This is a genomic window from Enterococcus sp. C76 (assembly GCF_040886985.1).
Taxonomy (GTDB): domain Bacteria; phylum Bacillota; class Bacilli; order Lactobacillales; family Enterococcaceae; genus Enterococcus_B; species Enterococcus_B lactis.
Map to the genome: position 1 here is coordinate 1 of NZ_JBFOEY010000001.1, position 115,343 is coordinate 115,343.

Here is a 115,343-nt window from a genome sequence, read left to right on the forward strand (position 1 = left end):
GAAAATACCTATGGAAAATACCTATGGAAAATACCTATGGAAAATACCTATGAAAAAATTATTCTTGTTAAAACTTGAATATATTGATTAAAATAATATTACGGGGAAAGGAAAATAAATGATGAATCACTTTGAAGCTATTCAACAAAAAGTTGTTACGAAAAAGCAAGAAACAGCCAAAAACATTGTTCAACCGTCTAATGTTATAAAAAAAATGGCGTACCAAGAAAAAGAACGAAAAGAAGATTTTATGTTTTCTTTGTATCCTTCTGATCGTGAGAAATTAAATGAACTAGCAATACAAGCTGGTTACGTCACTCAACAAGGTCGTCCAAACGCTTCCGCATTTTTAACAGCGTTGATTCGGCAGTTATGACAGATAAGAGAAGTTTTTTGTATCTGTGTATGGAACAGATGGTAGTATACCAAGGAATCGAGGTAGAAAGTAAACAAGCGTGTGACAAATGAAATATTTTTAAAACATATAAACGAAGTTTTGACACAGTCTGAGTTGTCTCAAATCGAGCGCAAACAATTAGAATACCTATTGAAAACACTACTTATGAACTATACACCAGAAGAATTCGCGCAATTATTACTTAGAATCATTGAAACAATGCACAAAAAATAATGCCAGATTTATTTTACCTGGCACGTACATAATCAACGAAAATAGAAAGGATAAGAACGACAACATGTTTGCTGCTTTTTTGCCAGACTTACAAAATATATTTTTTTCAGAAACAGATTTTATTGTAAAGGAGAAGCAATTATTGCAACTTAGTACAAGGTTAATGAATTATCTATTTAATCGATATATCAAAATGTATGAATCTGAACTGCTTCGAAAATATCAAGCAAAAGGATATGAACTTGGAAAATGTTCTGAACGCAGTGTTTACTTTTTATTTGGAGAACTTACTTACACACGTACACCAGTTGAGAGAAATGGCCATATTGTTTATCCTATCGACGAGTTATTAGGAATTGAACGCTATACAAGATACTCAGTGGGAACAAAATATTCACTTATAGAGTTAAGTATGGCAACTTCTTACCGAAAATCTTCAGAATTGATTGAAACTTTAACGAATATAACTGCCTCAAAAGATACTGTAATGAAAGTAGTTCATGAATACGGGAAGAAATACAAAGAGCATGAAAGCTATCTTGAAGAATATGGGACAGAAGGTACTCATAAAGTTGACTACCTCTATATTGAAGGAGATGGTGTATTTGTTGGTGGCAAAGATGGAAAAAACAAAGAACTGGCGCATTTCATTGTTCATGAAGGAATAGAAACAAATGGACAACGAAAAAAAACTAAGAATTTGAAACAATTTGTTGGCTTAGGACATAAGAAAACAATGGATAATTTAGAAAACTATTTGTATCGTACTTATAATTTGAAAAACACCGTCATTGTGACTAATTCAGATGGCGGAAAAGGTTATAGCCAAAAGACGTTTAAAAGTCTTTTGCCCGTGGTGAAAAGGCATGAACACTTTTTGGATCGTTACCATATTTCGTTAAAGCTGGAACAACGTGTCTTTGTTCCAGAACTAATTCCTGTATTTCAAAAAGCAATTAATAATTATTCTACTAAAGACTTGCAATGTGCATTAGATACATTAGAATCACATGCAGAGACAGAAGAACAAGAAACTCATGTCAAAAAGTTAAGAGCGTATTTACGAAGGAATTGGAAAATTATTAAGCCATATCATATTCGAGAGCTATCTGGAGAAAAACAAGGAATTGGAATTATGGAGAGTCTTCATCGGATCTTAACTTTCCGGATGAAACGAAATAGTAAATACTGGGGAAGAGGGCTAGAAGCAATGGCATGGTTATTGACCACGAAGCGAAATGGAACATTGAAAGAAATCTTTTTGGAAAAGTGGAAAGAAGCATTTGCCTTAGATGATCAATTAGTAGCAGAGCTAGGAAATCGTCCTAATCACTTTTTTGATGATGAAGGGGAAAAAGTAGACAGTGTAAAAAACTATACAATTAATTATTCAAAACCGTCCAATCTCACTAAACAGCGATTGGACTGGTGTAAAGGCAAATAAAAAAAGCCCCTTTGTAAAGAACACAAAGAGCTAGATAGACTAATTGTGTACTGGGATTAGTCTAAAACTTATTTTAATTTTATCAAAATAAGTTTACCCTGTTTTTTTATTTTTTACAAGAATTAATGGAGAGTATTTTCATATTAAAATAAACAATTTACGAAAAATTTTTTGTGACTTAATTCTTGAAAAAATAGCTAGATGTGTTAAAGTAAGGGGGAAGAAAACAACAAAAACGATACAAAAAATAAATAAAATAACACTTAACACAAAGCGCATGCGCGGAGGTGTTTTAATCTTATTTTAATTTTATCAAGAGAAAAGAGCTTCTCGGAAAATTACAGACACATACAATATAAAAGAAAAGTTTGATTTTTTGTGTCTGATTTTGTATGATAAGGAGTAGACTGTGAAAGGACGTGTCCTGATTGGAAATTAGTGTATTTGAAGGTGCAAACAAAAGCGAATTATCAATGATCGAAGTAGCACACGCGATCTTAGAACAACGTGGCGATGTCATGGATTTTTCTGATTTAGCCAACCAAATCCAAAACTATCTTGGCAAATCAGATAGTGAAATTCGTGATTCACTCGCACAATTTTATACTGACTTGAATATTGACGGCAGCTTTATCTCATTAGGGGATAATCGTTGGGGTTTGCGTTCATGGTATGCTATCGATTCGATCGATGAAGAAGTAAACCATGGAATGGACGAAGAGGATGAAGATACTCCGCGTCGCCGTAAACGCAAGAAAGTCAACGCCTTTATCAATGATGATGAAGACGCGATCGATTACAATGACGATGACCCAGAAGATACAGATCTGACAGAAGAAGACGACGATGATCTGTTTGATGACGATGATGATGAAGATGAAGAAATCGCTGCTTATAATTCTGACTTGCAAGAAATTGGAGCAGATGACCCAACAGATGATGAAGAAGACTTGCCTGGGAATATCGAAGAAGATTTAAGTATCATAGACGAAGACGATGATGATGAAGACTATGAAGAGGAAGAATTTTCTGACTCTGAAAAAGAATAAACATCATTTACTGTAGAGGCTGTGACGGAAGTGGCCAACTTCAAGAAATTTCCACTTATTTCCGAAGAAGCTACTTCTAGAACACCGTGTATCAGAGGTTGCAACAGAGACGTTGAAGCTATCAGAATAAGAAGGTGTGACATGATTTTTGTCACACCTTCTTTTTTGTATATAAAAATTCAAAGTAAATACATAAAAAATAAAATAATTGAAACTTTTAGCGTACCTTGTACGTCATATTAAGTGAGGCGGAAAGGAGTGGAGAATGATTTTTACTGGATATAAGAAAAAACGGCAGATTGAAAAATACCGTCACCTGCTGAATGGACTCATCGAAACTGATTATCAAAAAATGTTCCGTATCACGATGAATTACGTACATGATAAAGAAGAGGCCTTAGATGTGATGCAAGATAGTTTCCATAAAGCACTGAAGTATTTTGAAAAAGAAAAAGAAATCGAGCATTTTAATGCATGGTTTTACCGGATATTGATCCGCACGGCATTAGATAGTTGGCGCAAACAAAAAAGGACACCTGTTGACTTATTTGAAATTCAAGATATCCCGCAGCAATTACCTTTAGAAACTTCCGTTGCAGAACTCCATATGATTTTAGATAAAATAGACAGTCCGGAAAAAGAGATTCTGATCCTTTACTTTTTTGAAGGATTTCGTTTGAAAGAAATTGCGACTATCTTAGATATGAACGAAAACACAGTTAAAACAAAAATGTATCGTTCACTGAATGTTTTACGTCAAATCCTAGAATGAAGGAGAGAAGACCGCTATGTATTCCCAAAAAGAAAAGTTAAAAAAACTAAAGAAAACTTATAAAGAACAAGAAATTCCAAAAGGGCTTCAAGAGGAGATCCGTCAGCGTTTTCTTATCGAAGAGCAATCATTCATAAAAGCAAGACGGAGAAAGAGACGCCTCCAAGGGTTTGGAGTATCTTTGGCTATCGTGATGATTACAACAAGTAGTCTCCTTTTTAATAGTCAAGTTCGAAGCTTTGCAGAAGACTTGCCCATTTTAGGATCAGTCATTGAATTGATCTTAGGCGAACGTTTTACTGATCAATCTGAAAAAATCGATATTCAAGTACCGAAGATCCATACTCAAAATGAGAAAGAAAACAAAACGATTCATGGATTAAACCAAAAATACTTTCACGAAGGACAAGCAGATTTCAAAAAAGCTGAAAAAGAATATGGAAATCTTGAAACGGATCATTACCAAGTTCTGGGTGATTATCAGAAAATCGTAGACGATGACCGGTTTCTTGTGATCGAAAGACAGATTACCCAAACAGCAGCGGATAGCCACGTTGAAAAAAGATACGACACAATCGACAAGAAAAACAGTGTCCAGCTCTCACTTCCGCTGTTATTCAAAGATGACACCTATCTATCTGTTTTGACAAAAGAAGTCAAGCGGCAAATGGCCGAACAAGTCAAGGAAGATCCGTCTAAGTACTATTGGACTGAACAAGATATTCAAGAAGGAACGATAGAAAAACCAACACTTGTTACACCAACACGAAGTTTTTATTTGAATAAAGAACATCAATTAGTTCTGACTTTTTCTCAATATGAAATTGCTCCTGGTTATATGGGAACACCAGAATTTGTCATTCCGAAGTCCGTGACAAAAACGATTTTGGCATCGGAAGATTATTTGGATCATTAGGCGAGAAGTAGTTGCGACTAGCAGTTTCAATTTTTACAGTTATTTTCAAGTAAGTAATTAAGAAGAGAAAAAGAGAAAGAAGAGATATAGTGAAAAGAAATTATTTAGTTATCAGTATCATTGCTTTATCCGTGCTTTTATTTTTCGAAGTCACTTCGGTCGCCTCCTTGATCAGCGAAGAGAAAGGACAAGTAACTTCATCGGAGCACTCATCACAATCTTTCAATCAATCAGAACAATCAACGAATAAAAACAAGTCGACTGAAACAGCTAGCGTCAATGAATCCACTCAAGAATCAGTGAAATCAACACAAAGTCAATCAACTGAACCAGAACCAACACAAGAAAGTACAGAAACTGTCCAAGAGCCGACTGTCAAAAGTATTGCCATCAGTTTTGATGATGGACCAGGAGCGACCACAACACCACAGCTGTTGCAAATACTTAAAGAAAAAAACGTGCATGCTACTTTTTTTGTTTTAGGAGAAAATACGGCGCAACATCCTGAAATTGTGAAGCAGACAGCAGAAGCAGGACACGAGATTGGCAATCACACATATGATCATCAGGATCTGGCGACGCTTTCTGCCCAGTCGATTACGGAGGAAGTGACAAAAACAGACACTGAGATCAAAAAAGCCACTGGTAAAACCCCCACTTTCGTTCGTCCGCCCTATGGTTCGATCACAAGTGTAGGAGCAAGTGTTATCCAGCGGCCAATCATCGAATGGTCGGTTGATTCAGAAGATTGGAAGACAAGAAATCCTGATTTGATTTTACAGAAGATCCAAGCAACAGTATACGATGGTGCAATTATTTTATTCCATGATATTTATCCTGAAACGATTCGTGCCGTTCCTCAAGTGATCGATTATCTGCAAGAGCAAGGGTATCGCATCACGACAGTGGGGGATTTATTAGGGCATCCAACGACTGTCGAGAACTATTATGGCAGAAACGATCATCGGCCAGTCCAGTAAGTGAAAACAAGTATACTTATAATAAAAAACTGTCCGCCAATTTTTTTGGTGGACAGTTTTCACTTGAAAAATAAAGAAGCAAACATTCGGAAGTTATGCTAAAATGGCAATAGAACGCGTCCTGAGGGAATCGAACCCCCGTCTCAAGAACCGTAGTGTTATTTTATAAATTTTTAAGATGTTTTATTATTGGTTAATTAGCCTTTTGTCTAATAGTTACTATTTTAAATTGTAATGTATTTGAATAGATTTTAGACTGAATGTATCTATAAATGTACCTATTAAGCGGAGTTCAAAATTCTATTTTTTATGTTGTTTAGTCTACCAATATAAATTGTTACTTCTCTTATCTTAGCGATTTATATTCGGGGTTACATAAGAAGAAATTCTTTTTGAATAGACAAAGTTAAATGAGAGGTAGTGTGGTAATGAGAGAAATGGAAACGGCAAGATTATATCTTAGAAGTTGGAAATTAACTGATAGCTCAAGTCTTTTCAAATATGCCTCTGATCCTGAGGTTGGTCCAAGGGTCGGATGGAGTCCTCATACTAGTATCGATGAAAGTGAGAAAATTATCCAATCAGTATTATTAAATAAAAATAATTATGCAATTTGTAAAAAAGAAGAAAATAGTATTATCGGTAGTATCGGTTTTGATGAATGTGAAACGGTGAAAGGAAAATCAGAGGCAACCATAGGCTATTGGATAGCACGACCATTTTGGGGATTGGGATTTGGTTCAGAAGCTCTTGAACAGATCGTCTGGTATTGTTTTGAAGAAAAAAAATTTGAAAGTCTATGGTGTGAAATATTTGAAGATAACTATCGATCAATAAAAGTTGTTGAAAGGCTTGAGTTTGAGCTCATCTATACAAAACCCTCTGTTTATGTTGAAGCTATAGATCTTTCTAAAAACTTGCTATGTTATAGATTAAAAAAATCGCAAAAAGAGGGCATGGATTAATTCAATGCCCTCTTTTTTGAGATTACTTCATTGCACTTGCACAAGACTGAACAGATTTTTTCTCAAACTTAGGCTTTTCATTCTTCATAGTTGCTACCTCCTCTCAAATTTCCACTGTTGTTGTGAAAATTTTTTTATTATCATCTGCTAATTAATTATGATGTGTAATAAGGCTTCTTCCTCAGCATTGATGTAGGAATCATCTATTACACCCATTGGACAGCAGTGTATCCCTTCATTTAACAGTAATAACTGTAGTATTTGTAAAAAGCAGCCGGATTCAATTAATGCATATCTAGTACCCATATTTCCATATTTTTCTCTATACAAATCTTCTATGGCGAAAATAGAGAGCAAGACTGTCTGACTGTCAACGTCATCATTCTGAAAAAAAATTGGTCAATTTGTTGTAAATAGAGTGTTCGTTTTTTAGATAAATGTGTATATCGTGAAATAGTGAATACATTATTTACTATGGATCGTTGGATAAAACGGGGGTTGCCAAGAACGGTGATTCAAGGAGTCATTCGATTCAATGAAGTGTGTTTAAATCACTAGATGATGAAGCATTTAATCCAGTAATAAAATATGTTAAACTCTAAATATAGAATTTTGAATACTCCGCTTGCTGTTGAGAAAGGAGAAGACTATGGCAATAAATAAACAAGCGAGTGGCAGCTATAAGGTGAATCTTCCATATCCCAAGGAGTTTAGAGAGATAACCGGGATTCAACAAACAAGATATCAAAAAACTTGGAAGAACCTTGAACTGGCTCAAAAAGAAGAGAAGGACGTTAAAGAAAATATAAATAAGGTAATTGTAGAAAAGAATTCACGCTTTTTACAACAAAAGGGAAATATCAAATTTTCTAAATTTTATGAAGATGTGTGGATTGAAAGATATGAAATGGATATGACAGGTAGAACTGATAAAATACCAAGTACTGCAACCTTAGAAAATACTAAGTTTTACTTTCGAGAACACTTGATACCAATTTTTTGTGAGTACAGTTTAAACTATCTTAACAATGAAAAAGAATTAGTATCTCGGCTAATGATGAAAAAAGCTAAAGAATATGCTAGCATTAAAGCTCTGAAAGGCTATTTTCTTCAAATATTTGATACTGCTGAGCAACTCGATTACATTGAGTACAATCGATTAGGAAAACTTTTGAAAAATTTAAGCTCTCCTAAAAAAGAGAGTTAAAGATGAAAAGAGGATTGGACGGTGAGTTTCTTACAGCGGAGGAATTGATTGAATGGATTGAAGCAGCTCAGAATGATCTAAATAATGACAAGATTATATTACAAGATTATGTCTTGTTTATGCTTACAAATGCATTTGGAAGATAGAAAAAGCGAATCTTATGCTTTACAGTGGCAACATATTGATTTCAATAATCGTCGAATTATTTTGACTCAAAGTCAAGATCGATATGGAGTTATTAAAATCTATGTAAATGCTCCAGATTTTGTCGATTCAAGTGTGTATGATAGTTTTGCTTCGGTCCTGGAACATGCAAAGGCAAAGGTATAAGGTAATGTATCTTTTTATGTATCTCGAAAACATAAAAAGACACCTTACATTTTGTAAGGTGTCTGAATCGGTTTTTTATACCAACGATTCTAAACTAACGCGTCCTGAGGGAATCGAACCCCCGTCTCAAGAACCGGAATCTTACGTGATATCCACTACACTAAGGACGCAAGCACTGGGATAATTGTAACTAAACAGATAAAAAATTACAAGGGGATTGGACAAAAAAATGAAATTTGAGCAAAATTTTTCACAAAAACAGCAGCAGACACAGAAACTAGCCATGACGCAACAGTTGCAGCAGTCCATCCAAGTTTTACAATATAACAGTGAAGAGCTGTTGGCATTCGTTGAGAACCAAGCAATGGAAAATCCATTGGTGGAAGTTGTTGAGCCGGAATGGCAGCCAGATTACATAAAAGCTTCTTCACCTTCTTATGAAGGAGAAGAGACAAATTACCTAAATCAGATTCCTGATACAAAAGGGTCTTTATTTGATTCATTGATCGAACAAGTCCATTTGAATTATCGAGATACTTTTTTGAGGAAAATCGTTCTTTATCTTGTAGAATACATCGATTTGAACGGATTTTTGACGATTAGTTTAGAGGAAGCTGGAAAAGAGATCGGAGCGACGCCTATTCAAATGCTCGATGCGTTGACACTGATCCAGCAATTAGAACCAGCTGGAGTAGGTGCACGTAGTTTGCAAGAATGTCTCATGCTTCAAACGGAACGGGATGATTATGCGCCGGAACTAGCTTATATCGTGCTAGAAGAATGTTTTGAGCAATTGGTGGAGCGAAAATGGAAAGAGATTGCGCAGCGTTTTTCTGTTGATTTACACGCTGTTCAGCAAATATTCGACTATTTGCAAACATTGAGCCCAAGTCCTGGACGAATTTTCGACCGTAGTAGCGAATTGTACATTATTCCTGATGTCCGGGTATTAGTGGACGATGAAAATGTACAAGTCATCTCAAACCGAAAAAACCAGCCGAATATCCGATTCCAAGAGACCTACTTCAAGCAAATGTCACAACAAGCAGATAAAGAAACTGAAAATTATTTAAAAGAACGGAAACAGGAATTCGAATGGTTGAAGAAAACGATCCTCCAACGCGGGGATACAATTTTGCGGGTTGCTCAAGTCATTGTTTCTCGACAAAAAGCTTTCTTTATCGACAAGGGGCGGCCAATCAAACCTCTTACGTTAAAGGAAGTTGCGGCTGAGATAGATGTGCATGAATCTACGGTCAGTCGAGCTGTCAACGGGAAATATTTGGAAACAGATTTCGGTGTATTTGAGTTAAAGAAATTTTTCACTGCAAGAATCCCTACTAACGGTGCAGAACAGACAGAAGACCTTTCGGCAGATACTGCGAAGAAAAAGTTGCAGGAATTAGTTGATCAAGAAGACAAAAGCAAGCCGTTGTCGGACCAGAAATTGGTTGAATTGCTGAAAAAAGATGAGATAGCGATCTCAAGGCGAACGGTAGCAAAATACCGTGATTTATTAGGAATCCCAAGTTCATCAAAAAGAAAACGTTATGATAACTGATCATCCAAAAGATCAGAAAAAGTATTTTGCTTTTTCTGATCTTTTTAGTTGAAAAACGAAAGAAAAACTGTTAGACTAACAGTCGTGAGGTTGAGATTTCCCTTTATTGATGTGAAATTTGAAAAGTTAATTTCTTTTTTTTATCGTATATGGGTCGTTTTAAGTCTACATTGGACGTAAAGTGTCCAACTAAGGAGATCGCTATGCTAGATGAAATAAAAATGATTGAATCTGTTGCACCAGATATTATCGAAGTGTTGCAAGAACGCTATAAAATTTTACGAAATATCTATTGGATGCAGCCGATTGGACGTCGAAGTTTATCGGAAAGTATGGGGATAACAGAACGAGTATTGCGAACAGAAACAGACCTTTTGAAAAATCTGAATTTGATCGATACCTCAAAAAGCGGTATGACGCTGACAACTAAGGGCGAAGAAGTTTATCAAAGTCTTGAAAACTTCATGGATCAGCTTTTAGGTACGCATCAAACCGAACAACAGTTGGCAGAATATTTTGGTAATCAGCGCTGTATCGTTGTTTCAGGAAACAGCGAAGAGCAAACCAAAGTGGCTGATGCATTCGGCGAAGCGCTGAGTGAAGCCTTAGACCGACTGCTTCCGGAAGGCGAGAATATCATCGCTGTGATGGGAGGAACCACCATGGCAGTTGTAGCAGAACAATTGTCTAATCTGGAAAATAAAAAACGGCATAACTTGTTTGTCCCTGCAAGAGGCGGGATTGGTGAAGCGATAACTGTACAGGCAAATTCTGTCAGTGCAAGAATGGCTGCTAAAGCAAATGGAAACCACCGTGCACTTTATGTTCCGGAACAATTAAGTCTGGCAACTTACAATTCTTTACTCAATGAGCCATCTATCCAAGAAGTCTTAAACTTGATTAGTGAGGCGAATTGTGTTATTCATAGTATTGGGCGTGCATTACACATGGCAGCACGTCGAAAGATGACTGAAAAAGAATTAGTCATGCTGAAACAAGCAAATGCTGTAGCGGAATCCTTTGGCTACTTTTTCAATGAAAAAGGCGAAGTTGTTTATAAGGTCCCTAGAATCGGTATAGAATTGCAAGATTTGGCGAAAGTCCCGATCATCATGGCGATAGCGGGCGGAAAATCAAAAGCCAAAGCAATTCGAGCTTATATGAAAAATGCACCAAAACAAACGTGGCTCATCACTGATGAAGCTGCTGCAAACGAGATTTTAAAAGGGGTAACCCTTTAAAATAAATATTTTTTTGATTTTCATAAGGAGGAAATCTTAAATGACAGTTAAAGTAGGTATTAATGGTTTTGGACGTATTGGACGTCTAGCATTCCGTCGTATCCAAGATGTAGATGGAATCGAAGTAGTAGCAATCAACGACTTGACAGATGCTAAAATGTTGGCACACTTGTTAAAATACGACACAACTCAAGGACGTTTCAACGGAACAGTTGAAGTTCATGAAGGTTCATTCAACGTAAACGGAAAAGAAGTTAAAGTATTAGCTAACCGCAACCCAGAAGAATTACCATGGGGCGAACTAGGCGTAGATATCGTTCTAGAATGTACTGGTTTCTTCACTTCTAAATCAGCAGCTGAAAAACATTTAACAGCTGGTGCTAAACGCGTTGTTATCTCTGCTCCTGGCGGAAACGATGTTCCAACAATCGTTTATAACACAAACCACGAAACATTAACTGGTAAAGAAACAGTTATCTCAGGTGCTTCATGTACAACTAACTGTTTAGCTCCTATGGCTAAAACATTGAACGACAAATTTGGTGTTGTTGAAGGATTAATGACAACTATCCACGCTTACACAGGTGACCAAATGACTCTAGACGGACCTCATCCTAAAGGTGACTTCCGCCGTGCACGCGCTGCTGCTGCAAACATCGTTCCTAACTCAACAGGTGCTGCTAAAGCTATCGGTTTAGTAATCCCTGAATTGAACGGTAAATTAGACGGAGCTGCTCAACGTGTTCCTGTACCAACAGGTTCATTAACAGAATTAGTAACAGTTCTTGAAAAAGAAGTAACTGTTGACGAAATCAACGCAGCAATGAAAGAAGCTTCAAACGAATCTTACGGATACAACACAGACGAAATCGTTTCTTCAGATATCGTTGGTATGACTTACGGTTCATTATTTGATGCTACACAAACTAAAGTAATGACAGTTGGCGACAAACAATTAGTTAAAACTGTTGCTTGGTACGACAACGAAATGTCATACACTGCACAATTAGTACGTACTTTAGAATACTTCGCTAACTTATAAGATAGACAAACGTACAAGTGTAAATGATAGACATGTACATTTAAAAGCGGGGAAGCAATCGCGCTTCTTCCGCTTTTTTTGATAATAAGTTTATTCAGGAGGAAATAAAATGGCTAAGAAAACAGTGAAAGATATCGATTTAAAAGACAAAAAAGTTCTTGTCCGTGTTGACTTCAATGTTCCTTTGAAAGACGGCGTGATCACTGACGACACTCGTATCAAAGCAGCATTGCCAACAATCAACTACGTTTTAGAACAAGGCGGAAAAGCAATCCTTTTCTCTCACCTTGGACGTGTAAAAACAGAAGAAGATAAAGAAGGAAAATCTTTAGCTCCAGTTGCAAAACGTCTAGGCGAATTATTAGGTAAAGAAGTAACATTCGTACCTGAAACTCGCGGAGAACAATTAGAAGAAGCAATCCGCAACATGAAAGATGGCGACGTTGTCGTATTTGAAAACACACGTTTTGAAGACGTTGACGGTAAAAAAGAAAGCAAAAACGATACAGAGCTAGGTAAATACTGGGCTTCATTAGGTGATGTATTTGTTAACGATGCTTTCGGTACAGCTCACCGTGCGCATGCTTCTAACGTAGGTATCGCTTCAACTGGTATCCCAACAGTTGCTGGATTCTTGATGGAAAAAGAAATCAAGTTCATCGGTGAAGCAGTAGAAGAACCAAAACGCCCAATGATCGCAATCCTTGGTGGCGCAAAAGTTTCTGATAAAATCGGCGTAATCGAAAACTTGATTCCTAAAGCAGACAAAATCTTGATTGGTGGCGGAATGACTTACACATTCTACGAAGCAAAAGGAATCAAGATCGGTAACTCTCTAGTAGAAGCTGACAAAGTAGAACTAGCAAAAGAATTGATCGAAAAAGCAGGCGACAAACTTGTCTTGCCAATCGACAATGTCTGTGCACCAGAATTTTCAAATGATGTAGAAACACAAGTAATCGAAGGAGACATTCCTGACGGTTTGATGGCTTTAGACATCGGCCCAGCATCAGTAAAATTATTTGCTGATACATTACAAGGTGCAAAAACAGTTGTTTGGAACGGACCTATGGGTGTATTTGAAATGAGTAACTTTGCTAAAGGTACAATCGGTGTTTGTGAAGCAATCGCTAACTTAGAAGGCGCAACAACAATCATCGGTGGCGGAGACTCAGCTGCAGCAGCAGAACAATTAGGTTTTGCTGACAAATTCACACACATCTCAACAGGTGGCGGCGCAAGCTTGGAATTGCTTGAAGGTAAAGAATTACCAGGACTAGCAGCAATCAACGATAAATAAACAGCCAAGTTTGCTCTATTCTGACGAGTGATCGATCAAAAGGTGAAGGGAGTTTTCATGACTCCCTAGCCATTTTTCAATAAATTAAGGAGTGTGTTCCTCAATGCGTAAACCTATTATCGCAGGTAACTGGAAAATGAACAAAACTGCATCAGAAGCAAAAGAATTTGCTGAAGCAGTAAAAAACAAAATCCCTTCAAATGACAAGGTTGATTCAGTCATCGGATCTCCTGCATTATTCTTACAAGAATTAATGACATCAGCTGAAGGTACAGAACTAAAAATCTCAGCACAAAACTGCTACTGGGAAAACTCAGGCGCGTTCACTGGTGAAACTTCACCAGCAGCTCTTGCTGATCTAGGTGTTCACTATGTGATCATCGGACATTCAGAACGTCGTGAATATTTCCATGAAACAGACGAAGACATCAATAAAAAAGCAAAAGCTATCTTTGCAAACGGTATGACACCAATCTTATGCTGTGGCGAATCTTTAGAAACATATGAAGCAGGCAAAACTGCTGAATGGATCGAAGGACAAATTACAGCTGGTTTAGCTGACCTTTCAGCTGAACAAGTGTCAAACATGGTGATTGCTTATGAACCAATCTGGGCAATCGGTACTGGTAAATCAGCTGACGCACAAATCGCTGACGAAATTTGTGGTGTTGTACGTCAAACAGTTGAAAAACTTTATGGAAAAGAAGTATCAGAAGCTGTTCGTATCCAATACGGCGGTTCTGTAAAACCAGAAAATATTGCTGAATACATGGCAAAAGAAAATGTTGACGGTGCTTTAGTCGGCGGCGCAAGCTTGCAAGCAGATTCATTCTTGTCATTGTTAGACGCTGTAAAATAATTGGTGAAAATTTGCGAAAAATGCAAGAAATGTTTGCACTAATGAGCAAAATTAACTAAAATCGTATATGAGGGAAATCCCTTAGGAAAAAACAAACTCAAAGGAGAGACAAAACATGTCAATTATTACTGATGTTTACGCTCGCGAGATCTTAGACTCACGTGGTAACCCAACAATCGAAGTAGAAGTATACACAGAAAGCGGAGCTTTTGGCCGCGGAATGGTTCCTTCAGGTGCTTCAACTGGTGAATACGAAGCAGTTGAATTACGTGACGGAGACAAAGCTCGTTATGGCGGTAAAGGTGTAACTAAAGCTGTCGACAACGTAAACAACATCATTGCTGAAGCAATCATTGGCTACGATGTTCGTGACCAAATGGCTATCGACAAAGCTATGATCGCTTTAGACGGAACTCCTAACAAAGGTAAATTAGGTGCGAACGCTATTTTAGGTGTTTCTATCGCTGTTGCACGTGCAGCTGCTGACTACCTAGAAGTACCTTTATACCACTACCTAGGCGGATTCAACACGAAAGTATTGCCAACACCAATGATGAACATCATCAACGGCGGATCACATGCTGATAACTCAATCGACTTCCAAGAATTCATGATTATGCCTGTTGGCGCTCCAACATTCAAAGAAGCTCTACGTATGGGTGCTGAAGTATTCCACGCATTAGCTTCAATCTTGAAAGCTCGCGGATTAGCAACTTCTGTTGGTGACGAAGGTGGATTTGCTCCAAACCTTGGTTCAAACGAAGAAGGTTTCGAAGTAATCATCGAAGCAATCGAAAAAGCTGGCTATGTACCTGGTAAAGACGTTGTTCTTGCTATGGATGCTGCTTCTTCAGAATTCTACGACAAAGAAAAAGGCGTTTACGTACTAGCTGACTCAGGCGAAGGCGAAAAAACAACTGACGAAATGATCAAATTCTACGAAGAATTAGTTTCTAAATATCCAATCATCTCAATCGAAGACGGATTAGACGAAAACGACTGGGACGGATTCAAGAAATTAACTGACGTATTAGGCGACAAAGTTCAATTAGTTGGTGACGACTTGTTCGTAACAAACACTCAAAAATTATCTGAAGGTATCGAAAAAGGAATTGCTAACTCAATCCTTATCAAAGTGAACCAAATCGGTACATTAACAGAAACTTTCGAAGCTATCGAAATGGCTAAAGAAGCTGGCTACACAGCAGTTGTATCTCACCGTTCTGGTGAAACAGAAGATTCAACAATCTCTGATATCGCTGTTGCAACAAACGCTGGTCAAATCAAAACAGGTTCTCTATCACGTACTGACCGTATTGCTAAATACAATCAATTACTACGTATCGAAGACCAACTTGGTGAAGTTGCAGAATACAAAGGTTTGAAATCTTTCTACAACTTGAAAAACAAATAATTCTTTTCTAATGAAGATACATGATCGACCGATTGAAAGATAGACGAGCATGATCACTTAGTTAAGTAATCAGACTCTCTACCTGCTGATTTCAGCAAGTAGAGAGTTTTTTTGTTGTGAAAATCATTTGATGAATAAATCTCTTTTTTAAGAACAGAAAAATCGGGAGAGTACATAAATTATTATAATAACAACTGTTTATTTATATATATCATATAAACCCTATTATATAAATATCCGTATTTATTAAAAATAACTCATAATTTTATTTTTGTAACTGGCTTCTGTATATAATATTTACAAATATCGATACGAGATAATCGTATCGAAAAAAATCAGTTATCAAGAGATAACATCGTTTAGGACCTTTTAAGGATAGAACAATAAGAGAGGAGGAAGCAGTCTTCGTTTCATTCATATCCTTTTACGCTCGGATAGGATGATTCTCTTCAAAAAGGGGATGGCAATCTTCCTCTTTCGATAAAAATCATTTGAACAGGGAGACAGAAAAATGAAAAAATTTTTGAAGATACTGGGTCTTATCGGGTTCATAGGACTTGTTATCGTAGTAACACCCAAAGCGCACGCAGATGAAGTAGAAGAATATTTGACGAGAAATGCCTTACTTGGAGAAGAACTTGATAGATTTGAAGAAAACGAGCAACAGCAAGCCAAATTGAAACGCCTCTCTAAAAACCGTATGGACGAAATCGAGTTAAGAACGAAGTATGAGGAATATAAAGCGTTAGGGGTCTTAGAAGAAGATGTGACCTTTGAGCTTTTTACGCAGTTAGCCACCTCAGAACCTCCAACGGATCCAGTCGCTCCAGAATTTAGAAATGCAAGGACAAAAATGTATTATGGAGATATTTTGATTACGAACGACACTAGTTTTTGGGGAGTCACTGGACATGCTGGGATTTATTTAGGAAGTGTGGGGAAAAATCAGATCCTTTCAATTGAAGGATCAGGAAAACCACCAAAAACAATGAGCGTTCTAGAATGGGAATCAGCTTATGGAAAAAAAGGTACTTGGACGAAAATCTATCGGGTCACAGAACAATATCAACCAAGATTAGCTGCTCGATGGGCATTAGATAATTACGATGGTAAAAATTATAAATATGGGATAACTACAAATATTTTTGGGATGGATCCGACTTACTGTTCTAAAATCGTCTGGCAAGCTTATTGGTATGCTTCGGCTGCTGTGCAGGTAGGAGGAATGTATCAGCCGCTTATTGCTTTGCCATACGATCTTCCTGATTATTTTGATGAAAGAGCGATCCATATCTTAACATGGGAGAATTGATGATGAGAAGGAGGATTTCTAAAAAAAGAAATTACTGTTCTAAGATTTTTATTTCGATATGTTTACTGTTAGGGGGTACATGGCTCTATCAATTTCCAATCAAGAAACATATAGCTACACGAGCACTGTATCAATTATTAGAGGAGGAATACCAATTAACCGATTATGATATTTTTATTTCAAGAGTGGTGAAAGATACGAAAAGTGGTAGAGGCGGTGTCAGTATTTTTTTCATGGTAAGGAATAGTTTGTATGAATATGAGTATGACTACTCTCTTGAAGAAAATAATTGGCTACGTGGTTATTACGTAAGGAGGGGTAATTATAGATCATGTGATACTCTTATTTTCAATGATGAGGAATAAAATGATTTGACTACAGAAGAACAGTTCAACAAAGTAGCTTCTCTTGTTTTTTTACTTGGTTGGATTTACTAGCGTAGAGGCAAGATTTTGAACGCCATTTACTTGGAAAAGGGGAATGTGACGCTGCTTTTGTCACGCCCTTTTTTTCTGTGGCCTCTCTTATTTGAAAATCTAGGCGTACTCCAATACAATAAAAAGAAACGGCAAAGGAGAAGATTAGATGAAAAAAGAAGAAAAAATTGCGATTTTACAAGAGATTATCCGAATAAAATCAGTGAATGGAAACGAAGGCGAAGTAGCAGCTTATTTGAATAAGCTTTTGGAAAAACATGGCATAATAGGAGAACTCGTTTCTTACAGTAATGGTAGAGATAATCTGATTGCTCAATTCCAAAAAGGGCAATCAGGAAAAGTGTTAGGCCTATCTGGTCATATGGATGTCGTGGCGGCGGGGAATGAATCGTCTTGGACCTATGCGCCCTTTGCAGCAGAAATCCATGGGAATCGTTTGTACGGACGTGGGGCTACAGATATGAAGAGTGGCTTGGCGGCAATGGTGATTGCCATGATCGAACTCAAAGAGTCAGGAAAACCATTTAACGGAACAGTCAAATTATTAGCCACTGTCGGAGAAGAAGTGGGTGAATTAGGTGGGGAACAGCTCACGAAAGCTGGTTATGTGGATGACTTAGATGCCTTGATCATCGGAGAGCCAACTAATTACAGTTTGATGTATACACACATGGGATCAATCAACTATACGGTCATCTCGCACGGAAAAGAAGCGCATAGCTCTATGCCAGACCAAGGCTATAATGCGATCAATCATCTAAATGAATTTATTACGAAAGCAGATGCTGAAATGAATCACCTCGCTGAAACAATCGAGAATCCCGTCTTAGGAAAAACAATCCATAATGTCACGTTGATCAGCGGCGGAAATCAAGTAAACAGCATTCCGAGTCACGCGCAGCTTCAAGGGAATATCCGATCGATTCCTGAATATCCAAATGATAAAATCATTGCATTACTGCAATCAATCGTCAAGGAATTGAATCAAGAGACAGACTACCATTTGGAATTGACGATCGATTACAACAAAATACCTGTCAAAGCAGATCCAGATTCTCCTTTGATTCATTGCATTCAGCAACAATTCAGTCAGCCATTACCTTTAGTTGGAGCGGCAGCAACCACAGATGCAGCCGAATTTACAAAAGCTGACCACTCCTTCGATTTTGTCGTCTTTGGGCCTGGTGTCGTTACTTTGCCTCATCAAGTAGATGAGTATGTCGAGCTCGATAATTATTTAGATATGATCGAAAAATATCAAGCCATTATTTTATCCTACTTAGCGTAAGTTTTTTTAATCGATGAAAAACAGAGCCAGATGAGCAACTTTTTGCTCATTTGGCTCTGTTTGTTCATCCTATTTTTCTCTTGGAATATATCAAGCGCTGCGGCAACATAGTGATGACTAATGAAACAACGACGACAGATAGCAGACGGTCAAGGTAGTCTGTGCCTGCCTGTACCAAGATCACACTGATGGTTTGATCGAAACCTAACCCATGTAATAATTGGACGATCATGCTAGACCCTGAGGAAGTGATTCCGCCAAATAACTGAACGGTAATGATCGAAGAGACGATCGTTCCAGGTACAGACAAAATCAAAGCGAGTAATAAGAGTTTCAAACGTTTTTTATCTTTGTCGAGATACCTTGGTAAAATCAATCCAGCCAACAAACCTGTGAGGATTTGGATCGGTGAATAATACAGTGAAAAAATATCTGTAGTCACCCCGCTTAATACACCGCTGGATAGTCCTGTCAACATTCCTGGTATGGGACCAAGTAACGCGCCAGCAAAAATCGTTCCAATAGAGTCTAGATAGATTGGTAAACGAAGCCATAAAGCAATCGTTCCTCCAACATAATTGATCCCAATACACAAAGCCATCATTGTAAGTACGCGAGTTGCCATCTTGTTTTTATTCATTTTGTTAGCCCATCTTTAACCTTTCCAAATCTTTCATAATCGTTTCTTCTTGTGCATTTAAAAGAACGGTTAAAAACTTTTGGAAAAAAAGACAAGTATCTACTTTTATCATAATTTTACTGTTAGTAGGTTTCTGCCAAAATTCATAACGATCAACCAATGTTTGCCCGCGACTTATTCCTTCAGTTTCTACAGCAGTGAAGCTTTTAAAGCCTTCACAGATGGACTCATCGATAAAATAAGCAACAGCTAATGGATCATTGATGACACACCCCAAGATTCTTTCTTGTTTCCAGTGAAAGTCAAAATAAAAACGAGTGATCGCTTTTAGATACTCTCCCTCTTCAGGATTCATTTGACAGCAATATTCAAGGATAGTCGGTGTCAAAACGATTTCTCTTGTCACATCTAACCCAACCATTTCTATCGGTTGTTTGAGCTTCTCGAATACATAAGAAGCTGCTTCAGGATCACACCAGTAATTGTATTCAGCAACTGGTGAACAGTTACCATGGCTTTTGTAAGTTCCGCCCATTGAGACAAAACGATCCATATGTTTCCCAACAGTTGGGTTGATTTTCAAAGCAGAAGCGATATTGGTCAAAGGACCCAAAGCAATGACTGATGTATCTGTTTTTTCTTTGAAATAATCAGCCAGAAAATCAACTGCATGGAGCGGTTCTGCCTGTTTGGCTAAGACCATCGGGAAATTTGTTTCCCCTAATCCATCCATCCCATGAGTGTCTTGCGCACTAATGAAAGGTTGCTTCAAAGGTTTTTCCATTCCTTGATAAACAGGGATATCTAAACGATCACAGCGTTCCAAACATTTCAGCACATTCTGCGTACCGATATCTACAGGGACATTCCCGCAAACGACGGTAATAGCAACTACTTCGATATCAGGGGATTTGACAGCTAGTGATAAAGCTAAAGTGTCGTCGATCCCTGGATCGCAATCAATAATTACTTTTCGCATTATTTCCAATCTCCTTTCTTTAGAGATACTTAGTTTTTTATTCTGGGAAGTTTCCGAACCAGTCCAAGACGAGCGTCTTGTTTATAATGCACGAAATTAGTATACTGGCTTTTATTGTGAATGTAAATGCTCTCTTACAAGTAAATCTATTGAGAAGAACTTTAAGTAAATGATACAATGAAAAAGAAATGGAATTTACGTGTGCCGAAGAAAAAGAATCCTATTGATCGGTATATTGTATAATAAATAGATTATAGTTTGGCAGAAAGCGGCGGGTGTACGATGGTTATTTTTTATTTCATTCTTATTCTGATAATTATAGGAATCAGTTACCATTTTCTTTCTTATTTTTATGCAAAGAAATTAGTAAGAGCGGGGGTACAGAGAGGCTATGACTGGTATGAAGACACTGGGCACCGCTTGATGGATCCTGCTGCAGTCACCTCAGTAGAAAAAAAGCGACAAAAATTAGAAGAAGAATGTGAAAGCTTCTGGGAACAAGGAATACCGAAAACGATCAAAAGTTATGACGGGTTGAAACTAGCTGGACAGATGTTCCTCCAACCAACTCAGCAGAATAAATGGGTCATTTGTGTACATGACTATCGAAGTACAGGGAAAAGAGATATGTCTCATATAGGTAAAAGATATGCAGAGAAAGGATTCAACGTTCTTATACCCGATTTACGTGCGCATGGAGAAAGTGAAGGAGAAATCATCGGAATGGGATGGCTAGACCGACTAGATTTAATTGCATGGATCCAACTCATCTTAGATGAACAACCAGATGCCTCCATTATTTTGCACGGCGGTTCGATGGGCGCTTCTACGATTATGATGGCAAGTGGTGAAAAGCTTCCATCTGCAGTCAAAGGATTTATCTTAGACAGCGGATATGTTTCTGTTTATGCGGAATTTCGGTACATGTTAAGTAAAATCACGGTCTTTCCTAAAAAAATGATCATGAGATATGCGAATCACTATGCTCAGAAATACGCAGGTTATTCTTTAAAGCAAGCATCAGCTACAAGACAGCTTGGTAGTAACCATTTGCCTTTGTTAGTCATCCATAGTGAAAGAGATCATTTTGTTCCTACAGAAGCAGCATACACGATTCAAAACGCTACGGCAGGGGATAAAGCATTACTGCTTGTTCCAGAAGCAGAACATTTGGAAGCATCGATGAAAGATCCGAAAACCTATTGGACAGTGATTTTTTCATTTATTGAACAAAGAATAACGATGGATTGATTTTCTCTTCCTTTTTGTAATCAATACGAGGATAAATAATTGTTTATAGACCATGAGACTGTTAAAATAAGGTAGGAATAAAAAAATATCAGTTATTTGAGGAGTGCGGCATATGGAAATCAAAGAGGAAAAAAATCGTCTTGCTTTATTCAATGATGAGCAACAAGAAATCGGAGAAATGACATGGTCGGATGCGGGGCCAGACATCATGATCATTGACCATACATTTGTCGATCCAGCATATCGTGGTCAAAAATTAGCTGAAAAGCTAGTGTATACTGGAGTAGAACTAGCAAGACGAGAGGGGAAAAAGATTATCCCTTTATGCCCTTACGCAAAAAAAGAGTTTGAGAAGAAACCAGAGTATCATGACGTCTTACGCCAATCATAATAATAACAGCTGAAAGTTTTGCACTTTCAGCTGTTTTTCCATTTATATAGAGTTGTCACGGAGTTTTATCTATGATAAAGTTAAAGAGACGATATCTTTTGGGAAGGAGGCTGCTATATGTATAATTTAATTTTGGGAATCGTGATCGTTTTATCGATTGTTATGGTCATTGCGATTATGATGCAGCCAAGCAAGCAAAATAGTGCAGCGAGTGCATTTACCGGCGGTGCAGATCAACTATTCGGCAAACAAAAAGCTCGCGGCTTTGAAGCTGTCATGCAGCGATCAACTGCAGTCATGGGAGCTGTCTGGATGATCTTATTATTTGTCCTAGCATTTTTATCTTCGAAGTAGTCGAATAAGCCTCTCGCACAACGGCGGGCGGCTTTTTTTATTGCAAAGAGAACGCTTAAGAAGAAGTTATGAAAGAAACTATGGTAAAATGAGGCGAAAGAGGTGAAACGAGTGAAACAATTACCAAAACCCCTTTATGCAAAACATGGAAAACGAGCAGTTTTGCTGCTTCATGCGTACTCAGGAAGTCCAAATGATGTCCGGATGCTCGCACGGTTTTTAGAAAAAGCAGATTATACAGTCTATGCGCCGCTATTTAAAGGACATGGAACGATGGAGCCATATGATATCTTGCAAGAAAAAGCAGAAAGCTGGTGGGCAGATACTAAAAAAGCCATCCATTTTTTACAGTCTGAACAGTTTTCTGATATTGCCGTATTGGGATTATCGATGGGTGGCATCTTTGCTGTACGGGCACTAGAAGAAGAATCAGTAATTGGCGGCGGTTTTTTCTGTTCGCCCCTGTCTCCTGTAGAAACAAACGTGCCTGAAAATTTTGAAAAATATGTACGTCAAGTGCTGAAGATAGCAGGCAAATCAGAAAAAGAAATCAATGAAAAAGCTGTGTCTTACCGCTCGTTAGCTGAACATCAATTAATGGATATACAAGACCAAGCAGCAATCGCAGAAAGTAGACTATCAGATATCCAACAGCCAATATTTTTAGCTCAAGCTGGGAAAGATGAAATGATCGACCCAAATGGTGTATTTGAAACGGCACGCAAATTGAGCCGCCAACGGGTGACACTTCAATGGTATCCTGAAAGCGGTCATGTGATTACAGTTGGCACAGCAAGACGCGAATTAGAAAAAGACGTGTTGGAATTTTTAGAAAAATTACCTTGGAATGAGGAATAAATATGACAAAAGAAACAATAAAAGAGAAAATTCTCTTTTTCATGGAAAGCAGTCGCAAACGTAGTTTTTCTATGGAAGAAATCGCTGAAGCTCTAGGCTTTCAAAAAAGCGATGATTTTAAATTACTAGTACAAACGATTGCTCAAATGGAAAGAGAACAGAGTATCGTTTTCAATAAAAAAGGAAAAGTCAAACTTCCTTTAAAACCGATCTTGGTCGAAGGGACATTTCGGGCAAATGAACGAGGATTTGGATTTGTAACGATTGATCCCGAAGAAGATGATATCTATATCCCGAAAGAAGCGACTGGCTTTGCAATGGATGGGGATACCGTAGCAATTGATATCATGAAGCGAGCGAATACAGATATGGATCGCGGAGCAGAGGGAAAAGTAGTGGAGATTCGAGACCGAGCGACTACTCAGTTAGCCGGAGAATTTGTTGCTTATTCAGACGAAGAGATACAGGAAACGGATCTTTATGGTGTGGTCATCCCGAAAGATAGAAAGCTTAACCAATTCAAAGTGTATGCAGCGGCAGAGGGAGTTCGTCCAGTTGACGGAAGTATTGTACTGGTCGAACTGACCCATTACCCTGAAAAAGGGTATGCGACTAGTTTAGAAGGGATAATCAAGCAAGTGATTGGTCATAAGAATGACCCTGGCATGGATATCCTCTCGATTGTCGTGGCTAACGATATCCCTACAAAATTTCCTGATGATGTGTTGTCTGAGGCAGATGAAGTTCCAGACCAGATCAGCGAAAAGGATATTGTTGGACGCAGAGATTTAAGAGATCAGCTCATTGTTACGATTGATGGAGAAGATGCAAAAGATCTAGATGATGCAGTGACGGTCAAAAAATTAGAAAATGGTAATTATTTTCTTGGAGTACACATTGCAGATGTATCTTACTATGTGACGCAAGGCAGTCAACTGGACAGAGAAGCATACGAAAGAGGAACAAGTGTCTATTTGACCGATCGAGTGATTCCGATGATCCCACAACGTTTATCCAATGGTATCTGTTCATTGAATCCCCATGTTCCACGACTCACCATGAGTTGTGAAATGGAGATCGATCCAAATGGACAAGTTGTCTCTCATGAGATTTTTCCAAGTGTGATCCAAACAACAGAACGGATGACCTACACAGCTGTCAATCAAATCTTAGAAGATCAAGATGAAGAAACGATGCAACGTTATGCTCAGCTCGTGCCTATGTTCCAAGAAATGGGTGAATTGCATCGAATCCTTGAAACGATGCGAATCAAACGTGGAGCGATTTCTTTTGAGGATCGTGAAGCGAAGATCCTTGTTGATGCTGAAGGACACCCAAATGATATCCAGCTAAGAAGCAGAGGGATAGGTGAACGCTTGATCGAATCCTTTATGCTTGCTGCCAACGAAACGGTAGCTGAACATTATAATAAATTAAATCTTCCGTTTATTTATCGAATCCATGAACAGCCAAAAGAAGAAAAAATGCAGCGCTTCTTTGATTTTGCTTCAGCTTTGGGCATTCTGGTACGAGGAACGAAAGGAACGATCACACCGAAAGATTTACAGCATGTGATCGAAGGAGTAGAAGATAAACCAGAAGCTGCAGTTATCAATACTATGTTGCTAAGAAGTATGCAACAAGCACGCTATTCAGAAGACAATTTTGGGCATTATGGCTTAGCAGCAGATTACTACACACATTTTACATCTCCTATTCGACGCTATCCCGATCTGATCGTCCATCGGCTGATCCGCTCCTATAGCCAAGATAAAAGTGAAAGCAATCAAAGTTTATGGGCTGAGGAACTTCCTGAAATCGCGGATCATAGTTCTAAGATGGAGCGTCGCGCAGTAGAAACAGAACGTGAAGTAGATGCGATGAAGAAAGCAGAATTCATGATGGACAAAGTGGGAGAAGAATTCGACGGGATCATCAGCTCTGTTGTGAAATTCGGACTGTTTATCGAACTACCGAATACAGTAGAAGGATTGATCCATATCAATGAATTGAAACAAGACTACTTCCATTTTATTGAAAATCATTTAGCGCTTGTAGGTGAAAGAACTGGTCTGACTTTTAAAATCGGACAAAAAGTGCGCGTAAAAGTAGTCAAAGCTGATCCAGATGAACGAGCAGTGGATTTTGAACTCGTTTCCGCAGAAGAGGTCACTGCGTTGGAACGTCCAAAAGCACGCAATGGAAAATCTGGAAAACGAGAAGGAAAACAAGCAGGCAAACGCTCAGAAAAAAATGGCAAGAAGAACAAACGATATAGTGATAGTAAGCAAACGTTCGGTAAGAAAAAAGGGAAAAAGCCATTTTACAAAGGTGTCAAAAAGAAGAAAAAGAAAAAAATAAAATGAGTTGGAGGAAACAGCTATGCCAAAAGGCGAGGGAAAACTAATTGCACAAAACAAGAAAGCTCGCCATGATTATTCGATCATCGACACGATGGAAGCAGGGATGGTCTTGCAAGGAACGGAGATCAAGTCGATACGAAACAGCCGGATTAATCTGAAAGATGGATTTATTCGCGTCCGCAACGGGGAAGCTTTCTTGCATAATGTTCATATCAGTCCTTATGAACAAGGAAATATTTTTAATCATGATCCGTTGCGCACGAGAAAACTATTATTGCACAAGAAACAAATCGTTCGTCTTGAAAACGAATTGAAAAACACGGGAATCACTGTTGTTCCTTTAAAAGTCTATATTCGTAACGGCTATGCCAAGGTATTGATTGGTCTGGCAAAAGGGAAAAAATCGTATGATAAACGGGAAGATTTGAAACGAAAAGATATCGATCGGCAAATTGATCGAACATTAAAAAATTTCTCTAGATAATTTCATTATCCTTTTTCGCATATTCGGTGCTTTTGCTTTTACTTAATGATAAAATTTGTTAGCATTTAATCTGATAAAATATGATATCACAGGTTTTTTCTTAGATCAGGAGCACCGTGCATGGGGAAAAATTCGCTTCGTTTTTGACTGAAATAAAAAAGTGTCTAATTTTCATGAAAATGTTTTGAATTTTCTGTTTCATGGTGGTATGATACCGTGTGGTTAGAAACCGATTGGAAAAAACCAGATACGCACATGAATTGATTTTATGTGAATTTCGGGGAAAAGAGGTGAAATGGATTGGATGAACGCTCGCTAACGTTCCACATTGGACCAATTTGGTTTGATGGTACAGTTTGTATAATGGTGTTACTGACCTGTTTGATTGTTTTCTTCTTAGCTTACTTTTTTACAAGAAATCTTAAGTTGAAACCAACAGGCAAACAAAATGCGATAGAATGGGTCATTGATTTTAGTCGAGGAATCGTAACAGATAATCTGCCTAGAAAAGAATTGAGCAATTTCCATTTGTTGGCATTTACATTGTTTTTATTTGTTTTTGTTGCAAACAACATCGGTTTAGTAACAAAAATCGTCTTACCTAACGAAACAACACTTTGGAAAAGCCCGACAGCAGACCCGTTTGTTACTTTAACTTTGGCATTTATAATGATCTTACTTACTCACTTATTCGGGGTGAAAAAGTTAGGCTTCAAAGGATATTTCGTAAATTCGTTCTTGAAACCCTATAGTTTTATGTTTCCGATGAAACTGATTGAAGAATTTACAAACTTATTAACACTTGCTTTACGTCTTTATGGGAATATTTATGCGGGGGAAGTTTTGCTAACCTTGATTGCAAAAATGATGACAAGCTTAGGCTGGTTCTCATTACCATTAGCAATTCCATTAGAGATGGTCTGGATCGCGTTCTCCTTGTTTATTGGGAGCATCCAAGCATTTGTCTTTGTTACTTTGTCAATGGTTTATATGAGCCATAAGATTGAAGTAGAAGAATAATACTCGGTTAAAAAACAAACTACTATTTATCTATTTTAGGAGGAAAACAATTATGAATTATATCGCAGCAGCAATCGCAATCATGGGAGCAGCAATCGGAGCCGGTTATGGTAACGGTCAAGTTATCTCTAAAACAATCGAATCAATGGCTCGCCAACCTGAAATGTCTGGTCAATTCCGTACAACAATGTTTATCGGGGTAGCTCTAGTTGAAGCTGTTCCTATCTTAGGGGTAGTTATCGCCTTGATTCTAGTTTTTGCCGTTTAATTGAATCAGTATTAAGGCAGAAACAACATCGTTTGTTACTGCTTTTTTACATGGAAACTAGAAATACTCCAAAGAAAGGAAGGCTCGCCTATGCTGAATCAATTGGCAATTGCAGAAGTTGGCAATGCGATGTTAGGTAATATCATCGTTGTCAGCGGCTCATTTTTGATACTACTGGCTCTCTTGAAGCACTTTGCTTGGGGACCAATCAGCGATATTTTGAAAAAACGTGAAGACAAGATCGCCAATGATTTAGATTCTGCAGAACAATCTCGCATCAACTCAGCGAAAATGGAACAAGAACGCGAACAACAATTGTTAGCCTCTCGTTCTGATGCAGCTGATATCATCAAAAATGCGAAAGAAAGTGGAGAATTAAGCCGCCAAAATATTTTGAAGGATGCTCAAGAAGAAGCAGCTCGTCTAAAAAGCAAAGCCCAAGCTGATATCACTGTAGAACGTGATTCAGCGCTGAACTCTGTAAAAGACGACGTTGCAGAACTCTCTCTTCAAATCGCGGAAAAAATCTTGAACAAAGAATTATCTCCAGAAATGCATGAATCATTAATCAATCAATACATTGAAGGTCTAGGTTCTTCAAATGAAACTAGATAAATATACAGTAGGAAGACGTTACGGGAAAGCTTTATTTGAACTGGCGATCGATTCAAATCAAGCAGAAGAAATCTATCAAGATCTCGTAAGTTTACGTCAAATCTATGAACAAGTACCTGGATTAGGAAATATGTTAAGTGATGTTCGTCTAGAACCTCATGAAAAACGAGAAATCATGGACAAGCTTGTCAGCGGTTATGATGGGATCGTTAAAAACTTTTTAGAAGTTGTTTATGAGTATAACCGAATGGATGACCTTTTGTTCATGATCGAAGAATATGAACGTCGATATGATGAACATCAAGGGTTACTATTGGGAAGTGTCACAACAGCAGTCCCACTTTCAGACGAACAACGAATACAATTAGAAAAGAATGTTGCAAAAACAATGGACTATCAATCAGTTGAATTAAAACAAATCGTTGATTCTTCTATTATTGGTGGCGCGATTGTTGAAGCCAACCATCGAGTAATCGACGGAAGCATTCGCACGCAATTAGAAAAAATGCGTAATCAATTAAACAGATAGTACAAAGAGGTAGGTGAATCGAATGGCCATCAAAGCAGAAGAAATTAGTGCCTTGATTAAAGAACAAATTGAAAATTATCAAAACGTGCTTTCAGTCGAAGAAATCGGTACCGTAACTTATGTAGGTGACGGGATCGCTCGTGCACATGGTTTAGAAAACGCGATGAGTGGTGAGTTGCTTGAATTTTCAAACGGCTCATACGGAATGGCGCAAAACTTAGAGTCAAATGATGTAGGTATCATTATCCTTGGCGATTTCGAGTCCATTCGTGAAGGAGATAAAGTAAAACGAACAGGTAAGATCATGGAAGTTCCAGTTGGAGAGGCCTTGATCGGTCGGGTAGTCAATCCGCTAGGTCAACCAATCGACGGACTAGGTGAAATCGTTACTGACAAAGCTCGTCCAGTAGAAGCGATGGCACCAGGTGTTATGCAACGTAAATCTGTTAACGAACCAATGCAAACAGGGCTAAAAGCGATCGACGCCCTTGTGCCAATCGGACGCGGACAACGTGAATTAGTCATCGGTGACCGTAAAACAGGGAAAACTTCTATTGCGATCGATACGATCATCAACCAAAAAGGTCAAGATATGATCTGTATCTATGTAGCAATCGGACAAAAAGATTCTACAGTTCGTACACAAGTTGAAACATTGAAAAAATATGGCGCAATGGATTACACAATCGTTGTGAATGCCGGTGCGTCTCAACCAGCACCATTGCTTTATATCGCACCATATGCTGGTACTGCAATGGGTGAAGAATTCATGTACAACGGTAAACATGTATTGATCATTTTTGATGATCTTTCAAAACAAGCTGTTGCTTATCGTGAACTTTCCTTGCTACTTCGCCGTCCACCAGGTCGTGAAGCTTATCCTGGGGATGTTTTCTACTTGCACTCACGTTTATTAGAACGTGCAGCAAAATTAAGTGATGATCTAGGCGGCGGTTCAATGACTGCTTTGCCATTTGTTGAAACACAAGCTGGAGATATCTCTGCTTATATCCCAACAAACGTTATCTCAATCACTGACGGACAAATCTTCTTAGAAAGCGACTTGTTCTACGCGGGTACTCGTCCAGCGGTTGATGCCGGACTATCTGTCTCTCGTGTAGGGGGTTCTGCGCAAATCAAAGCAATGAAAAAAGTTGCTGGGACTTTACGTCTAGACTTAGCAAGTTATCGTGAATTAGAAGCATTTACACAATTCGGTTCTGATTTGGATGCGGCAACACAAGCAAAACTAAATCGTGGACGCCGTACAGTAGAAATCTTGAAACAAAAACTGCATGCACCGCTAGCTGTTGAGAAACAAGTAGTGATTTTGTATGCCTTGACACATGGATTCTTGGACAGTATCCCTGTAGACAGTATTTTAGACTTCGAACATGAATTATTCGAATATCTGGATACCAATCATTCAGATATTTTTGAAACAATCCGTACAACAAAAGATCTTCCAGAAGAAGAAACGTTGAACAGTGCGATTCAGGAATATAAAGACATGTTCTTAGCTACAAAAGGAAATAATTCCTCTACAGAAGATAAATTGAAATCCATTCAAAATGCATAGTGAGGTGAGATGAATGGGTGCTTCATTAAATGAAATCAAGACACGTATCGCTTCAACGAAAAAAACGAGCCAAATCACGCGGGCAATGCAGATGGTGTCTGCTTCTAAGTTGACAAAATCTGAAGCTTCTTCACAGAAGTTTCAGGTTTATGCAACAAAAGTAAGAGAAATCGTTACGCATTTGACTGCTACTCAGTTAAATGATATTGCCTCAGAAAATCCAAGAGGGGATATCAATTACAACAGCATGCTGCTCAGCCGTCCTGTGAAGAAAACCGGTTATATCGTCATCACTGCAGATGGCGGTCTGGTCGGTGGATATAACAGTTCGATATTGAAACAAACGATGTCTATTTTAGAAGAAGACCACCAATCACCCGATGATTACGTGATGATCGCAATTGGCGGAACTGGTGCAGACTTCTTTAAAGCACGCGGTATCAACCTAGCATATGAGCTGCGCAATTTATCTGATCAGCCAAGCTTTGATGAAGTCCGCAAAATCGTAAATATGGCAACAACTATGTACCAAAACGAAGTATTCGATGAATTATACGTATGTTATAACCATCATATCAATTCGCTAACTAGTCAGTTTCGTGTAGAAAAAATGCTGCCAATCTCAGACTTAGATCCAGAAGAAGCAACGACTTTCGAACAAGAATATATTTTTGAACCTTCAAAAGAAGAAATCTTGTCTCAGTTATTGCCTCAATATGCTGAAAGTTTGATCTACGGTGCGATCGTTGACGCCAAAACAGCAGAACATGCTGCTGGTATGACAGCAATGAAAACAGCAACTGATAATGCTGCTAATATCATTGATGAGCTGACGGTTTCTTATAACCGTGCAAGACAAGGGGCTATTACCCAAGAAATTACCGAAATTGTTGCCGGAGCTTCGGCACTAGAATAGTATTGAGATTGGAGGAAAAAAGATGAGTTCAGGCAAGATTGTTCAAGTAATCGGTCCCGTTGTCGACGTGGAATTTTCTTTAGACCAATCCTTACCAGATATCAACAACGCATTAGTTGTTTATAAAAATGACGAAAATAAATCAAAAGTTGTTCTTGAAGCAGCATTAGAATTAGGGGACGGAGTGATCCGGACCATTGCGATGGAATCAACAGATGGTTTACAAAGAGGAATGGAAGTCATTGATACAGGCAAAGCAATCTCTGTTCCTGTAGGTAAAGAAACATTAGGTCGCGTATTCAACGTACTAGGAGATACGATCGATTTAGAAACACCTTTCCCAGAGGATGCGGAAAGAAGCGAAATTCATAAAAAAGCACCAGCCTTTGACGAATTAAGTACAAGTACAGAAATTTTGGAAACAGGGATCAAAGTTATCGACTTGCTTGCCCCATATTTAAAAGGTGGGAAAGTTGGACTATTTGGTGGTGCCGGTGTTGGTAAAACCGTACTGATCCAAGAACTGATCCATAATATCGCCCAAGAACACGGTGGTATTTCTGTATTTACCGGTGTCGGTGAACGGACTCGTGAAGGTAATGACTTGTATTATGAAATGAAAGATTCAGGAGTTATCGAAAAGACAGCCATGGTGTTCGGTCAAATGAACGAACCACCAGGTGCACGTATGCGTGTTGCGTTAACTGGTTTGACGATCGCGGAATATTTCCGTGATGTAGAAGGCCAAGATGTACTGTTGTTTATCGACAATATTTTCCGTTTCACTCAAGCTGGATCTGAAGTATCAGCCTTGTTAGGACGGATGCCTTCTGCGGTTGGTTATCAACCAACATTGGCAACAGAAATGGGTCAATTGCAAGAACGTATCACATCTACGAAAAAAGGTTCGATTACATCGATCCAAGCCATCTATGTGCCAGCCGATGACTACACTGACCCGGCGCCGGCAACAGCATTCGCCCATTTGGATGCGACAACCAACTTGGAACGTAAATTAACAGAACAAGGGATTTATCCAGCGGTAGATCCATTGGCTTCTTCTTCAAGTGCTTTAGCACCTGAAATCGTGGGAGAAGAACACTATAAAGTAGCAACAGAAGTCCAACACGTATTGCAACGATATCGTGAATTACAAGATATTATTGCTATCTTAGGTATGGATGAATTATCCGATCAGGAAAAAGTGTTAGTTTCTCGTGCCCGCAGAGTCCAATTCTTCTTGTCACAAAACTTTAACGTGGCTGAACAATTTACTGGTCTTCCAGGTTCTTATGTTCCTGTAGAAGAAACAGTGAAAGGATTCCGCGAAATCTTGGAAGGCAAATACGATGATCTTCCTGAAGAAGCTTTCCGAAGTGTTGGCCGAATCGAAGACGTCGTAGAAAAAGCGAAAACACTAGGCTACTAGAAAGGGGTGCCCCATGGATCAATATTTAACAGTAAATGTGGTAACTCCTGCCGGTTTGGTCTATGATCACCATGCAGCTATCGTCGTCGCACGTACGACAGCTGGTGAGCTTGGGATTTTACCTAAACATGCACCGATCATCGTTCCTTTGACGATTGATGAAGTTCGTGTAAAACGGACAGATTCGGATACCCATGTCGATTGGATTGCTGTGAATGGCGGAATCATGGAAGTGCGTGATAATGTGGTTTCAATCGTTGCTGATAGTGCGGAACGTGAACGGGATATCGATGTATCTCGTGCGGAACGTGCAAAACAACGTGCAGAACGCCAAATCGAAGAAGCAAAAGCAAAACAAGATACGAACGAATTGAAGCGGGCAACTGTTGCGTTGCATCGAGCAATCAATCGTATTAAAGTATCTAAGCACTCATAAAATGAGAAGCGGATGTTTATCCGTGTATCAGAGGTTGCGACAGAAGTGGTCAGCTTATTTCCGAAGAAGCTACTTCTGGAACACCGTGAATCAGAGGTCGTGAGCCTGCCATTCAGCTCCGAGTCACAAGGAACAAATTAAAAAACAGGTTCTCATGTTTGATGAATATTGTGGCTTGTGACCGAGGAGTTGGCAGGAGAACACCCTTTATTAGGAATAAAGGACTGAGACAAGACTTTTGTCTCAGTCTCTTTTTTTGCATATTTTTCCCCTTATTTCCTAAAAATGTAAGGGTATACCTCTATTTTTAAGTATACTTGTTTTTCCTTTTATACATTTTATGGTATTATCATTTTATTAGTTATTATAAAAACAACTGTTAGAAAGGACGTCATTATGCAAGTATACGGAATTGATGCGATACTTCGAATTGTGAGTCATTTGGCGTTTATCTACTTAGCCTTTTGGTCTTTACGTTCGTTACGCATTGAGACTTTTTTTAGACCAATGCATAATACGCAAATTAGAATGGCAATCGTACTTTTTTCAATCTTTTTAGGGTACACTGCAAGTAATTTTTTCTTAGAAGTTATCGCTTTATGCCGAAATCTTTTCGTTAGCCTGTAAATTTTAAAAAAAGGTACTATTTTAAAAGGAAGGGTGTTATAATAGAAAAGATTTTGAGTAAGTGTATGCTCATTGGAATTTTTTGGAGGGAACAACAACATGGAAGAGATCATCGTAAGAGGTGGCAATCAATTAAATGGAACAGTAAGAATTGAAGGAGCTAAAAATGCTGTATTGCCTATTTTAGCTGCCAGTTTGTTAGCAGAAGAAGGTATTACGACATTAGACAACGTCCCGATTCTTTCTGATGTCTTCACTATGAATCAAGTGATTCGTCACTTAAATGTAGATGTAGATTTTGATGAACAAAAGAATCAAGTAACAATCGACGCTTCAAGACAATTAGAAATCGAAGCGCCTTATGAGTATGTTAGTCAAATGCGTGCTTCAATCGTTGTGATGGGACCGCTACTTGCTAGAAATGGACATGCAAAAGTGGCTATGCCTGGTGGATGTGCGATTGGTAAACGCCCAATCGATTTACATTTAAAAGGATTTCAAGCTTTAGGAGCAAAAATTATTCAAAAAAACGGCTATATTGAAGCAATTGCAGATGAATTGATCGGTAACACGATTTATTTAGATTTTCCTAGTGTAGGTGCTACTCAAAATATCATGATGGCTGCCGTAAAAGCAAAAGGAACAACCATCATTGAAAACGTAGCTCGCGAACCAGAAATCGTTGATTTAGCAAATATTTTGAATAAAATGGGTGCGCATGTCTATGGAGCGGGTACTGAAACAATGCGTATCGAAGGCGTTGATCATTTACATGCAGTCAACCATTCAATCGTACAAGATCGTATCGAAGCTGGTACCTTTATGGTCGCTGCTGCAATGACAGAAGGCAATGTACTGATTGCTGATGCTATCTCTGAACATAACCGCCCATTGATTTCTAAATTGATCGAAATGGGTGCAGAAATCATTGAAGAAGAAGGCGGAATCCGTGTCATCGGACCAAAACATATCTTACCTACAGATGTAAAAACGATGCCTCATCCTGGTTTCCCTACAGATATGCAAGCGCAAATGACAGCCATCCAATTAGTGGCAGAAGGTACAAGCGTAGTAACTGAAACAGTTTTTGAAAATCGTTTCCAACATTTAGAAGAAATGCGCCGTATGAACGCCCACGTCAAAATCGATGGAAATGTAGCAATCATGGATGGAAACCATGAATTGCAAGGTGCGGAAGTGTATGCAACAGACTTGCGTGCAGCAGCAGCATTAGTTTTAGCTGGCTTGAAAGCAAATGGAATCACACGTGTCCGTAACTTGAATTATCTAGATCGTGGCTATTATAACTTCCATATCAAACTACAAAAATTAGGTGCAGATGTTGAACGTGTAGACATGGATCAAACTCCTGCTGAAAAAACAGCACAAACGATTGCATAAGGAAGTGGATGAATGAGTAACCAACGATATATCTTATTAACTCTGATAAAGATTTTAGTGGTGATCTTATTGCTTATCCTTCTTTTTGTAGCCGGAACGATGATCGGATATGGTGTCATCGGTGGTGGCAATCCATTTAAAGTATTTCAACCCAGCTTGTGGATTCATATTCGAGACTTTTTTCATTGATAATTAATTACGGTGGTTCTAGTCGATAGGAAATGAGCCATGAAGCAGCATAGGATAAAAGAAAACAGAAGGGAACGTTGACTTTAGTCGCGATCCCTTTTTTTAGTAAAAGAAAAGAAGGAATCTAGTTGATGAAGAAGATATTGATTTATTTAGTTAGAGGATATCAGCGCTTTATTTCGCCTGCATTTCCGCCTAGTTGCCGCTATTACCCAACCTGTTCTAATTATATGATAAAAGCAATTCAAACTCATGGTGCGCTAAAAGGGACGGTAATGGGGACGGCTCGGATCTTGCGCTGTCATCCCTTTGTCAAAGGCGGCATCGATTATGTACCTTTGACCTTTCAATTAACGAGAAATAAGAAAGATAAAAAAGAACCAGATTATAAAAAGGTTGTGAAAAATACGGGTAGCACTAAGCAATAAAGAAACAATTTGGAAAATAGCTTCCCATATTTTGCAAAATTGTGAGTGATTGCCGAAGTGCTGGATTTTGAACACCGTCAAAAAAGGTTGTGAAAAATACGAGTAGCACTGAGCAATAAAGAAAAGAGAGAGTGACTATCAAAGTAACGACTTCATGACTACATATATGGAGGTCAAAAATGATCGAAGAACTCAATAAGATAGATGTACCATGGTCCTTGTTATTAGATGCAGATCCTGATAAAGAAAAAGTTCAGGTATATGTTTCAAAGGGGAACGGCTGGATATGGAAAGAAAAAGAAAAAACAATAGGTATACTGATCTATATAGTAAGGGAAAAAGAATTCGAAATCGTTAACGTAGCTGTAGAACCTTCGCATCAAGGAAAAGGGATTGGTGGGAAACTCCTTGAGACAGCTTTTCAGAAGCTTTCACAACTCGCTTCCAGTCAAACTCAGATCATCATACGAACCGGCAGTACTAGCAGTGCTGCGTTACATCTCTATCAAAAAATGGGCTATGTGGAGATTGGTCGAGTCAAAGACTATTTTATCCATCATTATTCTAAACCGATTTTTGAGAACGGAGAACAATTGCGAGATCAAGTGATTTTAGCGATTCACTTACACAAAACCAGCTTTAACGAATAGACTAGTGATCCGAGAAAATGCTTTCAAATACTAAACATATACATTACAATAGCTTTAGCAAGCAAAAAGGAGAATGTTTTTATGGGGATATTAGTTTTTGATTTTGGCGGGTCGGCTGTCAAATATGGTTGTTGGGATAGTAAAGATGTCAAAGGCAAGGGCCAATTTGCAACGCCTGAATCTTGGAAAGAAATGAAAGCGCAATTATTACAAGTCTATAAAGACATGTGTCTTTCTTTTGAGATTGAAGGAATTGGGATCAGCTCACCTGGAGTAGTGAATAATGAGAAACAGGTAATTGAGGGAATCAGTGCGATTCCTTATATTCATGGCTTTAATATTTTTAGAGATTTGGAAACTTTGTTTCAACTTCCGGTAACGATTGAAAATGACGCCAACTGTGCCGGAATGGCTGAGTTTTATGAAGGAGCTGCTCGTGATTATCAAGAAGTTGCTTTTGTCGTGGTAGGAACTGGGATTGGCGGAGCGATGTTCACGAAAGGCCAAATCAATAAAGGTGCACATCTTTATGGTGGAGAATTCGGTTTGATGTTCTTAGAGGGCGATCAGACATTTAGTAAACTTGGTACAGCCGTACAGATGGCTTGGCGGTATTGTGAACGCAAAGGAGTCGATAAGAATACTTATACCGGAAAAGACGTTTTTGAATTAGCAGAAACCGGGGATGAAATAGCAAAAGAAGAAGTTGAGAGTTTTTATACGTACTTGGCAAAAGGTTTATTCAGTATCCAATTTTCATTCGATCCGGAAGTTATCGTATTAGGCGGTGGCGTTTCTGCAAAGGATGGACTCATTGATGAGATCCAAAGTAGAATGAAGAAGTTGACAGATCAATTCGACTTGCATGATTTCGAGCCGCAGATCCTATTGTGTGAATACAGAAACGATGCTAATCTTGTAGGCGCAGCGGCCAACTATATCGCTATAGGTCAAGGGGAGAATTAAGAGCTTTAGAGAAGTCGCCTCTTGTATAAAAGAAGATGAAATGGACAAGAGATTTTTACCTAAGGAATGTTTTATTGTCTGCAATATGATAAAATGTCTGAGAGGTGAAAATGATGTCAAAAAAAAATAAAGATATTGAAGTGCGTATCGAAGAAGTAAAAAAAGATATCAAAGGTAAGAATTATGAAGTCACTCAGTTATTTATAGGGAAAAAAATGATTGGTGAAATTTTAGCCTATGGACCAAAAGAATATGAAATTTTCTTTGGTGAAGAAGATTTTGGGAAAGAAAAAAGTCTTGAAAATGCGATAGAAACAGTGATTCGTCACTGGAATCTGCACGAATAAAAAAATATCAAAAAAACTTTCAATAAAGGGTTGCAAAAATCTGGAAAATTAGGTATTATAACTAAGTCAGGTTGATACAAACCTTTCGGAGGAGTAGCGAAGTGGCTAAACGCGACGGACTGTAAATCCGTTCCTTAGGGTTCAGTGGTTCGAATCCACTCTCCTCCATTTCATTGGGGTATAGCCAAGCGGTAAGGCAAGGGACTTTGACTCCCTCATGCGTTGGTTCGAATCCAGCTACCCCAGTATAGCACAACCGTAGGCTCTCGTAAGTTCGAGAGCTCTTTTTTTTGCTTTGTTACCTTGTTCCTTGAAGATTCTGTCAATTTAAGATAGAGTTAAGTTAACAAAAAGAATTGGAGGGGTCAAAATGAAGTGGAAAGAAAAAGTAGACGAAGCAGCTGAAAAGTTATATGACTTGGTCAAATCAGAAAAATACGATATCGAAGTGAACATTCCTAAAAAAGGCGAAAAAGCAGTCCATGTAAAATCAAAACGCCCAACGAATCATACAAAAAAATGGATGGCTAAAAACCGCTAATAATAACAAAAGATCCATAAATCGGCATTTTCAGCGATTATAGGGTCTTTTGTTATTTTCTCAATTGAATATATCTAGAAAATGGATTCTGTTAATAGGAATGGGAAGAAGGATTTGTACCTACATCATCTGCTTATGGATAGAATCCTTTATCTTTTTCAGTTGTGAATCAGGTATATACCAGTTATAATAGAAGAAACGAAAGGACGGGTGTACGTTATGTCGAATCAATTACCTGTATATATACAGATTCATGACCAATTAAAAAATGAAATCGAACAAGGTATATGGAAAGTCGGAGACCGTCTTCCTTCAGAAAGAGAATTAGCAGTGAAATTCAATGTCAGCCGTATGACGTTGAGACAAGCAATTCAAAACTTGGCAGATGAAGGAATCTTAGAAAGAAAGATCGGTTCGGGTACATATGTTGCGCGAGAAAAAGTACAAGAAAAGATGTCTGGCGCGACAAGTTTTACAGAAATCATGGAATCGCAAAATAGAGTACCGTCTAGTCGAACAATCTCTTACTTTTTGACTTCGCCAAGCTCAAGTGAAATGGAAAAACTAAACTTGAGTAAAGATGACACGATCTTGCGAATGGAACGTATTCGTTTTGCAGACGATGTCCCTATTTGTTTTGAAGTAGCCAGTGTTCCGCAAAAGCTGATCGATGGCTACAGCAAAGCAGAGATTACTGAATCGCTGTATCGCACATTAGAAGAAAAAGGCGGGAAAAAAATCGGTCCAGCGAATCAAACGATCACGGCTGTATTGGCGTCTGAGAAAATCGCAGACTATTTAGAGGTGAAACGAGGAGATGCAGTTCTTCGTTTGCGTCAGATTTCCTATTTTGAAGATGGCACGCCATTTGAGTATGTGCGTACGCAATATGTAGGAAATCGTTTTGAGTTTTATTTGGAAAAATAAAAAAACAGGTGATCCCTGATTCCTTATTCGAAAAAAAGAGAATCAGAATCACCTGTTTTTATCTATGATCAGCTACCAATTGCTCGTGATAAGAAACAGGACCTTCTTCAAATTGGACTTGTCCGTTCAGCAGCTCAATGATGGATTCTTTAAAGCTGTCAGCATTTTTTTCATCCACTGCACAGATGACGATGACTTGATCAGTGTATTGGATTTCTTTTATGAAAAAATGCTGTAGTTCAAGATAATTTTGTAATTTTCCTAGTTGCGGATACGTGATCACAACGGAGATCTCCTGTTGCAAGGTACCTTCTACGATTCCAATGTCGGACAATGCTTGAGAGACCGCATGAGTGTATGCACGTATCAATCCGCCCGTGCCGAGTTTCGTTCCTCCAAAATATCGAGTGACTACTGCAGCTACATTGATCAGTTGATTTTTTTTGAGGACTTCCAACATCGGTACGCCCGCCGTTCCACTTGGTTCGCCATCATCGCTGCTTCGTTGGATCTCATTTTTTTCGCCAATGACGAAGGCACTGCAGTTATGGTTTGCTTTCCAATGTTCTTTTTTGATTTCTTGGATGAAGTTTTTCGCTTCTTCTTCTGTTTCTATTCGTTTAAGAGAACAGATAAAGCGTGATTTCTTGATTTCGATCTCACTTTGTCCATTTTCTTTGATTGTACGATAACGTTCGATCATCTTGTCACCTCTTTTTTTCGGTTGCTTTATTCAGTATAAAGAAAGTTCTAGGTTGTTTCAACACTATAACGGTTGCGCAATTGCTGTAGTATGCGATAATAAAGACAAAGGCAGGTGGATCCGGGGATGAAGGAACGAATGAAAAAGTACGATGCAATTACGCATTATTTGAAGAACAACGGCGGCTCCCAAGTAACATTGACCTTTACCCAATTTGATGAACTGTTGTTTCCCAGTAACGGACTTCCCAAAACAGCCAGGGAAAGCACAGATTGGTGGGCAAATGACTATAAACATCCAGAAAAGGGTGCCTACGGCTGGTTAAATGCAGGCTATGAAGTAGTGGTCATCAATTTGGATAAAGAATATGTCGTATTCAATAAATTAGTGAAATCTAGCTGGCTATTTGATTAAATAAACCGTGTTTAGAAAACGTTGACAAATTTCTTTCTTTTTATATAATAGAGTAACAGACGCTAAGAAAACGTTTGCGTAGTCTGTTTTAAAAAGGAGAGAAAAGTATGGCTAAAAAAACAATCATGCTTGTGTGTTCGGCTGGTATGAGCACAAGTTTGCTAGTAACAAAAATGCAAAAAGCTGCGGAAGCAAAAGGAATCGATTCTGATATTTTCGCTGTGTCAGCTTCTGATGCAGATAATAATCTTGCAAATAAAGATGTAGATGTACTGTTATTAGGGCCTCAAGTTCGCTTTATGAAAGCTGATTTTGAAAAACGTCTGGAACCAAAAGGCATTCCTTTAGACGTCATCAATATGGCTGATTATGGAATGATGAATGGCGAAAAAGTATTAGACCAAGCAATTACATTGATTGGTGAATAAATAGATTATATAGAACTATCGAACAAGCAATCCAAAAAAAGATTGCTTGTTTTTTCGTATATTTTTTTAGGGCGAATGATATGAATCATTTTTGGGGCAGAAGGCTTCTTACGAGAGAGATTGAAGCAATGGATTGTGAGGAGGGAAACTTACCAAATTATAAGAAGATCGCAGCAGTAGAACGTTTAGGTAACAGGATTCTTTGTCATCGTTGTGGAGTGAAAACGCCTGTCTTTGAGGGACAGCTTGCAGACTATGGCTATTTTTGCATACATTGCCTGTCTTTAGGGCGATGCGACAGTCAACAAGAGTTATATTTATTTGATCAGCCAAAAGCAGAATCTCGAGAAGTCGTCTTTTCTTGGACAGGAAAGCTTACTGAAAAACAAACGGAAATCGCAGAGAGGATACTTTATCATTCAGAAAAAAGACACCATCTTATTTGGGCAGTAACAGGTGCAGGAAAAACAGAAATGCTTTATCCGATTTTAGTGAAAACATTAAAAGCTGGAGGAAGAGTAGCCATTTGTACACCGCGAATCGACGTTTGTAATGAATTATTTTTACGCTATCGACCTGTTTTTCCAGAAGAAACAATCATGTTGCTCCATGGGAATACAGCAACAGCTTATACCTTTAGTTCTTTTGTTATCTGTACGATTCATCAACTATACCGTTTTTATCGATCCTTTGACTTATTAGTCATTGATGAGATCGATGCTTTTCCTTATAGCGGGGACGCTGGGCTAGCTCACGCTGTGCAAACAGCAATCAAACCAGACGGTCGATTCATCTACTTAAGTGCCACGCCTGATGAGAAGTTACTAAAGGAAATCAAGCAGACATTTGAGCTCCACAAACTTGCCTTACGCTTTCATCGGCGCTTGCTTCCTGAACCCGTGCTTGTTTTCATGAATAATTGGCGACAAAAATGTGGAAACAAAAAGAAAATCAACTCTTTGGTGCGGATCATTCAGCAACTAATCAAAGAAAACCGTATCCTTTTATTTTGTCCAAGTATTACGATGATGCATCGTTTAAAAATCACACTGCAAGAAGCTTTTCCAGAATATGAGATAACAGATGTTTCTTCACAAGACGATCAACGGGCAAAGAAAGTTCAGGAAATGCGAGAAGCAACATACGAGATACTGTTAACCACGATGATCCTAGAAAGAGGAGTCACATTTGAAAGAATCTCTGTCATCGTTTTAGGAGCAGATCATCCAGTTTTTACTAAATCCTCTTTGGTGCAAATCGCAGGAAGAGCTGATCGTAAAGGTCCTTATACGAACAGTCGGGTCTATTTTTTCTATGAAGAAAAAACTTCAGCTATTCGAAAAGCCTGTCAGGAAATCAAAGAAATGAACGAAGAAGGGAAGAAGATGCTGTGAGATGTAGTTGCTGCAGTAAAGACATCATCCAAAATTTAACATTCAGCGAGATCATCGGTGTGTCGAAATATAGACTTCCTCAGACATGTTCAGTTTGCCGCGCACAATTCCATTTATTGGAAGCAAAAGGTTGTGCAGGTTGTCAAAAACCAATCCATTTGAAATACAAGGAGACGAAAAAGAAAGCAAAGACTAGTTTCGTTTACTGCAACGACTGTCAAGAATGGAAGAAGAAATATCCTGCATATGATTTTCAACACCGCGCCTTTTTTACGTACGATGAAAAGATGCAGGCTTGGATCAATCGGTACAAGTTTATGGGAGATATCCGATTAGCAGGGACTTTTGCATATAAATGGACTCAGATAAAAAAAGATTACCCGGCATATATTTATTGTCCAATACCTTTATCTGAAAAAAGGTGGCTAGAAAGAGGATTCAATCAAGTAAGCGAGATGTTGAAAGCAGCAAAAATTCCTTTTCAGATGCTGCTCAAAAGAGAGCAACATCTGCTTGCTCAAGCAAAAAACACGCGAAAGGAAAGATTGGAGATGCCTCAGCCTTTTGAGCTTGCCGTACCTCTTTCTAAGATACAACATAAAAAAATATTGATTATTGACGATGTCTATACAACAGGACAGACGCTTTTTCATGCAGCAGATTGCTTGCAGAACGCACAGCCGAAAATCATCCGAACCATTTCTTTGGCAAGATGAATCAGATGTGGAAATTTGATAGCGATTTAATTTGCAAATAACCTAGAGTTCGATATAATAGAATCAAGAAGAGGGAAAGAGTGGTCCTTCTCCTTCTTGATTGTGGTAGACGAAAGGGGTAATTTTTATGTTTAGATATAATGTACGCGGCGAAAATATCGAAGTAACTGAAGCGATTCGCGACTACGTTGAGAAAAAAGTAGGCAAACTAGAACGCTATTTCAGTGACGCACCCGATGCTACGGCGCATGTGAACTTAAAAGTTTATACAGAAAAAACAGCAAAAGTGGAAGTAACGATCCCATTACCTTATCTTGTATTACGTGCCGAAGAAACTTCTCCAGATCTATACGCAAGTATCGATTTGGTTGTTGACAAATTGGAACGCCAAATCCGCAAATTCAAAACAAAAATCAATCGTAAATCCCGTGAAACGGGCATGAATACTGCAGATGCTGCTGTTTTATTCAATGGAGAGGAAGAAAACGAAAACGATTCTGAATTAGATATCGTACGTACAAAACGCCTTTCATTGAAACCAATGGACAGTGAAGAAGCAGTCTTACAAATGAACATGCTGGGACATAACTTCTTTATTTTTGAAGATGCAGAAACAAATGGTACAAGTATCGTTTACCGCCGAAAAGATGGAAAATACGGATTGATCGAAACAGACTGATCAGCCATACTTAAATAACATCAAAAACTTGCAGCAGCTGTCAATAGCTGCCGCAAGTTTTTTTGAATTCGTCTCTTTTTTAGTTGAAATATGAATAAATTATGAAGTTCTTACTTTAATACGATTAAGATATTTCAATTATCTATAACTAATGATAAAATGAAAAGTAGAGTCTACATAGTCTGGATAATACACAGAAGGAAAAGGAGATTACACAACGCATGGCCAATTTGATTCGTTCACTTATCGAAAACGATAAGAAAGAACTAAAACGTTTAGATAGCATTGCAAAAAAAGTTGAATCGTATGCTGACCAAATGGCAGCATTAACTGATGAACAATTACAAGCAAAAACTGCTGAATTCAAGAGCAGATACCAAAAAGGAGAAACATTAGATCAATTACTTCCGGAAGCTTTTGCAGTCGTTCGGGAAGCAGCAAAACGTGTATTGGGGTTATATCCATACCACGTACAATTGATGGGTGGGATCGTGCTTCACGATGGGAATATCCCTGAGATGCGTACTGGTGAAGGTAAAACCTTGACCGCAACGATGCCGGTGTATCTGAATGCGTTGACTGGCGAAGGGGTCCACGTAGTTACCGTCAATGAATACTTAGCAACCCGTGACTCGACGGAAATGGGCGAGCTTTATAATTTCTTAGGATTGACAGTTGGGTTGAATATCAACTCAAAATCTTCGGATGAAAAACGCGAGGCTTATAATTGCGATATCACTTATAGCACGAATAATGAATTAGGATTTGACTATTTGAGAGACAACATGGTCGTTTACCGTCATCAAATGGTACAACGTCCGCTGAATTATGCCATTGTCGATGAAGTTGACTCGATCTTGATTGATGAAGCGAGAACGCCGCTGATCATTTCAGGGCAAGCAGAAAAATCAACAGCTTTATATACAAGAGCAGACAACTTCGTGAAACGTTTAAAAGAAGAAGAAGATTACAAAATCGATGTACAATCAAAAACAATCAGTTTAACTGAAGCAGGGATCGAAAAAGCTGAAGAAACATTCGGTTTGGACAACTTATATGACATTGAAAATACTGCATTGACCCATCACTTGGATCAAGCATTGAGAGCCAACTACATCATGCTTTTAGACATCGATTATGTTGTTCAAGATGGAAAAGTATTGATTGTTGACCAATTTACGGGCCGGATCATGGATGGACGCCGTTATTCAGATGGTCTTCATCAAGCAATCGAAGCTAAAGAAGGCGTAGAGATCGAAGACGAAACGAAAACGATGGCGACGATCACTTTCCAGAACTATTTCCGTATGTACAAGAAACTTGCAGGGATGACTGGTACAGCTAAGACAGAAGAAGAAGAGTTCAGAGAGATTTATAATATTCAAGTGTACCAGATTCCGACAAACCGTCCGGTCATCCGTGACGATCGTCCAGATTTGCTTTACCCAACATTACAAAGCAAGTTCCATGCTGTCGTACAAGATATCAAAGATCGCTACCGCAAAGGACAGCCTGTCTTAGTCGGAACTGTTGCGGTTGAAACATCTGAGTTATTATCAGATATGCTGAATCAAGAACGTATTCCTCATGAAGTGCTGAATGCGAAAAATCACTTTAAAGAAGCAGAGATCATCATGAATGCGGGTCAAAAAGGCGCAGTGACGATTGCTACCAACATGGCTGGTCGGGGAACAGATATCAAGCTAGGGCTTGGCGTAAGAGAACTTGGTGGCCTAGCAGTTATCGGGACAGAACGACATGAATCTCGTCGTATCGATAACCAGCTTCGAGGACGTGCAGGACGTCAAGGAGACCCTGGTATGTCACAATTCTACTTGTCTTTAGAAGATGATTTGATGAAACGATTCGGTTCAGAACGAATCAAAGCTTTCTTAGATCGAATGAAGATCGGTGACGAAGATGCTGTGATCCAAAGCAAGATGCTGACGAAACAAGTAGAATCTGCACAAAAACGCGTAGAAGGAAACAACTACGACACACGTAAGAACGTCTTGCAATACGATGACGTGATGCGTGAGCAACGTGAAGTAATCTATAAACAGCGCCAAGAAGTAATCATGGAAGAAAAAAGCTTATCTAAACCACTGATGAATATGGTCAAACGGACAATCAGTCGTGTGGTAGATGCGCATACGCAATTAGAAAAAGAAAATTGGAATTTGGAAAGTATCGTCGATTTTGCTGGCAGCACACTTGTCCATGAAGACAGTATTTCCCTTACAGATATCGAAGGAAAAAAACCTCAAGAAATCAAAGAATATCTAAACGAACGAGCACAAGAAGTATTCAATACCAAAGCAGCTCAATTGAACGGACCAGAGCAACTGCTGGAATTCGAAAAAGTCGTGATCTTACGTGTCGTGGATTCTAAATGGACAGATCATATCGATGCAATGGACCAATTACGTCAGTCAATCGGCTTGCGTGCCTATGGTCAAAACAATCCATTAGTTGAATACCAAACAGAAGGCTACAAGATGTTCGAAGATATGGTAGGTGCCATTGAATATGAAGTCACTCGTATCTTCATGAAAGCTGAGATCCGTCAAAACGTACAGCGTGAGCAAGTTTCTCAAGGAACAGCTTCTCACTCAGAAGATGGAGATGCCAAAGAAAATAGTAATACTAGCGCGAAAAAACAACCAATCCATGTGAACAAGGTCGGTAGAAATGATCCTTGTCCTTGTGGAAGCGGGAAAAAATATAAGAACTGTCACGGAAAAGATGCAAACTAATTTCTGACAGCAGGATTGGTGAGACAAATTCTTTTTTAAAGAATTCGTCTCACCTTCTTTCTGTTATTTGCTGATTCTGTTAGACTAGATATAATGAAAAAAGTATAGTGAAAGAAGGAAAAAAACATGGAAATATCCGAAATTCGAAATCTCCTGACAGAAATGCAGGAAAAGGTCACAAGCTTCAGGAGGTCTCTTTGACTTAGACCAGCTGGAAGAAGACATTGCGGAAGCAGAAGCAAAAATGGCTGAACCTGGTTTTTGGGATGATAGCGAAGCTGCTCAAAAAGTGATTAGTGAAAACAATGCAAATAAAGAAACTTATGATCAATTCCATTCTCTTGCTGAAGAACTGGAAGAAATCGAATTGATGGTGGAGATGTTGCAGGAAGAACCTGATGCAGCCATGCAAGAAGAAGCAGAAACACGTATCAATGCGCTAGATGAAAAAATGAAGACGTATGAATTATCTATGTTGTTAGATGGTCCTTATGATCGAAACAACGCCATCGTCGAATTGCATCCAGGGGCTGGCGGAACGGAGTCCCAAGACTGGGGCAGCATGCTTTTACGCATGTATACACGCTGGGCAGAGCAGCATGGGTATCAAGTAGAGACACTAGATTATCAAGCAGGTGATGAAGCAGGAATCAAGAGTGTGACCCTACTGATCAAAGGACACAACGCATTTGGTTATCTGAAATCAGAAAAAGGTGTTCATCGCCTTGTACGTATCTCGCCTTTTGACTCAGCGAAACGACGTCATACTTCTTTTTGTTCGGTAGATGTGATGCCAGAGCTTGATGAAACGATCGATATAGAAATCAATCCAGATGATTTGAAGATCGACACATATCGGGCAAGTGGCGCAGGTGGTCAGCACATCAATAAGACAGAGTCCGCTGTACGAATCACTCACTTGCCTACAGGGACAGTAGTAGCGAGTCAGGCACAACGTTCACAATTGAAAAACCGGGAACAAGCGATGGGGATGCTGAAAGCTAAGCTTTACCAATTAGAAGTGGAAAAGAAAGAACAAGAAGCAGCTGCACTGCGAGGAGAACAAAAAGAAATCGGCTGGGGATCACAGATCCGTTCTTATGTTTTCCATCCATATTCTATGGTAAAAGACCATCGGACAAACGTAGAGACAGGAAATGTCCAAGCTGTTATGGACGGAGATCTTGATTTATTTATTGACGGCTATTTGAAAATGCATCTGCAATAAGAGCCCTTTGTTAAATTGAAATAAAATTGTAAGATTTTGCAAGCAAGTTGAAACATTGCCATGCTATAATAGCTAAAGACTGAAAAAGATATGGAGAGAACGCCATGATTGAAATGAAGGATGTAATGAAGAAGTACTCAAACGGTACCACTGCTATCCGCAATCTCTCGATTGTCATCGAACAAGGAGAGTTTGTTTATGTTGTTGGTCCGTCTGGAGCTGGTAAATCTACATTCATCAAATTGATGTATCGAGAAGAAAAAGCTTCAAAAGGAACTTTGAACGTCGCAGGTCATGATCTAATAGCCATCAAAAACCGCGAAGTTCCTTATCTACGCAGAGAAATCGGCGTGGTGTTCCAAGACTATAAATTATTGCCAAGAAAAACAGTATATGAAAATGTTGCGTACGCCATGCAAGTTATCGGCAGAAAACCTCGGGATATCAAAAAACGAGTAATGGAAGTGCTGGATCTTGTTGGTTTGAAACACAAAGTCCGAGTCTTTCCTAGCGAATTATCTGGTGGGGAACAACAACGTGTTTCTATTGCCCGAGCAATCGTAAATACGCCTAAAGTACTTATCGCGGATGAACCGACAGGGAATCTGGATCCGGAAAACTCATGGGAAATCATGAAACTATTAGATCGGATCAATGCACAAGGAACAACTGTCGTGATGGCTACACATAACAGTACGATCGTAAATACGATTCGACACCGAGTAATTGCTATCGAAAACGGCCGCATTATTCGAGACCAAGCGGAAGGGGAATATGGATACGATGATTAGAACCTTTTTCCGCCATTTATTAGAAAGTATCAAGAGTTTGAAACGTAACGGCTGGATGACAGTAGCTTCGGTCAGTGCGGTAACGATCACGTTGACTTTAGTTGGCGTGTTCATGGCGGTCATCATGAACGCAACCAAACTAGCACAAGATATAGAAGGAAACGTGGATGTATCTGTGTTTGTAGACATTGGTACAAAAGACGAAGAGATGAAAAAACTAGAAAAAGAATTAAATGACTTAGATCATGTCAAAAAAGTCGAATTTTCAAGCAAAGAACAGGAATTGAAGAAAATCCAAAACGAAATGGGTGATTCTTGGAAATTGTTTGAAGGGGATAATAACCCGTTATATGATGTATACGTAGTAAGTGCTACCGATCCTTCTTATACAAAACAAGTAGCAGAAAAAGCGGCAGATTTGAAGAATGTTTCCCGTTCTGATTACGGTGGGGCTTCCTCAGATCGGATTTTCCAAATTGCTGGTGCAGTTCGAACATGGGGATTAGTTGCGGCGGCATTACTGTTGTTTGTAGCAATGTTTCTCATTTCTAACACGATTCGGATCACGATTTTATCTAGACAGCGTGAAATTCAAATCATGCGTTTGGTAGGGGCAAAAAATGGATATATCCGCTGGCCATTTTTCCTTGAAGGTGGCTGGATCGGCTTAATCGGCGCCATTCTTCCGATACTGATCATTACATTTGGCTACGCATGGTTTTACCAATTGATCAATCCGTCATTATTACGATCTCATTATTCATTGATCCATCCAGAAAATATCGTTTGGAAAATCAATCTTTTGATGGTCGGTATTGGTGTGATCATTGGTTCACTCGGCTCGATCATCTCTATGAGACGTTTCTTGAAATTCTAGTGCCACAAGATAAATATAATCAGAAAGTTGGACGATTTCGTTCCAGCTTTCTTTTTTTATTGGCTAAGTGGAGTAAATGGGGCGGCTTTTTTCCCTTTACTTTAAAAAACAACTTGGGTATTCTTAAGTTGGTAGAAAAAGAGGTGAAGCCGTGAAAATTATCGTTGACAATTTTTTTACGATCCTTTTGATTATGAATATTTTGCTTTCCTTTATTATCGTTTTTCGAGAAAGAAAGGAAACCGCGCAAACATGGGCATGGCTGCTCGTTTTGATGTTCATTCCAGTTGTAGGATTTATTTTATATATTTTTTTAGGAAGAGGGATTTCCAAAGAGAAAATCTTTGATTTGAAGATCCAAGGGAAAATCGGTAAGAATCTAGAAATCGAAGAAGACAAACAGGCATTGATGCGAGGACTTTACCCTCATCCGCCTACTGGACAAGTAGATGTGAAACAATTGATCTATATGCTTACTGTATTTGAAAGTACGCTTTATACGACTAAAAATGAAATCACTTTATTTACAGATGGTCGTGAAAAATTCGATGCGCTGATCGAGGATATCAAACAGGCAGAAGACCATATCCATTTCCAATATTATATTTACCGCAGTGATGCATTAGGTGAAGAAGTTCGAGAGGCATTGACAGAGGCAGCAAGACGCGGAGTAAAAGTCAGAGTCCTTCTTGATGCATGGGGTTCCACACAAGTTTCTTCTAGTTTTTTTCAGAATTTAAAAAAAGCTGGCGGAGAAGTCGCATTTTTCTTTCCTCTATTCGTTCCGTATATCAATCCTCGAATCAATTATCGCAATCATCGTAAAATCGTAGTGATTGATGGGAAAATCGGATATACAGGTGGGTTCAATGTTGGAAACGAATATCTAGGATTGGTAAAGAAATTTGGTTATTGGCGAGACAATCATCTGCGTATCTATGGAGAAGCGGTTTACACCTTGCAAAACCGTTTTTTGATGGACTGGAATTCTCAGCATACAAAAGAAGTAGGCTATTCACCGGAATTTTTCCCGTCCATTCATTCTACAGGTGATATGGCTGTTCAAATCGTGACAAGCGGACCAGATACTGAACATGAGCAAATCAAAATGACATATTTGAAAATGATTTCGTTAGCCAAACGGGAGATATTGATCCAAACGCCGTATTACATACCGGATGGATCGATTCATGAGGCATTGAAGTTGGCTCTTCTCTCAGGCGTAAAAGTCCATATCCAAATACCTAACAAACCAGATCATCTTCTCGTTTACTGGGCAACGTATTCTTTCGCTGCAGAGCTGATCGAGTATGGGGCAAGAATCGAAACATATGAAAATGGATTTATCCATGCAAAGACGATGATTATCGATGGCGGCATCGTTTCCGTTGGTTCAGCTAATATCGACGTTCGCTCATTTAGATTGGATTTTGAGGTCAATACACTGATCTATGATGAACGAATGGCTTCTCGCGTAAGAAAAGCATTCTTTGAAGATTCAAAGATTTCGACGCATCTCACAAAAGAAGTGTATGAAAACCGAGGGATGATGATCAAGATGAAAGAAGGATTAGCAAGACTGATTTCGCCGCTCCTTTAAAATACAAAAAGGACAGGAGAGCCATCAATAGATGGAGATCTCGTGTCCTTTTCTCTCGGGGCCATTTCTGAGAGTACGTCAGAAATGGAGAAAGCGTCTCGCATGAGCGAAATTAACTTTGGGGTATCTCTTGTTTTTTGGGGAAAGCAAGAAATAAGCTAATATATGCTATTAAAAGAGACACATTTCAAAGCCAGTATAGCATAGAAACTTTTAATGAGATAGCTTTTTTTGCAATTATGAGAATTTATTTTGTTATTTAATGATTTTGATTCGTTTTCATCAAGTAATGAAAATGATAGAATAAACATACTTTAGGATTAAAGGAGATTTCTAATGAAAAAACTAAAATTATTCTTACCAATAATAGGATTAGCTATTCTTTTATCAGGCTGTTCAAAGTGGATTGATCGAGGAGAATCCATTACTGCAGTTGGCTCTTCTGCCTTACAGCCTTTAGTAGAAACGGTTGCTGAAACCTACCAGACAGAAAATCCTGGAAAATTCATCAATGTACAAGGGGGCGGAAGCGGAACTGGGTTGTCTCAAGTACAGTCAGGAGCAGTCGATATCGGAAATTCTGATTTATTCGCGGAAGAAAAATCAGGGATTGATGCTTCGGCATTAGTCGATCATCGAGTAGCAGTTGTTGGAATCACTCCTATTGTGAACAAGGATATTGGTGTAAAAGATATCAGTATGGAAAACCTGAAAAAATTATTTACGGGCGAGATCAAAAACTGGAGTGAAGTCGGTGGGAAAGATCAGCCAGTAGTTATATTGAACCGTGCATCAGGAAGCGGGACCCGTAGTACGTTTGAGAAATGGGTGTTGGACGGAGAAACAGCTGTTCAGGCACAAGAACAAGATTCAAGCGGAATGGTGCGCCAAATCGTTGCGGACACACCCGGAGCAATCAGCTATGTTGCTTTTTCTTACGTTTCCGATGATGTGGATACGTTGAATGTTAACGGTGTGGAACCAACAGATGAAAATGTGACAACGAACAAATGGACGATTTGGGCATATGAGCATATGTACACAAGAGATCATCCAAAAAAACTGACAAAAGAATTTTTAGACTATATCTTATCTGATGAAGTACAAGATAATATTGTCGGAGAGCTAGGCTATATCCCTGTTTCACATATGAAAGTTGAACGTGATTGGCAAGGAAACATTGTTAAAGAGTAATCTTTACACAAAATTTACAAACTTAGCTAAACTTTTACATGTTATTAAAACCAAATTGATGTTCAATTTGTACACTGAGTGAGTATGTTAAACCTGATTAAGGGGGAGTCATCTGTGGAAGATGTGAAAAAAGTATTATTAACAAAATCAAAACGTTCAAAAATGGAACAGCGCGGAAAATTTATTAGTTTTTTATGTATCGCGCTGATCGTGTTGGTTGTATTATCTATTTTTTATTTTGTCGCTAGTAAAGGTTTGGCCACCTTTTTTACTGATAAGATCAATGTATTTGATTTTCTGTTTGGTACAGATTGGAATCCGAGCCAAATCGGAGCAAATGGGAAACCAATGGTAGGGGCATTGCCTATGATCACAGGTTCATTTATTGTGACTTTTTTATCAGCTATCGTTGCCACACCATTTGCTATCGGAGCAGCAGTATTCATGACGGAGATTTCTCCTAAAAACGGAACGAAGATCTTGCAACCGGTCATCGAACTACTTGTAGGTATTCCATCTGTCGTTTACGGATTTATCGGTCTATCTGTTATCGTTCCTTTTGTTAGAAGTATCTTTGGCGGGACAGGGTTCGGTATCTTAGCTGGTACATTTGTGTTATTCGTTATGATCTTACCGACTGTCACAACGATGACTGTGGATGCATTAAAGGCAGTGCCACGGCACTATCGGGAAGCTTCATTAGCGCTAGGTGCCACAAGATGGCAAACAATCTACAAAGTGGTGCTGCGAGCAGCAGTGCCCGGGATTTTAACAGCAGTCGTTTTTGGTATGGCTCGTGCGTTTGGCGAAGCCTTAGCTATCCAAATGGTTATTGGTAATGCGGCATTAATGCCAACAGGACTTACTACTCCTGCTTCTACATTGACGTCCATCTTGACAATGGGAATCGGAAATACAATCATGGGAACAGTTGAAAATAATGTGTTATGGTCATTAGCGCTGATCTTGCTATTGATGTCATTATTCTTTAATATCGTGATCCGTATGATTGGGAAGAAAGGAGAGCTGAAATAATGAACGCAAAACGCTCAGATAAAATTGCTACAGGTGTTCTATATGTGGTTTCAGGGATCATCGTATTGATCTTAGCAGCTTTATTACTTTATATCTTAGTTCGAGGAATACCGCACATTTCATGGTCTTTCTTGACTGAACCTTCTAAAGCCTACCAAGAAGGCGGTGGGATAGGGATTCAATTATTTAACTCGATTTATTTGCTTTTGATTACCATGATCATCAGTTTTCCTATTTCTTTAGGTGCGGGTATCTATCTTTCGGAATATGCCGGAAAAAACTGGCTGACAGACGTGATCCGTACGTCTATCGAGATCTTGAGCTCTTTGCCTTCTGTTGTTGTCGGTTTATTCGGTTTCTTGGTTTTCGTTATTCAATTCCAGTATGGTTTCTCAATCATTTCTGGTGCATTGGCTTTGACCGTATTCAACTTGCCTCTTTTGACTCGAACGGTCGAGGAATCTTTACAAGCGGTCCATTACACACAACGAGAAGCTGGATTGGCGTTAGGTTTGTCACGCTGGGAAACAGTGATAAAAGTGGTTGTCCCAGAAGCGACACCTGGAATTTTGACTGGTGTGATCCTAAGTTCAGGAAGAATTTTTGGTGAAGCTGCCGCATTGATTTATACAGCTGGTCAAAGCGCGCCAGCATTAGATTTTACGAACTGGAATCCATTAAGTGTTTCTAGTCCGATCAGCATTTTCCGCCAAGCTGAAACACTGGCTGTCCATATTTGGAAGATCAACACAGAAGGTACGATGCCTGATGGTGTTTCTGTTTCGGCTGGTGCTTCTGCCGTGTTGATCATTGCTGTTTTACTGTTCAACTTCGGCGCTCGTGCGATTGGCAAACGATTATACCGAAAAATGACTTCAGCCTAAGGAGAAGAAGTAAGATGAAAAAATATAATTGGAATGAAACAAATGTCATTACCATGCCAAAAGAGAAGGAAGTAGCATTATATACGAATGATCTGCATGTTTGGTATGGCGACAATGAAGCAATCAAGGGAGTGGATCTAGAGTTCGAAAAAAATAAGATCACTGCATTGATTGGCCCCTCTGGCTGCGGAAAATCCACGTATCTTCGTTCTTTGAATCGTATGAATGATGGGATCGCTAATACGAAAATCACTGGAAAGATCATGTATAAAGACGTGGATATCAATGCGCCTCAAGTGGATGTTTATGAAATGCGCAAACGGATCGGCATGGTGTTCCAACGCCCCAACCCTTTTAGCAAATCGATTTATGACAATATAACTTTTGCTTTGAAACAGCATGGTGAAAAAAACAAGAAGAAATTAGATGAAATCGTTGAAACAAGCTTGAAACAAGCAGCTTTGTGGGATCAAGTAAAAGATAGCTTGGATAAAAGTGCTTTGGCTTTATCTGGCGGACAACAGCAACGTTTGTGTATCGCTCGTGCAATCGCGATGAAACCTGATATCTTGCTGTTAGACGAGCCGGCAAGTGCCTTGGATCCTATTTCGACAGGAACGGTTGAAGAAACACTTGTAAACTTGAAAGAAGACTACACGATCATCATCGTGACGCATAATATGCAACAAGCAGCTCGTATCAGCGACTACACTGCCTTTTTCTATCTAGGAAAAGTAATGGAATATGACAAAACAAACAAGATATTTACCAGACCAAAAATTCAGGCAACCGAAGATTATGTGTCCGGTCATTTTGGTTAAGACGGAGGCCTCAACATGACAAAAGAAATTATCTCATCCAAAGATCTTCATCTGTATTATGGAAAGAAAGAAGCACTAAAGGGAATCGATCTAAGTTTCAATCAAGGTGAAATCACAGCGATGATCGGTCCTTCTGGTTGCGGGAAATCTACCTATCTACGTTCGTTGAATCGAATGAACGATCTGATTCCAAATGTAACGATCACCGGAAGTGTTTTATATAAAGACAAAGACATCTATGGTCCGAAAACAGATGTTGTTGAACTAAGAAAAGAAATCGGCATGGTGTTCCAGCAGCCAAATCCATTTCCTTTTTCTATTTATGAAAATGTCATCTATGGATTGAAGTTAAAAGGAGAAAAAGATAAAAAAGTCCTTGATCAAGTAGTGGAAGAAAGTCTGAAGGCAGCGTCTGTTTGGGAGGATGTGAAGGATAAACTGCATAAAAGTGCCTTGTCTTTATCCGGTGGACAGCAGCAGCGTGTATGTATCGCACGTGTTTTGGCAGTGAATCCCGAAATCATCTTATTGGATGAACCAACTAGTGCACTTGACCCTGTTTCTACTGGGAAAATCGAAAGTATGCTGTTAGAATTAAGAGAGCGGTATACGATGATCATCGTGACCCATAATATGTCTCAAGCTTCACGTATTTCAGATAAGACGGCATTCTTTTTAGATGGTCACTTGATCGAATACAACGATACGAAGAAGATATTCATGAATCCAGAAAAACAAGAGACAGAAGATTATATTTCAGGTCGATTTGGATAAGGAGGAAACGGAATGCTACGTACACAATTTGAAGAAGAATTGCTGAATCTCCATAATCAGTTCTACGAAATGGGGATGATGGTGAGCAGCGCTGTGCACAAGTCAGTTCGTGCATACATCAAACACGATAAAATCTTAGCTCAAGAAGTTATCGAAAACGATATAAATATCAATAATATGGAAACGCGTTTGGAGAAAAAAAGTTTTGAAATGATTGCATTGCAACAGCCAGTTACAACTGACTTGCGTATGATTATCACGGTCATGAAAGCTAGCTCTGATTTAGAACGTATGGCCGATCATGCGGTGTCCGTTGCTAAATCCACAATCCGCGTAAAAGGACAGACGAGAATACCGGAAATCGAAAAAGAGATCTCCGATATGTCCGATTACGTGAAAAAAATGGTGGACAACGTCCTAGTTGCATATGTCAAAACAGACGAAAAAGACGCGCGTACGATCGCCAATATGGATCAAAGAGTCAATGACTATTTCAATCGAATCTATAATGCAACCATCAAAAACATGCAAGAAAATCCTGAAACAGTCATCAGTGGAACAGACTATTTGAATGTTGCCAGTTATCTAGAACGAATCGGAGACTATGTGACAAACATCTGTGAATGGATCGTCTACTTGGCTACAGGGAAAATCACTGAGTTAAATACGAACCACAATGAGATTTTCTAAACTGAAGTTGTGATTCTGCTGTTTATTTAGGAAAAGAGGTTGTGAAATCAGCGTTTTGACCTGAGTATTAGAGAAAAAAACGGAAAAATAGTTCCTCATATTTTGCCGTTTTTTGAGCTAATACCGAAGGTTAGCTGATTGAACACTGTTTATTCGGGAAAAGGGTTTGTGACAAAACATGTCACAAACCCTTTTCATTATTCCAATAGAAAGGATAAAGAATGCAAAAAAAGATTAGCATCATCATCACTCTATTTTTTATTTGTATACTTGCTTCATGGTTTATTCAGCGTCAAGCTGCTCTATATGACGTACCTGTTATCGAGATCGAAAGAGTGAGAATAGAAGAGGATCAGCAATTGATTACAGGAAGATTGATGAACACGGACCAAAAAGGAGAAGTGATTTCTTTATCGGCTCCTTATCAAAAAAATCAAATCGAAACAGCAAATATAACAACAAGACAAATCTATCTTGTCCAAATGCATGGAGATGAATGGCAACTAGTAGCAAAAAAAAATGATGGCTGGCTTTTTTTCTTTACAAGTATCTTCATTGGCACCATGTTGCTTATTGGTGGAAAACAGGGTGTATTTGCTTTAGGAAGTCTCATCGTCAACATCGTTTTACTTTTACTTTTGTTGCTCCTCTTTGCCAAAACAGAAGGCATTTCTCTCTTAAATATAGCAATCTTATTTGTCGTTATAGGGATAATCGTTAGTATATTGGCATTAGACGGATGGAATAGAAGCAGTATAATCAAAATTTCGGCTGCAGTTACAAGTGTTTTTTTAGCATTTTTTATTTGTCTTTTGACAATGAATCATTGGAAAGATCAAGGACTGCGCTATGAAGAACTGAATTATCTGACACGACCGTATCGTTCTGTTTTTCTTTCCAGCGTGCTGATCGGGACAGCTGGAGGGACACTCGATACCGTGATCACAGTCATTGCGACATTAGAAGAATTGACCAAGCAACAACCGAAAATATCAGCGAAACAGTTATGGCTTTCAGGAAGGCAAGTGGGCCGAGATGTGATTGGTTCGATGGCTAATATCCTTTTATTCGTCTATATCAGCGGAGCGATTCCATCGCTTCTGTTATATTTAGGAAATCAATGGTCTTTCAAAGAAACGGTAGAACAACATTTATCATTAGAATTTTTACGCGTCATTGCTGGCAGCTTAGGAATAGTATTATCAATCCCCATCGCGGTCCTCTTTTTTCTCGCTGTAAGGAGGTTAAAAAAATGAATGTACTTATTATACTTGTTGGGATTTTTGCAATTAGTGTGCTATTTGTCGGTGGTACGCAAGGTATGTATATTCTTTTAGGATTATTCATTAATTTAGGAATCTTTTTCCTATTATTATTCGGCTATCATCAGAAGTGGCCGATATTGGTATTGTCGATTATAGGATTCCTATTGATCGCTGTGGTTATCTTATTTTTTATCAACGGTTATAATCTGAAAATGCGAGCCGCTTTTGTCAGTATACTGATCTTTTTGTTTTGTTTCCTACTATTGCTTCCTATCACTGATTTTTTAGCGATCCAAGGGTTTACTTCGATAGAGCTAGAAGAACTATCTGGCTTAGATAAGACGTTAGCAATTGATTTTAGACTACTTACGAGGTCGTTGCTTCTGATCAGTCTTAGCGGTGCTGTTTTAGATGCGAGTGTAGCGATTTCTAGTGGAACATTCGAAGTATATCAGGCAAATCCGCATTTGTCTTTTAACCAATTGCGCCATGCTAGTTTTGCCATTGCTAAAAAAATATTGGCGTCAACAGTGATGACTCTTCTTTTTGCGTTTATGGGGAGTTCTTTAGCGTTGATTCTTTGGTTCATTGATTTAGACATTCCTTTTCAGCAAATAATCAATGAAAAATCATTTGTCTTGGAATATACGATGGCTATCCTTACCACATTGGCCGCACTACTTGTCCTGCCCTTAACTTGCGTGACTACAGCATATCTCTTTACAAAAAAGAAAGAACATCTCAAGATGGAGTAAAAGTTACAACTTAAGTCCTATGACATTTTTACTGAATCAGTGCATAATATGGATGTAAGGAAAAGCTTGCAAACAATTTTGCTTAAGGAGGCAATTTCCATGAAAGAAAGAGAACGTATTTTAGACTTAGTGAAAAAAGGAATCCTTTCGACTGAAGAAGGCTTAGATTTATTAGAAAGCATGGCAACTGAAAAAGACGAAAAACAAATCAAAAAAGAAGCAGACAAGGTAACTGCTAGTCATAAAGAAAAAGATCAGGCAAGCCAATTGATCGATGAACTTGAAAACGGTGAAGAAAAAATTTCTGAGCCAGTTGATCCAAAAGAAAAAGAAAGACAAGATCAAGAAAACTTAGAAAAGATCTTAGATGAACTAGCAACTGAAGCGAATAAAACTTCGGCGCGTCTAGACGAAGTAAATGCTCAATTCGCTGACAATAAGGCAGCACGTAATGAGAAACAGGAAGCATTGATGCAGCTGAATACAAAAGAAGAATTAGGCGAATTGACAGAAGAAGAATTAGCACAGCGTCAAACATTAGAAGCAGAAATCAAAGAGTTAGAAGCAACCGGCGATACACTATTAGAAGAACAATTGAAGCTGGAAGCAGAATTAAAAGATATCCGCAAGAACCAATGGTCTGAGAAAAAAGAAACGTTTACGGATAAGTTTGAATTGCCAGATGATTGGAAAGATCAAGCGACAGATACGCTGAATCAAGTAGGCGAAAAAATGTCAGAAGCTGGATCACAGTTAGGCAAATTCTTGAAGAAAACATTCCAAACTGTTTCAGAAACAGTAAATGACAACATGGAATGGAAAGATGTCAGCTTACGTGTCCCTGGAATTGCGACAACGAAATTTGAACACGAATTTTACTATGAAGCTCCTGCAGCAAGTATCCTTGATATCAAGGCAGCAAACGGAAACGTGACGTTAAAAACGTGGGACAGTGATGATGTGAAAGTGGAAGCTAAGATCAAACTTTACGGAAAAATGGGTGCTGAACCATTTGAAGCATTCTCTGAACGGAGCCAGATCGAGGTCAATGAAGATCATATCTCCTTCCAAATTCCAAATAAGCGTGTGCGTGCAGACCTTGTTTTCTACTTGCCTAAACGAGTATACGACCATGCAGCTATCAAACTTCTAAATGGCAACATCATGATTGAGACATTGGAAGCTAAAGATATTTATACAAAATCTACGAATGGGAACATCATCGTGAACCAATTAACTGCAACGATGTTGGAAGTAGAAGGTGTAAACGGCAATATCGATATTCGAAACGGGAACATCTTAGATTCTATTATCGAAACAGTAAACGGCACAGTGACATTTGGTGCCACACCAGAAAACCTTTCTGTGTCTTTAGTAAATGGTGATGTACGTCTTACGATTAAAGAAGATAATTTGAAAAAAGTAGAAGCAAGTTCAGTGAACGGGAATGTCAAAGTTGCTTTACCAGATAGCATCGGTTTGGAAGGACACGCTAAAACAAGTCTTGGAAGCATCAACAGCCGTCTGTCCAATTACGAAGTAGTTCGTGAGAAAAAAGAACGGACAAACCAAATGTTGCAATTCCGTCGTGTTTCAGATGATGAGATCGCGCAAGTGCAACTTTCAACGACAACAGGAAGTATCTATTTAAAAGATACAGATAAATAAAGAGGTTGTGAAAGAGCTGTTCAGCCTTGAGCAATAAGAAGCGATTTTGTAAAATAGCTTCCCCTATTTTACAAAATTGTGCCTTATTGCCGATAGGCTATCTCTTGTACACCGATTAAGAAGAAGGTTGTCACAACGATTTTCTTCATTTAAAATAGTAGAACAGAGGTGAGACATGATGAAAAAAAAGTTGACAAAATCCAATAAAAATGTTGTTTTGACAGGTACTTTAGCAGGGATTGGGGAATATATCGGGATTGATCCCACTGTTATCCGTGTGCTTTATGTATTCCTAAGCTTAGTTGCTTTTGGAAGTCCAATCATTTTATACATTTTATTAGCTTTGATTATCCCATCTGCGCGTTCTGCACGAACAAACTATGGACATAACAATGCATATTATGAAAAAAACAATTATCGTGAACAAACAAAAAAACGCAAAGAAGCGGAAAAAATCGATGATGACGAATGGAGTGACTTTTAATGTCGTACTTTCAGCGTATTTTGGTTAATACGTTAACATTCATATCGTTGGCTGTTCTTTTTCCTGCGATGGTCCATGTGAGCAGTATTTGGACAGCCGTCCTTGCCAGCTTCGTATTATCTGTGTTGAACATGTTTGTCAAACCGATTCTGACGATCCTGTCCCTGCCCTTTACATTAGTCACATTGGGATTGTTTACGTTTGTTATCAATGCAGCGATTCTTAAAATGACTTCCTTTTTTGTAGGAGCAGAACATTTTAGTTTTTCTTCATTTGGTGCAGCGTTATTCGTAGCTATCTTGATGTCACTTGTCAATGTAATCGTTAGTGAACATAACAGCAGAAAATAAAAAAAGCTGTGCCGAGATCTCGGCGCAGCTTTTTTGTTTATAATTAAGAATGCGTTTTCTATTACATTGGTAATTAAATAAAAACGTTTTTTTTAATTGGTAGTACTTTTGGCTAGACAATGATAAAATGATAGAGAACACTCTAATAGAAATGAGGTAGCATGAATGTCAGAAGTTGTAAAAGTTAGCCAATTAGTAAAAAAATTATCTTTGGAAATCGTCACAGGCGACGAGAAAAGTTTAGACCGCGTCATCGTGACTGGGGACATCTCACGCCCAGGACTAGAGTTGACCGGTTATTTTAATTATTATTCTCATAATCGTTTACAGCTATTTGGCAGTAAAGAAATCAGTTTTGCGGAACGGATGATCCCAGAAGAGCGTTTGATCATTATGAGAAGATTATGTAGTGAAGATATGCCCGCATTTATTATTTCAAGAGGATTGCCGGCTCCGGAAGAAATGATCCAAGCAGCCAATGAAAATGGGATAGCTGTGCTGCGTTCGCCCATCTCAACATCCCGGCTGCTAGGTGAATTATCTAGTTATTTAGATGGGCGCTTAGCCCCTCGAACAAGTGTCCACGGTGTCTTAGTCGATGTCTACGGATTAGGTGTACTAATTCAAGGGGACAGTGGGATAGGGAAAAGTGAAACGGCGTTGGAACTGATTAAGCGCGGACATCGATTGATCGCAGACGATCGAGTAGATGTCTATCAGCAAGACGAACTGACGGTAATCGGAGAACCTCCTAAAATCCTGGAACATCTGATTGAGATTCGAGGGATCGGGATCATAGATGTAATGAATCTTTTCGGTGCGAGTGCGGTACGAGGCTCTATGCAAGTCCAGTTAGCTGTTTATCTAGAAGCATGGGCGAAAGATAAGAAATACGACCGTTTGGGTTCTGAAGACACGACCGTTGAAATCGCGGAAGTGGGCATTCCACAAATAAAAATCCCTGTCAAAACAGGACGAAACGTTGCAATCATCATTGAAGTAGCCGCGATGAATTTCCGCGCGCGTACAATGGGCTTTGACGCAACGAAAACATTTGAAGAAAGATTAAGTCGCTTGATTGAAGAAAACTCAGGCAATGACTAGCAAGGAGTGACAATATGTTAGCACAAATCAATCGAGTTGCTTTTGAGCTTGTAGGAATTCCTATCTACTGGTATGCATTGATTATCGTATCAGGAATCATTATTGCCATGTGGCTCAGCAGCAGAGAAGCTGTTCGGGTAGGATTAAAAGCAGATGACGTGACAGATTTTATGTTGTGGGGATTGCCGATTTCCATTATTGGTGCCCGCTTGTATTATGTTTTATTCGATCTTCCCCAATATATAGCTGATCCAATCCAAATATTCAATATCCGTTCAGGAGGATTAGCGATTTACGGGGGATTGATTGCAGGTGCAATCACACTGTACTTTTTTACCAAATATCATTTTATTTCTTTGTGGACCTTTTTAGATATCGCTGCACCAAGTGTATTACTGGCGCAGGCAATCGGACGATGGGGAAATTTCATGAACCACGAAGCGTATGGTCCAGACACGACACGAAGTTTCTTAGAAAGTCTGCATTTACCGCAATTCATCATTGATAACATGTATATCGAAGGGATCTATCGACAACCAACCTTTCTTTATGAATCACTTTGGAGTTTGATTGGATTTATTCTGCTTTTGGTTTTGCGGAAGAAACCGCATCTTTTGAAAAAAGGAGAAGTCCTTTTATGTTATCTAATGTGGTATAGTTTCGGACGTTTCTTTATCGAAGGATTACGCACAGACAGCCTTTACTTTTTAGGTGTGATCCGCATTTCTCAATTATTGTCTGCTGTTTTATTTGTCGGCACATTTATTCTGTTTATTTGGCGTAGAAAAAAAGGAAATTTACCGGATTATGACCGCTCATTAGGAAAAAATCAACAAATTATTTGATTTTCAGAGCGTTAAAAATGAAAAAAATTTCAGGAGTGGTAAAATGAATTATAGAGTAGCGGTTTTAGGACCAGGCTCTTGGGGGACTGCTTTAGCACAAGTCCTCGCTGAAAACGGACATGACGTTCGGATTTGGGGACATCGTGCTTCACAAGTAGAAGAAATCAACACCCAACACACCAATCAACGTTATTTACCAGATCATCATCTACCCGATTCCATCCGAGCATTCACCGATATGGAAGATGCAGTAAAAGATGCAGATGCGGTACTATTCGTTATCCCGACGAAAGCGATACGTTCTGTTGCAAAAGAACTAGTTGCCAAATTGAATACGAAGCCAGTGATCATCCACGCAAGTAAGGGATTAGAACAGGGAACGCATAAAAGAATCTCTGAAATCTTGTTAGAGGAAATCCCGACAGAAAAAAGAAAAGCTGTTGCTGTTCTTTCTGGGCCAAGCCATGCGGAAGAAGTAGCAAAGCATGACATTACGACGATCACAGCGGCAAGCACAGATGCAAAAGCAGCAAAATATGTACAAGAGCTGTTCATGAACCATTATTTTCGAATCTATACTAACCCTGATGTGATTGGTGTAGAGATGGGGGCAGCTTTGAAAAATATTATTGCCATTGGAGCTGGTGCTATTCACGGCTTAGGGTTTGGCGATAATGCAAAAGCGGCAATCATGACGCGCGGATTAGCTGAGATCAGCCGTTTAGGTGTAGCAATGGGTGCCAACCCGCTGACCTTTATTGGCTTAAGCGGAGTAGGCGATCTAGTCGTTACTTGCACAAGTGTTCATTCCAGAAACTGGCGCGCAGGCAACTTGTTAGGACAAGGACAGCCTCTAGAAGAGGTGCTAGCCAATATGGGAATGGTCGTTGAAGGTGTGAATACTACTCAAGCAGCGATGGAACTAGCCCAAATGATGGAAATCGAAATGCCCATCACTCAAACAATCTATGAAGTGCTGTATGAACAAAAAGAAATCAAAACAGCCGCAAAAGAAATCATGTTACGTGATGGGAAAAAAGAAAATGAATTCTCATTAACAATTTTTTGAAGGAGCGAATGTATATGAAAGTAAAAAAAGCAGTTATTCCAGCAGCAGGATTAGGAACAAGATTTTTACCAGCAACAAAGGCGATGGCAAAGGAAATGTTGCCAATCGTGGACAAACCAACGATCCAATTCATCGTTGAAGAAGCGTTGAAATCAGGAATCGAAGACATCTTGATCGTTACAGGAAAAGCTAAACGACCAATCGAAGATCACTTTGATTCAAATATCGAATTAGAAACAAACCTAAGTGAAAAAGGAAAAACCGAATTATTGAAATTAGTAGAAGAAACGACAGATGTCAACTTGCATTTCATCCGTCAATCTCATCCAAAGGGGTTAGGACACGCCGTTCTTCAAGCAAGAGCCTTTATTGGAAATGAACCGTTTGTCGTTATGCTAGGCGATGATATCATGGAAGACGAAGTACCATTGACACAGCAATTGATCGATGACTATGAACGTACACACGCTTCTACGATTGCCGTTATGCAAGTTCCTCACGATGAAACTTCAAAATACGGAATTATCAACCCAGGGGAAGTACTGGAAGATGGGTTATACAATGTCAAAAACTTTGTTGAAAAACCAGATCCAAGCAAAGCACCAAGTGATTTAGCTATTATTGGGCGTTACTTATTGACTCCAGAAATCTTTGATGTATTATCAGAACAACAACCAGGTGCTGGAAATGAGATCCAACTAACTGACGCAATCGATACGTTGAATAAAACACAACGCGTATTTGCCCGTAAATTCACAGGTAAACGTTATGACGTTGGTGACAAATTTGGTTTTATGAAAACAAGTATTGAATATGGTCTGACACATCCAGAAGTAGGGGCACCTTTGCGTGAATACATCATGTCTTTAGGTAAAACATTAGAAGCAGAAGGAAGCAAGATCAATCATAATCCAAAAGGAATAACAGAAATCAAAGAAGAAAAGAAAAAATAATCATTTTTTTCTAACGAGCTTCAGCTGCTAATTGAATAAAAAGTAGTTGAAGCTCGTTTTTATTTGTTTAAAAAACACGAAAATGCTATCCTTATAGAAAAGAGAGACAAGAAGGGAGTTTGATCATGTCAGGAGGAGAAATTGCAGGATTGATCGCAGCAATCGCCTTTGCGATACTTGTCGTTTTCATCGTTCGCGTATTGTTGCAAGTTTCCAAAACTTTAGAAAAAGTAGACCAGACTGTCGCAGAAGCAAATACGACAATTGAGATCGTCACAAAAGACGTAGATCTTTTATCTAGACAAGTAGAAGGCTTGCTGGTCAAAAGTAATGAGCTGCTCTTGGATATCAATGGAAAAGTCGCAACGATTGATCCATTGTTCACAGCAGTTGCTGATTTAAGTGAAAGTGTATCGGAACTTAATCATTCTAGTAAAAACATCGTGACGAAAGTCGGCGGAATCGGAAAAACGACAGCTAAAGCGACTGTTGCCGGAAAAGTCGGTGGAACAGCGATGAAATTTTTTAAAAACAAAAAACATACTGAAACGACAGGAGGAAAATAAGAATGGCTAAAAAAGGTGGATTTTTATTAGGTGCAGTAGTTGGAGGTACAGCCGCAGCAATCGCCGCATTATTGTTAGCACCCAAATCTGGTAAAGAACTTCGGGATGAATTGGCTGCTCAAGCAGATGATTTGATGGACATGGCTTCAGATTACACAGATATGGCAAAAGAAAAATCAGCTGAGTTAACAGGCATTGCAAAAGAAAAAGCGCAAGATCTTTCTCAACAAGCAGGGGATCTAGCAGGTAATGTTAAGCAAAAGGTAAGTGAATCAGCAGAGGAAGCAGGAAGTGAATCAGATGATATCTTGTTAAACCTCAAAGAACAATCAGCTGATTTATCTAATCGTTTCAAAAAAACAGCAGAAGATCTGAAAAAACCAGCAGACGAATTAGGTAGTATTGCTAAAGATACTTCAGAAGATATCATGATCGATGTAAAAGATGCTGCAGATAAAGCAGGAGAGACGGTCAATGAAGGAATGTCAGAAGCAAAACCAGTTGCAGATGACACAAAAGAAATGTTGAAAATGGCAAAAGAAGATGCAAAAGAAGCTAAAAAAGAAATGAAAGATACAATGACAGATTCGACTACCAATCACTAAGAATACTCATTTCTAGAATAAAAAGGTGAGAGCGGACCAGCTCCCACCTTTTTTATTTTCATTACTCTAAAACAAGTAATTCTTTTGGTGTAGTCGTGAATGGCACACAACCATCACTTGTCACATACACACAATCTTCGATACGTACCCCTACTTTTTCAGGAATATAGATTCCTGGTTCAAGAGAGAAGCACATCCCTTCTTCGATTACTAAGTCGTTTCCTTCTACAAGAGAAGGAAATTCGTGGACGGTTGTCCCAATTCCGTGACCTAAACGGTGATTGAAATATTCGCCGTAGCCATAGCTGTTGATCACGTTTCGTGCAATTTGATCAAGTTCACCTGCTGTCACACCTGGGCGAACTGCCTCTTGTGCGGCAAGCTGTGCTTCAAGAGTGATGTTGTAGATTTTTTCTTGGAATTCTGTTGGTTTTTGATAAGCAACTGTACGAGTAGCATCACTGCAATAGCCATTCCAAACAACGCCAAGATCGAATAACACTAGTTCATTTGGTGAAACCTTCGTGCTTCCTGGTGTACCATGAGGGCTTGCAGCATTTGCTCCTGCAAGGACTAAGGTGTCGAAAGACATTTGTGAAACACCTTGTTTTTTTAATTGGTATTCGATTTCTGCGATAATTGCTTGTTCAGTTATGCCTTCTTTTACTGTTTTGAAGCCAATTTCAAAGGCAACATCGGCCCATTTACCAGCTTCGATCAGTTTGTCTTTTTCTTCTACCGTTTTGATCAGTTGCAGACGCTGGATAATAGAAGTTAGATCAGTGTAAGAATCTGTACCTGTCAAGATATCAGAGATAGCATCGAAGCGATCGACAGTCAGAGCATTCTTTTCAATCCCTACATTACCAGGTTGCCCATAGCGTGCGCGAAGCTCTTTTCCGATGATCTCCCAAGGGTTTTCGCTGTCTAAGTAGCCACGTACATCGTACGCCCAGCTGCTGTTTTGAGCATCTTCAACTTCCAGAGCAGGAGTGAAAAGGAAAGGATCTTGTTCAAGAGGGATAAAAAGAGCTAGTACACGCTCGTGAGGATCACTTTCATATCCGGAAAAGTAAGCGATGTGGCCAGGGTCGCTGATATAAGCCAATTCTACTTGGTGTTGTGCCATCCATTGACGTAGTTCATTGATTTTTACGTTATTCATTTGGCAACCTACTTTCTAAATTAATTTTGTATTCAATAATTGTACCACTGATTGATTAAAAGACCAACGTTCTTAAAACTGAAAAAAGTAAAAATTTTCATGAAAACAGAGATAAAACGGTTGCAATTGTTGAGATTATTTGATATCCTATTTTAGAAATGTAAGACGTATTTTCAGAAAACATATAAAATATGAATAGGAGAACACAAATGGAAAAGCAAACAATCACTATCTATGATGTAGCGAGAGAGGCAAATGTTTCGATGGCTACTGTTTCACGTGTCGTAAATGGCAATCCAAACGTCAAACCAGCAACAAGAAAAAAAGTCTTGGAAGTTATCGATCGCTTGGATTATCGTCCAAATGCAGTCGCACGTGGCTTGGCAAGTAAGAAAACAACAACAGTTGGGGTAATCATTCCTGATGTCAGCAATATGTTCTTTGCCTCTTTAGCACGTGGTATCGACGATGTAGCAACAATGTACAAATACAATATCATCTTAGCAAACTCAGATGGCAACGATCAAAAAGAAGTCAATGTATTGAATAATTTATTGGCTAAGCAAGTGGACGGTGTGATCTTTATGGGTCACCATATCACAGACGAAATCCGTGGAGAATTTTCACGTTCAAAAACGCCTGTTGTACTAGCTGGTTCCATTGATCCAGATGAACAAGTAGGTAGCGTAAACATTGATTATGTATCAGCAACAAAAGATGCAGTAAATAAATTAGCAAAAAGCGGCAATAAAAAAATCGCTTTTGTCAGCGGTGCGCTGATTGATCCTATCAATGGTCAAAACCGTCTAAAAGGCTATAAAGAAGCATTAAGCGAAAACAATCTACCATATAGCGAAGGATTAATCTTTGAGGCACAATACAACTTTAAAGATGGTCTGTCTCTAGTTGACCGGATCCATAATAGCGGTGCAACAGCTGTCTATGTTTCAGACGATGAATTAGCCATTGGTATCTTGGATGGTTTATTAGACCGCGGCGTAAAAGTACCAGAAGAATTCGAAATCATCACAAGCAACAATTCTTTACTGACAGAAGTAGCTCGTCCTCGTTTGACAAGTATCACACAACCATTATACGATTTAGGGGCGGTATCCATGCGCCTATTGACGAAAATGATGAATAAAGAAGAAGTCGAAGAAAAAACGATTATCTTGCCTTATGGAATCGAAGAAAAAGGATCAACTAAATAATAAAAGATCAATCATTTAGAGGTTGTTCCAAAAGTGGTCAACTTCTGGAACAACGTTTATTCGAGAAAAGGGGTTATGACAAAATTTTGTCATAACCCCTTTTTTTTGTGTCTTTAAAAAAAGAGAAAATGGCGGAAACAAACCTTACGTCCATCGTATACGACACAATCTGTGCGTAGATGCTACATTTTGTTCACTACTATCAAAATTACTTTAAAATGAAAACGTGATAAAAAAGAAAGTAGAAAAGTAACTCTAAAAAATCCAAAAAAATCCAGGCTCGATTGCGTACTTATCTTAAAGGAGAAACAATCCATCATACATAACCCGAAAGGAGACTTCTATTTGCCTAAGAAAAGACGAAAGACCATAGTCATCATTTTGACCATTCTTGCTATAGGAATCGGAGGAAAATTTTACATGGACAAAAGAGAAGCACAAAGACAGAAAGATTTACTCGCAGTAGAAAAACAGTCAGTCAAAGTTTTGAAAAATACTTTTGCGGATATCAAGGAAGTGAAGATTGAAAAATCTGCTCGAAATGAAATGACGGGTTCATACCGGATAGTTATTCTAATGACTAATAAACAAGATCAATCGATTTATTTTTCTTATAGTTTTTGGAAAGAAAGAAATGAGATAGGAAGTTACGGAATAGTTGATGAAAAAAAGCAAAAAGAAGGAAATACGCTCAATAAAGTTAAAGTAACTTACTCTAATGGAAATGAGGAAAGTATTTAATGATTACTGACAAACAATATAGTGAATTAAGTGATGCTGTTTACTGGCTAGATCCTAAACATAGAGACTATGTACCTGAAATGCAAGAAAATTTAAGTTTTAAAATTAACGGCACTATGTATAAAATCCTAAAAATCAAAAACTCCTTCGACGGCATGCAGGCGATGGCTGTAGCGCCAATCGTCCATAGCAAATTGGAGAAAAATTTCAAAAATAAAAAAATTCCTGCAAACTTTCGCGTACTTAAATAATGAAGGTGTCAATACTTACATAAAAAGAAAGGAGGCACGTTCTTGTCTCGGAAAATAAGAAAACTCAGCTTTGCCGTTTTGTTAAGCGTCATATTAGGAATCGGAGGGAAAGTCTATATGGACAAAAGAGAAGTGCAAAAACAGCAAGATTTACTCGCAGTAGAAAAACAATCCGTCAAAGTTCTGAAAAATACCTTTGCGGATATCAAAGAAGTGAAAATCGAACAATTTGAGAAAAACGACATGACAGGAATCTATGAAGCATTGATAACGATGACCAATACAGAAGGAAAAACCGTTTATTTTGATTATAGCTTTACAAAAGAAAGCAATGAGATAGATGGCTATGGTGTTGAAAATGAAGAAGTACAAAAAGAAGGGATTACGGTTGATGAGATTATAGTTATCTATACAGATGGGAGTGAGGAAAAAGTATGACAATTACTGATAAGCAGTATAAAGGAATAAGTAATAAAGTATATTGGCTAGATCCAAAACATCCTCAATATAGTAAAAGTTACAAAGAAGGCGCCATTAAAAACTTTGGAGAAACAAAATTCCAAATCCTAAAAATCAAAGACTCATTGGACGGCATGCAGGCGATGGCTGTAGCGCCAATCGTCCATAGCAAATTGGAGAAAAATTTCAAAAATAAAAAAATTCCTGCAAACTTTCGCGTACTTAAATAATAAAGGTATCAATACTTACATAAAAAGAAAGGAGGCACGTTCTTGTCTCGGAAAATAAGAAAACTCAGCTTTGCCATTTTGTTAAGCGTCATATTAGGAATCGGAGGAAAATTTTACATGGACAAAAGAGAAGCGCAAAGACAGCAAGATTTACTCGCAGTAGAGAAGCAGTCAATTAAAGTTTTGAAAAATACTTTTGCGGATATCAAGGAAGTGAAGATTGAACGTACTGGATACAATAATATAACCGGTTTTTATCACATCACTGTGATATTAACTAATATTGAAGGTAAATCTGTAACTTTTGATTATGGTTTCATCAAAAATGATACCGAATTAAGTGGTTTTGCAGTTGTAAATGAAAAAATACAAAAAGAAGGAAAAACTAAAAATAAAATTAAAGTGATATATTCGAATGAGGAGGAGGAAATAATTTGACTATAACAGAAAAAAATTACAATAAGCTTAGTAATATAGTTTATTTATTAGACCCGAAGCATAAAAATTATGCATCTTATTTAAAAGAAGCTGGAATTTATAATTTCGGCAATACAAAGTTCCAAATCCTAAAAATCAAAGACTCATTGGACGGCATGCAGGCGATGGCTGTAGCGCCAATCGTCCATAGCAAATTGGAGAAAAATTTCAAAAATAAAAAAATTCCTGCAAACTTTCGCGTACTTAAATAATGAAGGTGTCAATACTTACATAGAAAGAAAGGAGGCACGTTCTTGCCCCGGAAAATAAGAAAACTCAGCTTAGCCATTTTATTCATCATCATATTAGGAATCGGAGGGAAAGTCTATATGGACAAAAGAGAAGCGCAAAGACAGCAAGATTTACTCGCAGTAGAAAAACAGTCAGTCAAAGTTTTGAAAAATACTTTTGCGGATATCAAGGAAGTGAAGGTAGAAGAATTTAAAAAAAACCCTGTTACCGGAAGTTATGGGGCACTTGTGACAATGACAAATAATGAAGGGAAATCTGTTTATTTTGATTATAGTTTTTGGAAGGAGAGAAATGAACTTGGTGGTTTTGGCATTGAGAACAGAGCGGTACAAAAGACAGGAGTCACTATAAAAAGAGTAAAAGTAATTTTTTCTAACGGACAGGAGGAGTTAGTATGACAATAAACGATAAGCATTACAATGATATTAGTGAGAAGGTTTATTGGCTAGATCCCAAATATCCCCGCTACAATGAGGGATACAAAAAGAACTCTGTTAAAGAATTTGCTGGTATGGAATTTCAAATCCTACAAATCAAAGACTCATTGGATGGCATGCAGGCGATGGCTGTAGCGCCAATCAAGAACGGTAAAGTGGATATTTCTCAAGTAGTGATTGCTTTTGCAGGAACGAACTTAAGCGATTGGAAAGATTTGGAAACGGATGCAAGAAGTATTATGAATCTCTATGGGAATAGACCAGGAGCAAGTTTTTCTGAAAAAGCAACAACAAACAAGATTTTATCCGTTAGTGGTTTGAAAACAGCGGGGCAAATCAATTCAGCGATTGCATTTGCTAATGAAGTAAAAAAGGAATATGGAGAAGCTGCTATTTCTACTACCGGCCATTCATTAGGTGGATTCTTAGCATTATATGTAGCAGCAGAGAAACAATGGAAAAATGTCGGCTTCAACGGGCCGGACCCGTATGATCTCTTATCGCCAGAAGCAAAAAAATGGGTGGAAGAAAATCCCGGTATGCTCACCAATTACCGAAATCACGCCGATTTTATCGGTAATTTTGGTGGTAATGGCACAGGTGCTGAAGTTCGGATCAGTATGGAAACAGCATTCTTGAATCTGCTTGCTTCCCACAGTTTAACCTCTTGGAAGTTTGATGAAAATGGAAAGCTGATTATTCCTGAAAATGAAAACAATGTTAAAGCTCGAAAACAACAGAAAGAAAACCAAGCGACCCAGTTGTTTTCCTATCAGTTGCAAGAACTGAACAACATACGTAAAAAACTACGATTAAGTGGCGGCCGGCTGACAGTTAATGAACAAATTTACTTAGATGACACACAAGCTAGGTTAGTAGTGGAAAAGTTATCGGCAAAAATGAAAAGCGCTATGGAAGAAGTTATCCGCATCAATCAAAGAGGAATTTTTGAGCTAGAGAAAAAATGGCAAGAAGGCTTGCGGCAAGCACGTGTTGTCGCCCCTTCGTTGACTGAACAGGAAATCATAGAAGCATTAGCTAGTGTGGGCGCCACAAAAGAGAACTTAGTCGATTCTGCGAAAGAAGTCTATCTGCTACGAATCAATAAGGCAAGACGTATGGGGGAGGCGTTTGATACATTGGCGAAGGAGATCCAAGACAAAATCAATGAAATCGTGGCACGAGATCGAGAATTAGCACAGCAATTCAATTAAAGGAGAAGTAGATGAAACTAGAAGAATTGGAAAGAGATTATCGAAGTGAACGAAGACAATTAGAAGCTCAAGAAGATGAATTGATCCACTTTAAGAATCAAGGATTACGATTGATGGAGCAAGAGGAGCAGCGACTGCATCATGTATTAAAGAACTTAGCTTTAGATAATGAGCCTCTGTTTCAAGCAAGACGAAGTTATTCGAATTATCAGGAGCATTATCAACAAGCCCTACAAGTAGAACGACGAAAACTCTATCAGCAGCAAGACGAACTAGAACGTTCCTATCGTCAAAAAATCAGACAAATAACTATGGAGAAATCATCTTATGAATGAATTTTTAATGCAATTACTAAAAGAATTAGAGAAAAATCTACATCGATCAAATGTACGTTCAGTTGGTATGGGGATATCTCAGCAAATTTGGGCAGAAAAACGATTGACAGATCAAAACCACCAAATGACTGCAGAAGAAGCTGCTCAAGAATTTTCTAACCGACATGTACACTTGAAAGAATCAGTAAAAGGGCAATTTGCAGAAAAACTAACCGAATTATTCCAAAGACAAGAAAAGAAATTAAAACAGTTTCGTTAGTAAAGTTATATAGAAAAATTTTGTGAAAATGGCTTTTCACATTTTTACATAAATTTGTCTTAATATCGTAGATGCAAGCTTTTGAACACCATTTATTCGGAAAAAGGGAGCTGTGACAAGATTTTTGTCGCAGCTCCCTTTAATTCTGATTAATCTATTAGATCAATCATCTTTATCGTCTGATTCTTTGGTCTCTGGATTCGCTCTAGCATAAGCTGAAGCGGTGTTCCAGTAATCTGTATAGTTTTCATCAGTACCGCCAACGCCGAATTTAAAGGCGCTTTTCTTCGGACCATTTTTTGCCCAAAGTGATTCCACTGTTTTTCCTGGCGTTTGGATGGATTTTTTATTGACAGTAACTTTTCCAGCTGTTTGTCCTGTGAACCCAGATACTTTTTTCTTCATCACATCAGATGATAAGTCAAATTTCTCATCAGTGCCGAAAATCTCAGGGTTTGCTTGGTAAGCTTGATTGATTAGATTGGCAAGATAATTAGCCGAACGTATCCTTGCTTGGCTGTCCATTCCAGTATTGTCATCGTGTCCTGCCCAGCTACTGATAGTGATAGACGGAGTAGAGACGATCAGCCATGAATCTCGGTATTCATTGGTAGAACCAGTTTTTCCAACCCAATCTGCTTTTCCTAGATTTCCGTTTAAGCTTGAGATGACATCTTTGAATGGTGTAGTGATTTTTTCATTGATCACACTGCGCATCATATCATTCATGATCGATGCCGTTGCTTCGGAATAAATACGGACAGAATTACTTTCATGTTTATAAATCACATTACCTGCATTATCTGTAATGGAATCAATGATATAGCCTTCTTCGTAGACGCCACCATTTGCTAAGGCCTGGAATCCATTTGTCTGTTGAAGCGTCGTTACATCTACTGTCCCTAAAGGAGCCGATTCAACGCCCCAATTATCATTTGCTGGGTAGTTCATCTTCGCCAAGTAGTGCTCGTAAGCATATTGTTTCGATCCACCGGAATTCAATACGTCTTGGTATAAGTGATAAGCTGGGATATTGTTGGACCATTCCAGTGACTCACGGACGGTTTGGAAGGTGTTCGACCCTTCATTGGTCGCATTGACGATTTTCTCGCCAGCATTTTCTCCTTCTTGCCAAGTCGTTGCATAATCTGATACACGGGATTCTGATCCGACAAGTCCCATATCGATTGCAGGACCGTAAACAAGAACCGGTTTGATGGATGAACCAGCTTGACGTTCTGTATCAAAGGCGTGGTTATTTTGATTCTGGCTGTAATTCCGGCCACCCACGAAGCCATAGATACGTCCGGTTCTGTTATCCATCAATACATTTCCAGTCTCCACTTGGCTACCAGCACCATCATCTAACATATAGCCGTAATTTTCTACGCCGGTTTGCAATGCAGCATAGATATCTTTATCGATCGTCGAATGGATCGTATATCCTTTGTTTTGGATCGTTTGCTGTGCTTTTTGATAATAAGCTTCACTGACCGATGAATCTGACATATCAGCATTATCTTTTTCTGCCAATTGTTGTGCAATAATCCTTGTTGCTTCGTTCATCACGGTATAATACAAGAATTCTCTGTCAGTCTGTTCCGCGATTTGTTGTGGGAGAAAGTCTTTTGTAAGATCATAGGCTTTCGCTTCTTCGTATTGTTCTTTCGTAATTTGTCCTTCACGGTACATACTGAATAAAACAAAATCTTTTCTGGCAAGACCGGCAGAAAGATCTTCTTTTAGCGCGCCTGTATTCGTGTAGGGACTATACGTGATAGGGCTTTGAGGCAAACCAGCGATATAAGCAGCTTGTGGCAAAGTCACATCTTTTGCATCTACACCAAAGATTCCTCTAGCAGCTTCCTGGACTCCAGCAATATTTTGCCCCTTATTATTCCGACCAAATGGCGAGACATTCAAATACGTAGCAATGATCTCATCTTTTGAAAAGTGTTTTTCTACTTGTGCAGAAAGAACGATCTCGTTTGCTTTACGTTTGAATGTTGTTTCATCGGTTAGGATCTGCTGTTTGACTAATTGCTGTGTCAAAGTGGATCCTCCAGACGAGCCGATGCCAGTAGCTTCTGAAACTAATGCTCGTAAAACAGCTTTAGGGACATAACCTTGGTGTTTATCGAAGTATTCATCTTCTGTACTGATAATCGCGGTTTTCAATAAAGGCGAAATCTTATCAGATGAAATAGTCGTCCGCATCAGATCTGTCTGGATTTTTGATATCTCTGTATTATCTGCATAAACAATCTTTGACGTTTCCGTAATGTTTCCTAGTTCTGTCTGCAGTTCTTTTTTAGTCGGCAATTGTGTGTCTTCGACAAGATAGGCAAAGTAGCCAGCACCTATTCCGATACCTAGAGCTGCGAACAACAAAAGAAGAACAGTAATAAAAACAGTCAATGATTGAAACACTCTAAAAATAATCTTAGGAACAAACCATTTTTCTTTTTTTCTTCTATTCTGTTTTTTTCGAGTATTTTTGCGTGGCAAAAGGGTCACCTCAACTAATGGTTTTATTTCGCTAATTATAGCAAATAATAGGACAAAAAAACAGACAAGGCTGTTTTTGACAGGAATTTCTTTTTCGAATGAGATAAAACGTGAGGAAATGATCTTTTTTATGAAAGAGTTCTTAAGCTTTTCTTTAGAGAAAGTTTCAGTTACTATGGAGAACAGGGCAAAGAAAAACAAACCATTTTCTTTGTACATCATCTTACCAATATATAGGAATTGTTCGAAACAATTGCCTTTCAAGGAGGAATCCATCCATGTTATTAGGCTCACACGTCAGCATGAGCGGAAAGAAAATGCTGTTAGGCGCGGCAGAAGAAGCAGCCAGTTACGGATCTTCGACCTTTATGATCTATACAGGCGCTCCTCAAAATACTAGAAGAAAAGCTATCGAAGAGATGAATATTGATGCCGGAAAAGCATTTATGGCAGAAAACGGACTAACCAATATCGTCGTTCATGCGCCCTATATCATTAATTTGGGAAATACGATCAAACCAGAAATGTTTCCATTTGCTGTACAATTTCTGAGAGAAGAGATTGTTCGTGCGGAAGCTTTAGGTGCTACTCAAATTACCCTTCACCCAGGCGCTCATGTAGGAGCAGGGGCAGAAGCTGGGATTGCTAGAATTATTGAGGGTTTGAATGAAGTTTTGACAAAAGAACAGACGGCACAGATCGCTTTGGAGACGATGGCAGGGAAAGGTACGGAAATCGGTCGAACATTTGAGGAATTAGCGCAAATCATCGATGGAGTAAAATTGAATGAAAAATTATCCGTTACTTTTGATACATGTCATACGAATGATGCCGGATATAATATAAAAGAAGATTTTTCAGGTGTAATGGAAGAGTTTGATAAGGTCATCGGATTAGATCGACTCAAAGTACTCCATATCAATGATTCTAAAAATCCACAAGGTTCTCATAAAGATCGGCATGCCAATATCGGTTTTGGAACAATTGGATTTGACACATTGAACAAGATCGTCCATGATCCAATGTTTGACAACATTTCGAAAATCTTAGAAACTCCATATGTCGGCAAAGATAAAAAGAAAGCTTACGCACCATATGGAAAAGAAATTGCCATGTTCAAAGCGCAAGCATTCGATCCCGAAGTGTTCCCTGAGTTATTAGCAGAAGAAGTCACACTTTAAGTTTTCTATCTGACAGCAACAAAAAAGGATTGGGCAGTTTGCCTTGTCCTTTTTTGTTTAAGAAACAAAGAAGTGCTTTTTGCAGTCGTTTTCATCACGCTTCTTCTACCCCCTCTTTTTAAATTCAGACAAACAGGGTATACTGATAGAAAAGCAAAAAACGAAAAGATTCACAAGCAAGTAGCAAAACGTGATTGAAAGGACGAAAAGATGCTGAACACTTTAAACCCCTTGATCAACCAACTAAAAAAGAAACATACATACTTTATTCTTGGCATAGCCGTATTATTTACAATTATTCGGTTGTATTTATATAGTAAAGCAATCTATGGAACAGATATGTCGGCAACCTATGATGATCAGCTGCTGATTCACTATGCTCAAAATATTTTGGATGGTAAATGGCTAGGGGAGTACACGACTACGACACTTTCAAAAGGGATCTCCTACAGCTTGTTTTTAGTACTTGCACATAAACTGCATCTTTCTTATGCAGTTTTGTTCGGCATGTTCAGTATTCTTGCCAGCATATTGGTTGCACTAGCGTTTAAACCGATCGTGAAGAACAAGTATCTTCTTTTAAGTATCTATTTTTATTTTTTGTTTTCTCCGATTAGTTTTACACATGAGTATTCCACTCGAACGTATCGTAATGCTCTCGTGATCCCGGCTGTTGAGATCATTATCGCTTGTTTACTAGCTATTTATTACCGTAAATATAGTTCCCGCAGAAAATTGCTGCCGTGGTTTTTAGGGCTGGCTGTTTCTTTTCCTTTCTTTTGGTTCATTCGCGAAGATTCCATCTGGCTTCTTCCTTTTACTGTAGTCGCGTTAGGCATCAGTTTCGTTCAGATCTTGCTAGGACAAGACTTTTCTTTCAAAGAAGCAAAGAAGTTAAAAGAACGACCATTTCTCCTTTCGAAACAAGAATGGCTGAAACTTTCATTGTTTTTACTCCCTCTAGTCGGTTTCTCCATCGTCTATCAGTGGATCGAATATAAAAACGAGACAACATATGGTATTGCCACCATCAATGACCGTTCGAGTGGCGAATTTGGACGTTTGATGAAACAGCTGATCCGAATAGATGACGAAACGAACTTAAATAAAGAAAACAGTGAGATATGGGTCTCGCATGCTGCATTAAATAAAGCATTAGACGCATCTCCTACATTTCATACTGTTTCTACTCGTATTGACGAATTGTATACGACTCATGCGTGGACCCAAGGTGGAAAAGTAAAAGAATTACCAGGAGATATCATTTTTTGGGCATTGCGAGATGTGGTAAGCGAATCTGGTTATTACCAAAACAATGCAAAAGAAACCAATGATTTTTGGAAAAAAGTCAATCAAGAATTAGAAGAAGCCTATCAAAAGGGAACTATCAAAAAGAAACAAGAATTCTATCTGATGGGATCAGGGGATGGAAAGACGATGAATGATCTGCCAATCGTATTTGATTTTCTGAAATCGGGATATGCCTATGCATGGCGATACAAAGATTTCCATCAAGGCGGAAATTATAGTTTCGGGACACAAGAACAAGTCGAACAGGCCCAAGAATTATTGAATCTTCCACTAATGGATAATTGGATCGATAGCAGTGATCCGAGAACGCCTGATTTCCAGTTGACAAAAGCAGCAAAAGTCGCGAATGTCATGATAAAAATTTATCAAGTTCTGACCATTCCCGTGCTGATTGCTTCAATAGTAGGGATATTACTTATGATACTAGGAACCGTATTTGCAAAAGCTGATCGTGCCTATTATAGTTCCTCTTTGATTGTAGTCATCGGATTAATACTGACACAATTGGTTTTTCTTTTCGGCGTCTCGTGGTTTTGTTCTTATGCGCCAGAAAAAAAGGATTATTTTTTAAGTGTCTACACTGGCGCAGGCGTGCCATTAACACAATTCATCGTAGTAACAAGCATGCTAGTTTTCAGTAAATTGAATCTGAAAAAAGCTTTATCTTCTAAATAAAAACATACTAAGAGTAGAGGGGAACATCATTCGTCAATGATGTTCCCCTCTACTCTTAGTATGTGTGTAAAAGAATCAGTTTCTATTCGATTTCTTCTATCGTTTCTTGCAAACGCTGTTCATATTTTTTGTTTCCTTTATATAAATCACCAATCGTCCATGCCAACAGGAGAAGGACAAGAACAATGATTACATAAGCGATTTGATCAGCCAATGCTAGTTGAGCTGAGGTGGCTTGCTCGCCGAAGAAACTTTCGATTTGACCTGGTAATCCTCGTAAGTTCAAGTAAGTCAGACTAATCACAGAGAACCAGCCAAGTAGTTTTACAACAAATGAATTTTTGAATCGGCTCCCCATCTCCGCTTGGCTATTGGTCATCATCAGTAAAGGAATCATCGAGAATGGCAATGCAAAAGCCAGAAAAACTTGGGATTCATTCATCAAGTTATTCAAAGCGGTATGTTCTTCGATCGTTCCTTTTGTACTTGTAAACAAAACACAAATCAATACAGGAATCACAGAAAGCAATCGTGTGACTAGTCTTCTTAGCCAAATTGGGATACGCATATGGATGAAGCCTTCCATGATGACTTGACCGGTCAACGTACCAGTAATAGTAGAGTTCTGGCCAGAAGCAAGAAGTGCTACAGCAAATAAAGTGGACAAGATACCAGATTTTGCCACAGCAATCAAGATACCATTGCTCATAGCTGATGGATCAGATAAAGCTTCATACAGACCAAAAAAGGAAGGATCTTGGACAGAACCGGTTTTGAATACAGCGACACCCATGATCAATAGCAGTGCATTGACTAGAAAAGCCATTGACAACTGGATATTAGAATCCCAAGTAGAAAAGCGTACCGCTTGTGCTACATCTTCTTCGTCTTGGTGATCGATCTTCCGAGTTTGAGAAACTGCTGAATGAAGATATAAGTTATGCGGCATGACTGTTGCACCAATAATCCCTAAAGCTCCAGTCAGCGGAGTTTCACCACCGATGACAGGTGAGTCTGAGAATGTATGACTGTTAGGGATAAAGCCGGCAAACAAACTGTGCCAATCAGGGTTAGACAAGCCAACTTGATAGACGAAAACGAATAAAATGACGAAAATCAAGCAGACAACCAAAGCTTCGATTTTACGAAACCCGACTTTTGTCAGCAATAAAAGGACGAAAACATCTAACACAGTGATAAATACGGCAATTACCAATGGAATATCAAAAAGCAGGTAGAGGGCGATTGCTGCACCAATGACTTCTGCGATGTCTGTTGCCATAATGGCTAATTCAGTCAAGATCCATAAAATGACACCCAATGTCTTACTTGTCCGTGCTCGGATTGCTTGGGCCAAATCCATTTGGGTCACGATTCCTAATTTTGCTGCCATATATTGTAAAAGCATAGCAATCAGACTAGACATCAAAATAACTGACATCAATAAATATTGGAAATTTTGTCCACCAGTGATCGAAGTGGACCAGTTACCTGGATCCATATAACCAACTGCTACTAATGCACCTGGTCCAGAGTAAGCAAGAAGTGTTTTAAAAAAACTTTTTCCCTTGGGTACATCCACTGTTCCATTTACTTCAGCTAAAGATAAACCATTTGTATGTTCAATAAGTCGATGCTTATGAAATTGTTTGTTGGATTGATTATTCAAGAAAAAACCACCTTTCCTATTTATCTACGATTACATTCTACACCTCAGAAAGAAAAAATTAAAGAAAAAGATTCGGTATGCCTAATTTTTTTTCGTGGCGTGTCTTGCTGGTTAATGAAAGAAATTTTGTTCTTCTCTAAAAAAACCACTATTTTTTGCATGAAACTAAAGAATACGCCTTTCTTTTTTCAATAAACTTTAGTAAAATAAATCATTGAGAGCAATTCGGAAATAGAAAGGAGAGATTTATATGGTATCAACAGGTATTGTCGTACTTATTGCTATTATTGCTTTGCTAATCGGCGCAGTAGGTGGCTTTTTCCTAGCGCGTAAATATATGAAAGACTATTTAGAAAAAAATCCTCCCGTTAATGAGGACATGTTGCGATCAATGATGATGTCAATGGGGCAAAAACCATCTGAGAAGAAAATTCGCCAGATGATGCAGCAAATGAAGAACCAAGGGAAAAAATAGGTTCTGACCCAAAGACTTTTTGCGGGCTGATTTTTTCAGTCCGTTTTTTATTTCGTAATTTGTTAGACTATTCAGACTATTCAGCAAAAAAGACAAGCACAGACAATCCTATGCTCTTGATAAAGACAAAGGAGGAGTAAAATGTCGATTTTTAGAAAATTAGGTTGGTTTTTTCGACAGGAAAAGAAACATTATTTAATTGGGATTTTCTCCCTATTCGCAGTGGCCTTGGTACAGTTAGTTCCTCCAAAAGTGATTGGGATCATCATTGATGAGATTGCCGATAAAAATTTATCAATAAAGATCATTTCCTGGTGGATCTTATTATTGATCCTTGCAGCTCTCTTACAATATCTTTTTCGTTATATCTGGCGGACGAATATTTGGGGAAGTGCAGCTCGGTTGGAGAAAGAACTTCGGCAGCAGCTATTCAAACATTTTACAGAAATGGACAATCTCTTTTACCAAAAATATCGGACTGGAGATTTGATGGCTCATGCAACGAATGATTTGAATGCAATCCAAAATGTAGCAGGAGCTGGTATCTTGACCTTTGCAGATTCAGTGATCACGGGCGGAACAACGATCATTGCGATGATTTTGTTTATTGATTGGCGCTTAACACTGATTGCGCTGATTCCTCTGCCTTTACTAGCCGTTACTTCACGAGTGCTGGGGTCAAAACTCCACGATGCTTTTCGTGATTCGCAAGAAGCTTTTTCTAGTATCAATGATAAGACACAAGAAAGTATTACTGGAATCAAAGTCATTAAAACATTTGGACAAGAAAAAGAAGATCTCGCGGATTTTGAAGAAAAGATTGAAGATGCAATTATTAAAAACAAACGAGTCAATTTTTTAGACTCCTTATTTGATCCATTCATTACCTTGATTATCGGTCTGTCTTATGTTGCAACAATTATTTTAGGTGGAAAGTATGTCTTGGAAGGCACGATCTCGATCGGGCAGATGGTCTCATTTATTAGCTATATCGGTATGCTTGTTTGGCCGATGTTTGCGATTGGTCGATTGTTCAACGTATTGGAAAGAGGAAATGCTTCTTATGATCGCGTCAATGAACTTTTGCATGAAAAGACGCATATTGTGGAACAACTGGGTGCAGTGCAGACCCCGGCAAAAGGCGAGCTGAATGTAGCTATTTCCTCTTTTAACTATCCGAAAGAAGAATCACCAGCATTAGAACAAATCAAATTTGTGATCCAAGAAGGAGAAACATTAGGTATTGTTGGGAAAACTGGTGCGGGAAAAACGACAATCATCAAATTACTGATGCGTGAATACGATGATTATCAAGGAAAAATCCAATTTGGCGGACGTTCGATCAAAGAATATTCATTGAATGCTTTATTAGGATCAATCGGCTATGTGCCTCAAGATCACTTCTTGTTTTCGATGACCATTCGAGATAATATCCGTTTTTCTAATCCAAAACTTTCAGAAGAAGAAGTAGAGCATGCGGCTTCTTTAGCATTTATCAACAATGAAATCAAGGAATTGCCAAAAGGTTATGATACCTTAGTTGGAGAACGTGGAGTCTCTTTATCTGGCGGACAGAAACAAAGGATTTCGATTGCTCGAGCATTGATCAAAAATCCTGAATTGCTGATCTTAGATGATGCACTTTCTGCAGTAGATGCCAAAACAGAAGAAGCTATCTTGCATAATTTAAAAGAAATAAGAAAAGAGAAAACAACCATCATTGCAGCTCACCGTTTAAGCAACGTGATGCATGCAAAAGAAATCATTGTTGTCGATCAAGGGAAAATCATTGAACGAGGAACCCATCATGAGCTGCTTGCATTAGGCGGCTGGTATGAACGAATGTGGGAGAAACAGCAATTAGAAGCGAAGATAGAAGGAGGCGAGGCCTGATGGATGAAAATTATCAATCGGAATGGACAAAATCGATTCCACTTAAAGAACAGAAGAAGATCATCAAACGACTGATGAAGTTCGCCAAACCTTTTAGAAGAACGTTCATCGTTGCTATCTTATTTGCGTTTGCTCTGTCTGTGATCAATGTCCTATTGCCAAGGATCATCCAAACTTTTATGGATGATCATCTGGCTAAACAGTCGGCTACGACACAAGTTATTTTGTTTTTTGCTGGTATGTACTTGTTTGGAGTCATAGTCAAAAGTATCATTTGGTTTTTCCAATGGTATTTGTATTCCATGGCTTCATTGAAGACCTATCAGTATGTTCGGGTAAGATTATTTGAAAAGCTGCATACACTAGGTATGCGTTATTTTGATCAGACACCGGCAGGATCGACCGTTTCTCGAGTGACAAATGACACAGAAACGCTATTTGAATTTTGGTATGTCTTTTTGATGGTATTGACTGGGATCTTTGCAGTCGTTTCTTCCTTCATTGCCATGTTTCAAATCAATGGAGAAATTGCCTTGTGGACTTTGGTGTTCTTGCCGATTTTAGGAATCGTCATCTGGTATTACCAGAAATTCAGTTCTCGTATTTACCGGAATATGCGGGAAAAATTAAGTCAGCTGAACACGAAATTGAATGAATCGATTTCCGGCATGCGTATTATCCAGCAGTTTCGCCAAGAAGCTCGTTTAGCTAAAGAATTTGAACAAGTGAACAACGAGTATTTAGACACGCGCTACGCGATGATCAAAACGAATTCGATTCTGTTAAGTCCGATCATCAATTTTCTATATGCATTGGCGATTGCGTTGGCGTTGACTTTGTTTGGGATCGATGCGTTGCATTCTCCCGTAGAAGTTGGACTGATCTATGCATTTACGACCTATGTCCAGGGATTTTTTAATCCAATGTCTCAAATGATGGACTTTTTGAGCACCTTTACAGATGGAATGGTTGCCGGTAGTCGTATTTTGAAAATCATGGATACAGAAGAATATGCACCGCAACAAAATCCTGGAGCAGATCAAGCGATTACTTCAGGTAAGATCGAGTTTCGCAATGTAAGCTTTTCTTATGATGGAGAGCACAATGTATTGAACAATATCTCTTTTGTCGCTAATCCGGGAGAGACCGTTGCATTAGTGGGGCACACCGGAAGCGGGAAAAGCTCGATCATCAACGTATTGATGCGGTTTTACGAATTTTATGAAGGCCAGATCTTGATTGATGATCATGACATTCGAGAATATCCAATGGAAGAGTTACGTAAGAAAATGGGATTGGTCTTGCAAGATGCCTTCTTGTTTTATGGAGATATCGCAGGAAATATCCGGATGATGAATCCAGCTATCACAGACGAACAGATTCGCCATGCAGCTGAGTTTGTTCAAGCAAACAAGTTCATCGATGAATTACCAAAAGGATATCACTCAAAAGTGATCGAACACGGTGCCAGCTATTCTAGCGGACAACGACAGCTGATCACTTTTGCGCGAACAATCGTGACAGATCCTAAAATACTAGTATTGGATGAAGCGACAGCAAATATCGATACTGAAACAGAAGGATTGATCCAAGAAGGATTGGCAAAAATGCGACAAGGACGGACAACGATTGCGATTGCCCATCGGCTGTCCACGATTCGGGATGCAGAATTGATTTTAGTTTTAGACAAAGGTCATATAGTAGAACGCGGGAATCATGAAACACTTCTAGCGCAAAATGGTTTGTATGCAGATATGTACAAACTGCAAAGCAGTGGTGTGTAAAAAGAGGTTGTGACAGTGCTCCGTTCAGCTTTAGGTGATAAGAAAAAATTTGTAAAAAAGGTTTTCCACATTTTTGCATAAATTTGGCTTATCACCGATAAGCTGGTACTGGAACACCGTATATTAGAAGTTGTGACAGTAGCATAATAGCATTTTGACCTAAGCGCTAGAGTGAAAATAAAACAGAGCTTCCCAGATTCTTCATCTGTGAGCGGTAGTGTCGTAGTTACCAGATTTAAAAAAGTTACGATAGCTAGTCAGAAGTGTCTAATAGCCACTAAGAAAGCGTTGACAAAAGTGCTTGCTTTCGATAATATAAAGAAAACGATACAACTTGGATAGTGATTGCCTGATGCAAGCTAAACCTGATGAGTCTCCCATGGTTCCATGGACGGCTTTTTGGGTTTTTCTTTTTGTTTTGGATACAGCCCTATATATCATGGAAAGGAGCAAAACATGCTGATTGAGAAAGTACTGAATAACAACGTCGTAATAACCAGAGATGAAAGAAATCAGGAAATGATTGTGATGGGAAAAGGTTTGGCATTCAAAAAGAAAGTGGGTGACCCGATTTTTGACTCATGCATCGACAAAAAATTTCAGTTGACAAATGACGGACTTTCACAACAGTTCCAAGAATTGGCACAAGCGATTCCTCTTGAGTACTTAGAAATTTCTTGTGAAATCATTGAATATACAAAAGAGGCTCTACAAGTCCAGTTGAATGATTCAGTGTATATTGCATTGACGGATCATTTGTATACGGCTATCGAACGTCACAAAATGGGAATATTTGTACCAAATGTATTGCTGTATGATATCAAGCAACTGTTTCCTAAAGAGTATGCCATCGGGAAAAAAACAGTAAAGAAAATCTCGGATAAATACCACATCAAGTTATCAGAAGATGAAGCCGGATTTATCGCATTGCATTTAGTCAATGCACAAGGCATTCAAAGCCAACAAGACAATACCTACCTGTTTACTACAACAATACAGGATATTCTAAATATCGTCCGCTATTACTATAAGATTACATTTGATGAAGATTCAGTCCATTTTTTTCGATTCGTCACACACCTACGTTTTTTTCTAACACGCGTCCTAGATGGAGAAAAAACAGAAGTGGGAGAAGTTTCTGAGGAATTGTTCCAGGTTATTCAAAAAAAATATAAGGACACGTTTAGTTGCGTTGAGAAAATAGCAGACTTTTTAGCCGAGGCATTCAACTACCAGATGTCCACGGACGAAAAAATGTATTTAACGATCCATACTGCGCGTTTAGTGCATGAGAATCGTTGTAAATAAATAAAAAAAGGAGGATAAATTAACAAGAACGTATGAAATAAGGGTAGTGACATTCAGTTGGCTAAACCTTCCACTAATAAATTGGAGGGAATAGAAATGGGAAAATACCAAGAATTAGCGAGCAAAATCGTAGAAAATGTCGGCGGAAAGGAAAATATCAATGGTTTGACACATTGTATCACAAGACTTCGTTTCAAATTAAAAAACGAAGAAAAAGCAAATGATGAGATCTTGAAAAATATGGACGGTGTTGTGACGGTAATGCGAGCGGGAGGACAGTACCAAGTTGTCATCGGGAATCATGTGCCAGTCGTGTTTGAAGAGGTTATAAAAGCAGGAAATCTTACTTTTGATGAGGCTGTTTCAACAGAAAAAATGAGACCGTTTGATATGCTTATTGATGGAATATCGGGCTGTTTCCAGCCATTCCTTGCTATCCTAGCTGCTGGTGGGATGATTCGTGGACTGACAGCATTACTTGTCTTCTTAGGCGCATTTGACCGCGGTTCTGGCACATTTGTTATGTTTGATAATATCGGTGATTCTGTATTCCAATTTATGCCTGTTATTATCGGTTTAACAGCTGCCCGTAAATTTAAAGTAAATGAATTCGTAGGGATGTTGCTTGGGGCAGCATTAATGAATCCTAGCTTGTCGCTGGAAGCTTTGAGTGGTGCAGCAGAAGTACCACTGACGACCATATTTTCTGGTACTATTTTTGAAGCACCTATTTATCAAACAGTATTCGGCATTCCCTGGATTGCGCGTAACTACGCTTCTTCTGTCATTCCCATTATCTTTATTGTGTTGTTAGCTAGCCAAATTCAGAAGCCAATTAAAAAGTTAGTACCTGAGATGATCGCGAATTTCTTCGTTCCATTCTTCACCGTTCTTATTACAATGCCCTTAGGTTTTTTACTCGTTGGACCAGCATTCACATTCGCAACTGATATTTTAATGGCTGGATTTGAAACACTTTTAGCACTTTCGCCAGTTATTTATGGAGCAATCGTAGGCTTCTTCTGGCAAATTCTAGTGATGTTTGGTCTCCATTGGGCAATCGTACCAATGGGATTGATGCAATTTTCTGTGAATGGCTGGCAAAATATCATGACACCTGTTGCAGTAGTGTCTTTTGGACAAACTGCAGCACTTACTGCACTCTACTTTAAGCTTAGAAACCCAAAAGACAAAGCAATTGCAATACCAGCCATTGTTTCTGGTATTGTGGGGATTACAGAGCCAGCTATTTATGGGTTTACATTGCCACGTAAAAAAATATTTATTTTTACCTGTGTCGGTGGTGCGTTAGGGGGCGCGTATAGTGGGTTAATGAATTTAACTTCTTGGAATCAAGGTGGACTAGGCATCTTTACAATTCCCAACTATATTAGACCAGATGGTGATTTAACAGATGTGATTAATGTATTGATTGGGATCGCCATTGCGATGGTGGTATCCTTTGCGCTGACTTTTTTCTTTTGGAAGGAGGAAGCAGATGAAACAGATGATAGACAGAAAAGATCAGGTAAAGAAATTGTAAAAACACCGATACAAGGACAAATCGCTCCACTGAATGCAGCAAAGGATGCAGCTTTTGCACAAGGAACACTAGGTCGAGGAATCTTGATCTACCCTGAAAAAGGAGAAGTACGTGCCCCTTTTGACGGAACAGTCATGTCCCTGTTTCCGACGAAACATGCAATCGGGATGGTTTCTGAAGCAGGTCTGGAATTGCTGATTCATGTCGGATTGGATACTGTTCAGTTGGAAGGGAAATATTTTGAAAGCTTGGTGCAGCAAGGAGAAAGAGTGAAACAAGGCGATCTGTTGCTTCGCTTCGACAAAAAGAAAATCGAAGAGGAAGGATACAGTTTAGAAACACCTGTGATTGTCACCAATTACATGGATTATTTGGATATTTTGGAAAATCAAGGGGAGACGGTCGGGCCAGACGATGCACTTATCACCGCACTGACCTGAACGGTTAGGTGAAAGAATGGACTAGGCTTAACTATTCTTTTTAGTCCACTTCTTTATTTTCAAAATTGAAAGGCTCTTTCATGATGGCTGAGCTGATAGGGCGTTTATCAAATTTTTGTCCTACAGAAATTAGATGGACTAAATTCTGTTGATAATTTTCTGCAAAAACACAACTATATAACACGTCTAGAAGATAACAAATCGATGTATTGATCGTAAAATTACCAATTTTTGAATACAGTCGCTCGCGTGTCGTAAGACGCAAAGAGGCTGTACTCATTGAAGATAGCGTTGAATCACCGATACTGGTCAAAGCTAAAATTGGCACATGATTTTGTTTCAATATTTCTGCGGTACGAAGGATCACATTGTTTTCACCCGTATAAGAAATCAGAATCCCGCACATATCACTCGTGCAATTGTACGCTTCATAGAACGATTCGCCAAAAGTGGTGACAATCGTGACATCCATTTTGATGCGTTTCATTTTCAGCATGAAATCTTGCGAAATCAGTGTATTGGAATTACTAGCGAAGATCACGATTTTTTTTGCTTGAAGCATTAGTTGTTTGGCTTTTTGCAGTTGGTCATGATGAATGAGAGAAAGTGTATCTTGAATCGTCATCTGTTCTAAAGAAGCCATTTTATTTGCGATCGTCATAATACCGTCTGTGGTGGAAAAAGGAAGATTCGCATCTACGTCTTGAAAATTCCCTTCAAGATAGGCTGTTTCAGCTAAAAAAGCATTACGAAAACTGACCCAGCCATCAAAACCCATTTTTTTTGCTACACGGATGAGTGTGGACGGGTGGACATAACATCGCTCAGCGATCTCTTGGATGGTCATTTCGCCAAGTGCTGGAGAATCAATTAAGAGAAACTGAATCACTTCATTTTCTGAAGGAGAAAAGGAGATTTCTTTGATTTTTTCACGTAATAACATGTAGATACCTTCTTCTTGTTTTTTTACGTAAATTATAACTTTTTTGAAAATGATTTGTAAACGGATTTATGTTATATAGCTTAATAAAGACATTTTTTGACAAGATATTTACAAAAATCCAGTAGAAAACACTAACTTTTGTAAATGTTACTGGAAAGAAACGAATTTCTATTGTTTGTTTTGTTTACAAAAAAGATAATAAAAGTGTAAAAAGTAAAGGAGTGAGAACATGGCAAAAGGAATCAAAATCGCTACGATTGGTGGAGGCAGCAGTTACACCCCCGAGTTGATGGAAGGATTTATCAAAAGATATGAGGAATTACCGATACGAGAAATCTGGCTCGTAGATGTAGAAGAAGGAAAAGAAAAGCTTGAGATCGTCAGTCAGATGTCTCAGCGTATGTGGGATGCTTCTCCGTATGAAGTCAAAATCTATGCAACTCTGGATCGGGAAGAAGCATTGAAAGATGCGGATTTTGTTACGACTCAGTTTCGTGTCGGTCAATTAGATGCACGAATCAAAGACGAGCGGATCCCTAGTTATTATGGGATGATTGGGCAAGAAACAAATGGTGCTGGCGGGATATTCAAAGCTTTTCGTACTGTTCCAGTGGTTTTGGCAATCGTTGAAGACATGAAGCGTTTATGTCCAAATGCTTGGCTGATCAATTTCGCGAACCCAAGTGGGATGGTGACAGAAGCAGTTATCAGATATGGCAAATGGGATAAAGTGATCGGATTATGTAATGTGCCAGTAATGGCGATGATGACAGAACCAACAATGCTTGGCAAGAAAAAAGAAGAGTTGATCTACAAGTTTGCCGGTCTAAATCATTTCCATTGGCACAAAGTAGCAGATAATAAAGGAAATGACCGCACGGCAGAATTGATTGATCGTTTATACGATGAAGACAATGGATTGCCGAAAAATATCTTTGACATCCCGTTTTTCAAAGAACAATTAAAACAAATGAACATGATCCCTTGTGGCTACCACCGCTATTACTATCGTGAAGAAGAAATGCTGGAACATGCTTTAGAAGAATATCAAACGATTGGTACAAGAGCGCAGCAAGTGAAAGAAACAGAAGCAGAGCTGTTTGAATTATACAAAGATCCAGAATTGGATCATAAACCTGAACAATTGCAAAAACGAGGTGGTGCTTATTATTCAGATGCTGCCTGTGAAACGATTGCTTCGATCTATGGAAATAAAGAAACACAGATCGTGGTATCTACAAAGAATGATGGAGCTGTTCCTGATCTGCCGGCAGATTGTGTAGTAGAAGTCACTGCCTATGTTGGCGCACAAGGCGCACGAAATGTAGCGTTTGGTTCCCTTCCTGCTGCTGAAAGAGGCTGGTTGCAAGTAATGAAGAATATGGAATTGCTGACGATCGAAGCAGCCGTGACTGGTGATTATGGAACAGCTTTACAAGCGTTTACGATCAATCCACTTATACGATCAGGAAAGACAGCAAAACGGATCATGGATGAGTTGTTTATTGCACATCAGCAGTATTTACCGCAATTCAAGGAAACAATCAGCCGGTTAAAAGCAGAAGGAATCGAAGTCCAAGATGAACTGGCAAGAGAATTATCAAGCAATACACATGTAATGGAGGAAGTATGATGGGATTCAGAAAAGATTTTTTATGGGGCGGTGCTACAGCAGCCAATCAATGCGAGGGCGGTTATGATGAAGGCGGACGTGGGTTAGCGAACGTAGATGTTGTGCCAATCGGAGAAGACCGTTTTCCTGTCATTACTGGAAAAAAGAAAATGTTTGAATTTGATGAGGATCATTTTTATCCAGCAAAAATTGCGATCGATATGTATCATCATTATAAGGAAGATATTGCTTTGTTTGCAGAAATGGGGTTCAAGACTTATCGGATGTCCATTGCTTGGAGTCGTATTTTTCCAATGGGCGATGAAAAAGAGCCAAATGAATCTGGTTTGAAATTTTATGAGGACGTCTTTAAAGAATGTCAAAAGTACGGGATCGAGCCGCTTGTGACGATTACACATTTTGATTGTCCGATGCATTTGATCAAAGAATATGGTGCGTGGCGTTCCAGAGAACTTGTTGGTTTTTATGAAAATCTGTGCCGAGTCATCTTCAATCGCTATAAAGGACTTGTCAAATATTGGTTGACATTCAATGAGATCAATATGATCCTTCATGCACCATTCATGGGCGCAGGGCTGTATTTTGAAGAAGGAGAAAATGAAGAACAAATCAAATATCAAGCGGCACATCATGAGTTGGTTGCAAGTGCCATCGCAACGAAGATTGCTCATGAAGTAGATCCGGAGAACAAAGTAGGCTGTATGCTGGCAGCAGGAGCATATTATCCATACACTTGCAATCCTGAAGATGTTTGGGCTTCTAGAAAATCAGATCGAGAAAATTATTTCTTCATTGATGTCCAGTCACGAGGAGAATATCCCGCTTATGCATTGAAAGAAATGGAACGAAATGGCATTCAGATCAAAATGGAACCTGGGGATACCGCATTGCTGAAAGAACATACTGTTGATTTTATCTCCTTTTCTTATTATTCTTCTCGAGTTTCGACTACTGACAACGAACTCTTGGAACAGACTGCAGGAAATATCTTTGCTTCTGTCAAAAATCCATATCTGGAAGCAAGTGAATGGGGTTGGCAAATTGATCCATTAGGCTTGAGAATAACGATGAATGATATTTATGATCGTTATCAAAAACCACTATTTATTGTAGAAAACGGCTTAGGTGCAGTCGATACGCCCGATGAGAATGGTTATGTGGAAGATGATTATCGAATCGACTATCTGGCAGCACATATCCAGGCAATGAAAGATGCAGTAGAATTAGATGGAGTCGATCTATTAGGCTATACGACTTGGGGATGTATTGATTTAGTATCAGCTGGTACAGGTGAGATGAAAAAAAGGTACGGATTCATTTATGTCGATCGTGACAACGAGGGAAATGGCACATTAGCCCGTTCGAAGAAGAAATCATTCAACTGGTATAAAAAAGTAATTGATTCAAATGGAGAAAATCTTTCGAATGATTGATCAATGATTTATAAAAGTCTATTGTTTTTCAGCGGATTTTTCGAGTATAATAAAGCTATTCGAGAAACGCAAGCAGAACAATAGACTTTTTTTCGCATTGGCTGTAAAGTATGCTTACTTGATTAAGTAAAGGAGAATCTACATATGTATGATGTAATCGTTATTGGCGCAGGTCCTGCTGGGATGACTGCTGCTTTATATGCTTCACGTTCAAACTTATCCGTATTGATGATCGAACAAGGCGCCCCTGGCGGCCAAATGAACAATACGGCAGAAATCGAAAACTATCCTGGTTTCGATTCAATCATGGGTCCTGATCTAGCTTATAAGATGTATGAAGGTGTTTCAAGATTTGGGATAGAAAATGCTTATGGAATCGTGCAAGATATCAAGGATCACGGCAGCCACAAAGAAGTTATTTGTGAAGATAAAACTTACGAAGGAAAAACAGTCATTATCGCAACAGGCTGTATCCACCGTAAATTAGGCGTACCTGGCGAGGAAGAATTTGCTGGACGTGGCGTTTCTTACTGTGCAGTTTGTGATGGTGCGTTTTTCCGTAACAAACGTCTAGTAGTGATCGGAGGAGGAGACTCAGCAGTAGAAGAAGCCATCTATTTGACACAATTTGCTTCTGAAGTAGTCATCGTCCACCGTAGAGATGAATTACGTGCACAAAAGATCATCCAAGACCGTGCATTTGCGAATGAAAAAATTTCCTTTATGTGGGATACAGTCGTTGACGAAATCGTTGGGAATGAAACGGTAGTGACAGGTGTGAAAGCACGTAATGTCAAAACCGGCAATGAGTTTGATTTGGCAGCAGACGGAGTATTCATCTATGTTGGACTGGATCCATTAACTGCACCATTTAGAGAAGCAGGGTTGACGAACGAAGCTGGCTGGATTCCAACAGACAACGAAATGAAGACGAATATACCAGGCGTTTTTGCCATCGGAGATGTTCGTGAAAAAGATTTGCGACAAATCACTACTGCTGTTGGTGATGGTGGGATCGCTGGACAACAAGTGTATAAATACTTGGAATCTTTAGAAGAAACAACTGCATAAGTTTAAAAAGAGTGGAAGAACGGTTTCAATTGTTCTTTTACTCTTTTTTTTCGCGTGAAATCTACTGAATCCGATTTATGCGAATACTTGCAACCGTGCTTGATAAAAGAATCCTTTCTTGATTTAAGCGTTTTTTGGTCCTCATACTTTCATATCTAATAAGTGAATGCTATACTTATTAAGAACCATATTTCAGAAAGAGGTGTTATTTTCATGTCTTGGGAACAAGTGTATGAACAATGGGTACATGAAGAAAATTTAGAAGAAAACTTAAAAAAACAATTAAATGATCTGGGTGAAGATCCTGAAAAACTTGAAGATGCTTTTTATGCACCGTTGGAATTCGGTACTGCAGGCATGCGGGGAATCTTAGGGCCTGGGATCAATCGAATGAACATCTATACGGTAAGACAAGCAACAGAAGGACTTGCACGTTTCATGGATACACAAGGCGAAGAAACAAAACGCCGAGGTGTCGCTATCGCTTATGACTCACGCCATCAATCACCAGAATTTGCCATGGAAGCAGCCAAAACATTAGCACATCACAATATCCCATCTTATGTATTCGAAAGTCTACGTCCAACACCAGAGCTTTCTTTTGCAGTCCGTCATTTGAAGACGTTTGCGGGAATCATGGTAACTGCATCCCACAATCCAGCAGCTTACAACGGATATAAAGTCTATGGAGAAGATGGGGGACAAATGCCTCCTGCAGACGCAGATGCATTGACGAAATATGTCCGTGAAGTCAGCAATCCGTTAAAAGTTGAAGTATTATCTGACGAAGAAGCTGAACATAGCGGATTGATCACGATCATCGGAGAAGAAGTGGATGCCGCTTATCTAGAAGAAATCAAAGCAGTAACGATTGATCATGAATTGGTGGAAACAATGGGGAAAGATTTGAAACTTGTGTACACACCACTTCACGGAACAGGAAAAATGTTAGGCGAACGTGCGTTGAAACAAGCTGGATTCGAACAATTCGTACTAGTTCCAGAACAAGCTGTCGCAGACCCAGATTTCACTACAGTCAAATCACCAAATCCAGAAGAACACTCTGCTTTTGAGTATGCGATACGACTTGGCGAGAAAGAAGGCGCTGATTTGCTGATTGCAACAGATCCTGATGCAGACCGTTTAGGTGCAGCCGTTCGTTTGCCAAATGGCTCCTATGAAGTATTGACCGGAAACCAAATCGGAGCACTGTTTGCTCAATATATTTTGGAAGCACACCAATCGCGAGGCACTTTACCTGAAAACGCAGCGGTATTGAAATCGATCGTTTCTAGCGAATTACCTACAGCAATTGCGGAACACTATGGGGCTACCATGTTCAATGTATTGACAGGATTCAAATTCATTGCTGAAAAAATTCAACAATTTGAAGAAGATCATTCCCATACTTTTATGTTCGGATTCGAAGAAAGTTACGGTTATTTAGTTAAACCTTTCGTTCGCGACAAAGACGCGATCCAAGCATTGCTCTTATTAGCAGAAGTAGCAGCTTACTATAAAAAACAAGGCAAAACGTTGTATGATGGCTTGCAAACGATTTTTGAAACCTATGGCTACTACGCAGAAAAAACGATTTCTGTGACAATGAGCGGACAAGAAGGCTCTGCGAAAATCTCTGCTTTGATGGAAAAATTCCGTGAAGAAGCACCAACAGAATTTGCCGGAGCAAAAGTCATCCAAACAGAAGACTTCAAAGAGTTGACGAGAACAAACCGTGAAGGAAATGTAGAAAAACTAACGACACCGCCATCTGATGTATTGAAGTATACGCTGGAAGAAAATGGCTGGATCGCTATCCGTCCTTCAGGAACTGAGCCGAAAATCAAGTTTTATATCGGTGTAAAAGGAAACTCTTCAGAAGACGCAGCTGAAAAAGTAGCCGCTTATGAAGCGATTATCCAAAAGATGACAGAAGAATAAAAAAACTTGAGACTGATGGAAAAAGTGGTAAACTTTAGAAGTCAGTCTTTTTTCAAGTTGGAGGTGAATGGATTGCCAGACACGCAAAAAACAAAAGTAGAGAAAGTCAGCCAACTATTCAAAATGTTGAGTGACCCCACTCGTCTCAAAATTCTGCTGTATCTGAAAGACGGGGAACAAAATGTGACAGCAATCACCCAAGCAGTAGAAATGGAACAATCTGCTGTATCGCATCAACTGCGTTTATTAAGAGAAAACCATGTCGTCAAGTCCCATCGTGAGGGAAAAGCGATTTTGTATAGTCTTGATGATTCTCACGTACTGGATATTTTGAACCAGACGCTCAAACATGTGGAACATCAATAACGATAGGTGCAAATAGAGACAAACTGGACTGTATCAACGAATCTTCTTCGCTGACACAGTCCAGTTTTTTTTAAGAAAAAGACAAGAAAAACTGTTAGTCTGTTTCTTCGGTGGTTTCAGTTCCATAATAACTATGATCTTCTAGGTCTAAAGCATTCAAAATAAGCGAAGCTGTTTCTTCAATAGATAAAGAAGCGACATTGATTACTACGCAGCCCAGTTTTTCATAAAGATCATTCGCAAAATCGAGTTCAGCTCGTATTTTTTCGATATCGGAATAAGCAGTATCAGGATTTAATCCATAAGAGCGCATCCGTTCTTTACGGATATTGTTTAAAATATCTGGGTTATTCGTCAGTCCCACGATTTTTTTAGGATCGATCTCCCAAAGCTGTTTGGGAATATGTGCTTGTGGGATCAAAGGTAGATTGGCAACTTTTAAATTTTTGTTAGCTAAAAACAAGCTCAGAGGCGTTTTGGAAGTTCGGGATACGCCTAGCAAAACGACATCTGCTTCTAGAAACCCACGCGGATCTTTCCCGTCATCGTATTTTACAGCAAATTCCATTGCTTTGATCCGTTTGAAATAGTTTTCATTCAATAAATGAAGGGCGCCAGGTTGCCGAATGGGCTTGATACCAGTTAAGCGCTCGATTTCTGATATCGGCGGAGTCATCACATCAAAACTAAATAATTGATGTTCTTCACAAAAAGAACGCGTCATCTCGATCAATTCTTGATTGATCAATGTGTGTAAGACAAGAGCTTTTTCTTCTAGTGCATCTTGCAGTGCCTGCATCAATGTTTTCTCATCTGTCACAAATGTTCTGCGGAATAAATTGAACTCAACGCTAGGATATTGGGCCATAGTGGCTTGCGCTAATTTTGTCGCAGTTTCTCCAGCAGAGTCGGAGATGACAAAAAAAGTAACGATTTCTGTAGAATCGGAAGACATGGATAAAACCTCACTTGCATTTTTTTTATGTTTATTATACCATACTCTAGAATGTGTACTTCGTAATCATTTTGATTTGGAGGAATAAGTCATGAAAAAACAGACATTGATCGAACAATCACTAGAAACATTGAAAAATAACGGTTTTAAATATACTAAAAAAAGAGAAGCATTGTTAACTTATTTAGTGAAGCGCAATCGCTACGTATCCGCTAAAGAAGTTTTTGACTATATGAATCAGGAATTCAAAGGAGTAAGTTACGATACGATTTATCGAAATCTCCATGATTTTGCAGAAATCGATTTACTGGAAGAAACCGATTTAAATGGAGAGATGAAGTTTCGTTTTCATTGCTGTCAAGGGGAAATCGGCCATCACCATCACTTTATCTGTACGGTGTGCGGAACAACGAAAGAAATCCATATGTGTCCAATGAATTATTTCGAAGAACAGCTCGTTGGATGTACGATCGAAGGGCATAGATTCGAGATTTTCGGAAGATGTGAAAATTGTCAATAAGGATTTAAATAAAATAACATTTGATAATTTTAAAAAAAAGCAAGATTTCCTTGACGGTCAAAACAGCATTAGATATAATATTTACAGGACAGTCTTGTTTTTTGAGATATATTTCAATAACAATTACGGTTACTTTTTAAGCTCGGAGGGAGGGAATTAACATGTCAAAAACAGTCGTTCGCAAAAACGAATCACTTGACGATGCTCTTCGTCGCTTCAAACGTTCCGTGTCAAAAGCGGGTACTTTACAAGAATCTCGTAAACGTGAATTCTACGAAAAACCAAGTGTAAGACGCAAGAAAAAATCTGAAGCAGCTAGAAAACGCAAAAAATTCTAGTTCTGTGATGAATTGGAGTTGGTAGTGTGTCACTACTAAGTAGATTAAACGATGACATGAAAACAGCGATGAAAGCCAAAGATAAGGAATCTTTACAAGTCATCCGAATGATCAAGTCATCTATACAAAACGAGCAGATTAAAGAAGGTCACGACTTGACAGAAGAAGAAGAATTAACGGTGTTGTCTCGCGAAATGAAACAGCGACGTGATTCTTTGCATGAGTTTGAAGAAGCAGGACGTGACGATTTAGCTGAAAAAGTAAAAAGTGAAATTGTGATAGTCGAAAAATACATGCCGGAACAACTTTCCGACGAAGAAATTCGACAACTTGTTCAAGAAGCAATCACACAAACTGGTGCTTCATCAATGAAAGAATTTGGCAAAGTCATGGGTGCGATCATGCCTAAAGTCAAAGGAAAAGCAGATGGAAACCAAGTAAATGCCATTGTGAAAGAACTATTACAATCTTAATTTTATCATTTAAACTGCGGACAATCATTGTCCGCAGTTTTTTTGTGCTCGTAAAAAAAAGAACTAAAAAATAGCTAGACGAAAGAATAGGATTCTTTCATCTAGCTGGTTTTTTCCTGTTTAATATTTCTTAGGTTAAATTGTGTTTGATCTGGTTATTCTTCTGGTAGTTCATTTGCTTCTTGCTTGTACCCTGATAGGCGATAGGCGTAATAGAAGAGTAAGCTGCCAGCGTAACCAAGTAACGTTGGGACCATCCAACCAAGTCCTAATGCAGCAAAAGGAACGTGATGATGATAAAATTCGAGCATGCTTGCTACAACTCTTTGTTGACTCACTAAAGCAGGCGAATTTGCCAGCATATCCAATACGGCGGGAACAGCAGCAAACAACATCGTTACTTGATAGACAAATGGTGTCTTTTGGAAAAATTTTGCTGTTAAGGAAAGCAAGATCAACGCAAGCGACAATGGATACAAAAGCATCAATACTGGTAAAGACCATTGGATGATATTGTCCAAACCAGCATTTGCAACGACAAAAGAGACGAAAGTCGTTAACCGCAGCCATGTCATATAACTGACTTTAGGGAACAGTTTATGGAAATCTTGTGCAAAAGAAACAACGAGTCCCATAGCGGTAGTGAAGACACCTAATGTGACCATCACTCCTAAGAAGCTAGCGCCGAAGTTACCTAAATAAAAATTAGTGATCTGAGAAAGTGCAGTTCCGCCATTTTCTGATAAAGACATCTTATTCAAACTCATCGCACCGAGAAGAACAAGACCAAAATAGATCATGACTTCTAGCGCAACGCTCAGGCTACCAGCTTTTGCTGTTAATTCTGTGACTTTTTTATCTTTGAAACCAAGGTCACGGACTGCATGGACAAAAGTGACACTTAAGGCAAGCAAGGCTACTGCATCAACCGTGTTATAACCTTCTAGGACACCATTTGTTAAAGCGTTTGTTTGGTAAGTATCTGCAGCAGATTGATTTAGATTTCCCATTGGGTGGAATAAAGAAACGACAAAAATGATTGCTAATAATGCAAGAAACAAGGAGTTTAGATACTTTCCGACGTATTTGACCAACCGTGTGGGATGGACAGTAAGGAAATAAGCAAGTAAAAAGAAAAGAGCAGAGAATAAAAACATACCTAATGAATTATATTTTTCAGGCAAAAATGGTTTAGCAGCCATTTCAAAAGCAGTAGCAGCTGTCCGTGGTGTACCGAAAAATGGTCCGATCGTCAAATGAACAAGGATTAAGAACAAGGCAGCATACCATTTTCCGACAGGTTTAGCTAAGTCATACAGACCATCACTTTTTGTCACTACTACAGCTAAGATAGCTAGTAATGGGAAAAGAGCGCCTGAGATGGCAAATCCTACGCCAGCACTGACCCAGTTTGCGCCAGCCATTTGACCTAAGTGGACAGGAAAGATTAGATTACCTGACCCGAAGAACATCCCGAAGATAAGTGAACTGACCATCAATAGTTGTTTCCATGAATAAGTTTTTGTTTCTTCCATAAATTTTTCCTCCAATAATTATCATTTTGATTGACGATATAAACGTTGCAGCAATTAGTAATGCCACTAATATCAGATTCCATGAAAACCACCACCTTAAAATATAAAAAAAAAGCCCTTTTCCACTTGGGAAAAGGGCTCTAGATTCTAGAACGGTACCACCTTTTTTCGCTTAAAAAAGCTTCTTCATTCACGGACGCTTTTTGATAAAGTTATCCGCTAGCCTGATAATGGAGGCAGCCACAATGATCTACGTTTTCGACATTGACTCGGAAATGATGTTCGTCTATTCGATTTATTGTCATTTCTCACTTACATGACTCACTGGGAATAAATCGTTGAATAGCCTACTGTTTTCCTCGACGCTTTGCTGTATGTTTATTTGTTGACGTAATAATACACCTGTTTTTTTTGAAATGCAAGAATATTTTAACTATTTTGTTTTCTTTTTTTGAAACAAGAAAAATACCTAGAGAATACTTGCTGAATGAAACGGAATATTTTGTTCTCCACTTTCATATAACTTACATTCTCAGATTCTTTTTATCAAAACGAGACCTTTAGCGAATGGAAACGGCTATTTTTTAACGTTTCTTGGTACGTATGGTTAAACGACTCTTTTACAACCTTTTCTTATTTGCTATATAGTTTCTTCTGAGTATGGTAAAATAGGAAAGAATGAATCGAAAAAAAGGGGATGTCTATTTTTGACGGAAGAGTCTAGTTCTTTAGAGATTAGATTGACAGCTGCTGATGATGTCAGCATGCTTTTAGGTGCACACGACAAGCATATAAAACTGATCGAGGAAACAACGGAAACAACCATCCATACACGTGGAGAAATCATTCAGATCATTGGTGAACAATCCCAGATTTCCTTGGCTGCCTCAGTCATTCGGACATTACAGGAATTGATCAAACGAGGAATCCACGTAAGTACACCAGATGTCGTGACGGCATTGAAAATGGGGCAAAAAGGTACATTAGATTATTTTGTTGAGATGTATGAGGAAGAGATCGTCAAAGACCGTAATGGAAAACCTATACGGGTAAAAAACAGCGGTCAAAAGAAATACGTTGAATCGGTAGCCAAACATGACATCGTATTTGGTGTAGGGCCAGCCGGAACAGGGAAAACGTTTCTTGCCGTAGTATTAGCAATTGCTGCCTTAAAAAAAGGCGAAGTGCAAAAAATCATTTTGACGCGGCCCGCTGTAGAGGCAGGGGAAAACCTAGGCTTTCTACCCGGGGATCTGAAAGAAAAAGTGGATCCTTATCTGCGGCCTGTTTATGATGCTTTATACCAAATTTTTGGATTGGATCATACGAACCGATTGATGGAACGAGGCGTAATCGAAATCGCACCATTAGCTTACATGCGGGGGCGGACATTGGATGATGCATTCGTTATCTTGGACGAAGCACAAAACACGACAGTCGCTCAGATGAAAATGTTCTTGACCCGTCTCGGTTATCAATCAAAAATGATTGTCAATGGGGATACAAGTCAGATAGACTTGCCTCGAGGGACGACAAGTGGTCTTGTTCATGCAGAACGAACACTAAAGCAAATCAAAAAAATCGATTTTGTTAATTTTGAAGCAAGTGACGTTGTTCGGCACCCTGTAGTTGCCGAAATCATCAAAGCTTATGAAAAGGCGGATCTTCATCAAGAATAAGCTTTGCTTAGGAGGATAAGCACATGTTGAATAAAACACTGCAGAAACTACAAGAAAAACTCGGAAAGGCAGCATTGCCTTTCCTTCTGTTCTTGTTTTTTATCATTGTCTGCGGCGTTACATTTAGTAGTGTCAAACAAAAGGCCAATGATTTTAGAGAAGGCCAAGTAGCAGAAGAGAGTATCCGTGCGAATAAAACGATCGAGAACACGGAAGAAACCGAACAAAGAAGAAAACTGGCAGCAGAAGCAGTGACTCCAGAATATACTTATCAAAAAGATCTGGCAGATGACCAGAACAATCGGATCAAGCAATTATTCGAATTGATCGATAAGACGAATGATACCATCAACAAATCTTATAATGACAAGGTAGATAAGGCGAAGGAAGATGAAAATATCCCGAAACCTACTACAGAAGAGCGGATTGCTACACTGAAGAAAAATTTTGAAAACGTGAATGCAGAAAACGTTGCGTTTTACCAAAAACTGCCGAACAATTTTTATTCGACGATATTTGAAATGACTGAAACGGAAATTCACACGGTTAGGGATGAAAGTTTGAAGCTCATTGACGAACAGATGAGTAAACAAGTTCGTGAAAGCGAATTGGAAGCTTTTAAACAAGAAGCAGAAGATCAGATTCAGTATTTGAATGTCACAACAGAGCAGCAACAAATGATTCGCTACTTAGTGGATCAAGGCATTGTAGTCAATGATGTATTGAATGAGAAAAAGACAGAAGAATTAAAACAATCTGCACGAGAAGCTGTACAACCAGTGATGATCTTCCAAGGAGAAATCATTGTTCGCGAAGGAAATCAAATCGATGCTTCAGCGATGAAAAAATTGGAATTACTAGGATTGACGAATCAAACGACTTCGATTTTCCCACTCATTGCCATGGTTTTAGCTGTTTTGCTTCAAATCGGTGTACTGATTTATAATTCACTCCAATTTCAAAATGCAGGAGAAAGAACAAAATACGTACTTTTCTACGTGACAGCAATGTCAGTCAGCGTAGTACTAATGAAATTTTTCCAACTCTTCCAAACAGAACAAGCTGCTTATATTCCGCTGTTTTACCCCGCGGCTTTTGCTCCACTTGTTTTAAGCTTTTTCTTGAATCGAAGAGCAGGGATCATGGCTGGTATTTTCCAAGCAGTATCCGCACTTTTCATTTTTTATGATTCGATTGGCACGAACTTTCTGACAGTTATTTTGATGTCCTATGTATTTTCTGGTCTCATGGCAACGATCGTCAGACGCAAACGGATCTCAGAACAAGGGTTATCCGCTGCTATGTGGGTCATTATTTTCCCTGTGATGATGGATGTCATTTTGATTATCTACCAAGGAATGAGCTTTGGAGATGCAACGACTTGGTTAACGCTAGTCTGCGGATTCACAGGTGCACTGTTCTCATTCTTGCTGACGATAGGTCTGCACCCCTATATTGAATTGATGGTCAATGATGATAGTGTGATCGTATTAAATGAACTCAGCAATCCTAATCATCCTTTATTGAAACAGTTGCTGGAAGAAGCACCAGGCACGTATCACCATAGCATGATGGTAGCCAATCTAAGTGCTAATGCTGTAGCAGAAATCGGTGGACGTTCTTTACTAACTCGAGTAGCTTGCTATTATCATGATATCGGCAAGATCAAACACGCCAGCTTTTTCGTTGAGAACTTGCCTTCAGGAGCGGAAAATCCGCACAATTTCTTATTGCCAGAAGACAGTAAACATATTATCTTTGGACATGTGACAGATGGTGCTAAAATATTGGAAGATTATAATATGCCGCAAATGGTGATCGATATTTGCAGACAGCATCATGGAACCACGCTGATGCGTTATTTCTACGTTAAGGCAAAGGAACGCAACCCGGAAGTCACGGAAGAGCAATTCCGTTATCCTGGACCAAAACCTCAAAGCCGTGAAGCAGGAATCGTCAATATAGCTGACAGTTGTGAAGCGGCAGTACGGGCAATGGACCATCCAACGAGCGAAAAAATCGAAAGTTTTGTCCATAATCTTATAGAAGAGCGTATTTCCGATGGACAATTGGACGACAGTGGATTGACGTTAAAAGAAATCCGTAAAGTAGAAAAATCATTGATCAGCGGTTTAAGCAGTACCTTCCATTCTCGGATCAAATATCCTAAAATGAAATCGGAAGTTGAGAAGATAAAAGAAGAACAAGAAGAATAGCAAGAAGAATAGAAAGAAGCGATGTATAATGGATATTACCTTCATGGATGAAACAAACCAAGTATCAGAAGAGAAAATGAAAGAAATCGACGACTTGCTGCAATTTGCAGCATCATATTTAGAGTTGCCAGAAGAAACAGAAATGTCTGTTACTTTCATGGACAATGCAGCGATCCAAGTAATCAATCGTGATTACCGTGGAAAAGATGCACCGACAGACGTCATCAGTTTTGCCTTGGAAGAAGAGGGCGAAGACGAAATCCCAGTGATTTTTGAAGATGGAGAGAATCCATTACCTCGTGTACTGGGAGACATCATGATCTCTACTGAACGTGCTGCAGAGCAAGCAGAAGCTTACGGCCATTCGTATGATCGGGAACTTGGCTTTTTAGCGGTTCATGGATTCTTGCATATCAACGGGTATGACCATATGACACCAGAGGATGAGAAAGAAATGTTTGGTTTACAGAAAGAGATCTTAGATGCCTATGGACTTAAAAGATAAAAACGTAGAGAAAAACAAACATTTCCTGATGTCCGTGGAATTTGCCGTCCAAGGAGTCAAAACCGTTTTTGAGGAAGAACGCAACATGAGGAAACATGTTGCGTTCGGAATCCTCGCTTTGTTTATGGGCGTGATTTTCCAACTTGATCGGATAGAATGGTTATGGCTGCTTTTAGCTGTTTTTCTCGTATGGATAGTAGAAATCATCAATACTGTTTTTGAAAATGTCGTAGACATGTTTACGGATTTTCATTTTCATCCGATTGGGAAAAAAATCAAAGATATGGCAGCTGGAGCAGTTTTAGTGACCGCTTGTTTTGCCGTCATCGTTGGGTTGATTTTATTTGTCCCTAAAATATATCATTTGTTGTTTAATTAAAAAGGAGAACATATATGCCAGAACATAAATCAGGGTTTGTCGCAATCGTCGGCCGCCCGAATGTAGGAAAATCCACGTTATTGAATCGAATCGTGGGTCAAAAAATTGCCATCATGAGTGATAAGGCACAGACAACTAGAAATAAAATCCAAGGAGTATATACTACACCAGAAGCTCAGTTGATTTTTATTGACACACCAGGAATCCATAAACCAAAGCATCGTTTAGGAGATTTTATGGTAGAAGCAGCTTACAGTGCGTTGAAAGAAGTGGACGCGGTCTTATTTATGATCAGCGCTGATCAAAAACGCGGCCGAGGAGACGATTTTATTATTGAACGTCTAAAAAACGTGCATTCTCCTGTTTATCTGATTATCAATAAAATCGATAAAATCCATCCAGACGAGTTGTTGGGAATCATCGAAGATTATTCAACGCAGATGCCCTTTGCACAAGTGATTCCAATCTCTGCTACAGAAGGAAACAACGTCGAACGTTTGATGGATGTATTAGTCAGTGAAATGCCAGAGGGCCCACAATATTTTCCAGATGATCAAGTGACTGATCATCCTGAATACTTCATCGTTTCTGAATTGATCCGTGAGAAAGTCTTGTTTTTAACACGAGACGAAGTGCCTCATTCTGTCGCAGTCGTTGTTGATTCGATGAAGCGAAACGAGAATGATAAAATCCATATCCAGGCTACGATCATCGTCGAAAGAGATAGCCAAAAAGGGATCATTATCGGTAAAGGCGGAAAAATGCTGAAGCAAGTAGGAACGAAAGCAAGAAAAGATATCGAAAATCTTTTAGGAGACAAAGTCTTTCTAGAACTTTGGGTCAAAGTTCAAAAAGACTGGCGAGACAAAAAAGTCTATCTGCAAGACTTCGGCTACCGAAAAGACGAATACTGATATTCTGAGCTTCTTGTAAATTAGGTATAGAAATAAACTGGATAAAAATCCGCGTGTTGAGAAAAGCTGCGGAAGATCGCAACATAAATGATCTGGATCGGCAGAATCTGCTTTTCCAGATTTATTTTTTAGGAGGGAGAATATGAGCCAGCTTGCAGAATCAAAAGGCTTGATTTTATCTAGCCGTAATTACAAAGAAAAAGATAAATTAGTCAAAATCTTTACAGAATCTTCTGGCAAAATGATGTTTTATATCAAAGGGATCCATCGGCAAAATCAGCCCTTATCTCCGGCTTTGCTCCCTTTTACTGAAGCAGTTTATATCGGGAATTTTCGAAGTGAAGGTCTGTCATTTTTAAGCAGTGTCAAAGATGTCCATGCGTTTCGACACATCCAAGAAGACATCTTTTTGAGCGGCTATGGCACATATTTATTGAATCTAGTAGATGCGGCAATCGAAGATCATCAGTACGACCCTCATTTGTTCCAGTTTACGCAACAAGCACTGCAACGGATGGACCAAGGAGATGATGCAGAAATCATCACGAATATTTTTGAAGTCCAAATACTGCAACGCTTCGGGATCGCGCCGATCTGGACGCACTGCGTCGTATGTGGGGAAACAAAAGGGAAGTTTGACTATTCTTCCAAATATGGTGGTGTGATATGCGAAAGACATTGGTCGATGGACGATCACCGTTATCATGCAGATCCTCGAGCTGTTTATTTCGTTCGGATGTTTTCAGCTATTTCTTATGATAAGATCAGTGGAATCCATCTGAAAGAAGAAACCAAACAAGCAATACGTGAACTCATCGACCAGCTGTATGATGAATATGTCGGTATCCATTTGAAAAGCAAAAAGTTCATCGATCAAATGAAGTCTTGGGCACACGTATTAAAGACGCCAGAGAAAGACATGTCTGAAAAAGATCTACCTAAAAAAGAAGAATAGTAAATGAAACATACAACAAAAAATCAAAACCATTTGACAAACACAGGGAGTTCCGTCTATTATTAACCGTAGATCAAATAGATCGTTCACTGAGAGGATCTATTATAGAAACAAGAAAACTGCAAAATGAATACGTACATTGACCAAGATCAGTAAAAAACACGTGGTTTAGCGAGTTCGGGAGAGTGGGAGCCGGACCCAAACGATTTTTGAAGAGGCACTTGCGAGTACGATAAATGAAGCTGCCGAATCTTTATTCGGAAGTAGGGTGGAACCGCGAATTATTCGTCCCTATGTCTGTAATCAGACATAGGGATTTTTTGTCGTTTTCTTTCCTGTATTCTTATTTGACAGCAACGCTTTAAAATTGAAAGGGGCAAAACAGATGAGTAAAAAATTGACCGTCCAAGATATGATTTTAACATTACAAAAATTTTGGTCATCAAACGGCTGCATGCTGATGCAAGCGTATGACACAGAAAAAGGAGCAGGTACGATGAGCCCATATACCTTTTTACGGGCAATCGGACCAGAACCATGGAATGCTGCTTACGTAGAGCCATCTCGCCGACCAGCTGATGGACGTTATGGCGAAAACCCAAACCGTTTGTATCAGCATCATCAATTCCAAGTCGTGATGAAACCTTCACCTGAGAATATCCAAGAGCTTTATTTAGAAAGCTTGCGCCTTTTAGGAATCGATCCATTAGAACACGACATCCGTTTTGTTGAAGACAACTGGGAGAACCCATCCATGGGCTGTGCCGGTGTGGGTTGGGAAGTATGGCTTGACGGAATGGAAATCACACAATTCACGTACTTCCAACAAGTTGGTGGACTGCCTTGTAAACCAGTCACTTCTGAGATCACTTATGGACTAGAACGTCTTGCTTCTTATATCCAAGAAGTTGAAAGTGTCTATGATTTAGAATGGGCTGATGGCGTGAAATATGGCGAGATCTTCAAACAACCAGAATATGAACATTCCAAATATTCTTTTGAAGTAAGCGACCAAGACTTGCTACTAAGCAACTTTGATCGTTTTGAAAAAGAAGCTAAACGCTGTATCGATGAAAATCTTGTTCATCCAGCGTATGATTATATTTTGAAATGCAGCCATACATTCAATTTATTAGATGCTCGCGGTGCAGTATCCGTAACAGAGCGTGCCGGTTATCTTTCCCGTATCCGCAACATGGCTCGTGCTGTAGCCAAAATCTTTGTGGCAGAACGCGAAAAATTAGGATTCCCTTTGTTGAATAAAAACACAGCAAATCCAGAAACCGTGAAGGAGGCTGAATAAGATGGCAAAAGACTTATTACTTGAAATCGGGCTGGAAGAAATGCCTGCCCATGTTGTCACACCAAGCATGAAACAATTAGAAGAAAAAACAGCAAAATTTTTAGATGAAAACCAATTGACTTATGATACGATCGAAACATTTTCCACACCGCGCCGTTTAGCAATCAAAGTAACAAATATTCCAGAACGACAAGCGGACAGTGAAGAAGAAGTCAAAGGACCAGCCAAAAAAATTGCTTTGGACGCAGATGGAAACTGGACGAAAGCAGCGGAAGGATTTGTCCGCGGACAAGGTCTGACGACAGACGCTATCACTTTTAGAGAATTAAAAGGTGTGGAATATGTCTATGTAACGAAATACACTCATGGTAAGGAATCCAAAGAAGTATTGACAGGTTTAGCAGATGTCATTAAAAGCCTGACTTTCCCTGTAACGATGCATTGGGCAGAATACGATTTTGAATATATCCGCCCTATTCACTGGATCGTGGCATTGTTAGATGATGAAGTAATCCCATTCGAAATCTTGGATGTCAAAACAGGCAGAGCCTCTCGAGGTCATCGTTTCTTAGGCGAAGATGTGACATTTGCGCATGCAAAAGAATATGAAGAAAAATTGAATGAACAATTCGTCATTGCGTCTCCGCAAAAAAGACAAGAAATGATCGTTACACAAGCCAATGAATTAGCCGAAAAAAATCATTGGGTTATTGATCTAGACGAAGATTTATTAGAAGAAGTCAACAATTTAGTCGAATATCCAACTGTCTTTTCTGGCGACTTCGAAGAAAAATATCTTTCTGTTCCTGAAGAAGTACTAGTCACTTCTATGAAAGAACATCAACGTTATTTCGAGGTACGGAATGATCAAGGTATGCTGCTTCCTCATTTTATTTCTGCTCGTAATGGTGATCGGGTAAAATTGGAAAATGTGGTTCGAGGCAATCAAAAAGTATTGACGGCTCGTTTAGAAGATGCGGAATTCTTTTATAATGAAGACAAGAAAGCTTCAATCGACCAATACGTTGAAAAACTAAAAACTGTTACTTTCCATGAAAAAATCGGTAGTATCTATGAGAAAATGCAGCGGGTACAAGTCATTGCCCGTATCATTGGCGAACAAGTAGGACTATCTGAGGAAGAATTGATGGATCTGCAACGAGCTGCTGAAATCTATAAATTTGATCTAGTAACCAACATGGTAGGGGAATTTCCTGAACTGCAAGGGATCATGGGCGAAAAATATGCTCTGCTGAAAGGCGAGAAACCTGCTGTAGCGACAGCGATTCGTGAGCATTACATGCCTATATCCAGTGAAGGAGAGCTACCTCAGTCTACAGTAGGTTCTGTTTTAGCGATTGCAGATAAATTAGATAGCATCTTTTCTTTCTTTGCTGTTGGGATGATCCCAAGCGGTTCAAACGATCCTTATGCCTTACGTCGCCAAGCATACGGTGTCGTTCGGATCATCGAATCGAAAAAATGGGCCTTTCCTTTGTCTGTTCTGCAAGAAACGATTAGCGATGTTATCAGTAAAGATACGGATCGTTTCGGCATTGGTTTATCAGAAGGGCAACAACAAGTGATCGACTTTATCAAAGGCCGTCTGCGCCAATTATTGACAACGAAGAACATCCGTCATGATGTCATTGATGCTGTTTTGAATGCGGAACAAAAAGATTTGACAAAAGTATTTGCAGCAGCACAATTGTTCAAACAACATCTTGCAGATGAAGACTTCAAACCTTCAATGGAAGCTTTGACACGTGTCGTGAACTTAGCGAAAAAAGCGCAGCTTGAAAAACAATCAGAAGTAGACCCTGAGCTGTTCGAAAACGACGCAGAGAAAGAATTACACAAAGCAGTAGAAGCAATGAAAGCAAGTTTTGCTGACCAAACGATCCACGAAAACTACGACCAGCTTGTCGCTCTTCGTCCACTGATCGAAAATTATTTTGATCAAACGATGGTCATGGCTGATGAACCAGCGGTACGTAAGAACCGACTAACACAACTAAGTCAAATAGCTGCCATGGCTTTGTCATTAGCAAGCTTGGATCAAATCATCACAAAATAGTCTTTTGTTTGAAAAACAGAGAGCATGCACGAAACGTGCTGTGTCTCTGTTTTTTTTGTTATAAATATAAATAGCTGTTATTAATTCTATTTTAATAATTTTTGTTATTTTATTCTTCGTTCGAATTTTCAAAACGCTCATGAAAAGTGAAGAAATAAAAATGAAAACGATTAATCATAATCTTGTTACTGTTTTATTTACTTTTAAATTAGGAATTTCCCTAGTCAAGAAAACTGTTTGTGGTATGATTATATAGGGAAAACCTGTTTATAAATATTTCTATGAATATATTAGTTTAATTATGCTTTTAAAATAAAAAGCGCTCATTCTGATGTGAATGAATCACATCTTTATTTATCTATCATCAATATTTAGGAGTGAATCTATGGAAAAGCCGTTCGTCAAGTTATTGGCTACTGTGGCGGTAGGCACAGGCGCTATTGTGATTTGCTTGTTTGGATACCATTTCAATAATCAGCGGCAACATCATCAACGGATCAATTACGCAGAATCTGCCATCACCAATCAAAAAGACACCGTGACCTCTTTATCAAAAGAAGTAGATAAGCTGTACAGTACAAAAGAAAAAATTTTCCTAAATCCTGAAATAACAGAAGAAACAGTTTCAAATTTGTCACATAAACTATCTTCTATCAAACTTTCAGCAGATGATTATGACATCAAGGAATCAGAATTACCTAAAGAAGCTGCTGTGATCCAAGAAGAAAAGAAAGCAGTCTTAACACAGTTAGAGGATGCAGAATCAAAACTGAAGATCCAGACGGCTGTCAATAAATTATTTACTAAAAACGTATCAAACTGGCAGCAAGCTGTGGATGATGTCATCATCAAAGAAAAGTTGGCAAGTGCAGATGTCGCCCATGTACGTGAAAATATGAGCTTTTTTAAGGATAGTGCTTGGAAAACAGTCGTTATGCAATATCTAGGATTCGCTGATACCCAAATTGCACAAGTCACGCAACTAGATCAGCTATTCGATACGATGCTGAAAGACGGTCAAGTAACAGCTACTGCTACTTACGATCAATATTTGACCGCACTCAGTCTCATCGAACAGATCCGGAATGAAAAAATAAGAGCCGTATACGCGTCAAAAGCAGAAACAGTCGCTCAGCAAATGGGCTATAGCAATACGAGCTATTAATAAGCGAGAATTCAAGCAAGGCTAGCAAACGGAGGAAACTATGGCAAAACGAAGAAGAAAATCAAGAGGGAAAAAGATATTTCTAATTATTTTAGCAATTCTTGTCGTATTAGTATTAGCAATCGTAGGAGTAGGAGCAAAATTATATCTAGATCTCTCACATTCTATTGAGAAAACTTACGAATCAGTGGAACGAACCCAAGGAGAACGAACAAAACCAGTTGATCTGGACAAACAAGAATCTTTCTCTGTTCTATTGATGGGGATCGATACGGGAGATTTAGGTCGGGTCGATCAAGGACGATCAGATACGATGATGGTTGCCACAGTCAGTCCTGAAGACAAACAGACAACGATTGTCAGCATTCCTCGTGATACATATGTCGACATCGTTGGACATGACACAAAAGACAAGATCAACCACGCTTACGCATTCGGCGGAGCTGCCATGGCGATGGATACCGTACAAAAATATGTAGACATCCCAATCGACCACTATGTTTCAATCAATATGAAAGGTCTAAAAGAACTCGTTGATGCAGTTGGTGGTATCGAAGTCAATAATGACCTCACCTTCTCACAAGATGGCTATGATTTTACGATCGGTAAAATCACATTGAACGGGGATCAGGCATTGTCTTATTCTCGTATGCGTTATGAAGATCCAAACGGTGACTACGGCAGACAAGAACGTCAAAGAAAGATTGTAGAAGGTGTAGCGAAAAAAGTGTTGAGTCTGAACGGTGTAAGCAACTATCAATCCGTTTTGAATGCTCTAGAGTCGAATATGAAAACAGACATGAGCTTTGATGAAATGAAAAAGATTGCTTTAGATTATCGGGAGGCATTTGGTACGATCAAGCAAGATCAGCTGCAAGGAGAAGGCTTCATGCAAGACAATATCTCATACCAAAAAGTCAGCGATCAAGAACTTGATCGTGTGAAAAAAGAATTAAAAGATCAAATGAATCTAGAGAATAAATAGGAAAGTGGAGAAAAAATGGAAGAGACAATCAGCTTGAAAGAAATTTTTGAAACATTACGCAAACACGTGATAACAATCCTCATCTCAATGTTTGCTGGCTTGGCCATCTCAGGCATCGTGACGTTTTTCATCTTGACACCAAAATACAGCTCACAAGCCCAATTGATCGTGACACTGCCGCAATCAGATACTGCAAATGTCAATGATGTCAATACGAACCTGCAAATGATCAATACGTATAAGGATATGATCGTCAGTGATCTAGTACTAAATGAAGTCAAAGATCGTTTAGAAACAGAAGACAATGTGAAAATGACTGCTGGACAAATCAAAGATGCTATCTCTGTCAATCAGTCACAAAATTCACAAATGTTTTCGATCCAAGCAACAAGCACAAATGCAGTGACGGCTCAACAGATTGCTAATACAACGTCACAAGTATTCCAAGAGAACGCCAAAGATGTGATGAATGTCGATAAAATCTCGATCATCTCAGGTGCAGTTGCCAATACGACACCTGTTTCGCCAAATAATAAATTGAATCTAGTGATTGGCTTAGTGTTAGGAATGATGGTAGGTGTAGGTCTAGCTTTCTTATTTGAATTACTTGACCGGACAGTAAAAGATGAAAAATATGTGACGGATACATTAGGCTTCCCAATCTTAGGAACAGTTCCAGAAATGTCAGCGAAAGAATTGAATGCTGGTATCCGTAAAAAAGGACCAGCTCCGACACAACCAAAAGCTACAAATGATAAAACAGCGCCATCACGCAGAAGCCGCTCAAGAGTCTAGGAGGAAAGAAAAATGGCACGAACACAGAAACAAAAAGCAACCCAAACTCATGCAGTCAGTTTGGTCACACTCACAAATCCCTCTTCACCAATCGCTGAACAATATCGTACGATTCGGACGAATATCCAGTTTGCCTCCGCAGCTGGTCAGCAAATCAAAACGATTGTTGTGACTTCATCAGGACCTGGAGAAGGGAAATCGACCACTGCAGCAAACATTGCCGTTGTTTTTGCCAAATCCGGTCAACGGGTGCTGCTAGTCGATGCAGACTTACGTAAGCCCGTCATCTATAAAACGTTCAAGTTGAACAACGCAAGCGGATTAAGTACTGTCCTTAGTTCATCAGGGAGTGTAGCAGATGAGATCCAACGAACGCCAGTCGACAATTTGTCGATTCTACCAAGTGGACCTAAACCACCAAATCCATCAGAGTTACTAAGTTCGCCAAGAATGGATCAGATTTTAGCAGAAGCAAGACAACTATTTGATGTAGTGATTTTCGACATGCCACCAGTCGTTGCCGTAACAGATGCACAGATTATGTCTTCCAAAACGGATGGTACCTTATTGGTCGTACGTGAAAATACGTCACGTAAAGAATCATTGACTAAAGCAAAAGAATTGCTGGATATGGTACAAGCGCGTGTCCTTGGTGTTGTATACAATGGGGCAGAACACAGCAAAGATGCTGGCTATTACTACGGGAATTAAGAAATAAAAAGAGAGGAGACAAGAGAAATGATCGATCTACATTGCCATATCCTGCCAGGAATCGATGACGGAGCAGAAAACTTAGATGCCAGTATCGCCATGGCTGAAAAAGCGATTCAACAAGGGATCACACATATTTTATGCACACCCCATCACAATAATGGAAAATACAGCAATGAAAAATCACAAGTCATTTCTCTAGTCGCTTCGTTACAAGCAGAATTAGAGAAAAGACAATTGCCTTTGACGTTATTGGAAGGACAAGAAGTACGTATTACCGGAACACTGATTGAAGACATCCACCGAGATGAAATTTTATTTACAGATTTAGATGATACATATCTTCTAATCGAATTTCCGACACTGGAAGTGCCGTTATATGCAGAACGGCTCTTTTTTGAGTTGTTACAACTAGGAAAGACACCAGTGATCGTCCATCCAGAACGCAACGCGCATTTTCGTAAAGACCCGAATCATTTGCTGCCATTCCTAGATATGGGATGCTTGGCCCAACTCACCGCACCAAGTTATGTCGGTGTATTTGGCAAAGATATCCAGAAAACAGCCAAAACGATGGTCAAACATAACCTCGTGCAAATGGCTGCTTCCGATGCCCATGGTATCTCTAAACGTACCTTTTACTTAAAAGAATGTTATGAGCAAATCGCCAAGGACTTTGGTAAGGAAAAAGTAGTACAGATGAAACAAGTCGCAAAGGACCTGATCAACGGGGATGAGATCAGTTATCCAGTCTATGAAGAGGTAAAAAAGAAGAAGTTTGGTTTATTTTAGGGGGAATGTAGGGTGTTTGTTTTAACAAGAAGAAGAAAAATCATTACTTTGATTTTAGTAGACAGCTTGTTATTAATTGCTGCAAATAGTGCAGCGGTTAATTTTATGGAGCCGTTTGTAGCTATACCAATAGATCTTATTTTAATCTCCAGCGGGTTATCGATTGTTTTTTATCTATTATATGGTAGTTTTTTCAAAGTATTCACTCGAATCAATCGTTACACCAATTTAAGAGAGATGATTGCGATTTTTGGTTCGTTATCTGCAAGTGCGGCCTCAAGTATCATCGTATTGCTTTTCATAAATAAACAATACAGTTTACGTTTAGTCATCTTTGCATACCTACTTTCGCTATTATTGATCATTGGCAGCCGATTGATCTGGCGTATCTATATCGAAACAAAAAATATGAGGTATCTATCAACAGATTCCGCTAAAAATACCTTGATCGTTGGGGCCGGCGAAGGAGGACGTATTTTATACAACAGTTTTCTTGGATCCAAAACGGCTCAAGATATCCATGTCGTTGGATTCGTGGATGATGATCCGAATAAAAGAAATACGTATCTTTCAGGAAAAAAAGTACTGGGGTCGTTAAAAGATATACCGGAATTGATCGAAAAATATGACATCCAAATGGTAACGATCGCTATCCCTTCTTTATCAAGAAAAAAATTACGAAGAATCTTTGAGTTAGTCGAATCCGCTCATGTGAAAGTCAACACGATGCCTTCTATGGAAGAACTTGCCTCAGGGAAAATCAGCGTATCAAAATTAAAAACCATCGACGTAGTGGATTTACTGGGAAGAGATGAGGTAGAGTTGGATATCGAATCCATCAAAGACCAGATCACAAACAAAGTCATTCTTGTCACCGGTGCAGGAGGATCAATCGGTTCAGAAATCTGCCGGCAAATCATCCAATTTGACCCTGCAAAACTATTACTTTTAGGTCATGGGGAGAACTCAATTTACTTGATTGACCGTGAATTACGCACGCATCATCAAAAGTGTCCTACAGAAATCGTGCCGATCATTGCGGATATCCAAGATCGCAAGAAAATCAATGAGATCATGGAACAATTCCACCCAGATATCGTCTACCATGCAGCCGCTCATAAGCATGTACCATTGATGGAATATAACCCAAAAGAAGCAGTCAAAAACAATATTTTCGGTACAAAAAATGTAGCAGAAGCAGCCAAAGCAGCGAAAGTAAAAAACTTCGTCATGGTCTCGACAGATAAAGCCAACAATCCGCCAAATGTCATGGGTTCAACGAAACGAATCGCTGAAATGATCGTGACTGGGTTGAATGAAGAAGGCTGTACGAAATTCTCAGCTGTCAGATTTGGGAATGTCCTTGGTTCTCGTGGAAGCGTGATTCCAGTATTCCGGGAACAAATTGCTCAAGGAGGGCCAGTCACTGTAACAGACTTTCGTATGACCCGATATTTCATGACGATTCCTGAAGCTAGTCGTTTAGTTATTCAATCTGGCGCATTAGCAAAAGGCGGCGAAATCTTTATTTTAGATATGAGCGAACCAGTGAAAATCGTAGATCTAGCCAAAAACATGATCCGATTGAGCGGATATAGCGAAGACGAGATCGAAATCATTGAAACAGGTATCCGTCCAGGGGAAAAACTATATGAAGAACTATTGTTGGATAAGGAAAGAAACGATGAAGCAGTTTACGAGAAGATCTTTGTGGGAAACATCAAAGGTTATTCCATGCAAACAGTGATGGACTTCGTCAAGAGCCTGCCGCAAGACGACGAACAATTGGCTAAAGAGATCGTCACTTTTGCAAATGCTTCGAATAAGTAGGGGGAGTAAAGTGTATAAAGACGGTTTAAAAAGAGGGATAGATTTTTTATTATCTTTAGTTGGTATCATCGTATTGTCACCGATCCTTTTGATTCTATGTATAGCTATCAAAATCGATTCAAAAGGTCCAGTCATCTTTAAACAAAAACGGGTAGGAAAAAACAAATCCCATTTTTATATCTATAAATTCCGAACAATGAAAGTAGATACGCCTCAAGAGACACCAACTCATTTGTTATCAAATCCTGACTTTTTTATTACACGAGTAGGAAAATTCCTTAGAAAAACAAGTCTGGATGAACTACCGCAATTATTTAATATATTAAAAGGGGACATGGCAGTCATCGGACCACGCCCAGCGCTATGGAACCAATATGATTTGATTGAAGAACGAGACAAGTACCACGCAAATGATATCCGTCCAGGA

General features: G+C 38.9%; 119 protein-coding genes, 3 tRNA genes and 1 riboswitch (1 of these 123 running past the window's edge). Of the genes, 111 read left to right on the forward strand and 11 right to left on the reverse strand.

Annotated features, from left to right (window positions below; genetic code table 11):
• The first annotated feature begins 121 nt into the window (after nucleotides 1-121).
• The 7 genes from AB3I00_RS00005 (at nucleotide 122) to AB3I00_RS00035 (ending at nucleotide 6,757) form a co-directional block, all read left to right on the forward strand.
• A complete protein-coding gene (locus AB3I00_RS00005) occupies nucleotides 122-376 on the forward strand; it encodes a hypothetical protein (RefSeq protein ID WP_368024555.1) in 255 nt (84 codons plus the stop codon).
• 397 nt (nucleotides 377-773) lie between these two features.
• The gene (locus tag AB3I00_RS00010; protein WP_368024556.1) at nucleotides 774-2,075 is read left to right on the forward strand and encodes an ISLre2 family transposase; all 1,302 of its coding nucleotides are present in this window, start codon (nucleotides 774-776) and stop codon (nucleotides 2,073-2,075) included.
• A 428-nt stretch (nucleotides 2,076-2,503) separates the two neighbouring features.
• Nucleotides 2,504-3,124, forward strand: coding sequence for a DNA-directed RNA polymerase subunit delta (gene rpoE, locus AB3I00_RS00015; RefSeq protein WP_002292825.1), 621 nt, complete (start codon nucleotides 2,504-2,506; stop codon nucleotides 3,122-3,124).
• 265 nt (nucleotides 3,125-3,389) lie between these two features.
• Entirely contained in the window at nucleotides 3,390-3,896 is a 507-nt protein-coding gene (locus AB3I00_RS00020; RefSeq protein ID WP_002334868.1) for an RNA polymerase sigma factor, read from the forward strand.
• A gap of 16 nt (nucleotides 3,897-3,912) precedes the next feature.
• Nucleotides 3,913-4,812 carry an RsiV family protein gene (locus AB3I00_RS00025; protein ID WP_002314665.1) on the forward strand — a complete coding sequence of 300 codons (900 nt, stop codon included), beginning with the start codon at nucleotides 3,913-3,915 and terminating at the stop codon, nucleotides 4,810-4,812.
• 89 nt (nucleotides 4,813-4,901) lie between these two features.
• On the forward strand, nucleotides 4,902-5,792 hold the full coding sequence (locus AB3I00_RS00030; RefSeq protein ID WP_368024557.1) for a polysaccharide deacetylase family protein: 891 nt from the start codon (nucleotides 4,902-4,904) through the stop codon (nucleotides 5,790-5,792).
• A gap of 428 nt (nucleotides 5,793-6,220) precedes the next feature.
• Complete coding sequence (locus AB3I00_RS00035; protein ID WP_228173583.1) at nucleotides 6,221-6,757, forward strand: GNAT family N-acetyltransferase; 537 nt, start codon at nucleotides 6,221-6,223, stop codon at nucleotides 6,755-6,757.
• A gap of 147 nt (nucleotides 6,758-6,904) precedes the next feature.
• Here the strand turns inward: AB3I00_RS00035 and AB3I00_RS00040 are convergent, their stop codons facing one another.
• Complete coding sequence (locus tag AB3I00_RS00040; protein WP_368024558.1) at nucleotides 6,905-7,114, reverse strand: nitroreductase family protein; 210 nt, start codon at nucleotides 7,112-7,114, stop codon at nucleotides 6,905-6,907.
• A 292-nt stretch (nucleotides 7,115-7,406) separates the two neighbouring features.
• On the opposite strand from AB3I00_RS00040, the gene AB3I00_RS00045 reads away from it, so the two are divergent.
• A complete protein-coding gene (locus tag AB3I00_RS00045; RefSeq protein ID WP_368024559.1) occupies nucleotides 7,407-7,964 on the forward strand; it encodes an integrase in 558 nt (185 codons plus the stop codon).
• A gap of 2 nt (nucleotides 7,965-7,966) precedes the next feature.
• Complete coding sequence (locus AB3I00_RS00050) at nucleotides 7,967-8,110, forward strand: hypothetical protein (protein ID WP_368024560.1); 144 nt, start codon at nucleotides 7,967-7,969, stop codon at nucleotides 8,108-8,110.
• A gap of 282 nt (nucleotides 8,111-8,392) precedes the next feature.
• On the opposite strand, the gene AB3I00_RS00055 is transcribed toward AB3I00_RS00050, so the two are convergent.
• Nucleotides 8,393-8,464 (reverse strand) — tRNA-Arg (locus AB3I00_RS00055).
• Between the two features lie 59 nt (nucleotides 8,465-8,523).
• Between AB3I00_RS00055 and rpoN the strand changes: the two genes are divergently transcribed.
• From rpoN to AB3I00_RS00100, 9 genes are all read left to right on the forward strand, one after another.
• Entirely contained in the window at nucleotides 8,524-9,855 is a 1,332-nt protein-coding gene (gene rpoN / locus AB3I00_RS00060) for an RNA polymerase factor sigma-54 (protein WP_368024561.1), read from the forward strand.
• Between the two features lie 149 nt (nucleotides 9,856-10,004).
• Entirely contained in the window at nucleotides 10,005-11,096 is a 1,092-nt protein-coding gene (locus tag AB3I00_RS00065) for a sugar-binding transcriptional regulator (RefSeq protein WP_016628649.1), read from the forward strand.
• Nucleotides 11,097-11,136: 40 nt separating this feature from the next.
• Nucleotides 11,137-12,138, forward strand: coding sequence for a type I glyceraldehyde-3-phosphate dehydrogenase (gap, locus tag AB3I00_RS00070; RefSeq protein ID WP_002292818.1), 1,002 nt, complete (start codon nucleotides 11,137-11,139; stop codon nucleotides 12,136-12,138).
• A 109-nt stretch (nucleotides 12,139-12,247) separates the two neighbouring features.
• Nucleotides 12,248-13,438, forward strand: a complete 1,191-nt coding sequence (gene pgk / locus AB3I00_RS00075; protein WP_002292817.1) for a phosphoglycerate kinase — start codon at nucleotides 12,248-12,250, stop codon at nucleotides 13,436-13,438.
• A 103-nt stretch (nucleotides 13,439-13,541) separates the two neighbouring features.
• Nucleotides 13,542-14,297, forward strand: coding sequence for a triose-phosphate isomerase (tpiA, locus tag AB3I00_RS00080; protein ID WP_002292815.1), 756 nt, complete (start codon nucleotides 13,542-13,544; stop codon nucleotides 14,295-14,297).
• Nucleotides 14,298-14,412: 115 nt separating this feature from the next.
• Nucleotides 14,413-15,711, forward strand: coding sequence for a phosphopyruvate hydratase (gene eno, locus AB3I00_RS00085; protein ID WP_002292812.1), 1,299 nt, complete (start codon nucleotides 14,413-14,415; stop codon nucleotides 15,709-15,711).
• Nucleotides 15,712-16,222: 511 nt separating this feature from the next.
• On the forward strand, nucleotides 16,223-17,023 hold the full coding sequence (locus AB3I00_RS00090; protein ID WP_368024562.1) for a YiiX/YebB-like N1pC/P60 family cysteine hydrolase: 801 nt from the start codon (nucleotides 16,223-16,225) through the stop codon (nucleotides 17,021-17,023).
• Nucleotides 17,024-17,025: 2 nt separating this feature from the next.
• Complete coding sequence (locus AB3I00_RS00095) at nucleotides 17,026-17,388, forward strand: hypothetical protein (protein ID WP_368024563.1); 363 nt, start codon at nucleotides 17,026-17,028, stop codon at nucleotides 17,386-17,388.
• 220 nt (nucleotides 17,389-17,608) lie between these two features.
• Complete coding sequence (locus AB3I00_RS00100; RefSeq protein WP_368024564.1) at nucleotides 17,609-18,748, forward strand: ArgE/DapE family deacylase; 1,140 nt, start codon at nucleotides 17,609-17,611, stop codon at nucleotides 18,746-18,748.
• A gap of 64 nt (nucleotides 18,749-18,812) precedes the next feature.
• Here the strand turns inward: AB3I00_RS00100 and AB3I00_RS00105 are convergent, their stop codons facing one another.
• Both AB3I00_RS00105 and AB3I00_RS00110 read right to left on the reverse strand, forming a co-directional pair.
• Nucleotides 18,813-19,388: an ECF transporter S component gene (locus AB3I00_RS00105; RefSeq protein ID WP_002292808.1), complete on the reverse strand. Its 576-nt coding sequence runs from the start codon at nucleotides 19,386-19,388 to the stop codon at nucleotides 18,813-18,815.
• A gap of 4 nt (nucleotides 19,389-19,392) precedes the next feature.
• Entirely contained in the window at nucleotides 19,393-20,367 is a 975-nt protein-coding gene (locus AB3I00_RS00110; RefSeq protein ID WP_368024565.1) for a nucleoside hydrolase, read from the reverse strand.
• 23 nt (nucleotides 20,368-20,390) lie between these two features.
• Nucleotides 20,391-20,435, reverse strand: a riboswitch (PreQ1 riboswitch).
• Between the two features lie 214 nt (nucleotides 20,436-20,649).
• On the opposite strand from AB3I00_RS00110, the gene AB3I00_RS00115 reads away from it, so the two are divergent.
• From AB3I00_RS00115 to AB3I00_RS00235, 25 genes are all read left to right on the forward strand, one after another.
• Entirely contained in the window at nucleotides 20,650-21,618 is a 969-nt protein-coding gene (locus AB3I00_RS00115; RefSeq protein ID WP_270341386.1) for an alpha/beta hydrolase, read from the forward strand.
• A gap of 112 nt (nucleotides 21,619-21,730) precedes the next feature.
• A complete protein-coding gene (locus AB3I00_RS00120; RefSeq protein ID WP_002300467.1) occupies nucleotides 21,731-22,009 on the forward strand; it encodes a GNAT family N-acetyltransferase in 279 nt (92 codons plus the stop codon).
• 117 nt (nucleotides 22,010-22,126) lie between these two features.
• Nucleotides 22,127-22,363, forward strand: a complete 237-nt coding sequence (gene secG, locus AB3I00_RS00125; RefSeq protein WP_002292802.1) for a preprotein translocase subunit SecG — start codon at nucleotides 22,127-22,129, stop codon at nucleotides 22,361-22,363.
• Nucleotides 22,364-22,465: 102 nt separating this feature from the next.
• Nucleotides 22,466-23,221, forward strand: coding sequence for a carboxylesterase (locus AB3I00_RS00130; protein ID WP_002300470.1), 756 nt, complete (start codon nucleotides 22,466-22,468; stop codon nucleotides 23,219-23,221).
• Between the two features lie 2 nt (nucleotides 23,222-23,223).
• Entirely contained in the window at nucleotides 23,224-25,587 is a 2,364-nt protein-coding gene (gene rnr / locus AB3I00_RS00135) for a ribonuclease R (protein WP_368024566.1), read from the forward strand.
• A gap of 16 nt (nucleotides 25,588-25,603) precedes the next feature.
• The gene (smpB, locus tag AB3I00_RS00140; protein ID WP_002292799.1) at nucleotides 25,604-26,068 is read left to right on the forward strand and encodes an SsrA-binding protein SmpB; all 465 of its coding nucleotides are present in this window, start codon (nucleotides 25,604-25,606) and stop codon (nucleotides 26,066-26,068) included.
• A 300-nt stretch (nucleotides 26,069-26,368) separates the two neighbouring features.
• Complete coding sequence (gene atpB / locus AB3I00_RS00145; protein ID WP_002300474.1) at nucleotides 26,369-27,088, forward strand: F0F1 ATP synthase subunit A; 720 nt, start codon at nucleotides 26,369-26,371, stop codon at nucleotides 27,086-27,088.
• A gap of 52 nt (nucleotides 27,089-27,140) precedes the next feature.
• Nucleotides 27,141-27,356 (forward strand): ATP synthase F0 subunit C, encoded by a 216-nt coding sequence (atpE, locus tag AB3I00_RS00150; RefSeq protein WP_002292797.1) that lies wholly within the window; start codon nucleotides 27,141-27,143, stop codon nucleotides 27,354-27,356.
• A 90-nt stretch (nucleotides 27,357-27,446) separates the two neighbouring features.
• Nucleotides 27,447-27,971 carry a F0F1 ATP synthase subunit B gene (atpF, locus tag AB3I00_RS00155; protein WP_002292796.1) on the forward strand — a complete coding sequence of 175 codons (525 nt, stop codon included), beginning with the start codon at nucleotides 27,447-27,449 and terminating at the stop codon, nucleotides 27,969-27,971.
• Nucleotides 27,958-28,500, forward strand: coding sequence for a F0F1 ATP synthase subunit delta (locus AB3I00_RS00160; RefSeq protein ID WP_002292794.1), 543 nt, complete (start codon nucleotides 27,958-27,960; stop codon nucleotides 28,498-28,500). Before atpF ends, AB3I00_RS00160 begins: the two co-directional genes overlap by 14 nt.
• A 22-nt stretch (nucleotides 28,501-28,522) precedes the next feature.
• Nucleotides 28,523-30,079 carry a F0F1 ATP synthase subunit alpha gene (atpA, locus tag AB3I00_RS00165; RefSeq protein WP_002292793.1) on the forward strand — a complete coding sequence of 519 codons (1,557 nt, stop codon included), beginning with the start codon at nucleotides 28,523-28,525 and terminating at the stop codon, nucleotides 30,077-30,079.
• Between the two features lie 13 nt (nucleotides 30,080-30,092).
• A complete protein-coding gene (locus AB3I00_RS00170; RefSeq protein WP_002292792.1) occupies nucleotides 30,093-30,995 on the forward strand; it encodes a F0F1 ATP synthase subunit gamma in 903 nt (300 codons plus the stop codon).
• A 22-nt stretch (nucleotides 30,996-31,017) separates the two neighbouring features.
• Nucleotides 31,018-32,424, forward strand: coding sequence for a F0F1 ATP synthase subunit beta (atpD, locus tag AB3I00_RS00175; protein WP_002289006.1), 1,407 nt, complete (start codon nucleotides 31,018-31,020; stop codon nucleotides 32,422-32,424).
• 13 nt (nucleotides 32,425-32,437) lie between these two features.
• Complete coding sequence (locus AB3I00_RS00180; protein WP_002289005.1) at nucleotides 32,438-32,860, forward strand: F0F1 ATP synthase subunit epsilon; 423 nt, start codon at nucleotides 32,438-32,440, stop codon at nucleotides 32,858-32,860.
• Between the two features lie 396 nt (nucleotides 32,861-33,256).
• Entirely contained in the window at nucleotides 33,257-33,487 is a 231-nt protein-coding gene (locus AB3I00_RS00185) for a DUF1146 family protein (protein WP_002300479.1), read from the forward strand.
• A gap of 99 nt (nucleotides 33,488-33,586) precedes the next feature.
• A complete protein-coding gene (gene murA / locus AB3I00_RS00190; protein WP_002308580.1) occupies nucleotides 33,587-34,888 on the forward strand; it encodes a UDP-N-acetylglucosamine 1-carboxyvinyltransferase in 1,302 nt (433 codons plus the stop codon).
• A 12-nt stretch (nucleotides 34,889-34,900) separates the two neighbouring features.
• Complete coding sequence (locus AB3I00_RS00195; protein WP_002292789.1) at nucleotides 34,901-35,077, forward strand: DNA-directed RNA polymerase subunit beta; 177 nt, start codon at nucleotides 34,901-34,903, stop codon at nucleotides 35,075-35,077.
• Nucleotides 35,078-35,208: 131 nt separating this feature from the next.
• A complete protein-coding gene (yidD, locus tag AB3I00_RS00200; protein ID WP_368024567.1) occupies nucleotides 35,209-35,505 on the forward strand; it encodes a membrane protein insertion efficiency factor YidD in 297 nt (98 codons plus the stop codon).
• A gap of 179 nt (nucleotides 35,506-35,684) precedes the next feature.
• Complete coding sequence (locus AB3I00_RS00205) at nucleotides 35,685-36,155, forward strand: N-acetyltransferase (protein WP_070770005.1); 471 nt, start codon at nucleotides 35,685-35,687, stop codon at nucleotides 36,153-36,155.
• 81 nt (nucleotides 36,156-36,236) lie between these two features.
• Complete coding sequence (locus AB3I00_RS00210; RefSeq protein WP_368024568.1) at nucleotides 36,237-37,121, forward strand: ROK family protein; 885 nt, start codon at nucleotides 36,237-36,239, stop codon at nucleotides 37,119-37,121.
• Nucleotides 37,122-37,231: 110 nt separating this feature from the next.
• A complete protein-coding gene (locus AB3I00_RS00215) occupies nucleotides 37,232-37,468 on the forward strand; it encodes a DUF2969 domain-containing protein (RefSeq protein ID WP_002316425.1) in 237 nt (78 codons plus the stop codon).
• Nucleotides 37,469-37,555: 87 nt separating this feature from the next.
• A tRNA-Tyr gene (locus AB3I00_RS00220) sits at nucleotides 37,556-37,636 on the forward strand.
• A 6-nt stretch (nucleotides 37,637-37,642) separates the two neighbouring features.
• Nucleotides 37,643-37,714 (forward strand) — tRNA-Gln (locus tag AB3I00_RS00225).
• A gap of 124 nt (nucleotides 37,715-37,838) precedes the next feature.
• Complete coding sequence (locus AB3I00_RS00230; RefSeq protein ID WP_002292784.1) at nucleotides 37,839-38,009, forward strand: hypothetical protein; 171 nt, start codon at nucleotides 37,839-37,841, stop codon at nucleotides 38,007-38,009.
• 219 nt (nucleotides 38,010-38,228) lie between these two features.
• Nucleotides 38,229-38,936 (forward strand): GntR family transcriptional regulator, encoded by a 708-nt coding sequence (locus AB3I00_RS00235; protein ID WP_002292782.1) that lies wholly within the window; start codon nucleotides 38,229-38,231, stop codon nucleotides 38,934-38,936.
• Between the two features lie 58 nt (nucleotides 38,937-38,994).
• Here AB3I00_RS00235 and AB3I00_RS00240 read toward each other — a convergent pair whose 3' ends face one another.
• A complete protein-coding gene (locus AB3I00_RS00240; RefSeq protein WP_368024569.1) occupies nucleotides 38,995-39,639 on the reverse strand; it encodes a YigZ family protein in 645 nt (214 codons plus the stop codon).
• A 126-nt stretch (nucleotides 39,640-39,765) separates the two neighbouring features.
• Here AB3I00_RS00240 and AB3I00_RS00245 point away from each other — a divergent pair, with 126 nt between their 5' ends.
• The 27 genes from AB3I00_RS00245 (at nucleotide 39,766) to AB3I00_RS00375 (ending at nucleotide 65,584) form a co-directional block, all read left to right on the forward strand.
• A complete protein-coding gene (locus tag AB3I00_RS00245) occupies nucleotides 39,766-40,053 on the forward strand; it encodes a hypothetical protein (RefSeq protein WP_002400548.1) in 288 nt (95 codons plus the stop codon).
• Between the two features lie 107 nt (nucleotides 40,054-40,160).
• A complete protein-coding gene (locus AB3I00_RS00250) occupies nucleotides 40,161-40,481 on the forward strand; it encodes a PTS sugar transporter subunit IIB (RefSeq protein ID WP_002292778.1) in 321 nt (106 codons plus the stop codon).
• Nucleotides 40,482-40,561: 80 nt separating this feature from the next.
• The gene (locus AB3I00_RS00255) at nucleotides 40,562-41,875 is read left to right on the forward strand and encodes a DEAD/DEAH box helicase family protein (RefSeq protein WP_024636046.1); all 1,314 of its coding nucleotides are present in this window, start codon (nucleotides 40,562-40,564) and stop codon (nucleotides 41,873-41,875) included.
• A complete protein-coding gene (locus AB3I00_RS00260) occupies nucleotides 41,872-42,591 on the forward strand; it encodes a ComF family protein (RefSeq protein ID WP_368024570.1) in 720 nt (239 codons plus the stop codon). Before AB3I00_RS00255 ends, AB3I00_RS00260 begins: the two co-directional genes overlap by 4 nt.
• 127 nt (nucleotides 42,592-42,718) lie before the next feature.
• Complete coding sequence (raiA, locus tag AB3I00_RS00265; protein ID WP_002292771.1) at nucleotides 42,719-43,270, forward strand: ribosome-associated translation inhibitor RaiA; 552 nt, start codon at nucleotides 42,719-42,721, stop codon at nucleotides 43,268-43,270.
• 221 nt (nucleotides 43,271-43,491) lie between these two features.
• Nucleotides 43,492-46,026 carry a preprotein translocase subunit SecA gene (gene secA, locus AB3I00_RS00270; protein WP_368024571.1) on the forward strand — a complete coding sequence of 845 codons (2,535 nt, stop codon included), beginning with the start codon at nucleotides 43,492-43,494 and terminating at the stop codon, nucleotides 46,024-46,026.
• Between the two features lie 126 nt (nucleotides 46,027-46,152).
• A protein-coding gene (gene prfB / locus AB3I00_RS00275; protein ID WP_096948712.1) for a peptide chain release factor 2 occupies nucleotides 46,153-47,254 on the forward strand; the annotation gives its coding sequence in 2 pieces (ribosomal slippage) (nucleotides 46,153-46,224 and nucleotides 46,226-47,254; 1,101 coding nt in all).
• A 104-nt stretch (nucleotides 47,255-47,358) separates the two neighbouring features.
• Nucleotides 47,359-48,045 (forward strand): cell division ATP-binding protein FtsE, encoded by a 687-nt coding sequence (gene ftsE, locus AB3I00_RS00280; RefSeq protein ID WP_002292768.1) that lies wholly within the window; start codon nucleotides 47,359-47,361, stop codon nucleotides 48,043-48,045.
• Nucleotides 48,038-48,922 carry a permease-like cell division protein FtsX gene (ftsX, locus tag AB3I00_RS00285; protein ID WP_002292767.1) on the forward strand — a complete coding sequence of 295 codons (885 nt, stop codon included), beginning with the start codon at nucleotides 48,038-48,040 and terminating at the stop codon, nucleotides 48,920-48,922. Before ftsE ends, ftsX begins: the two co-directional genes overlap by 8 nt.
• A gap of 151 nt (nucleotides 48,923-49,073) precedes the next feature.
• Nucleotides 49,074-50,522, forward strand: coding sequence for a cardiolipin synthase (cls, locus tag AB3I00_RS00290; protein ID WP_002292766.1), 1,449 nt, complete (start codon nucleotides 49,074-49,076; stop codon nucleotides 50,520-50,522).
• Nucleotides 50,523-50,858: 336 nt separating this feature from the next.
• On the forward strand, nucleotides 50,859-51,716 hold the full coding sequence (locus tag AB3I00_RS00295; protein WP_002292763.1) for a phosphate ABC transporter substrate-binding protein PstS: 858 nt from the start codon (nucleotides 50,859-50,861) through the stop codon (nucleotides 51,714-51,716).
• 114 nt (nucleotides 51,717-51,830) lie between these two features.
• Nucleotides 51,831-52,751, forward strand: a complete 921-nt coding sequence (pstC, locus tag AB3I00_RS00300) for a phosphate ABC transporter permease subunit PstC (protein WP_002292761.1) — start codon at nucleotides 51,831-51,833, stop codon at nucleotides 52,749-52,751.
• Complete coding sequence (gene pstA / locus AB3I00_RS00305) at nucleotides 52,751-53,635, forward strand: phosphate ABC transporter permease PstA (RefSeq protein WP_002292759.1); 885 nt, start codon at nucleotides 52,751-52,753, stop codon at nucleotides 53,633-53,635. The genes pstC and pstA overlap by 1 nt, the downstream gene beginning before the upstream one ends.
• A gap of 14 nt (nucleotides 53,636-53,649) precedes the next feature.
• Nucleotides 53,650-54,456 (forward strand): phosphate ABC transporter ATP-binding protein PstB, encoded by an 807-nt coding sequence (gene pstB / locus AB3I00_RS00310; protein WP_002292758.1) that lies wholly within the window; start codon nucleotides 53,650-53,652, stop codon nucleotides 54,454-54,456.
• Nucleotides 54,457-54,471: 15 nt separating this feature from the next.
• Nucleotides 54,472-55,230, forward strand: coding sequence for a phosphate ABC transporter ATP-binding protein PstB (pstB, locus tag AB3I00_RS00315; protein WP_002292757.1), 759 nt, complete (start codon nucleotides 54,472-54,474; stop codon nucleotides 55,228-55,230).
• Between the two features lie 12 nt (nucleotides 55,231-55,242).
• Nucleotides 55,243-55,920, forward strand: a complete 678-nt coding sequence (phoU, locus tag AB3I00_RS00320; RefSeq protein ID WP_002289490.1) for a phosphate signaling complex protein PhoU — start codon at nucleotides 55,243-55,245, stop codon at nucleotides 55,918-55,920.
• A 563-nt stretch (nucleotides 55,921-56,483) separates the two neighbouring features.
• On the forward strand, nucleotides 56,484-57,176 hold the full coding sequence (locus AB3I00_RS00325; protein ID WP_239495948.1) for a YibE/F family protein: 693 nt from the start codon (nucleotides 56,484-56,486) through the stop codon (nucleotides 57,174-57,176).
• On the forward strand, nucleotides 57,173-57,940 hold the full coding sequence (locus tag AB3I00_RS00330; RefSeq protein ID WP_368024572.1) for a YibE/F family protein: 768 nt from the start codon (nucleotides 57,173-57,175) through the stop codon (nucleotides 57,938-57,940). Before AB3I00_RS00325 ends, AB3I00_RS00330 begins: the two co-directional genes overlap by 4 nt.
• Nucleotides 57,941-58,039: 99 nt before the next feature.
• Complete coding sequence (gene liaX, locus AB3I00_RS00335) at nucleotides 58,040-59,608, forward strand: daptomycin-sensing surface protein LiaX (RefSeq protein ID WP_002308604.1); 1,569 nt, start codon at nucleotides 58,040-58,042, stop codon at nucleotides 59,606-59,608.
• 175 nt (nucleotides 59,609-59,783) lie between these two features.
• Nucleotides 59,784-60,092: a PspC domain-containing protein gene (locus tag AB3I00_RS00340; protein ID WP_002292752.1), complete on the forward strand. Its 309-nt coding sequence runs from the start codon at nucleotides 59,784-59,786 to the stop codon at nucleotides 60,090-60,092.
• Nucleotides 60,092-60,442, forward strand: coding sequence for a phage holin family protein (locus AB3I00_RS00345; protein ID WP_002303620.1), 351 nt, complete (start codon nucleotides 60,092-60,094; stop codon nucleotides 60,440-60,442). The genes AB3I00_RS00340 and AB3I00_RS00345 overlap by 1 nt, the downstream gene beginning before the upstream one ends.
• Before the next feature lie 165 nt (nucleotides 60,443-60,607).
• Entirely contained in the window at nucleotides 60,608-61,546 is a 939-nt protein-coding gene (hprK, locus tag AB3I00_RS00350) for an HPr(Ser) kinase/phosphatase (RefSeq protein WP_002289568.1), read from the forward strand.
• A 14-nt stretch (nucleotides 61,547-61,560) separates the two neighbouring features.
• Nucleotides 61,561-62,391, forward strand: coding sequence for a prolipoprotein diacylglyceryl transferase (gene lgt, locus AB3I00_RS00355; protein WP_368024573.1), 831 nt, complete (start codon nucleotides 61,561-61,563; stop codon nucleotides 62,389-62,391).
• 43 nt (nucleotides 62,392-62,434) lie between these two features.
• A complete protein-coding gene (locus tag AB3I00_RS00360) occupies nucleotides 62,435-63,460 on the forward strand; it encodes an NAD(P)H-dependent glycerol-3-phosphate dehydrogenase (RefSeq protein WP_002340896.1) in 1,026 nt (341 codons plus the stop codon).
• A 14-nt stretch (nucleotides 63,461-63,474) separates the two neighbouring features.
• Nucleotides 63,475-64,413, forward strand: coding sequence for a UTP--glucose-1-phosphate uridylyltransferase GalU (gene galU / locus AB3I00_RS00365; protein ID WP_002308607.1), 939 nt, complete (start codon nucleotides 63,475-63,477; stop codon nucleotides 64,411-64,413).
• A 125-nt stretch (nucleotides 64,414-64,538) separates the two neighbouring features.
• The gene (locus tag AB3I00_RS00370; RefSeq protein WP_002335987.1) at nucleotides 64,539-64,979 is read left to right on the forward strand and encodes a DUF948 domain-containing protein; all 441 of its coding nucleotides are present in this window, start codon (nucleotides 64,539-64,541) and stop codon (nucleotides 64,977-64,979) included.
• A 2-nt stretch (nucleotides 64,980-64,981) separates the two neighbouring features.
• Nucleotides 64,982-65,584, forward strand: coding sequence for a YtxH domain-containing protein (locus AB3I00_RS00375; protein ID WP_002291650.1), 603 nt, complete (start codon nucleotides 64,982-64,984; stop codon nucleotides 65,582-65,584).
• Between the two features lie 61 nt (nucleotides 65,585-65,645).
• Here the strand turns inward: AB3I00_RS00375 and AB3I00_RS00380 are convergent, their stop codons facing one another.
• Entirely contained in the window at nucleotides 65,646-66,749 is a 1,104-nt protein-coding gene (locus AB3I00_RS00380) for an aminopeptidase P family protein (protein WP_024635557.1), read from the reverse strand.
• 209 nt (nucleotides 66,750-66,958) lie between these two features.
• On the opposite strand from AB3I00_RS00380, the gene ccpA reads away from it, so the two are divergent.
• From ccpA to AB3I00_RS00435, 11 genes are all read left to right on the forward strand, one after another.
• Entirely contained in the window at nucleotides 66,959-67,960 is a 1,002-nt protein-coding gene (ccpA, locus tag AB3I00_RS00385; protein ID WP_002291653.1) for a catabolite control protein A, read from the forward strand.
• 345 nt (nucleotides 67,961-68,305) lie between these two features.
• On the forward strand, nucleotides 68,306-68,701 hold the full coding sequence (locus AB3I00_RS00390; RefSeq protein ID WP_368024574.1) for a hypothetical protein: 396 nt from the start codon (nucleotides 68,306-68,308) through the stop codon (nucleotides 68,699-68,701).
• Complete coding sequence (locus AB3I00_RS00395) at nucleotides 68,701-68,952, forward strand: hypothetical protein (protein WP_002348958.1); 252 nt, start codon at nucleotides 68,701-68,703, stop codon at nucleotides 68,950-68,952. The genes AB3I00_RS00390 and AB3I00_RS00395 overlap by 1 nt, the downstream gene beginning before the upstream one ends.
• 42 nt (nucleotides 68,953-68,994) lie before the next feature.
• Nucleotides 68,995-69,390: a hypothetical protein gene (locus tag AB3I00_RS00400; RefSeq protein WP_368024575.1), complete on the forward strand. Its 396-nt coding sequence runs from the start codon at nucleotides 68,995-68,997 to the stop codon at nucleotides 69,388-69,390.
• Nucleotides 69,387-69,641 (forward strand): hypothetical protein, encoded by a 255-nt coding sequence (locus tag AB3I00_RS00405; RefSeq protein ID WP_368024576.1) that lies wholly within the window; start codon nucleotides 69,387-69,389, stop codon nucleotides 69,639-69,641. The genes AB3I00_RS00400 and AB3I00_RS00405 overlap by 4 nt, the downstream gene beginning before the upstream one ends.
• Nucleotides 69,642-69,683: 42 nt before the next feature.
• The gene (locus AB3I00_RS00410; protein ID WP_368024577.1) at nucleotides 69,684-70,079 is read left to right on the forward strand and encodes a hypothetical protein; all 396 of its coding nucleotides are present in this window, start codon (nucleotides 69,684-69,686) and stop codon (nucleotides 70,077-70,079) included.
• Nucleotides 70,076-70,330, forward strand: a complete 255-nt coding sequence (locus AB3I00_RS00415; RefSeq protein ID WP_368024578.1) for a hypothetical protein — start codon at nucleotides 70,076-70,078, stop codon at nucleotides 70,328-70,330. Before AB3I00_RS00410 ends, AB3I00_RS00415 begins: the two co-directional genes overlap by 4 nt.
• 42 nt (nucleotides 70,331-70,372) lie before the next feature.
• Nucleotides 70,373-70,768, forward strand: coding sequence for a hypothetical protein (locus AB3I00_RS00420; protein ID WP_123837886.1), 396 nt, complete (start codon nucleotides 70,373-70,375; stop codon nucleotides 70,766-70,768).
• Nucleotides 70,765-72,021 carry a hypothetical protein gene (locus tag AB3I00_RS00425; protein WP_002342821.1) on the forward strand — a complete coding sequence of 419 codons (1,257 nt, stop codon included), beginning with the start codon at nucleotides 70,765-70,767 and terminating at the stop codon, nucleotides 72,019-72,021. Before AB3I00_RS00420 ends, AB3I00_RS00425 begins: the two co-directional genes overlap by 4 nt.
• A gap of 11 nt (nucleotides 72,022-72,032) precedes the next feature.
• On the forward strand, nucleotides 72,033-72,356 hold the full coding sequence (locus tag AB3I00_RS00430) for a hypothetical protein (protein ID WP_002305582.1): 324 nt from the start codon (nucleotides 72,033-72,035) through the stop codon (nucleotides 72,354-72,356).
• Complete coding sequence (locus AB3I00_RS00435; RefSeq protein ID WP_002305583.1) at nucleotides 72,349-72,615, forward strand: hypothetical protein; 267 nt, start codon at nucleotides 72,349-72,351, stop codon at nucleotides 72,613-72,615. Before AB3I00_RS00430 ends, AB3I00_RS00435 begins: the two co-directional genes overlap by 8 nt.
• Nucleotides 72,616-72,777: 162 nt before the next feature.
• Here AB3I00_RS00435 and AB3I00_RS00440 read toward each other — a convergent pair whose 3' ends face one another.
• Complete coding sequence (locus AB3I00_RS00440) at nucleotides 72,778-75,123, reverse strand: transglycosylase domain-containing protein (protein WP_002336551.1); 2,346 nt, start codon at nucleotides 75,121-75,123, stop codon at nucleotides 72,778-72,780.
• Nucleotides 75,124-75,401: 278 nt separating this feature from the next.
• Between AB3I00_RS00440 and AB3I00_RS00445 the strand changes: the two genes are divergently transcribed.
• Together AB3I00_RS00445 and AB3I00_RS00450 are read left to right on the forward strand one after the other, a co-directional pair.
• Nucleotides 75,402-76,304, forward strand: a complete 903-nt coding sequence (locus AB3I00_RS00445; RefSeq protein WP_002335980.1) for a deoxyribonuclease IV — start codon at nucleotides 75,402-75,404, stop codon at nucleotides 76,302-76,304.
• A 210-nt stretch (nucleotides 76,305-76,514) separates the two neighbouring features.
• On the forward strand, nucleotides 76,515-78,290 hold the full coding sequence (locus tag AB3I00_RS00450) for a glucosyltransferase (RefSeq protein ID WP_368024579.1): 1,776 nt from the start codon (nucleotides 76,515-76,517) through the stop codon (nucleotides 78,288-78,290).
• 82 nt (nucleotides 78,291-78,372) lie between these two features.
• On the opposite strand, the gene AB3I00_RS00455 is transcribed toward AB3I00_RS00450, so the two are convergent.
• Entirely contained in the window at nucleotides 78,373-79,959 is a 1,587-nt protein-coding gene (locus AB3I00_RS00455; protein ID WP_002320293.1) for an Nramp family divalent metal transporter, read from the reverse strand.
• A gap of 250 nt (nucleotides 79,960-80,209) precedes the next feature.
• On the opposite strand from AB3I00_RS00455, the gene AB3I00_RS00460 reads away from it, so the two are divergent.
• The 5 genes from AB3I00_RS00460 to AB3I00_RS00480 all read left to right on the forward strand — a co-directional run bounded on the left by AB3I00_RS00460 (nucleotide 80,210) and on the right by AB3I00_RS00480 (nucleotide 87,402).
• Nucleotides 80,210-80,434 (forward strand): YneF family protein, encoded by a 225-nt coding sequence (locus tag AB3I00_RS00460; protein WP_002291670.1) that lies wholly within the window; start codon nucleotides 80,210-80,212, stop codon nucleotides 80,432-80,434.
• Nucleotides 80,435-80,575: 141 nt separating this feature from the next.
• Nucleotides 80,576-82,327: an ABC transporter ATP-binding protein gene (locus AB3I00_RS00465; RefSeq protein WP_368024580.1), complete on the forward strand. Its 1,752-nt coding sequence runs from the start codon at nucleotides 80,576-80,578 to the stop codon at nucleotides 82,325-82,327.
• Nucleotides 82,327-84,111: an ABC transporter ATP-binding protein gene (locus AB3I00_RS00470; protein ID WP_002400515.1), complete on the forward strand. Its 1,785-nt coding sequence runs from the start codon at nucleotides 82,327-82,329 to the stop codon at nucleotides 84,109-84,111. Before AB3I00_RS00465 ends, AB3I00_RS00470 begins: the two co-directional genes overlap by 1 nt.
• 456 nt (nucleotides 84,112-84,567) lie before the next feature.
• A complete protein-coding gene (gene licT / locus AB3I00_RS00475; protein ID WP_025481706.1) occupies nucleotides 84,568-85,419 on the forward strand; it encodes a BglG family transcription antiterminator LicT in 852 nt (283 codons plus the stop codon).
• A 96-nt stretch (nucleotides 85,420-85,515) separates the two neighbouring features.
• Nucleotides 85,516-87,402: a beta-glucoside-specific PTS transporter subunit IIABC gene (locus tag AB3I00_RS00480; protein WP_368024581.1), complete on the forward strand. Its 1,887-nt coding sequence runs from the start codon at nucleotides 85,516-85,518 to the stop codon at nucleotides 87,400-87,402.
• Nucleotides 87,403-87,442: 40 nt separating this feature from the next.
• Here AB3I00_RS00480 and AB3I00_RS00485 read toward each other — a convergent pair whose 3' ends face one another.
• Nucleotides 87,443-88,345, reverse strand: a complete 903-nt coding sequence (locus AB3I00_RS00485; RefSeq protein WP_368024582.1) for a MurR/RpiR family transcriptional regulator — start codon at nucleotides 88,343-88,345, stop codon at nucleotides 87,443-87,445.
• Between the two features lie 229 nt (nucleotides 88,346-88,574).
• Between AB3I00_RS00485 and AB3I00_RS00490 the strand changes: the two genes are divergently transcribed.
• The 5 genes from AB3I00_RS00490 (at nucleotide 88,575) to AB3I00_RS00510 (ending at nucleotide 94,789) form a co-directional block, all read left to right on the forward strand.
• Entirely contained in the window at nucleotides 88,575-89,978 is a 1,404-nt protein-coding gene (locus AB3I00_RS00490) for a 6-phospho-beta-glucosidase (RefSeq protein ID WP_002305593.1), read from the forward strand.
• On the forward strand, nucleotides 89,978-91,411 hold the full coding sequence (locus tag AB3I00_RS00495; RefSeq protein ID WP_368024583.1) for a 6-phospho-beta-glucosidase: 1,434 nt from the start codon (nucleotides 89,978-89,980) through the stop codon (nucleotides 91,409-91,411). Before AB3I00_RS00490 ends, AB3I00_RS00495 begins: the two co-directional genes overlap by 1 nt.
• Nucleotides 91,412-91,555: 144 nt before the next feature.
• Nucleotides 91,556-92,482, forward strand: a complete 927-nt coding sequence (trxB, locus tag AB3I00_RS00500) for a thioredoxin-disulfide reductase (protein WP_368024584.1) — start codon at nucleotides 91,556-91,558, stop codon at nucleotides 92,480-92,482.
• 213 nt (nucleotides 92,483-92,695) lie between these two features.
• The gene (locus tag AB3I00_RS00505) at nucleotides 92,696-94,423 is read left to right on the forward strand and encodes a phospho-sugar mutase (RefSeq protein ID WP_002291690.1); all 1,728 of its coding nucleotides are present in this window, start codon (nucleotides 92,696-92,698) and stop codon (nucleotides 94,421-94,423) included.
• Nucleotides 94,424-94,438: 15 nt separating this feature from the next.
• Nucleotides 94,439-94,789 (forward strand): helix-turn-helix transcriptional regulator, encoded by a 351-nt coding sequence (locus AB3I00_RS00510; protein WP_002316410.1) that lies wholly within the window; start codon nucleotides 94,439-94,441, stop codon nucleotides 94,787-94,789.
• Nucleotides 94,790-94,883: 94 nt separating this feature from the next.
• On the opposite strand, the gene AB3I00_RS00515 is transcribed toward AB3I00_RS00510, so the two are convergent.
• Nucleotides 94,884-95,744, reverse strand: a complete 861-nt coding sequence (locus AB3I00_RS00515) for a pyruvate, water dikinase regulatory protein (RefSeq protein ID WP_002291694.1) — start codon at nucleotides 95,742-95,744, stop codon at nucleotides 94,884-94,886.
• A 91-nt stretch (nucleotides 95,745-95,835) separates the two neighbouring features.
• Here AB3I00_RS00515 and AB3I00_RS00520 point away from each other — a divergent pair, with 91 nt between their 5' ends.
• The 3 genes from AB3I00_RS00520 (at nucleotide 95,836) to AB3I00_RS00530 (ending at nucleotide 97,075) form a co-directional block, all read left to right on the forward strand.
• Nucleotides 95,836-96,264 (forward strand): Fur family transcriptional regulator, encoded by a 429-nt coding sequence (locus AB3I00_RS00520; protein ID WP_368024585.1) that lies wholly within the window; start codon nucleotides 95,836-95,838, stop codon nucleotides 96,262-96,264.
• A gap of 161 nt (nucleotides 96,265-96,425) precedes the next feature.
• Nucleotides 96,426-96,602 (forward strand): 30S ribosomal protein S21, encoded by a 177-nt coding sequence (gene rpsU / locus AB3I00_RS00525; protein WP_002287321.1) that lies wholly within the window; start codon nucleotides 96,426-96,428, stop codon nucleotides 96,600-96,602.
• Between the two features lie 26 nt (nucleotides 96,603-96,628).
• On the forward strand, nucleotides 96,629-97,075 hold the full coding sequence (locus AB3I00_RS00530) for a GatB/YqeY domain-containing protein (RefSeq protein ID WP_002291695.1): 447 nt from the start codon (nucleotides 96,629-96,631) through the stop codon (nucleotides 97,073-97,075).
• Nucleotides 97,076-97,230: 155 nt separating this feature from the next.
• Here AB3I00_RS00530 and brnQ read toward each other — a convergent pair whose 3' ends face one another.
• Nucleotides 97,231-98,610: a branched-chain amino acid transport system II carrier protein gene (gene brnQ / locus AB3I00_RS00535; protein WP_002291696.1), complete on the reverse strand. Its 1,380-nt coding sequence runs from the start codon at nucleotides 98,608-98,610 to the stop codon at nucleotides 97,231-97,233.
• A 707-nt stretch (nucleotides 98,611-99,317) separates the two neighbouring features.
• On the opposite strand from brnQ, the gene AB3I00_RS00540 reads away from it, so the two are divergent.
• The 15 genes from AB3I00_RS00540 to AB3I00_RS00610 all read left to right on the forward strand — a co-directional run.
• On the forward strand, nucleotides 99,318-100,289 hold the full coding sequence (locus AB3I00_RS00540; protein ID WP_002291698.1) for a PhoH family protein: 972 nt from the start codon (nucleotides 99,318-99,320) through the stop codon (nucleotides 100,287-100,289).
• 23 nt (nucleotides 100,290-100,312) lie between these two features.
• Nucleotides 100,313-102,505, forward strand: coding sequence for an HD family phosphohydrolase (locus tag AB3I00_RS00545; protein WP_002291699.1), 2,193 nt, complete (start codon nucleotides 100,313-100,315; stop codon nucleotides 102,503-102,505).
• Nucleotides 102,506-102,533: 28 nt separating this feature from the next.
• A complete protein-coding gene (gene ybeY / locus AB3I00_RS00550; RefSeq protein WP_002291700.1) occupies nucleotides 102,534-103,010 on the forward strand; it encodes an rRNA maturation RNase YbeY in 477 nt (158 codons plus the stop codon).
• Complete coding sequence (locus tag AB3I00_RS00555) at nucleotides 102,994-103,389, forward strand: diacylglycerol kinase family protein (RefSeq protein WP_002316408.1); 396 nt, start codon at nucleotides 102,994-102,996, stop codon at nucleotides 103,387-103,389. The genes ybeY and AB3I00_RS00555 overlap by 17 nt, the downstream gene beginning before the upstream one ends.
• A 14-nt stretch (nucleotides 103,390-103,403) precedes the next feature.
• The gene (era, locus tag AB3I00_RS00560) at nucleotides 103,404-104,303 is read left to right on the forward strand and encodes a GTPase Era (RefSeq protein ID WP_002288753.1); all 900 of its coding nucleotides are present in this window, start codon (nucleotides 103,404-103,406) and stop codon (nucleotides 104,301-104,303) included.
• Between the two features lie 142 nt (nucleotides 104,304-104,445).
• Nucleotides 104,446-105,258 carry a DNA repair protein RecO gene (gene recO, locus AB3I00_RS00565; protein WP_081185869.1) on the forward strand — a complete coding sequence of 271 codons (813 nt, stop codon included), beginning with the start codon at nucleotides 104,446-104,448 and terminating at the stop codon, nucleotides 105,256-105,258.
• Nucleotides 105,259-105,643: 385 nt separating this feature from the next.
• Nucleotides 105,644-106,561, forward strand: a complete 918-nt coding sequence (gene glyQ, locus AB3I00_RS00570; protein WP_002305598.1) for a glycine--tRNA ligase subunit alpha — start codon at nucleotides 105,644-105,646, stop codon at nucleotides 106,559-106,561.
• A gap of 1 nt (nucleotide 106,562) precedes the next feature.
• Entirely contained in the window at nucleotides 106,563-108,638 is a 2,076-nt protein-coding gene (gene glyS, locus AB3I00_RS00575) for a glycine--tRNA ligase subunit beta (protein WP_060475367.1), read from the forward strand.
• Nucleotides 108,639-109,023: 385 nt separating this feature from the next.
• Complete coding sequence (locus tag AB3I00_RS00580) at nucleotides 109,024-109,803, forward strand: hypothetical protein (RefSeq protein ID WP_368024586.1); 780 nt, start codon at nucleotides 109,024-109,026, stop codon at nucleotides 109,801-109,803.
• Between the two features lie 40 nt (nucleotides 109,804-109,843).
• Nucleotides 109,844-110,788 carry an LCP family protein gene (locus AB3I00_RS00585; RefSeq protein ID WP_002346050.1) on the forward strand — a complete coding sequence of 315 codons (945 nt, stop codon included), beginning with the start codon at nucleotides 109,844-109,846 and terminating at the stop codon, nucleotides 110,786-110,788.
• Nucleotides 110,789-110,803: 15 nt separating this feature from the next.
• Nucleotides 110,804-111,583 (forward strand): YveK family protein, encoded by a 780-nt coding sequence (locus tag AB3I00_RS00590; protein ID WP_002308654.1) that lies wholly within the window; start codon nucleotides 110,804-110,806, stop codon nucleotides 111,581-111,583.
• Nucleotides 111,584-111,595: 12 nt separating this feature from the next.
• The gene (locus AB3I00_RS00595) at nucleotides 111,596-112,294 is read left to right on the forward strand and encodes a CpsD/CapB family tyrosine-protein kinase (RefSeq protein ID WP_002337316.1); all 699 of its coding nucleotides are present in this window, start codon (nucleotides 111,596-111,598) and stop codon (nucleotides 112,292-112,294) included.
• A 27-nt stretch (nucleotides 112,295-112,321) separates the two neighbouring features.
• On the forward strand, nucleotides 112,322-113,086 hold the full coding sequence (locus AB3I00_RS00600) for a tyrosine-protein phosphatase (protein WP_368024587.1): 765 nt from the start codon (nucleotides 112,322-112,324) through the stop codon (nucleotides 113,084-113,086).
• Nucleotides 113,087-113,098: 12 nt separating this feature from the next.
• Nucleotides 113,099-114,916 carry a polysaccharide biosynthesis protein gene (locus AB3I00_RS00605; RefSeq protein ID WP_368024588.1) on the forward strand — a complete coding sequence of 606 codons (1,818 nt, stop codon included), beginning with the start codon at nucleotides 113,099-113,101 and terminating at the stop codon, nucleotides 114,914-114,916.
• 10 nt (nucleotides 114,917-114,926) lie between these two features.
• Nucleotides 114,927-115,343 carry the 5' portion of a sugar transferase gene (locus AB3I00_RS00610; protein WP_269779037.1) on the forward strand. It continues 198 nt past the right edge of the window, so 417 of the gene's 615 nt are visible here — the first part of the coding sequence; it begins with the start codon at nucleotides 114,927-114,929; the stop codon falls past the right edge of the window.

Bases quoted from the DNA above. Each gene is read 5' to 3' on its own strand.
- AB3I00_RS00005 (WP_368024555.1), top strand. From the start codon at position 122: ATGAATCACTTTGAAGCTATTCAACAAAAAGTTGTTACGAAAAAGCAA.
- AB3I00_RS00020 (WP_002334868.1), top strand. From the start codon at position 3,390: ATGATTTTTACTGGATATAAGAAAAAACGGCAGATTGAAAAATACCGT.
- AB3I00_RS00025 (WP_002314665.1), top strand. From the start codon at position 3,913: ATGTATTCCCAAAAAGAAAAGTTAAAAAAACTAAAGAAAACTTATAAA.
- AB3I00_RS00035 (WP_228173583.1), top strand. From the start codon at position 6,221: ATGAGAGAAATGGAAACGGCAAGATTATATCTTAGAAGTTGGAAATTA.
- AB3I00_RS00045 (WP_368024559.1), top strand. From the start codon at position 7,407: ATGGCAATAAATAAACAAGCGAGTGGCAGCTATAAGGTGAATCTTCCA.
- AB3I00_RS00050 (WP_368024560.1), top strand. From the start codon at position 7,967: ATGAAAAGAGGATTGGACGGTGAGTTTCTTACAGCGGAGGAATTGATT.
- rpoN (WP_368024561.1), top strand. From the start codon at position 8,524: ATGAAATTTGAGCAAAATTTTTCACAAAAACAGCAGCAGACACAGAAA.
- AB3I00_RS00065 (WP_016628649.1), top strand. From the start codon at position 10,005: ATGGGTCGTTTTAAGTCTACATTGGACGTAAAGTGTCCAACTAAGGAG.
- gap (WP_002292818.1), top strand. From the start codon at position 11,137: ATGACAGTTAAAGTAGGTATTAATGGTTTTGGACGTATTGGACGTCTA.
- pgk (WP_002292817.1), top strand. From the start codon at position 12,248: ATGGCTAAGAAAACAGTGAAAGATATCGATTTAAAAGACAAAAAAGTT.
- tpiA (WP_002292815.1), top strand. From the start codon at position 13,542: ATGCGTAAACCTATTATCGCAGGTAACTGGAAAATGAACAAAACTGCA.
- eno (WP_002292812.1), top strand. From the start codon at position 14,413: ATGTCAATTATTACTGATGTTTACGCTCGCGAGATCTTAGACTCACGT.
- AB3I00_RS00090 (WP_368024562.1), top strand. From the start codon at position 16,223: ATGAAAAAATTTTTGAAGATACTGGGTCTTATCGGGTTCATAGGACTT.
- AB3I00_RS00095 (WP_368024563.1), top strand. From the start codon at position 17,026: ATGAGAAGGAGGATTTCTAAAAAAAGAAATTACTGTTCTAAGATTTTT.
- AB3I00_RS00100 (WP_368024564.1), top strand. From the start codon at position 17,609: ATGAAAAAAGAAGAAAAAATTGCGATTTTACAAGAGATTATCCGAATA.
- AB3I00_RS00105 (WP_002292808.1), bottom strand. From the start codon at position 19,388: ATGAATAAAAACAAGATGGCAACTCGCGTACTTACAATGATGGCTTTG.
- AB3I00_RS00110 (WP_368024565.1), bottom strand. From the start codon at position 20,367: ATGCGAAAAGTAATTATTGATTGCGATCCAGGGATCGACGACACTTTA.
- AB3I00_RS00115 (WP_270341386.1), top strand. From the start codon at position 20,650: ATGGTTATTTTTTATTTCATTCTTATTCTGATAATTATAGGAATCAGT.
- AB3I00_RS00120 (WP_002300467.1), top strand. From the start codon at position 21,731: ATGGAAATCAAAGAGGAAAAAAATCGTCTTGCTTTATTCAATGATGAG.
- secG (WP_002292802.1), top strand. From the start codon at position 22,127: ATGTATAATTTAATTTTGGGAATCGTGATCGTTTTATCGATTGTTATG.
- rnr (WP_368024566.1), top strand. From the start codon at position 23,224: ATGACAAAAGAAACAATAAAAGAGAAAATTCTCTTTTTCATGGAAAGC.
- smpB (WP_002292799.1), top strand. From the start codon at position 25,604: ATGCCAAAAGGCGAGGGAAAACTAATTGCACAAAACAAGAAAGCTCGC.
- atpE (WP_002292797.1), top strand. From the start codon at position 27,141: ATGAATTATATCGCAGCAGCAATCGCAATCATGGGAGCAGCAATCGGA.
- atpF (WP_002292796.1), top strand. From the start codon at position 27,447: ATGCTGAATCAATTGGCAATTGCAGAAGTTGGCAATGCGATGTTAGGT.
- AB3I00_RS00160 (WP_002292794.1), top strand. From the start codon at position 27,958: ATGAAACTAGATAAATATACAGTAGGAAGACGTTACGGGAAAGCTTTA.
- atpA (WP_002292793.1), top strand. From the start codon at position 28,523: ATGGCCATCAAAGCAGAAGAAATTAGTGCCTTGATTAAAGAACAAATT.
- AB3I00_RS00170 (WP_002292792.1), top strand. From the start codon at position 30,093: ATGGGTGCTTCATTAAATGAAATCAAGACACGTATCGCTTCAACGAAA.
- atpD (WP_002289006.1), top strand. From the start codon at position 31,018: ATGAGTTCAGGCAAGATTGTTCAAGTAATCGGTCCCGTTGTCGACGTG.
- AB3I00_RS00180 (WP_002289005.1), top strand. From the start codon at position 32,438: ATGGATCAATATTTAACAGTAAATGTGGTAACTCCTGCCGGTTTGGTC.
- AB3I00_RS00185 (WP_002300479.1), top strand. From the start codon at position 33,257: ATGCAAGTATACGGAATTGATGCGATACTTCGAATTGTGAGTCATTTG.
- murA (WP_002308580.1), top strand. From the start codon at position 33,587: ATGGAAGAGATCATCGTAAGAGGTGGCAATCAATTAAATGGAACAGTA.
- AB3I00_RS00195 (WP_002292789.1), top strand. From the start codon at position 34,901: ATGAGTAACCAACGATATATCTTATTAACTCTGATAAAGATTTTAGTG.
- yidD (WP_368024567.1), top strand. From the start codon at position 35,209: ATGAAGAAGATATTGATTTATTTAGTTAGAGGATATCAGCGCTTTATT.
- AB3I00_RS00205 (WP_070770005.1), top strand. From the start codon at position 35,685: ATGATCGAAGAACTCAATAAGATAGATGTACCATGGTCCTTGTTATTA.
- AB3I00_RS00210 (WP_368024568.1), top strand. From the start codon at position 36,237: ATGGGGATATTAGTTTTTGATTTTGGCGGGTCGGCTGTCAAATATGGT.
- AB3I00_RS00215 (WP_002316425.1), top strand. From the start codon at position 37,232: ATGATGTCAAAAAAAAATAAAGATATTGAAGTGCGTATCGAAGAAGTA.
- AB3I00_RS00230 (WP_002292784.1), top strand. From the start codon at position 37,839: ATGAAGTGGAAAGAAAAAGTAGACGAAGCAGCTGAAAAGTTATATGAC.
- AB3I00_RS00235 (WP_002292782.1), top strand. From the start codon at position 38,229: ATGTCGAATCAATTACCTGTATATATACAGATTCATGACCAATTAAAA.
- AB3I00_RS00240 (WP_368024569.1), bottom strand. From the start codon at position 39,639: ATGATCGAACGTTATCGTACAATCAAAGAAAATGGACAAAGTGAGATC.
- AB3I00_RS00245 (WP_002400548.1), top strand. From the start codon at position 39,766: ATGAAGGAACGAATGAAAAAGTACGATGCAATTACGCATTATTTGAAG.
- AB3I00_RS00250 (WP_002292778.1), top strand. From the start codon at position 40,161: ATGGCTAAAAAAACAATCATGCTTGTGTGTTCGGCTGGTATGAGCACA.
- AB3I00_RS00255 (WP_024636046.1), top strand. From the start codon at position 40,562: ATGAATCATTTTTGGGGCAGAAGGCTTCTTACGAGAGAGATTGAAGCA.
- raiA (WP_002292771.1), top strand. From the start codon at position 42,719: ATGTTTAGATATAATGTACGCGGCGAAAATATCGAAGTAACTGAAGCG.
- secA (WP_368024571.1), top strand. From the start codon at position 43,492: ATGGCCAATTTGATTCGTTCACTTATCGAAAACGATAAGAAAGAACTA.
- ftsE (WP_002292768.1), top strand. From the start codon at position 47,359: ATGATTGAAATGAAGGATGTAATGAAGAAGTACTCAAACGGTACCACT.
- ftsX (WP_002292767.1), top strand. From the start codon at position 48,038: ATGATTAGAACCTTTTTCCGCCATTTATTAGAAAGTATCAAGAGTTTG.
- AB3I00_RS00295 (WP_002292763.1), top strand. From the start codon at position 50,859: ATGAAAAAACTAAAATTATTCTTACCAATAATAGGATTAGCTATTCTT.
- pstA (WP_002292759.1), top strand. From the start codon at position 52,751: ATGAACGCAAAACGCTCAGATAAAATTGCTACAGGTGTTCTATATGTG.
- pstB (WP_002292758.1), top strand. From the start codon at position 53,650: ATGAAAAAATATAATTGGAATGAAACAAATGTCATTACCATGCCAAAA.
- pstB (WP_002292757.1), top strand. From the start codon at position 54,472: ATGACAAAAGAAATTATCTCATCCAAAGATCTTCATCTGTATTATGGA.
- phoU (WP_002289490.1), top strand. From the start codon at position 55,243: ATGCTACGTACACAATTTGAAGAAGAATTGCTGAATCTCCATAATCAG.
- AB3I00_RS00325 (WP_239495948.1), top strand. From the start codon at position 56,484: ATGTTGCTTATTGGTGGAAAACAGGGTGTATTTGCTTTAGGAAGTCTC.
- AB3I00_RS00330 (WP_368024572.1), top strand. From the start codon at position 57,173: ATGAATGTACTTATTATACTTGTTGGGATTTTTGCAATTAGTGTGCTA.
- liaX (WP_002308604.1), top strand. From the start codon at position 58,040: ATGAAAGAAAGAGAACGTATTTTAGACTTAGTGAAAAAAGGAATCCTT.
- AB3I00_RS00340 (WP_002292752.1), top strand. From the start codon at position 59,784: ATGATGAAAAAAAAGTTGACAAAATCCAATAAAAATGTTGTTTTGACA.
- AB3I00_RS00345 (WP_002303620.1), top strand. From the start codon at position 60,092: ATGTCGTACTTTCAGCGTATTTTGGTTAATACGTTAACATTCATATCG.
- hprK (WP_002289568.1), top strand. From the start codon at position 60,608: ATGTCAGAAGTTGTAAAAGTTAGCCAATTAGTAAAAAAATTATCTTTG.
- lgt (WP_368024573.1), top strand. From the start codon at position 61,561: ATGTTAGCACAAATCAATCGAGTTGCTTTTGAGCTTGTAGGAATTCCT.
- AB3I00_RS00360 (WP_002340896.1), top strand. From the start codon at position 62,435: ATGAATTATAGAGTAGCGGTTTTAGGACCAGGCTCTTGGGGGACTGCT.
- galU (WP_002308607.1), top strand. From the start codon at position 63,475: ATGAAAGTAAAAAAAGCAGTTATTCCAGCAGCAGGATTAGGAACAAGA.
- AB3I00_RS00370 (WP_002335987.1), top strand. From the start codon at position 64,539: ATGTCAGGAGGAGAAATTGCAGGATTGATCGCAGCAATCGCCTTTGCG.
- AB3I00_RS00375 (WP_002291650.1), top strand. From the start codon at position 64,982: ATGGCTAAAAAAGGTGGATTTTTATTAGGTGCAGTAGTTGGAGGTACA.
- AB3I00_RS00380 (WP_024635557.1), bottom strand. From the start codon at position 66,749: ATGAATAACGTAAAAATCAATGAACTACGTCAATGGATGGCACAACAC.
- ccpA (WP_002291653.1), top strand. From the start codon at position 66,959: ATGGAAAAGCAAACAATCACTATCTATGATGTAGCGAGAGAGGCAAAT.
- AB3I00_RS00395 (WP_002348958.1), top strand. From the start codon at position 68,701: ATGATTACTGACAAACAATATAGTGAATTAAGTGATGCTGTTTACTGG.
- AB3I00_RS00405 (WP_368024576.1), top strand. From the start codon at position 69,387: ATGACAATTACTGATAAGCAGTATAAAGGAATAAGTAATAAAGTATAT.
- AB3I00_RS00425 (WP_002342821.1), top strand. From the start codon at position 70,765: ATGACAATAAACGATAAGCATTACAATGATATTAGTGAGAAGGTTTAT.
- AB3I00_RS00430 (WP_002305582.1), top strand. From the start codon at position 72,033: ATGAAACTAGAAGAATTGGAAAGAGATTATCGAAGTGAACGAAGACAA.
- AB3I00_RS00435 (WP_002305583.1), top strand. From the start codon at position 72,349: ATGAATGAATTTTTAATGCAATTACTAAAAGAATTAGAGAAAAATCTA.
- AB3I00_RS00445 (WP_002335980.1), top strand. From the start codon at position 75,402: ATGTTATTAGGCTCACACGTCAGCATGAGCGGAAAGAAAATGCTGTTA.
- AB3I00_RS00450 (WP_368024579.1), top strand. From the start codon at position 76,515: ATGCTGAACACTTTAAACCCCTTGATCAACCAACTAAAAAAGAAACAT.
- AB3I00_RS00460 (WP_002291670.1), top strand. From the start codon at position 80,210: ATGGTATCAACAGGTATTGTCGTACTTATTGCTATTATTGCTTTGCTA.
- AB3I00_RS00465 (WP_368024580.1), top strand. From the start codon at position 80,576: ATGTCGATTTTTAGAAAATTAGGTTGGTTTTTTCGACAGGAAAAGAAA.
- AB3I00_RS00470 (WP_002400515.1), top strand. From the start codon at position 82,327: ATGGATGAAAATTATCAATCGGAATGGACAAAATCGATTCCACTTAAA.
- licT (WP_025481706.1), top strand. From the start codon at position 84,568: ATGCTGATTGAGAAAGTACTGAATAACAACGTCGTAATAACCAGAGAT.
- AB3I00_RS00480 (WP_368024581.1), top strand. From the start codon at position 85,516: ATGGGAAAATACCAAGAATTAGCGAGCAAAATCGTAGAAAATGTCGGC.
- AB3I00_RS00485 (WP_368024582.1), bottom strand. From the start codon at position 88,345: ATGTTATTACGTGAAAAAATCAAAGAAATCTCCTTTTCTCCTTCAGAA.
- AB3I00_RS00490 (WP_002305593.1), top strand. From the start codon at position 88,575: ATGGCAAAAGGAATCAAAATCGCTACGATTGGTGGAGGCAGCAGTTAC.
- AB3I00_RS00495 (WP_368024583.1), top strand. From the start codon at position 89,978: ATGGGATTCAGAAAAGATTTTTTATGGGGCGGTGCTACAGCAGCCAAT.
- trxB (WP_368024584.1), top strand. From the start codon at position 91,556: ATGTATGATGTAATCGTTATTGGCGCAGGTCCTGCTGGGATGACTGCT.
- AB3I00_RS00505 (WP_002291690.1), top strand. From the start codon at position 92,696: ATGTCTTGGGAACAAGTGTATGAACAATGGGTACATGAAGAAAATTTA.
- AB3I00_RS00510 (WP_002316410.1), top strand. From the start codon at position 94,439: ATGGAAAAAGTGGTAAACTTTAGAAGTCAGTCTTTTTTCAAGTTGGAG.
- AB3I00_RS00515 (WP_002291694.1), bottom strand. From the start codon at position 95,744: ATGTCTTCCGATTCTACAGAAATCGTTACTTTTTTTGTCATCTCCGAC.
- AB3I00_RS00520 (WP_368024585.1), top strand. From the start codon at position 95,836: ATGAAAAAACAGACATTGATCGAACAATCACTAGAAACATTGAAAAAT.
- rpsU (WP_002287321.1), top strand. From the start codon at position 96,426: ATGTCAAAAACAGTCGTTCGCAAAAACGAATCACTTGACGATGCTCTT.
- brnQ (WP_002291696.1), bottom strand. From the start codon at position 98,610: ATGGAAGAAACAAAAACTTATTCATGGAAACAACTATTGATGGTCAGT.
- AB3I00_RS00545 (WP_002291699.1), top strand. From the start codon at position 100,313: ATGTTGAATAAAACACTGCAGAAACTACAAGAAAAACTCGGAAAGGCA.
- ybeY (WP_002291700.1), top strand. From the start codon at position 102,534: ATGGATATTACCTTCATGGATGAAACAAACCAAGTATCAGAAGAGAAA.
- AB3I00_RS00555 (WP_002316408.1), top strand. From the start codon at position 102,994: ATGGACTTAAAAGATAAAAACGTAGAGAAAAACAAACATTTCCTGATG.
- era (WP_002288753.1), top strand. From the start codon at position 103,404: ATGCCAGAACATAAATCAGGGTTTGTCGCAATCGTCGGCCGCCCGAAT.
- recO (WP_081185869.1), top strand. From the start codon at position 104,446: ATGAGCCAGCTTGCAGAATCAAAAGGCTTGATTTTATCTAGCCGTAAT.
- glyQ (WP_002305598.1), top strand. From the start codon at position 105,644: ATGAGTAAAAAATTGACCGTCCAAGATATGATTTTAACATTACAAAAA.
- glyS (WP_060475367.1), top strand. From the start codon at position 106,563: ATGGCAAAAGACTTATTACTTGAAATCGGGCTGGAAGAAATGCCTGCC.
- AB3I00_RS00580 (WP_368024586.1), top strand. From the start codon at position 109,024: ATGGAAAAGCCGTTCGTCAAGTTATTGGCTACTGTGGCGGTAGGCACA.
- AB3I00_RS00585 (WP_002346050.1), top strand. From the start codon at position 109,844: ATGGCAAAACGAAGAAGAAAATCAAGAGGGAAAAAGATATTTCTAATT.
- AB3I00_RS00590 (WP_002308654.1), top strand. From the start codon at position 110,804: ATGGAAGAGACAATCAGCTTGAAAGAAATTTTTGAAACATTACGCAAA.
- AB3I00_RS00595 (WP_002337316.1), top strand. From the start codon at position 111,596: ATGGCACGAACACAGAAACAAAAAGCAACCCAAACTCATGCAGTCAGT.
- AB3I00_RS00600 (WP_368024587.1), top strand. From the start codon at position 112,322: ATGATCGATCTACATTGCCATATCCTGCCAGGAATCGATGACGGAGCA.